The organism is Streptacidiphilus sp. PB12-B1b (genome assembly GCF_014084125.1).
GTDB lineage: Bacteria > Actinomycetota > Actinomycetes > Streptomycetales > Streptomycetaceae > Streptacidiphilus.
The window spans coordinates 6,218,250-6,333,592 of record NZ_CP048405.1 but is presented as its reverse complement, the minus strand read 5'-3'; the positions used below and the strand labels follow the sequence as shown (position 1 = coordinate 6,333,592).

General features: G+C 71.5%; 87 protein-coding genes, 6 rRNA genes and 3 pseudogenes (2 of these 96 cut by a window edge). 67 read left to right on the top strand and 29 right to left on the bottom strand.

Annotated features, from left to right (window positions below):
• The 4 genes from GXW83_RS27360 to GXW83_RS27345 all read left to right on the top strand — a co-directional run.
• A protein-coding gene (locus GXW83_RS27360; protein ID WP_182445720.1) for a hypothetical protein crosses the window boundary here: on the top strand, positions 1-158 show its 3' portion. 124 nt of this gene lie to the left of the window's left edge; the window shows 158 of its 282 coding nt (coding positions 125-282); its start codon lies beyond the left edge, outside the window; it ends in the stop codon at positions 156-158.
• Between the two features lie 347 nt (positions 159-505).
• The gene (locus tag GXW83_RS27355) at positions 506-1,147 is read left to right on the top strand and encodes a DNA-processing protein DprA (RefSeq protein WP_182447599.1); all 642 of its coding nucleotides are present in this window, start codon (positions 506-508) and stop codon (positions 1,145-1,147) included.
• Positions 1,148-1,645: 498 nt separating this feature from the next.
• Complete coding sequence (gene whiG / locus GXW83_RS27350; RefSeq protein ID WP_225447561.1) at positions 1,646-2,461, top strand: RNA polymerase sigma factor WhiG; 816 nt, start codon at positions 1,646-1,648, stop codon at positions 2,459-2,461.
• 101 nt (positions 2,462-2,562) lie between these two features.
• Positions 2,563-3,129, top strand: a complete 567-nt coding sequence (locus GXW83_RS27345) for a TetR/AcrR family transcriptional regulator (RefSeq protein WP_182447597.1) — start codon at positions 2,563-2,565, stop codon at positions 3,127-3,129.
• A gap of 41 nt (positions 3,130-3,170) precedes the next feature.
• Here the strand turns inward: GXW83_RS27345 and GXW83_RS27340 are convergent, their stop codons facing one another.
• A complete protein-coding gene (locus tag GXW83_RS27340) occupies positions 3,171-3,872 on the bottom strand; it encodes a M23 family metallopeptidase (RefSeq protein ID WP_225447286.1) in 702 nt (233 codons plus the stop codon).
• Positions 3,873-4,241: 369 nt separating this feature from the next.
• Between GXW83_RS27340 and rpsB the strand changes: the two genes are divergently transcribed.
• From rpsB to rlmN, 6 genes are all read left to right on the top strand, one after another.
• Positions 4,242-5,165, top strand: coding sequence for a 30S ribosomal protein S2 (rpsB, locus tag GXW83_RS27335; RefSeq protein WP_182445719.1), 924 nt, complete (start codon positions 4,242-4,244; stop codon positions 5,163-5,165).
• Positions 5,166-5,305: 140 nt separating this feature from the next.
• Entirely contained in the window at positions 5,306-6,142 is an 837-nt protein-coding gene (gene tsf, locus GXW83_RS27330) for a translation elongation factor Ts (protein ID WP_182445718.1), read from the top strand.
• Positions 6,143-6,302: 160 nt separating this feature from the next.
• The gene (pyrH, locus tag GXW83_RS27325) at positions 6,303-7,067 is read left to right on the top strand and encodes a UMP kinase (RefSeq protein WP_370466788.1); all 765 of its coding nucleotides are present in this window, start codon (positions 6,303-6,305) and stop codon (positions 7,065-7,067) included.
• Positions 7,068-7,183: 116 nt separating this feature from the next.
• On the top strand, positions 7,184-7,741 hold the full coding sequence (frr, locus tag GXW83_RS27320) for a ribosome recycling factor (protein WP_182445717.1): 558 nt from the start codon (positions 7,184-7,186) through the stop codon (positions 7,739-7,741).
• Between the two features lie 161 nt (positions 7,742-7,902).
• A complete protein-coding gene (locus GXW83_RS27315; RefSeq protein WP_225447284.1) occupies positions 7,903-9,135 on the top strand; it encodes a phosphatidate cytidylyltransferase in 1,233 nt (410 codons plus the stop codon).
• Positions 9,136-9,296: 161 nt separating this feature from the next.
• On the top strand, positions 9,297-10,418 hold the full coding sequence (gene rlmN / locus GXW83_RS27310; protein ID WP_182445715.1) for a 23S rRNA (adenine(2503)-C(2))-methyltransferase RlmN: 1,122 nt from the start codon (positions 9,297-9,299) through the stop codon (positions 10,416-10,418).
• Positions 10,419-10,448: 30 nt separating this feature from the next.
• On the opposite strand, the gene GXW83_RS27305 is transcribed toward rlmN, so the two are convergent.
• The 4 genes and pseudogenes from GXW83_RS27305 to GXW83_RS27290 all read right to left on the bottom strand — a co-directional run bounded on the left by GXW83_RS27305 (position 10,449) and on the right by GXW83_RS27290 (position 14,626).
• Positions 10,449-11,579: a hypothetical protein gene (locus GXW83_RS27305; RefSeq protein WP_182445714.1), complete on the bottom strand. Its 1,131-nt coding sequence runs from the start codon at positions 11,577-11,579 to the stop codon at positions 10,449-10,451.
• Positions 11,580-11,896: 317 nt separating this feature from the next.
• Positions 11,897-12,586: pseudogene (locus GXW83_RS27300) on the bottom strand (ABC transporter ATP-binding protein); the annotation flags it as partial.
• A gap of 193 nt (positions 12,587-12,779) precedes the next feature.
• Positions 12,780-14,156, bottom strand: a complete 1,377-nt coding sequence (locus GXW83_RS27295) for an aspartate aminotransferase family protein (protein ID WP_182445712.1) — start codon at positions 14,154-14,156, stop codon at positions 12,780-12,782.
• Positions 14,153-14,626: an Lrp/AsnC family transcriptional regulator gene (locus GXW83_RS27290; RefSeq protein WP_182445711.1), complete on the bottom strand. Its 474-nt coding sequence runs from the start codon at positions 14,624-14,626 to the stop codon at positions 14,153-14,155. Before GXW83_RS27290 ends, GXW83_RS27295 begins: the two co-directional genes overlap by 4 nt.
• A gap of 172 nt (positions 14,627-14,798) precedes the next feature.
• Between GXW83_RS27290 and GXW83_RS27285 the strand changes: the two genes are divergently transcribed.
• Positions 14,799-16,250, top strand: a complete 1,452-nt coding sequence (locus GXW83_RS27285; RefSeq protein ID WP_182445710.1) for a gamma-aminobutyraldehyde dehydrogenase — start codon at positions 14,799-14,801, stop codon at positions 16,248-16,250.
• 119 nt (positions 16,251-16,369) lie between these two features.
• Here the strand turns inward: GXW83_RS27285 and GXW83_RS27280 are convergent, their stop codons facing one another.
• From GXW83_RS27280 to GXW83_RS27270, 3 genes are all read right to left on the bottom strand, one after another.
• Positions 16,370-16,807, bottom strand: a complete 438-nt coding sequence (locus GXW83_RS27280) for an Lrp/AsnC family transcriptional regulator (protein ID WP_182445709.1) — start codon at positions 16,805-16,807, stop codon at positions 16,370-16,372.
• A gap of 5 nt (positions 16,808-16,812) precedes the next feature.
• The gene (locus GXW83_RS27275) at positions 16,813-18,174 is read right to left on the bottom strand and encodes a transaminase (RefSeq protein WP_182445708.1); all 1,362 of its coding nucleotides are present in this window, start codon (positions 18,172-18,174) and stop codon (positions 16,813-16,815) included.
• Positions 18,175-18,292: 118 nt separating this feature from the next.
• Positions 18,293-19,951, bottom strand: coding sequence for a PucR family transcriptional regulator (locus GXW83_RS27270; protein WP_182445707.1), 1,659 nt, complete (start codon positions 19,949-19,951; stop codon positions 18,293-18,295).
• Positions 19,952-20,168: 217 nt separating this feature from the next.
• On the opposite strand from GXW83_RS27270, the gene GXW83_RS27265 reads away from it, so the two are divergent.
• From GXW83_RS27265 to rrf (GXW83_RS27230), 8 genes are all read left to right on the top strand, one after another.
• Positions 20,169-21,698, top strand: coding sequence for a gamma-aminobutyraldehyde dehydrogenase (locus GXW83_RS27265; RefSeq protein WP_182445706.1), 1,530 nt, complete (start codon positions 20,169-20,171; stop codon positions 21,696-21,698).
• Between the two features lie 78 nt (positions 21,699-21,776).
• Positions 21,777-23,171, top strand: a complete 1,395-nt coding sequence (locus GXW83_RS27260; RefSeq protein WP_182445705.1) for an FAD-binding oxidoreductase — start codon at positions 21,777-21,779, stop codon at positions 23,169-23,171.
• Positions 23,172-23,421: 250 nt separating this feature from the next.
• Complete coding sequence (locus GXW83_RS27255; RefSeq protein ID WP_182445704.1) at positions 23,422-23,898, top strand: hypothetical protein; 477 nt, start codon at positions 23,422-23,424, stop codon at positions 23,896-23,898.
• A gap of 122 nt (positions 23,899-24,020) precedes the next feature.
• Positions 24,021-25,544 carry a CoA-acylating methylmalonate-semialdehyde dehydrogenase gene (locus GXW83_RS27250; protein WP_182445703.1) on the top strand — a complete coding sequence of 508 codons (1,524 nt, stop codon included), beginning with the start codon at positions 24,021-24,023 and terminating at the stop codon, positions 25,542-25,544.
• A 110-nt stretch (positions 25,545-25,654) separates the two neighbouring features.
• The gene (locus tag GXW83_RS27245; RefSeq protein ID WP_182445702.1) at positions 25,655-26,131 is read left to right on the top strand and encodes a TetR family transcriptional regulator C-terminal domain-containing protein; all 477 of its coding nucleotides are present in this window, start codon (positions 25,655-25,657) and stop codon (positions 26,129-26,131) included.
• Positions 26,132-26,623: 492 nt separating this feature from the next.
• Positions 26,624-28,142 (top strand): 16S ribosomal RNA (locus GXW83_RS27240).
• A gap of 312 nt (positions 28,143-28,454) precedes the next feature.
• Positions 28,455-31,579: ribosomal RNA gene (locus GXW83_RS27235) — 23S ribosomal RNA — on the top strand.
• Positions 31,580-31,666: 87 nt separating this feature from the next.
• A 5S ribosomal RNA gene (gene rrf / locus GXW83_RS27230) occupies positions 31,667-31,783 on the top strand.
• The 16S, 23S and 5S rRNA genes sit together here, the layout of an rRNA operon.
• Positions 31,784-31,873: 90 nt before the next feature.
• Here rrf (GXW83_RS27230) and GXW83_RS27225 read toward each other — a convergent pair.
• Both GXW83_RS27225 and gabT read right to left on the bottom strand, forming a co-directional pair.
• Positions 31,874-32,701: a phosphatase PAP2 family protein gene (locus GXW83_RS27225; RefSeq protein ID WP_182445701.1), complete on the bottom strand. Its 828-nt coding sequence runs from the start codon at positions 32,699-32,701 to the stop codon at positions 31,874-31,876.
• A 94-nt stretch (positions 32,702-32,795) separates the two neighbouring features.
• On the bottom strand, positions 32,796-34,166 hold the full coding sequence (gene gabT, locus GXW83_RS27220; protein WP_182445700.1) for a 4-aminobutyrate--2-oxoglutarate transaminase: 1,371 nt from the start codon (positions 34,164-34,166) through the stop codon (positions 32,796-32,798).
• Positions 34,167-34,408: 242 nt separating this feature from the next.
• Here gabT and GXW83_RS27215 point away from each other — a divergent pair, with 242 nt between their 5' ends.
• From GXW83_RS27215 to GXW83_RS27170, 10 genes and pseudogenes are all read left to right on the top strand, one after another.
• Entirely contained in the window at positions 34,409-36,619 is a 2,211-nt protein-coding gene (locus GXW83_RS27215) for an ATP-binding protein (RefSeq protein WP_225447283.1), read from the top strand.
• A gap of 158 nt (positions 36,620-36,777) precedes the next feature.
• Entirely contained in the window at positions 36,778-38,472 is a 1,695-nt protein-coding gene (locus GXW83_RS27210) for a PucR family transcriptional regulator (RefSeq protein WP_182445699.1), read from the top strand.
• Between the two features lie 194 nt (positions 38,473-38,666).
• Positions 38,667-40,112 carry an aldehyde dehydrogenase family protein gene (locus GXW83_RS27205; protein WP_182445698.1) on the top strand — a complete coding sequence of 482 codons (1,446 nt, stop codon included), beginning with the start codon at positions 38,667-38,669 and terminating at the stop codon, positions 40,110-40,112.
• A gap of 176 nt (positions 40,113-40,288) precedes the next feature.
• Complete coding sequence (locus GXW83_RS27200) at positions 40,289-42,283, top strand: acyl-CoA dehydrogenase family protein (RefSeq protein ID WP_182445697.1); 1,995 nt, start codon at positions 40,289-40,291, stop codon at positions 42,281-42,283.
• A gap of 124 nt (positions 42,284-42,407) precedes the next feature.
• Positions 42,408-44,972 carry a protease pro-enzyme activation domain-containing protein gene (locus GXW83_RS27195; RefSeq protein ID WP_182445696.1) on the top strand — a complete coding sequence of 855 codons (2,565 nt, stop codon included), beginning with the start codon at positions 42,408-42,410 and terminating at the stop codon, positions 44,970-44,972.
• Positions 44,973-45,042: 70 nt separating this feature from the next.
• A complete protein-coding gene (gene dxr, locus GXW83_RS27190) occupies positions 45,043-46,287 on the top strand; it encodes a 1-deoxy-D-xylulose-5-phosphate reductoisomerase (RefSeq protein WP_182445695.1) in 1,245 nt (414 codons plus the stop codon).
• Positions 46,284-47,593, top strand: a pseudogene (locus tag GXW83_RS27185) (RIP metalloprotease). Before dxr ends, GXW83_RS27185 begins: the two are co-directional and overlap by 4 nt.
• Positions 47,594-47,740: 147 nt before the next feature.
• Entirely contained in the window at positions 47,741-48,901 is a 1,161-nt protein-coding gene (gene ispG, locus GXW83_RS27180) for a flavodoxin-dependent (E)-4-hydroxy-3-methylbut-2-enyl-diphosphate synthase (RefSeq protein ID WP_182445694.1), read from the top strand.
• Positions 48,902-49,023: 122 nt separating this feature from the next.
• Positions 49,024-49,875 (top strand): DUF4081 domain-containing GNAT family N-acetyltransferase, encoded by an 852-nt coding sequence (locus tag GXW83_RS27175; protein ID WP_225447282.1) that lies wholly within the window; start codon positions 49,024-49,026, stop codon positions 49,873-49,875.
• 68 nt (positions 49,876-49,943) lie between these two features.
• Positions 49,944-50,498 (top strand): GNAT family N-acetyltransferase, encoded by a 555-nt coding sequence (locus GXW83_RS27170; protein WP_182445693.1) that lies wholly within the window; start codon positions 49,944-49,946, stop codon positions 50,496-50,498.
• On the opposite strand, the gene GXW83_RS27165 is transcribed toward GXW83_RS27170, so the two are convergent.
• The 3 genes from GXW83_RS27165 to GXW83_RS35460 form a co-directional block, all read right to left on the bottom strand.
• Positions 50,453-51,661, bottom strand: a complete 1,209-nt coding sequence (locus GXW83_RS27165; RefSeq protein ID WP_225447281.1) for a sensor histidine kinase — start codon at positions 51,659-51,661, stop codon at positions 50,453-50,455. The two genes, GXW83_RS27170 and GXW83_RS27165, sit on opposite strands and share 46 nt — an antisense overlap.
• Positions 51,662-51,699: 38 nt before the next feature.
• Complete coding sequence (locus GXW83_RS27160; RefSeq protein WP_182445692.1) at positions 51,700-52,665, bottom strand: aminoglycoside phosphotransferase family protein; 966 nt, start codon at positions 52,663-52,665, stop codon at positions 51,700-51,702.
• Between the two features lie 70 nt (positions 52,666-52,735).
• Complete coding sequence (locus GXW83_RS35460) at positions 52,736-53,755, bottom strand: DUF4439 domain-containing protein (protein ID WP_370466787.1); 1,020 nt, start codon at positions 53,753-53,755, stop codon at positions 52,736-52,738.
• Positions 53,756-53,901: 146 nt separating this feature from the next.
• Between GXW83_RS35460 and rimP the strand changes: the two genes are divergently transcribed.
• The 10 genes from rimP (at position 53,902) to GXW83_RS27105 (ending at position 67,183) form a co-directional block, all read left to right on the top strand.
• Entirely contained in the window at positions 53,902-54,486 is a 585-nt protein-coding gene (gene rimP, locus GXW83_RS27150) for a ribosome maturation factor RimP (RefSeq protein ID WP_182445691.1), read from the top strand.
• Positions 54,487-54,531: 45 nt separating this feature from the next.
• A complete protein-coding gene (gene nusA, locus GXW83_RS27145; RefSeq protein WP_182445690.1) occupies positions 54,532-55,560 on the top strand; it encodes a transcription termination factor NusA in 1,029 nt (342 codons plus the stop codon).
• Positions 55,561-55,625: 65 nt separating this feature from the next.
• Entirely contained in the window at positions 55,626-55,916 is a 291-nt protein-coding gene (locus GXW83_RS27140) for a YlxR family protein (RefSeq protein ID WP_182447590.1), read from the top strand.
• 155 nt (positions 55,917-56,071) lie between these two features.
• Complete coding sequence (gene infB / locus GXW83_RS27135) at positions 56,072-59,197, top strand: translation initiation factor IF-2 (protein ID WP_182445689.1); 3,126 nt, start codon at positions 56,072-56,074, stop codon at positions 59,195-59,197.
• 125 nt (positions 59,198-59,322) lie between these two features.
• Positions 59,323-59,619: a DUF503 domain-containing protein gene (locus GXW83_RS27130; RefSeq protein WP_182445688.1), complete on the top strand. Its 297-nt coding sequence runs from the start codon at positions 59,323-59,325 to the stop codon at positions 59,617-59,619.
• A 213-nt stretch (positions 59,620-59,832) separates the two neighbouring features.
• On the top strand, positions 59,833-60,312 hold the full coding sequence (gene rbfA, locus GXW83_RS27125) for a 30S ribosome-binding factor RbfA (RefSeq protein ID WP_182445687.1): 480 nt from the start codon (positions 59,833-59,835) through the stop codon (positions 60,310-60,312).
• Positions 60,313-60,314: 2 nt separating this feature from the next.
• Entirely contained in the window at positions 60,315-61,454 is a 1,140-nt protein-coding gene (locus GXW83_RS27120) for a bifunctional oligoribonuclease/PAP phosphatase NrnA (RefSeq protein ID WP_182445686.1), read from the top strand.
• A gap of 62 nt (positions 61,455-61,516) precedes the next feature.
• Positions 61,517-62,425 carry a tRNA pseudouridine(55) synthase TruB gene (gene truB, locus GXW83_RS27115; protein ID WP_182445685.1) on the top strand — a complete coding sequence of 303 codons (909 nt, stop codon included), beginning with the start codon at positions 61,517-61,519 and terminating at the stop codon, positions 62,423-62,425.
• Positions 62,426-62,641: 216 nt separating this feature from the next.
• On the top strand, positions 62,642-66,208 hold the full coding sequence (locus GXW83_RS27110; RefSeq protein WP_182445684.1) for a serine protease: 3,567 nt from the start codon (positions 62,642-62,644) through the stop codon (positions 66,206-66,208).
• Positions 66,209-66,241: 33 nt separating this feature from the next.
• Entirely contained in the window at positions 66,242-67,183 is a 942-nt protein-coding gene (locus GXW83_RS27105) for a bifunctional riboflavin kinase/FAD synthetase (protein ID WP_182445683.1), read from the top strand.
• 92 nt (positions 67,184-67,275) lie between these two features.
• Here GXW83_RS27105 and GXW83_RS27100 read toward each other — a convergent pair whose 3' ends face one another.
• Complete coding sequence (locus GXW83_RS27100; protein ID WP_182445682.1) at positions 67,276-67,632, bottom strand: DUF805 domain-containing protein; 357 nt, start codon at positions 67,630-67,632, stop codon at positions 67,276-67,278.
• 54 nt (positions 67,633-67,686) lie between these two features.
• On the opposite strand from GXW83_RS27100, the gene GXW83_RS27095 reads away from it, so the two are divergent.
• Complete coding sequence (locus GXW83_RS27095; protein ID WP_182445681.1) at positions 67,687-68,061, top strand: hypothetical protein; 375 nt, start codon at positions 67,687-67,689, stop codon at positions 68,059-68,061.
• Here GXW83_RS27095 and GXW83_RS27090 read toward each other — a convergent pair.
• The 3 genes from GXW83_RS27090 to GXW83_RS27080 form a co-directional block, all read right to left on the bottom strand.
• On the bottom strand, positions 68,049-68,945 hold the full coding sequence (locus GXW83_RS27090; RefSeq protein ID WP_225447280.1) for an acyl-CoA thioester hydrolase/BAAT C-terminal domain-containing protein: 897 nt from the start codon (positions 68,943-68,945) through the stop codon (positions 68,049-68,051). The genes GXW83_RS27095 and GXW83_RS27090 overlap by 13 nt on opposite strands.
• 339 nt (positions 68,946-69,284) lie before the next feature.
• Positions 69,285-69,773, bottom strand: coding sequence for a GNAT family N-acetyltransferase (locus GXW83_RS27085; RefSeq protein WP_182445680.1), 489 nt, complete (start codon positions 69,771-69,773; stop codon positions 69,285-69,287).
• Between the two features lie 216 nt (positions 69,774-69,989).
• Positions 69,990-70,607: a recombinase family protein gene (locus tag GXW83_RS27080; protein ID WP_225447557.1), complete on the bottom strand. Its 618-nt coding sequence runs from the start codon at positions 70,605-70,607 to the stop codon at positions 69,990-69,992.
• A 269-nt stretch (positions 70,608-70,876) separates the two neighbouring features.
• Here GXW83_RS27080 and GXW83_RS27075 point away from each other — a divergent pair, with 269 nt between their 5' ends.
• The 5 genes and pseudogenes from GXW83_RS27075 to GXW83_RS34955 all read left to right on the top strand — a co-directional run bounded on the left by GXW83_RS27075 (position 70,877) and on the right by GXW83_RS34955 (position 73,642).
• Positions 70,877-71,503, top strand: a complete 627-nt coding sequence (locus GXW83_RS27075) for an ArsR/SmtB family transcription factor (protein WP_370466782.1) — start codon at positions 70,877-70,879, stop codon at positions 71,501-71,503.
• Entirely contained in the window at positions 71,500-72,006 is a 507-nt protein-coding gene (locus GXW83_RS27070; protein ID WP_182445677.1) for an MFS transporter, read from the top strand. The genes GXW83_RS27075 and GXW83_RS27070 overlap by 4 nt, the downstream gene beginning before the upstream one ends.
• Entirely contained in the window at positions 71,922-72,731 is an 810-nt protein-coding gene (locus tag GXW83_RS27065) for an MFS transporter (RefSeq protein WP_182445676.1), read from the top strand. The genes GXW83_RS27070 and GXW83_RS27065 overlap by 85 nt, the downstream gene beginning before the upstream one ends.
• Positions 72,732-72,792: 61 nt before the next feature.
• A pseudogene (locus tag GXW83_RS35455) lies at positions 72,793-73,254 on the top strand (DUF4158 domain-containing protein); the annotation flags it as partial.
• A gap of 13 nt (positions 73,255-73,267) precedes the next feature.
• Positions 73,268-73,642, top strand: a complete 375-nt coding sequence (locus GXW83_RS34955) for a DUF4158 domain-containing protein (protein ID WP_182445675.1) — start codon at positions 73,268-73,270, stop codon at positions 73,640-73,642.
• On the opposite strand, the gene GXW83_RS27050 is transcribed toward GXW83_RS34955, so the two are convergent.
• Both GXW83_RS27050 and GXW83_RS27045 read right to left on the bottom strand, forming a co-directional pair.
• On the bottom strand, positions 73,630-74,742 hold the full coding sequence (locus tag GXW83_RS27050; protein WP_182445674.1) for a UDP-N-acetylmuramate dehydrogenase: 1,113 nt from the start codon (positions 74,740-74,742) through the stop codon (positions 73,630-73,632). The genes GXW83_RS34955 and GXW83_RS27050 overlap by 13 nt on opposite strands.
• 32 nt (positions 74,743-74,774) lie before the next feature.
• The gene (locus tag GXW83_RS27045; RefSeq protein WP_225447278.1) at positions 74,775-75,956 is read right to left on the bottom strand and encodes a hypothetical protein; all 1,182 of its coding nucleotides are present in this window, start codon (positions 75,954-75,956) and stop codon (positions 74,775-74,777) included.
• Positions 75,957-76,587: 631 nt separating this feature from the next.
• Between GXW83_RS27045 and GXW83_RS27040 the strand changes: the two genes are divergently transcribed.
• Positions 76,588-76,815 (top strand): hypothetical protein, encoded by a 228-nt coding sequence (locus tag GXW83_RS27040; RefSeq protein WP_182445672.1) that lies wholly within the window; start codon positions 76,588-76,590, stop codon positions 76,813-76,815.
• Entirely contained in the window at positions 76,812-77,093 is a 282-nt protein-coding gene (locus GXW83_RS27035; protein WP_182445671.1) for a hypothetical protein, read from the top strand. The genes GXW83_RS27040 and GXW83_RS27035 overlap by 4 nt, the downstream gene beginning before the upstream one ends.
• Positions 77,094-77,275: 182 nt before the next feature.
• Here GXW83_RS27035 and GXW83_RS27030 read toward each other — a convergent pair whose 3' ends face one another.
• From GXW83_RS27030 to GXW83_RS27020, 3 genes are read right to left on the bottom strand one after another with little or no spacing between them, the layout of a single operon-like run.
• Positions 77,276-78,001, bottom strand: coding sequence for a tyrosine-protein phosphatase (locus GXW83_RS27030; protein WP_182445670.1), 726 nt, complete (start codon positions 77,999-78,001; stop codon positions 77,276-77,278).
• A complete protein-coding gene (locus GXW83_RS27025) occupies positions 77,998-78,492 on the bottom strand; it encodes an FBP domain-containing protein (protein WP_182445669.1) in 495 nt (164 codons plus the stop codon). Before GXW83_RS27025 ends, GXW83_RS27030 begins: the two co-directional genes overlap by 4 nt.
• Before the next feature lie 40 nt (positions 78,493-78,532).
• Positions 78,533-79,978, bottom strand: a complete 1,446-nt coding sequence (locus GXW83_RS27020; RefSeq protein ID WP_182445668.1) for an MFS transporter — start codon at positions 79,976-79,978, stop codon at positions 78,533-78,535.
• A gap of 167 nt (positions 79,979-80,145) precedes the next feature.
• Here GXW83_RS27020 and GXW83_RS27015 point away from each other — a divergent pair, with 167 nt between their 5' ends.
• Positions 80,146-80,784 carry a TetR/AcrR family transcriptional regulator C-terminal domain-containing protein gene (locus tag GXW83_RS27015; protein WP_182445667.1) on the top strand — a complete coding sequence of 213 codons (639 nt, stop codon included), beginning with the start codon at positions 80,146-80,148 and terminating at the stop codon, positions 80,782-80,784.
• A gap of 91 nt (positions 80,785-80,875) precedes the next feature.
• Here GXW83_RS27015 and GXW83_RS27010 read toward each other — a convergent pair whose 3' ends face one another.
• The 3 genes from GXW83_RS27010 to eccE form a co-directional block, all read right to left on the bottom strand.
• Positions 80,876-82,294 (bottom strand): MinD/ParA family protein, encoded by a 1,419-nt coding sequence (locus GXW83_RS27010; protein ID WP_225447277.1) that lies wholly within the window; start codon positions 82,292-82,294, stop codon positions 80,876-80,878.
• Between the two features lie 674 nt (positions 82,295-82,968).
• Complete coding sequence (locus GXW83_RS27005) at positions 82,969-83,673, bottom strand: hypothetical protein (RefSeq protein ID WP_182445666.1); 705 nt, start codon at positions 83,671-83,673, stop codon at positions 82,969-82,971.
• Positions 83,673-85,094 carry a type VII secretion protein EccE gene (eccE, locus tag GXW83_RS27000; RefSeq protein WP_182445665.1) on the bottom strand — a complete coding sequence of 474 codons (1,422 nt, stop codon included), beginning with the start codon at positions 85,092-85,094 and terminating at the stop codon, positions 83,673-83,675. The genes GXW83_RS27005 and eccE overlap by 1 nt, the downstream gene beginning before the upstream one ends.
• A 157-nt stretch (positions 85,095-85,251) precedes the next feature.
• Between eccE and eccB the strand changes: the two genes are divergently transcribed.
• From eccB to GXW83_RS26965, 7 genes are all read left to right on the top strand, one after another.
• Positions 85,252-86,856, top strand: a complete 1,605-nt coding sequence (eccB, locus tag GXW83_RS26995) for a type VII secretion protein EccB (RefSeq protein ID WP_182445664.1) — start codon at positions 85,252-85,254, stop codon at positions 86,854-86,856.
• A gap of 153 nt (positions 86,857-87,009) precedes the next feature.
• Complete coding sequence (locus GXW83_RS26990; RefSeq protein ID WP_370466778.1) at positions 87,010-87,327, top strand: WXG100 family type VII secretion target; 318 nt, start codon at positions 87,010-87,012, stop codon at positions 87,325-87,327.
• Positions 87,328-87,370: 43 nt separating this feature from the next.
• Complete coding sequence (locus GXW83_RS26985) at positions 87,371-87,661, top strand: WXG100 family type VII secretion target (RefSeq protein WP_182445662.1); 291 nt, start codon at positions 87,371-87,373, stop codon at positions 87,659-87,661.
• A gap of 114 nt (positions 87,662-87,775) precedes the next feature.
• Positions 87,776-88,984 (top strand): type VII secretion-associated serine protease mycosin, encoded by a 1,209-nt coding sequence (gene mycP / locus GXW83_RS26980; protein ID WP_182445661.1) that lies wholly within the window; start codon positions 87,776-87,778, stop codon positions 88,982-88,984.
• A gap of 41 nt (positions 88,985-89,025) precedes the next feature.
• Positions 89,026-89,355 (top strand): hypothetical protein, encoded by a 330-nt coding sequence (locus GXW83_RS26975; protein ID WP_182445660.1) that lies wholly within the window; start codon positions 89,026-89,028, stop codon positions 89,353-89,355.
• Positions 89,352-90,569, top strand: a complete 1,218-nt coding sequence (locus GXW83_RS26970) for a hypothetical protein (RefSeq protein ID WP_182445659.1) — start codon at positions 89,352-89,354, stop codon at positions 90,567-90,569. The genes GXW83_RS26975 and GXW83_RS26970 overlap by 4 nt, the downstream gene beginning before the upstream one ends.
• Positions 90,569-91,228: a hypothetical protein gene (locus GXW83_RS26965; protein ID WP_182445658.1), complete on the top strand. Its 660-nt coding sequence runs from the start codon at positions 90,569-90,571 to the stop codon at positions 91,226-91,228. The genes GXW83_RS26970 and GXW83_RS26965 overlap by 1 nt, the downstream gene beginning before the upstream one ends.
• A gap of 83 nt (positions 91,229-91,311) precedes the next feature.
• On the opposite strand, the gene GXW83_RS26960 is transcribed toward GXW83_RS26965, so the two are convergent.
• A complete protein-coding gene (locus GXW83_RS26960) occupies positions 91,312-92,760 on the bottom strand; it encodes an APC family permease (RefSeq protein WP_182445657.1) in 1,449 nt (482 codons plus the stop codon).
• A gap of 423 nt (positions 92,761-93,183) precedes the next feature.
• The gene (gene eccCa, locus GXW83_RS26955) at positions 93,184-97,128 is read right to left on the bottom strand and encodes a type VII secretion protein EccCa (protein ID WP_182445656.1); all 3,945 of its coding nucleotides are present in this window, start codon (positions 97,126-97,128) and stop codon (positions 93,184-93,186) included.
• A 155-nt stretch (positions 97,129-97,283) separates the two neighbouring features.
• On the opposite strand from eccCa, the gene eccD reads away from it, so the two are divergent.
• From eccD to GXW83_RS26925, 6 genes are all read left to right on the top strand, one after another.
• Entirely contained in the window at positions 97,284-98,735 is a 1,452-nt protein-coding gene (gene eccD / locus GXW83_RS26950; protein ID WP_182445655.1) for a type VII secretion integral membrane protein EccD, read from the top strand.
• Positions 98,736-98,922: 187 nt separating this feature from the next.
• On the top strand, positions 98,923-99,213 hold the full coding sequence (rpsO, locus tag GXW83_RS26945; protein WP_182445654.1) for a 30S ribosomal protein S15: 291 nt from the start codon (positions 98,923-98,925) through the stop codon (positions 99,211-99,213).
• A 431-nt stretch (positions 99,214-99,644) separates the two neighbouring features.
• Positions 99,645-101,876, top strand: a complete 2,232-nt coding sequence (locus GXW83_RS26940) for a polyribonucleotide nucleotidyltransferase (protein ID WP_182447588.1) — start codon at positions 99,645-99,647, stop codon at positions 101,874-101,876.
• Positions 101,877-102,051: 175 nt separating this feature from the next.
• Positions 102,052-103,404, top strand: coding sequence for a pitrilysin family protein (locus GXW83_RS26935; RefSeq protein ID WP_182445653.1), 1,353 nt, complete (start codon positions 102,052-102,054; stop codon positions 103,402-103,404).
• Between the two features lie 76 nt (positions 103,405-103,480).
• Positions 103,481-104,257 (top strand): 4-hydroxy-tetrahydrodipicolinate reductase, encoded by a 777-nt coding sequence (dapB, locus tag GXW83_RS26930; protein WP_182445652.1) that lies wholly within the window; start codon positions 103,481-103,483, stop codon positions 104,255-104,257.
• 4 nt (positions 104,258-104,261) lie between these two features.
• A complete protein-coding gene (locus GXW83_RS26925; protein ID WP_182445651.1) occupies positions 104,262-104,705 on the top strand; it encodes a tetratricopeptide repeat protein in 444 nt (147 codons plus the stop codon).
• Here the strand turns inward: GXW83_RS26925 and GXW83_RS26920 are convergent.
• Entirely contained in the window at positions 104,680-105,309 is a 630-nt protein-coding gene (locus GXW83_RS26920; protein ID WP_182445650.1) for a GNAT family N-acetyltransferase, read from the bottom strand. The genes GXW83_RS26925 and GXW83_RS26920 overlap by 26 nt on opposite strands.
• A gap of 145 nt (positions 105,310-105,454) precedes the next feature.
• Here GXW83_RS26920 and thyX point away from each other — a divergent pair, with 145 nt between their 5' ends.
• The 6 genes from thyX (at position 105,455) to rrf (GXW83_RS26890) (ending at position 114,879) form a co-directional block, all read left to right on the top strand.
• Positions 105,455-106,213, top strand: coding sequence for an FAD-dependent thymidylate synthase (gene thyX, locus GXW83_RS26915; protein WP_370466777.1), 759 nt, complete (start codon positions 105,455-105,457; stop codon positions 106,211-106,213).
• A 223-nt stretch (positions 106,214-106,436) separates the two neighbouring features.
• A complete protein-coding gene (gene dapA / locus GXW83_RS26910) occupies positions 106,437-107,336 on the top strand; it encodes a 4-hydroxy-tetrahydrodipicolinate synthase (RefSeq protein ID WP_182445648.1) in 900 nt (299 codons plus the stop codon).
• Between the two features lie 119 nt (positions 107,337-107,455).
• Entirely contained in the window at positions 107,456-109,141 is a 1,686-nt protein-coding gene (locus GXW83_RS26905) for a ribonuclease J (RefSeq protein ID WP_182445647.1), read from the top strand.
• A 578-nt stretch (positions 109,142-109,719) separates the two neighbouring features.
• Positions 109,720-111,238: ribosomal RNA gene (locus GXW83_RS26900) — 16S ribosomal RNA — on the top strand.
• Positions 111,239-111,549: 311 nt separating this feature from the next.
• A 23S ribosomal RNA gene (locus GXW83_RS26895) occupies positions 111,550-114,674 on the top strand.
• An 88-nt stretch (positions 114,675-114,762) separates the two neighbouring features.
• A 5S ribosomal RNA gene (rrf, locus tag GXW83_RS26890) occupies positions 114,763-114,879 on the top strand.
• A 62-nt stretch (positions 114,880-114,941) separates the two neighbouring features.
• Here rrf (GXW83_RS26890) and GXW83_RS26885 read toward each other — a convergent pair.
• Positions 114,942-115,343 carry the 3' portion of a benzoate/H(+) symporter BenE family transporter gene (locus tag GXW83_RS26885; protein ID WP_182445646.1) on the bottom strand. The gene runs 858 nt beyond the window's last position, so the window shows 402 of its 1,260 coding nt (coding positions 859-1,260); its start codon lies beyond the right edge, outside the window; its stop codon occupies positions 114,942-114,944.

The window sequence follows — 115,343 nt, the reverse complement described above, 5'->3', positions numbered from 1 at the left end:
AGGAGCTCACGAAGGCGGCCACCGGTGCCGCCGTCGCCGGAATGATCCACATGGTGGTGAACGGCGTGCGGTGGGTGATCCGCTGGGCCCGGTCCGCGATCGTCGAGCAGGTGAAGACCGAGATGGCGACCGCCGCGGAGAGCAACGACGGAACCTGAGGCTCCTGTTCGAGCGCCGAGGCTGCGGTAGCAATCCGCTACCGCAGCCTCGGCGCTACGTCACGATGTGGCTTGCTGGGGCGGTTGGCGGCCGCTCGACCGGTACGGCCGCAGAGGGCGCTGGACCGATTCCTGGCCGGGGCCGCCGGTGAGGGGGATCGGGGCCGGGTCCTCGGCAGGGTTTGGTCGCTGACCTTGCCCATGCCCACGGGCTGGGGGCTCGGCTGGTCTGCGCCGGCGAACCGGAGCCGCCCACCCTGGCTGAAAGACCCGGGCTCGGCCTGCCCCATCGGGCAGTGGGGTCCGCGAGGATGCAACACACCTAGACCAGCTAGAGAACGTACGGCATCGACGCCGCCGCCCACCGGGGCGCGCTGGCCGCCACCGGGCTCACCCTGGGCGTCCTGGCCTGCGGCCTGGACCAGTGCTATCCGCGCGGCAACGCCGCCCTGCTCGGCCGCATCGCCGAACAGGGGCTGCTGATCAGCGAGCTGCCGCTGGGTGCGCACCCCACCAAGCCCCGGTTCCTGCTCCGCAACCGGGTCATCGCCGCGCTCACCCGGGGCACGGTCGTGGTGGAGGCGGCCCGGCGCAGCGGCGCGCTTTCCACCGCCCGCCGCGCCCGCGACCTCAACCGGCTGGTCATGGGCGTGCCGGGGCCGGTCACCAGCGAACTCTCGGCGGGGGTGCACGCGCTGCTGCGCGCCGGCGGCAGCCTGGTCACCGGCGCGGACGAGGTGATCGAGCTGGTCGGCGCGATCGGCGCGGACCTCGCCCCGCCGGGCCGGGGCCCGGTACTGCCGCGCGACGCGCTGGGCGGCGAGGCGCTCCGCGTGCTGGAGGCACTGCCGGTCGGCAGCCTGGGCGCGCCGGTGGAGCGGCTCGTCCGGGGCGCGGGGCTGCCCGGCGACCGGGTGCTGCGGCGGCTGTACGAACTCGGCTCGCTGGGCCTGGTGGAGCGCCGGGGAGAGCGCTGGTGCCTGGTGTGAACCGCGGCGGCTCCGGCGTCGGCGCCAGCCACCTGATCGAGCGAGCACGCGTTGTGCATAGCGCTCAGAGACCACGTGGTCACGCTACGCTCGCAACCGCTCGGTTCAACGCAGCCGATGGAACGGCAGAACGGCTCAAGACGACGCATGCCCATGTACTCAAGCTGCCCCGGGGACGAGCCCCGCACCTTCGGCAGGCGCTCCTGGTCGACGCGCGCGCGGAGGACGGCAACCCATGGCGAGGCTCAGTACATCCCCGGGGCCCGCAACGGCTCCTCCACCCCGAGCGCCCCCAGCCCCAACACGCCGACCCCCGGTACTCCTGCTCCAAGCGTGCCTGCTCCAAGCGTGCCTGCTCCCGGCGTTCCTGCTCCCGGTTCCCAGGCACCGGCCTCGGACGCACCGGCCGCGCCGGGGCCGCCCTCCGCCGCCCCCGCGCCGACCGCCCCCGCGCCGACCGCCCCCGCGCCGCCCGCTTCCGGGCAGGGACCGGTGCTGGTGCCCGGTCCGGCGCAGCCGCCGGAGCTGTCGGTCGCGCCGCCCCCGGCCCGGCGTCCCCTGGACGAGCTGTGGCGCAGCTACAAGGCCGACGGCGATCCCCGGCTGCGCGAGCAGCTGATCCTGCACTACTCGCCCCTGGTCAAGTACGTGGCCGGGAGGGTGGGGGTGGGCCTTCCGGCCAATGTGGAGCAGGCGGACTTCGTCTCCTCCGGCGTCTTCGGACTGATCGACGCCATCGAGAAGTTCGACCCCGCCCGGGCGATCAAGTTCGAGACCTATGCCATCAGCCGCATCCGCGGTGCCATCATCGACGAGCTGCGCGCCCTGGACTGGATCCCGCGCTCCGTCCGGCAGAAGGCGCGGACGGTTGAACGTGCCTACGCCACACTGGAACTGACGCTGCGTCGGACGCCGACCGATCCCGAGGTCGCCGCCGAGATGGGCATCGCCCTCGATGATCTGCACACCATCTTCAGCCAGTTGTCGCTGGCCAATGTCGTCGCCCTGGACGAGCTGCTCAACCCCGGCGGTGAGGGCGACGGCAGCGGTCGGACCAGCCTGGTGGACACCCTGGAGGACACCACCGCCGACAATCCGGTCGAGATCGCCGAGAGCCGGGAGCTGCGCCGACTGCTCGCCCGCGCCATCAACACCCTCCCCGAACGGGAGAAGACGGTGGTGAGTCTGTACTACTACGAGGGCCTGACCCTCGCCGAGATCGGCCAGGTGCTGGGGGTCACCGAGAGCAGGGTGAGCCAGATCCACACCAAGGCCGTGCTGCAACTGCGGGCCAAGCTCTCCGACGCGCGTTGAGGCAGCCGCGACCCGGTGTCGAGCCCTCGTGCCCCGGCCCCTGCACCGCCGTGCGGCGGCCGGTCTAAGCTGGTCCGGTGCCCAAGATCCGAGCCGCAACTCTGGCCGAGCATCGTCAGCTGCAGCGCGACGCGCTGCTGGAGGCCGCCCGCGCACTGCTCGCCGAGGGCGGCATGGAGGCCCTGAGCTTCCCCAACCTCGCCCGCCGGACCGGTCTGGCCCGCTCCTCCGTCTACGAGTACTTCGGCTCCCGCGCCGCCGTCGTCGCCGAGCTGTGCGCGGTGGACTTCCCCGCGTGGGCGGCCGAGATCGCCGAGGCGGTGGCGGCCGAGCGGACGCCCGCCGCGCGGGTCGAGGCGTACGTCCGGGCGCAGCTGGCGCTCGCCGGGGATCCCCGGCACCGCGCGGTGGCCGCCATCTCGGCGGGCGAGCTGGACGACACCGCGCGGGAGCGGATCCGGGCCTCGCACGGCCAGCTGGTCGGCCTGGTCGTCAGCGCGCTGGCCGATCTCGGCCACCGGCAGCCGGGGCTGACCGCCGTGCTGGTGCAGGGTGTGGTGGAGGCGGCGGTGAAGCGGCTGGAGATCGGCGCGGCCGAGGATCCGACGGCCATCACCGAGAGCGCCGTCGCCCTGGTCATGCACGGCGTCACCGTCGTCGCCGACTGAGCAGTCCGCCGGGCCGCGCACCGGTGGCCGGTAGCCGGGCGTCAGTCGGCGGCCGCCTGGTCCGGTGGCAGCAGCCGGGCGTGTCCGAGCCCGACCAGGGCCAGCGGATCGAGGTAGCGCTGCCCCCGCAGCAGCCCCCAGTGCAGGCAGCTCACCGGGCAGCGGCCCAGCCCGCCGGGCCCGACCGATCCGCCCGGTCCGCCGGGACCGCCCGGCCCGGGGGCGACCCGGGCGATCACCTCGCCCCTGGCCACCGCGGCCCCCGTCGGCAACAGCGGCTGGACCGGCTCGTAGGTCGTCCGCAGCGCCGGTTCGCCGATGCCGGGGTGGGTGACGGTGAGCACGCCCACGCCGGCGACCGTCCCGGAGAAGGTGACCACGCCCTCGCGCACCGCCAGCACCGGGGTGCCGACGGCCGCCGCGAGGTCCACCCCCCGGTGCCCGGCGGCCCAGGGAAGCGGCGGCGGGTCGAAGCGGCGCAGCAGGTCCCCGGGCAGCCGCCCCACCGGCAGCAGCGGCCCGGGCGGCGGGGCGGCTGCCCGGGGCAGCCGATCGTGGTACGGCAGCCGATCGTGGTAGGGCAGCGGATCCGGGTGCAGGACGACCGCCGCGTGCGCCGGATGCGGGCGGCCGACCAGCGCCATCGCCAGCCACAGCAGCACGCCGACGGCCAGCAGCAGGGTCCGGCCGTCGAGGTGGGGCGGGCGGCAGCCGGTGCCGCCGGGGGTGTGGAGAGAGGTCATGGACAGGACTCTCCTCGTCAGGACGGTCGTTCCGGCGCCGTCGGCGGCTGTCTGTGGACAGTCCCGGGGGTGTGGACAACTCGCTCACCCACACGAGTGAGGGGGTGACCCCTCGCGCGCGGTTCGCCCGGTGTCCCGCAGTTCCCGTACACTTCACTCGCGACCCGGCACGCCGGGTCGACTTCGCACGCCCCGCCACCGGTAGTTCGGCTCTCGTCCGCCCGGTGCAGTGCCACTCGGTCCGCGCGGAACTACCGGTGCCCCGTCCAGGGGACCCCGGGAGCACCGCGCAGGCACGGCACGGTCAGGGCGTCAGGCGCTTCGGCCTCCCGGCCGTCGCGGACAACCGAGAAACCGAGGAGTACGGCCATGGCCGTCGTCACGATGCGGGAGCTGCTGGAGAGCGGCGTCCACTTCGGTCACCAGACCCGTCGTTGGAATCCGAAGATGAAGCGGTTCATCTTCACGGAGCGCAACGGCATCTACATCATCGACCTGCTGCAGTCGCTGAACTACATCGACCGCGCCTTCGAGTTCGTCAAGGAGACGGTCGCCCACGGCGGCAGCGTCCTCTTCGTCGGCACGAAGAAGCAGGCGCAGGAGGCCATCGCGGAGCAGGCCACCCGCGTCGGCATGCCCTACGTCAACCACCGCTGGCTCGGCGGCATGCTGACCAACTTCTCCACGGTCTACAAGCGCCTGCAGCGGCTCAAGGAACTGAGCGAGATCGACTTCACGGATGTGGCCGGCTCGGGCCTCACCAAGAAGGAGCTGCTCGTCCTCCAGCGCGAGTACGACAAGCTGGAGAAGACCCTCGGCGGCATCCGCGACATGCAGCGCGTGCCCTCCGCGGTGTGGGTCGTCGACACCAAGAAGGAGCACATCGCCGTCGGTGAGGCGCGCAAGCTCCACATCCCGGTGGTGGCGATCCTCGACACCAACTGCGACCCCGACGAGGTCGACTACAAGATCCCCGGCAACGACGACGCCATCCGCTCGGTCAGCCTGCTGACCCGCGTGATCGCCGACGCCGTCGCCGAGGGCCTGATGGCCCGTTCCGGTGCCGCCAAGGGCGACGCCAAGGTCGAGGGCGGCGCCGACCAGCCGCTCGCCGACTGGGAGCGCGAGCTGCTCGTCGAGGGTGAGAAGAAGGCCGACGAGGCTCCGGCCGCCGACGCCGCGGCCGACGAGACCCCGGCCGACGAGACCCCGGCCGATGAGGCCCCGGCTGCCGAGGCTGCCCCCGCCGAGGCCCCCGCCGCCGAGGCTTCGGCCGAGGCCGAGCAGGGCTGACGACTTCAGGGCGAGGGGTACGGCGGCTGACCCCGGCGTACCCCTCGCATCGTGCCGGGCCCTGTGCACCGCCGGACCAGGCGGAGACCGGGCCCGGCCGACCCACCTCCACCGATATCGTGAGAAGAGACTGAAGAACAATGGCGAACACCACCGCCGCTGACGTCAAGAAGCTCCGTGAGCTCACCGGCGCCGGAATGATGGACTGTAAGAAGGCCCTGGACGAGTCGGAGGGCGACGTCGACAAGGCTGTCGAGCTGCTCCGCATCAAGGGCCAGAAGGGCGTCGCCAAGCGCGAGGGCCGTGACGCCACCAACGGCGCCGTGGTCTCCCTGCTGGAGGACGGCGACAAGGGTGTCCTGGTCGAGCTGAACTGCGAGACCGACTTCGTCGCCAAGGGCGGCCGCTTCGTGGAGGTCGCCAACGCGCTGGCCGCCCACGTCGCCAAGACCTCCCCGGCCGACATCGAGACCGCTCTGGCCAGCGAGATCAACCCGGGCCAGACCGTCCAGCAGTTCGTGGACGAGGCCAACGCGAGCCTGGGCGAGAAGATCGTCTTCCGTCGCTTCGCGCAGTTCACCGGTGGTGCGTACGTCGCGGCGTACATGCACCGCACCGACCCCGACCTGCCGCCGGCCATCGGCGTCCTGGTCGAGCTCGACAAGGAGAACGCGGAGATCGCCAAGGACGTCGCGCAGCACATCGCCGCCTTCGCCCCCACCTTCCTCTCCCGCGAGGACATCCCGGCCGAGACGCTGGACAGCGAGCGCCGCATCGCCGAGGCCACCGCCCGCGAGGAGGGCAAGCCCGAGGCTGCCCTGCCGCGCATCGTCGAGGGTCGCGTCACCGGCTTCGTCAAGGAGAACGCGGTCCTGGAGCAGGCGTTCGCCAAGGACAACAAGAAGACCGTGCAGAAGGTCCTGGACGAGGCCGGCGTCAAGCTGGTCCGCTTCGCCCGCTTCCGCGTCGGCGCCTGACCCCTGGGGGTCTGCGGCGGAGGCCCGATCCGGGTCTGCGCCCATACGATGTGAGTCGTGGATACGACGAGGAGGCCACTGCCGTGCAGGTAACCGTACTGGTTCCGGCGGCAGTGGCCTCCTCTCGTACGCGTGCCCGTACCAGCGCACGCACAAGTTCATGCACCAGGAGGAGTCGATGCAGATGACCACCGAGGACGGTTCGCGCCGCCGCGTACTGCTCAAGCTCTCCGGCGAGGCTTTCGCCGGCGGGGGCGGACTCGGCGTTGATCCGGACGTGGTCCACGCCATCGCCCGGGAGATCGCCACCGTGGTCCGCGGCGGGACCGAGGTCGCCGTGGTGATCGGCGGCGGCAACTTCTTCCGCGGGGCCGAACTGCAGCAGCGCGGCATGGACCGGGCCCGCTCGGACTACATGGGCATGCTCGGCACGGTGATGAACTGCCTGGCGCTGCAGGACTTCCTGATGAAGGAAGGCATCGAGACCCGGGTGCAGACCGCCATCACCATGGGCCAGGTCGCCGAGCCGTACCTGCCGCTGCGGGCCGTGCGCCACCTGGAGAAGGGGCGCGTGGTGATCTTCGGTGCGGGTATGGGCATGCCGTACTTCTCCACCGACACCACCGCCGTCCAGCGCGCCCTGGAGATCCACGCCGAGGTGCTGCTGATGGGCAAGAACGGGGTGGACGGCGTCTACGACTCCGACCCCCGGACCAACCCGGGCGCGGTGAAGTTCGACGGCCTGGAATACTCCGAGGTGATCACGCGTGATCTCAAGGTCGCCGACCTCACCGCGATCACGCTCTGCAAGGACAACGACCTGCCGATCCTGGTGTTCGAGCTGCTGGCCGAGGGCAATATCGCCCGCGCGGTCCGCGGTGAGAAGATCGGCACGTTGATCAACGGGGCGGCCGACCGTAGCTGACCCCGGCAGGGGATGGACATGTGGCCGGACGTCCGCGAACGGGCCCGGTAGCAGCCGCAGTAGCAGTGCCCGCACAGCAGGAGTCGAGACCGGGTAGCACCGGACAGGAGCACATTGTGATCGAAGAGACCCTCCTCGAAGCCGAGGAGAAGATGGAGAAGGCCGTCGCCGTCGCCAAGGACGACTTCGCCGCGATCCGTACCGGCCGTGCGCACCCCGCGATGTTCAACAAGATCGTCGCTGAGTACTACGGTGCGGTCACCCCGATCAACCAGCTGGCGTCCTTCTCGGTGCCCGAGCCGCGGATGGCGGTCGTCTCGCCGTTCGACAAGAGCTCGCTGCGGGTGATCGAGGAGGCCATCCGCAACTCGGACCTCGGCGTCAACCCGTCCAACGACGGTTCCATCATCCGGGTGGTGTTCCCGCAGCTCACCGAGGAGCGCCGGCGGGAGTACATCAAGGTCGCCCGCACCAAGGGCGAGGACGCCAAGATCTCCATCCGCGCGGTGCGCCGCAAGGCCAAGGAGATCCTGGACAAGCTGAGCAAGGACGGCGAGGCCGGCGAGGACGAGGTCCGCCGCGCCGAGAAGGAGCTCGAGGACGTCACCGCGCGCTATGTCACGCAGGTGGACGAGCTGCTGAAGCACAAGGAAGCCGAGCTCCTCGAGGTCTGATGAACGACGACTCCTATTGGGGGCCCGCCTCTGACGACAGAGGTGCCGGGGCCCGACCGCAGCAGGGCCACGAAACTCCCCTGGGAGGACCGGTCCCGCCCTCGTGGGCGGGGCCGGCGTTCGACCACTCGCAGCAGTACCCGCTGCAGGGCGCGGACGACATGGCGCAGACTCAGTACATGCCGCCAGTCGCCGATAGCCTCGGACCGGACCGCTCCTACCGGGCGGCCCCTCCCGGGGAGCCGCGCTCGCAGCAGCAGGGCCCCCCGCAGCAGAGCCCGGAGCCGGAGCAGGGCGACGGCCGGCCGGGGCCCGGGCAGCAGAGCGGCCAGCCGCAGCCCGAGGAGGCGACCCGGCTGACCGGGCCGCTGTTCCGCGACGACGTGCCCCCTCCTCCGCCGCCGGTCTCCGGCGCGGAGCAGACCGCGATCCTGCCGCCGATATCCGACGACTCGCCCGCCCCGCCCGGCTTCCACCCGGCCCCGCCGGGAGGCCCCGCCGTGCCCGCCGCACCGTCGGCCCCGCGCCCGCCCGGCTCCGCCCCGGCGGCGGCCCGGACGCCGCAGCCCCCCAAGGCCCCCAAGGGCGGCCGTGACCTGCGCGCCGCCGTCGGCGTCGGCGTCGGCCTCGGGGTGGTCGTGGTGGCCTCGCTGGTCTTCGTGAAGTGGCTGTTCGTCGGCGTCGTCGCGGCGGTCGTCGTGATCGGCATGTGGGAGCTGACCAGCCGGCTCAAGGAGAGCAAGGGGATCGACGTCCCCCTGGTCCCGCTGGTCGTCGGCGGCGTCGCCATGCTGGTCAGCGCCTACCTCGGCGGGCCGGAGGCGTCGGTCATCGCGCTGGCGCTCACCTCGCTGGCGGTGCTGGTCTGGCGAATGGCCCAACCGCCCGAGGACTACCTGCGGGACGTCACGGCGGGCATCTTCACCGCCTTCTACGTCCCCTTCCTGGCGACCTTCGTGATGCTGCTGCTGGCCGCGCACGACGGGCCGCAGCGGGTCGTGGTCTTCATGGTGCTGACGGTGTGCAGCGACACCGGCGCATACGCCGCCGGTTCGCGCTTCGGCAAGCACAAGCTCGCGCCCCGGATCAGCCCCGGCAAGACCCGCGAGGGCCTGGCCGGCGGCGTCCTGCTGTGCATGCTGGCGGGCGCCCTGGGCATGCAGTTCATGATCACCGGCGGCTCCTGGTGGCAGGGCCTGGTCCTGGGCGCCTGCGTGGCGGTCAGCGCCACCCTGGGCGACCTGGGCGAATCCATGATCAAGCGCGACCTGGGCATCAAGGACATGGGCACGATGCTGCCCGGCCACGGCGGCATCATGGACCGGCTGGACTCCTTGCTGCCCACCGCCCCGGTGGTATGGCTGGTCCTGGTCGGCTTCGTCGGCGCGCACTGACCGGCGTCCCGGCCCGGCCTGCGACCTCGCCTGCGCCGACCGTTCGTGACGCCGACCGTTCGTGACGCGGGCCGTTCGTGACGCGGGTCCTGACCACCCCTGAGGCGGTCGGGGCCCGCGTTTTCGTTCCCCCCGGGCCGACCTGCGACACTGGGGGAACTATGCCTACCAAGCCCGGTGAACTCACCTTTGTCGCGCCGCGTGGCGCGAAGCCCCCGCGCCACCTCGCCGACCTCAGCGCCGACGAGCGCCGCGAGGCGGTGGCCGCACTGGGCGAGAAGCCTTTCCGCGCCGACCAGCTCTCGCGCCAGTACTTCGCCCGCCTCTCCGACCGCCCCGAGGAGTGGACGGACATTCCGGCCGCCGCCCGGGGCAGACTCGCGGAGGAGCTCCTGCCGGAGCTGATGTCGGTGGTCCGGGACGTCTCCTGCGACGACGACCGCACCCGCAAGACGCTGTGGAAGCTGTTCGACGGCGTGCTGGTCGAGTCGGTGCTGATGCGCTACCCCGACCGGGTGACCATGTGCATCAGCTCGCAGGCCGGCTGCGGGATGAACTGCCCGTTCTGCGCCACCGGCCAGGCGGGCCTGACCCGCAACCTCTCCACGGCCGAGATCGTCGAGCAGATCGCGGCCGGGATGCGGGCGATCAAGGCGGGCGAGTTCGGCGGCAGCGCCGAGGGCGAGGCCGGGGCGGTGCGGCTGAGCAATGTCGTCTTCATGGGCATGGGCGAGCCGCTGGCCAACTACAAGCGGGTGATCGCCGCCGTCCGCCGGCTCACCGATCCCGCGCCGTCCGGCTTCGGCCTGTCGCAGCGCGGCATCACCGTCTCCACCGTGGGCCTGGTCCCGGCGATGAACCGGCTGGCCGAGGAGGGACTGAGCGTCCGGCTGGCGGTGTCGCTGCACGCGCCCGACGACGAGCTGCGGGACACCCTCGTCCCGGTCAACACCCGCTGGAAGGTGGACGAGGTGCTGGACGCGGCGTGGAACTACGCCGAGCGCTCCGGCCGCCGGATCTCCATCGAGTACGCCCTGATCAAGGACATCAACGACCAGGCATGGCGGGCCGACCTGCTGGGCCGCCTGCTGAAGAACCACCGGGTGCACGTCAACCTGATCCCGCTGAACCCGACGCCGGGCTCCCAGTGGACCGCCTCGCGCCCGGAGGACGAGCGCGAGTTCGTCCGGCGGCTGCAGCACCACGGCGTTCCGGTGACCGTCCGCGACACCCGGGGCCAGGAGATCGACGGCGCCTGCGGCCAGCTCGCCGCCGCCGGATAGCCCGACGGCGGGGCCCCGGCGCCCCGGCGGCTAGGCGCCCGTGGCCAGGGCGGCGGCCAGGGCCGCTGCCCCGCCGCCCGCCGCCAGCAGCACCAGCGTGGTGGCCGCCGCGCGCAGCAGCGCCGAGCCGCGCAGCAGCGCGGTGGGCGCGCCCATCCGGTACAGGGGGGCGTACGCCCGGCGGCGCGCGCCGGTCAGCTCCGCCACCCGGGCCAGCAGAGCGCCCAGGACGCACAGCGCGACCAGGCCCGCCTCCACCCCCGGCAGTGGCCCGCGCACCGGCGCCAGCCGGTCGGCGGCCACCACCGCCAGCGCGCCGGTGACCGTCAGCACCGCCAGCGGCGTGCCCAGCTGCCAGGCCCCGGCCTGCATGCCCCGCCCGGCCAGCAGCCGGGCCGGACGCGGACGCCCCCAGGCCAGCGCCGTCCCGACGCCGTACAGCAGAGCCGGGACGGCCAAGCCGATCCCGGCGACCATGATCAGCCCGCCCACCACCTCGGCCGGACCGCTGCCGCTGCGCACGCCCACGGCCGCGACCGCCAGCCCGACCGCGGGCACCAGCAGCACCGCGCCCAGGTAGCGCGGCGAGGGACGCCGCTGGGCGAGGTCCGCCTCGTCGGCGGGCAGCAGATCGCGCGGCCGGACGGCAGCCGCCGCGGCCAGGCCGCCGAGCAGCGGCACCACCGCCAGCAGGGTGGCCGTGGCCGCGGCCGGGAGCGCCGTTCCGCCGCCGAGGGCCGGCTCCAGCCGCCCCCCGGGGACGAGTTCCAGCAGGTGGGCGCGGAGGGCCAGGAAGCCGAGCAGGCCCAGGACCGTGCCCAGCGCGCAGGCCAGCGCGATCTCCAGGGCGAGCAGTGCCCGCAGCCGGACCGCCCCGGCGCCCGCCGCGAGCAGCCCGGTCAACCGGGCCGACTGCTGCAGCGGCACCGAGCGGGCCCAGGCCGCCGCCAGGTAGCCGACCCCGACCAGCGGCGGCAGGCACCACAGCAGCCGTGCGGCGGTGGTCCAGCCGTGGGCGGCGGCACCGTCCGGGGCGCTGAGCGCCCGGCCGAGGGCGCGCAGCAGCAGCGCGGCCACGGCGGCGGAGGCGGCGGCCGTCAGCAGCCACCGGCCGAGGTCCAGGGCGCGGTAGCCCCGGGCTAGACGGAGGTAGGCGAACAACGATCCGGATCCTCTTCGAGGCTCTTCGCGGCAGGGGACGTGGACGCGGCCGTGGGCACAGGCCCCTCGGCCACAGGCGAAGCACCGCCCCCGGCTCCGGCGGCGGCAGCAGCGTCAGGCGCGTCGCCGGACTGACGGGCCGCCCCGGCGGGCGCAGCGGCTGTTGCGCGCGGTGTGCCGACGGCGGCAGCTCCCGCGCCTCCGGCGACGGCCTGCCCGGCGGGCGCGGTCGGCGCAGCGGCCTGCGGGCGGGGTGCGCTCCGCGGCGCGGTCGCGGGGGCGGCGGCTGCCGCTGCTGCGGCGAGGGCTTGGCGGCTGGTGACCGGGGGGGCCAGGCGGCCGTCGGTCATGGCGGCCACGCGGTCGGCGTAGCGGGCGACGGCCGGGTCGTGGGTGGCCAGGACCAGGGTGATCCGGTGCGAGCGGGCGGCGGCGACCAGTATCCGCATCACCTGGTCCCGGGCGTCGCGGTGCAGCGGCGCGGTGGGGTCGTCGGCGAAGACCACGGACGGGCCGTGGACCAGCGCGCGGGCCACGGCGATCCGCTGACGCTGCTCCTGGCGCAGCTCGCAGGGGCGCAGCCGGGCGCAGTCGGCGACGTCCAGCCGCTCCAGCCACTCGCTCGCGGCGGTCGCCGCCTCCCTGCGGGTGGCGCCGGCCAGCAGCGGCGGCAGGGCGACGTTCTCGGCGGCGGTGAGCTCGGGCACCAGCCGGGGCTCCGGGCCGACGTAGCCGAAGCGCTCGCGGCGCAGCCGCTCCCTGGCGGCCCGGCCGAGCGGGTGCACCGGCGAGCTGTTGAACCAGACCTCGCCCTCGTCCGGGACGCTGAGGCCGCTGAGGCAGTCCAGCAGGGTGGACTTGCCGCTCCCGCGCGGGCCGGTGACGGCGAGGACCTCGCCCTCCCGTACGCCGAGGGAGACGCCGCGCAGTGCGGGGGTGCCCTGATGGGTCTTCACCAGCGCCCGTGCCCACAGCGCGTCGTTGTCCGGTGGGGCGACGGTCGTCACTGGGTCCTCCCGGTCGAGATGCTGCTTCTGAAGGTAGAACGAGTGATCAGCCGACCGGTTGCGCGACACGGCCTGCGCCGGGAACCACCGGAATGGCCCGGACGCCGGAAACGCCGCTGGGCGGCCCCGACCGGTGAAGGTCGGAGCCGCCCAGCGGCGGAGGGGCGGGTCGCGGCGGACCCGTCGCGCGTCCCTACATGCGGTTCCACGCCTCGGTGAGCACCGTGCGCAGGATCTGCTCGATCTCGTCGAAGGTCGACTGGTCGGCGATCAGCGGCGGGGACAGCTGGATGACCGGGTCGCCACGGTCGTCGGCGCGGCAGTACAGGCCGTTCTCGAAGAGGGCCTTGGAGACGTAGCCGTAGAGGATGCGCTCGCACTCGTCGTCGTTGAACGACTCCTTGGTGGCCTTGTCCTTCACCAGCTCGATGCCGTAGAAGTAGCCGTTGCCGCGGACGTCGCCGACGATCGGCAGGTCGTGCAGCTTCTCCAGGGTGGAGCGGAAGGCGTCCTCGTTGGCGAGGACGTGCTTGTTCAGGCCCTCGCGCTCGAAGATGTCCAGGTTGGCCAGGGCCACGGCGGAGGAGACCGGGTGTCCGCCGAAGGTGTAGCCGTGCAGGAAGGTGTTGTCGCCCTTGTAGAACGGCTCGGCGATCCGGTCGGAGATGATCGCCGCACCGATCGGGGAGTAGCCCGAGGTCATGCCCTTGGCGCAGGTGATGATGTCCGGGATGTAGTCGAACTTGTCGCAGGCGAACATCGTGCCGAGGCGGCCGAAGGCACAGATGGTCTCGTCCGAGACGAGCAGCACGTTGTACTGGTCGCAGATCTCGCGGACCCGCTGGAAGTACCCGGGCGGCGGCGGGAAGCAGCCGCCGGCGTTCTGCACCGGCTCCAGGAAGACGCAGGCCACCGTCTCCGGGCCCTCGAACAGGATCTCCTGTTCGATCTGGTCGGCGCACCAGCGGCCGTACGCCTCGGGGTCGTCGCCGAAGATCGGGGCGCGGTAGATGTTGGTGTTGGGGACCTTGTGGGCACCCGGGACCAGCGGCTCGAAGGGGGCCTTCAGGGCCGGCAGGCCGGTGATGGACAGGGCGCCCTGGGGGGTGCCGTGGTACGCCACCGCGCGGGAGATCACCTTGTACTTGGTGTGCTCACCGGTCAGCTTGAAGTACTGCTTGGCCAGCTTCCACGCGGTCTCGACGGCCTCGCCGCCACCGGTGGTGAAGAAGACCTTGTTGAGGTCGCCGGGGGCGTAGCCCGCCAGGCGCTCGGCCAGCTCGACGGCGGCGGGGTGCGCGTAGCTCCAGATCGGGAAGAACGCGAGCTTCTCCGCCTGCTTGCGGGCGACCTCGGCCAGCTCGGCGCGGCCGTGGCCGGCCTGCACCACGAACAGACCCGCGAGGCCGTCCAGGTACTTGCGACCGTTCGAGTCGTAGATGTAGGTGCCCTCGCCGCGGACGATGGTGGGCACGGGGTTGTTCTCGTACGAGGACATCCGGGTGAAGTGCATCCACAGATGGTCGTAGGCGGACTTCGAAAGGTCCTTCGTGGCCGGGTCGGCGCTCATCGGGTACCCCAGGTGTAGGTCTGTTTCCGTAGCTTCAGATAAACGAAGCTTTCGGTTCTCCGCACGCCGGGAAGCGCGCGGATGCGCTTGTTGATCAGTTCGAGGAGGTGCTCGTCGTCCTCGCAGACCAGTTCGGCCATCAGGTCGAACGAGCCCGCGGTGACGACGACGTAGTCGACCTCGTCCATGGCGGCCAGCGCGTCCGCGACCGGCTCTATGTCGCCCTCGACGGTGATGCCCACCATCGCCTGGCGGGTGAAGCCCACGGTCAGCGGATCCGTCACCGCGACGATCTGCATGACACCCTGGTCGAGCAGCTTCTGGACGCGCTGCCGTACGGCTGCCTCGGACAGGCCCACGGCCTTGCCGATGCTGGCGTACGGGCGTCTGCCGTCCTCCTGGAGCTGCTCGATGATCGCCTTGGAGACGGAGTCGAGGGGAACGCTGCCGTTCCGGTCACGGTTGGCCACGGGGCCACCCTGCCCTATCGAGCGCCAGTCTGCAAGGGAATCCGTCGCAGTTGGATCAAAATTGAACTGATTCCATCGTTGTCCCGGCCCAGGTCTGCCGATAACCGCAGGTTCAGAGCTACCCTGGGGTGGACCGGGCACGCTGGAGTGCACGATTCGAGGAGAGGTCACCGTGAGCGAGCTTCACACGCTGCGCAACTACATCAACGGCGCATTCACCGACGCAGCCGACGGCCGCACCACCGAGGTCATCGACCCCACGACCGGTGAGGCGTACGCGACCGCGCCGCTCTCCGCCGAGGCCGACGTGGACGCCGCCATGGCTGCAGCCGCCGCCGCCTTCGAGGTGTGGCGGGACACCACCCCCTCGGTACGCCAGCGTGCCCTGCTGAAGATCGCCGACGCGATCGAGGCGCGTGCCGAGGAACTGATCGCGGTCGAGTCCAAGAACACCGGCAAGCCGCTGGGGCTGACCGCCTCGGAGGAGCTCCCGCCGATGGTGGACCAGATCCGCTTCTTCGCGGGCGCGGCCCGGATGCTGGAGGGCAAGTCCGGCGCCGAGTACATGGAGGGCCTGACCTCCTTCGTCCGCCGCGAGCCGGTCGGCGTCTGCGCCCAGGTCGCGCCGTGGAACTACCCGATGATGATGGCGGTGTGGAAGTTCGCCCCGGCCATCGCCGCGGGCAACACCGTCGTGCTCAAGCCCTCCGACACCACGCCCGCCTCGACCGTGCTGATGGCCGAGATCATCGGCGGCGTCCTGGCCGAGATGGAGCTGCCCGCGGGCATCTTCAACGTCGTATGCGGCGACCGCGAGACCGGCCGGCTGATGGTCGAGCACCCCACCCCGGCGATGGCCTCCATCACCGGCTCGGTCCGGGCCGGCATCCAGGTCGCGGGCTCCGCGGCCAAGGACGTCAAGCGGGTCCACCTGGAGCTGGGCGGCAAGGCCCCGGTCGTGGTCTTCGAGGACGCGGACATCGCCGCCGCCGTCGAGGGCATCTCGGTGGCCGGCTTCTTCAACGCCGGCCAGGACTGTACGGCCGCCACCCGCGTCCTGGTCCACGAGGGCATCCACGACGAGTTCGTCGCCGCGCTGGCCAAGGCCGCCGCCGACACCAAGACCGGCCTGCCGGACGACGAGGACGTCCTCTACGGGCCGCTGAACAACGCCCACCAGCTGGCCCAGGTCAGCGGCTTCATCGACCGCCTCCCGGCGCACGCCAAGGTCGAGGCCGGCGGCCACCGGGTCGGCGAGCAGGGCTACTTCTACGCCCCGACCGTGGTTTCCGGGCTGCAGCAGGACGACGAGATCATCCAGAACGAGGTCTTCGGCCCGGTCATCACCGTGCAGAAGTTCTCCGCCGAGGCGGAGGCCGTCGCCCACGCCAACGGCGTCGAGTTCGCCCTGGCCTCGTCCGTCTGGACCAAGGACCACGCCCGCGCGATGCGGCTGGCCAAGCGGCTGGACTTCGGCTGCGTGTGGATCAACACCCACATCCCGCTGGTCGCCGAGATGCCGCACGGCGGCTTCAAGAAGTCCGGCTACGGCAAGGACCTCTCCGCCTACGGCTTCGAGGACTACACGCGCGTGAAGCACGTCATGACCTCCTTGGAGGGCTGACCGAGAGCGCAGTATGACCTCCTTGGAGGGCTGACCGAGAGCGCAGCATGACCTCCTTGGAGGGCTGAGCCCTGACCGCCCGGGGGCCCGGATGCTTCGGCGTCCGGGCCCCCGGGCGGTCACACGTCCCAGAGGAACCGGTGCGTGTGGATGCCGAAGTACGGGAAGTTCTGCACCCGGGTGACGCCCTGGATCGGCCGGACCACGTCATTGATGAAGTCCAGCAGCTCCCGCGGCTGGTGGCACACCACCTCGGCGAAGAGGTCGAAGCCGCCCGAGGTGAGCACGCTGTAGACCACCTCCTCGCGGTCGCCCAGCTGGTCCGCGACCGCCCGGGCGTCCCCGTCGACGCATATGCCGAGCAGCGCCATGGCCTGCCCGCTCATTCTCATCGGGTCGGTGACCCCGACCACCTGCACCGTCCGGCTGTCGATCAGCCGTTGCAGCCGCTGGCGGGCGGCTGAGGGGGAGAGGCCCACTTTGGGGCCCAGCTCGGCGTACGGGATGCGGCCGTCGGTCTGCAGCTCGCGCAGGATGGCCCGGTCGATGTCGTCCACGGGCGCTAGCTTGCCAGTTCGGCCAGAGCCTCGGTGAACAGGGCGGTGTGGGCGTCCACGTCGGTCTCGGTGGTGGCCGGGCACATCAGCGCCATGTTGTGGAACGGGGTCATCAGGATGCCCCGGTTGGCCATGAATAGGTGCAGGTAGTCCTCCAGCTCGGGGTCGGAGCAGGCCGCGGACTCGGTGCCGTTGCGCGGCGCCGCGTCGGCGAAGCGGTACTCGGTGCGCGCGCCCAGGCGGGTGACCGACCAGGGCAGGCCGTGCTTGGCGATGCCCTCGGCGACGCCCGCTTCGAAGCGCTCGGACAGCGCGCCCATGGCGGCGAACGCCTGGTCGGTGAGGACGTGCTCCAGGGTGGCCCGCATGGCGGCGACCGAGAGGGCGTTGCCCGCCAGGGTGCCGCCGACCCCGCCCATGTCGACCAGGTCCAGGTCGGCGCGGCCGAGCAGCCGGTCGGAGAGGTCCGCCGAGAGCCCGTAGCCGCCCGCCGGGATGCCGCCGCCGATGGCCTTGCCGACGGTGAGGATGTCCGGGGTGAGGCCGTAGGCGGCGGTCGCCCCGCCCGGCCCCGCCGACAGGGTGTGCGTCTCGTCGTTGATCAGCAGCGTGCCGTGCCGCCGGGTCAGCTCGCGGACGCCGTCCAGGTAGCCGGGCTCGGGCAGGACGATGCCGATGTTGGTCAGCGCGGGCTCCATCAGCACCGCCGCGACGTCGCCGTGGGACAGCTCGCGCTCCAGCCCGTCCAGGTCGTTGAACTCGGCGACGCGGCTGGTCAGCGTCACGTCGCAGGGCGCGCCGACATTGCCGGGGCGGCTGGCGCCGCGGCCGTCCGGGCCCACGACGATCAGCGACTCGTCGACGCTGCCGTGGTAGCTGTAGCTGTTGACCAGGATCTTGGGGCGGCCGGTGACGGCGCGGGCCAGCCGGATCGCCCAGCGGTTGGCGTCCGTCGCGGTGAGCGAGAACGACCAGCGCGGCAGGCCGAAGCGGCGGCTCAGCTCGGCGCCGACCCACTCGGCGTCCTCGGTGGGCAGCATCGCGGTCGCGCCGCCGCGTACCCGGTAGCGCTGCTCCACCGCGTCCGCGACCGCCTCGGGGGAGTGCCCGGCCATGGCGCCGGTGTCGCCCAGGCAGAAGTCGACGTACTCATGGCCGTCGATGTCGGTGACCCGGGCGCCCCGGGCGCTGTCGAGGTAGAGCGGGAAGCCGCCGGCGTTCTTGTTCATCCAGGTCATCGGCACGCGCCCGAACAGGTGGTCGGCCCGCTGGTACGCCGCCTGCGAGCGCGGGTTGCGCGCGATGCCGGCGGCGGTCTCGCGGGCGAGCAGCCGCTGCAGCCGGGCACGGTCGACGGACACGGGCATGGGAACCTCCTGTAGGGCCGAATACGCCTGACCGTACAGTCGATTCGAGCGTGAGATCAATGAAGAACGCACGAATCTCTCGTATGAATACACGAAAACGCAGCACGTGCCGTGCGGTTCAGCGCCGCACGGCGTCCAGCGACAGCAGCGCCACGTGCAGCGACAGGCAGGACTCGACCTGGTCCAGATCCACCCCCAGCACCCGCTCCACCTTGTGCAGCCGGTCGTAGAACGACGGCCGGGAGAGGTGCGCCGCGTCCGCCGCCGCCGACTTGTTGCGGCCCTGTTCCAGGTAGATCCGCAGCATCTGGATCAACTGGCTGTTGTGCTCCGCGTCGTAGGCCAGCAGCGGCCCCAACTCCCGCTCCACGTACGTCTGCAGCCGGGCGTCGTCGCGCAGCAGGTGCAGCAGGCCGCGCAGCCGGACGTCGGGCAGCCGGTAGTACGAGGCCGAACGCGCCCCCGGCGCGGGGGAGTCGTGCAGCGCCGCGTCGGCGACCTGGGTGGCCTCCACCAGCGTCCGCCGGGCGTCGCGGACCGAGCCCACCGAGGAGCCGACCGCGATCACCGGCTCCAGCTCCTCCGCCTCCAGCGCCAGCCGCCGCAGCGAGGAGGCGAACCCCTCCAGCGCCACATGCTCGTCGTCGCGCGGGCCCAGCGACACCAGCAGCCCCACCGCCTCGTCGTCCAGCGCGCCGACCAGCGCCGTCAGCCGCTTCTCGCGGACGGCCGCCGCCGCCGTCTCGGTGAAGTCCCGCAGCCGGGCCTGGGCCTCCAGCGCCGCCGGGGCGGGCCCGTGCCGCTGCCGCAGCACCACGCCCACCAGCCGGCGGCCCTCCAGCGGCACCCCCAGCGCATTGGCGCGCAGCGCCACCTCGGACACGGTCAGCGCGTGCGTGAGGATCCCGGACAGCAGCGTGCGATGGGTCTGCCGCTCCAGGCTCTCCCGGTCCCGCACCAGCAGCCGGTTCAGCGCCAGCGTCGCCGCCGCCCGCTCCAGCAGCATGGTGTGCCGGTGCGAGGCGGTCTCCGGGGCGGCGTCCTCCTGCGCCGAGCTGGGCGCGCCGACCAGCACCAGCCGCCCCCAGTCGTGCCCGCGCGCCCCCACCTGGGTGACCAGCCAGCCGGTGCGCGGATCGTGCCCGGTGCGCCCGGTCGGCCGGATACCGCGCGAACGCGACTCCCAGCCCGCCAGCAGCACCTGCGCGTTCTGCCCGGCCGTGTCGTACGCCAGCACCTGGTGCGAGAGGTTCTCCAGCACGACCGGCGCCTCGGCCATCCGCGACACCTGCTGCACCACCTCGACCGGCTCCGCGCCCTCCACCGCCAGCTCGTTGAAGATCTGGTGGATCGCCTCGGACGACCGCAGCTCCTCCAGCTGCTCGTTCACCACCAGCGCGTGCACCGCCTCGGTCACCGCCACGAAGCGCAGCTCCCGCCGCAGCACGATCAGCGGCAGCCCGCGCTGCTCGGCGGCGTGCACCAGGGCCCGTGGCAGGCTGTCGAAGTAGCGCCGCCCGAACTCCACGACCAGCCCGGCCGCGCCCACGTCGGCCAGCTCCCGGACGTACCGGGCCAGCCCCTCGCGGTCCTCCGGCAGCGCGATGCCGGTGGTCAGGATCAGCTCCCCGCCCTGCAGCACCCCGGCCACGTCCGACAGCTCGCTGACGTGCACCCAGCGCACCGGACGCTCCAGGTGCTCCTTGCCGGCGACGACCTCGGGCAGGCCGCGGCTGACCACTTCCAGGTCCAGGACACGGGCGAGGGTGGGGAACAAAGCGGCCTCCAGGAGGGGGAACGGACCCCTTCATGGTGTCAGGTCGACGCGACATGCGGGCAACGAGGTGTCGCCCATCGTCCCGCTTCCAGGGTGTAATGCGGGTAACGATCTGCCTTACGCCTCGTTGCTTGCTCGATTCACTCGGGGCGAGGCATCGTCGCAGGGTGGGCAGCCTGCCCTTGCTGTCCGATCAGCTGTGCGCCTGGAGGAAGAGATGGACCAGTCCATTGTCGGCAACCGCTTCGAGGCGGGGGCCCAGTACCTCGACGGGGCGCTGCGCGAGGGCACCGGGGCGGGGACCTTCGACGTCACCAACCCCGCCGACGGCAGCCTGGTCCAGCGGGTGCGGCTGGCCTCCACCGAGGACGTGGACACCGCGGTCGCCGCCGCCGTCCGGGCGTACCCCGAGTGGGCCGGCAGCACCCCGGGCGCCCGCTCCGAGGCGCTGCTCAAGCTCTCCGGCATCCTCGCCGAGCGCGCCGACGACTTCGCCCGGGTCGAGAGCGCCCAGACCGGCAAGCCGATCAAGCTCACCACCGAGTTCGACGTGCCCGGCACGGTCGACAACACCGCCTTCTTCGCCGGGGCCGCCCGCAACCTGGAGGGCAAGGCCGCCGGCGAGTACTCCGGCGACCACACCTCCTCGATCCGCCGCGAGCCCATCGGCGTCGTCGGCTCCATCTCGCCGTGGAACTACCCGCTGCAGATGGCCGCCTGGAAGATCCTCCCGGCCATCGCCGCGGGCAACACCATCGTCCTCAAGCCCGCCGAGCTGACCCCGCTGACCTCGCTGATGTTCGCGCAGGCCTGCACCGACGCGGGCATCCCGGACGGCGTGGTCAACGTCGTCACCGGCGCCGGACGGGTCGCGGGCGAACACCTGGTGGGCCACCCGGACGTGTCCATGGTGTCGTTCACCGGCTCCACCGGCGTCGGCAAGCGGGTCGGCGAGGTCGCCGTCCAGGGCGTCAAGCGCACCCACCTGGAGCTCGGCGGCAAGGCCCCGTTCGTGGTCTTCGACGACGCCGACCTCGAAGCCGCCGTCCACGGCGCCGTCGCCGGCTCGCTGATCAACACCGGCCAGGACTGCACCGCCGCCACCCGCGCCTACGTCCAGCGCCCGCTGTTCGACGACTTCGTCGCGGGCGCCGCCGAACTGTTCGACGCGATCCGCCTCGGCGACCCGTTCAACCCGCAGACCGACCTCGGCCCGCTGGTCTCGCTGCGGCAGCGCGACAGCGTCGCCGGCTTCGTCGAGCGCGCCCGCGGCTACGGCGCCACCATCGCCGCCGGCGGCTACGCCCCCGACAAGGGCCACGACGGCAGCGACCTCTCCACCGGCGCCTTCTACCGCCCCACGCTGATCACCGGCGTCGGCCAGGACGCCGAGGTCGTGCAGAACGAGATCTTCGGCCCGGTCCTGGTCGTCCTGCCGTTCGACAGCGACGAGGAGGGCCTGCGGCTCGCCAACGACACCCCCTACGGCCTGGCCGCCTCCGCCTGGACCCGCGACGTCTACCGCTCGCTGCGCGCCACCCGCGAGATCAAGGCCGGATGCGTCTGGATCAACGACCACATCCCGATCATCAGCGAGATGCCGCACGGCGGATACAAGGCGTCCGGCTACGGCAAGGACATGTCGCAGTACTCGCTGGACGAGTACACGCAGGTCAAGCACGTGATGCAGGACATCACGGCGGTCGCCCGCAAGGACTGGCACCGCACCGTCTTCGGCGACCGCTGAGCCGCAGCACCCCGTCGGCCACCCCCGGCAACCAACCCCCCCACAGCGCCCGACGGCGCATCAGAAAGCAGTGAGAGCATGGAATCGGCCCATTCCCTTGCCGACGTCCAGTACACCTCCTTCTGGCTGGCCGACCCCGGCCGGCCCGAGGCCCTGCCCGCGCTGACCGGTGACACCAGTTGCGACCTGCTGGTCGTCGGCGGCGGCTACACCGGCCTGTGGACCGCGTTGGTCGCCAAGGAGCGGGATCCCGCCCGCGACGTCGTCCTCGTCGAAGGCCAGGAGGTCGGCTGGGCCGCCTCCGGCCGCAACGGCGGCTTCTGCGCCGCCAGCCTCACCCACGGCTTCTTCAACGGCCTGGAGCGCTGGCCCGAGGAGCTGCGCACGCTGGAGCGCCTCGGCCACGAGAACCTCCAGGCCATCGAGGACGCCGTCAAGCGCTACGGCATCGACTGCGACTGGGAGCGCACCGGCGAGCTGGACGTCGCCACCGAGCCGCACCAGGTCGAGGAGCTGCGCGAGGGCGCCGCGCAGATGGTCGAGTACGGCCTGAACGCCGAGTTCCTGGACGCCGAGGCGGTGCGCGCCGAGGTCGACTCGCCGACCTTCCTCGCCGGGCTGTGGGACAAGGACGGCGTGGCCATGGTCCACCCGGCCAAGCTCGCCTGGGGCCTCAAGCGCGCCTGTACCGAGCTGGGCGTGCGGATCTACGAGCACACCCCCGCCACCGACCTCGCCGAGAGCGGCGCGGGCATGGCCGTACGCACCCCGTACGGCCGGGTGTTCGCCCGGCACGTCGCGCTCGGCACCAACATCTTCCCCAACCTGGTCAAGCGGGTCCGCCCGTTCCTCGCCCCGGTCTACGACTTCGCGCTGATGACCGAGCCGCTCACGGACGAGCAGCTGGCCTCCATCGGCTGGAAGAACCGCCAGGGCCTGGGCGACTGCAACAACCAGTTCCACTACTTCCGGATCTCCGCCGACAACCGCATCCTCTGGGGCGGCTACGACGCGATCTACCACTACGGCGGCAAGGTACGCGCCGAGTACGACCACCGCCCGGAGACCTACGAGAAGCTCGCCGGGCACTTCTTCACGGCCTTCCCGCAGCTCGCGGGCGTGAAGTTCAGCCACGCCTGGGGCGGCGCCATCGACACCTGCAGCCGCTTCTCCGCCTTCTTCGGCACCGCGCACAAGGGCCGGGTCTCCTACGCCGTCGGCTACACCGGCCTCGGCGTCGGCGCCACCCGCTTCGGCGCCGAGGTCATGCTCGACCTCCTCGCCGGGGAGCGCACCGAGCGCACCGAGCTGGAGATGGTGAAGAGCAAGCCGCTGCCCTTCCCACCGGAGCCGGTGAAGTGGGCCGGCATCAGCATCACCAAGTGGTCGTTGGACCGCGCCGACCACAACGCCGGCAAGCGCAACCTCTGGCTCAAGGCCATGGACGCCCTCGGCCTCGGCTTCGACAGCTGACCGTGCCCGCCGCGCGGACTGCCCCGATGCCCGTGGCGACCGCTCTGGCGTGATCGTGGCGCGTACCCCTAGCGGGTGCGCGCCACTTTCGCATCCTTACGCTCCTTCTCGCCCCCGCGCCCCCGCCCCCGGCAGAGGATGTCGGCGATACCCGCGTAAGAGTCGGACGGCAAGCCGCTCTCTCTTGTTGACACCCGGTCCAGTACCGGGCGCCGACCGAGGGAAGCGGAGGGCGGAAGCTATGGGAACCATGGACGCGAGGGGGGCTGTCGAATGGCTGGCAGCCGCCGCGCCCGATCCGGAGACCTGCCGCTGGGAGTGGGAGCGGAGCCGCACCGGCATCGCCCTGCTCCCGGCCGGGCGGATCTGGGACGTGCTGATAGTGCCGGGACTCCTGGGGCGGCTCGCCGCAGACGTCCTGATGCGCCTGGTCGTCGAGCCCGGGCCGGTGCTGGCGGACTTCGGCGACTTCCGGGTCGGCTTCTTCGTCCCCCCGGGAACCGCCGCCCGCTGGGTCGGCACCGGGGTGCGTACCGCCGGGCAGGGCACCTGGCTGGCCGTCCCCTACCCGGGACGCACCGGCCGGGGGCTGCGCTGGCTGGTGCCGCCGGACGGCAGCGGCGTCCTCAACGATCCCGCCCTGCTGGAACTGGCCATGCACGAGGCGGCCGCGCTGCTGGCGGGCGGCACCGGGGCCGTCTCCGGCGGGGAACCCGACGGGGTGTAAGGGCAAAACGAAATCCGCCGACAGCCTGCTGATTGAGTGCCGTGTCCGCGCGTCACAGAATGGACAGTGCGCGGCACTCGCTCTGTGACCCCTCTGTGCCCGCCCGATCTCGGAGGCAGACGTTGAGCAAGCACATCACCCACTGGATCGGCGGCCGTCAGGTCGCCACTGCGGGCAGCGCCCCGCGCCGCGGTGACATCTTCGACCCGGCGACCGGGCAGGTCAGCGGCCAGGTCGACTTCGCCGCCATCGCGGACGTGGACGCCGCCGTGAGCGCCGCCGTAGGGGCCTTCGCATCCTGGCGCAGTGCCTCCATCGCCAAGCGCACCACGGTGCTCTTCAACTTCCGCGAGCTGCTCAACGCCCGCAAGGACGAGCTGGCCGCGATCATCGTCGCCGAGCACGGCAAGGTGCACTCCGACGCCCTCGGCGAGATCGCCCGCGGCCAGGAGGTCGTCGAGTACGCCTGCGGCATCCCGCAGCTGATCAAGGGCGGCTTCTCCGAGCAGGCGTCCACCGGCGTCGACGTCTACTCGATCCGCCAGGCCCTCGGCCCGGTGGCGATCATCTCGCCGTTCAACTTCCCGGCGATGGTCCCGATGTGGTTCTTCCCGATCGCCATCGCGGCGGGCAACACCGTCGTCCTCAAGCCCTCCGAGAAGGACCCCTCGGCCGCCAACTTCATCGCCGAGCTGTGGAAGGAAGCGGGCCTGCCCGACGGCGTCTTCAACGTCGTCCACGGCGACAAGGTGGCCGTGGACCGCCTGCTGGAGCACCCGGACGTGAAGTCCGTATCCTTCGTCGGCTCCACCCCGATCGCCCGCTACGTCTACGAGACCGGCACCCGCTACGGCAAGCGCGTCCAGGCCCTCGGCGGAGCCAAGAACCACATGCTGGTCCTGCCCGACTCGGACCTGGACCTCGCCGCCGACTCCGCGATCAACGCGGGCTTCGGCGCGGCCGGCGAGCGCTGCATGGCCATCTCCGTGCTGGTGGCCGTCGACCCGATCGGCGACGAGCTGGTCGAGAAGATCAAGCAGCGCATGGCCACCCTGAAGGTCGGCCCCGGCTGCAACGGCGACTCGGACATGGGCCCGCTGGTCACCGGCGTGCACCGGGACAAGGTCACCTCCTACCTGGAGTCCGGTGTCGCCGACGGCGCCGAGCTGGCCGTGGACGGCCGCAAGCACCCGGTCACCGCCGAGGACCGCAACGGCTCGCCGACCGCCGACGGCTTCTGGCTCGGCCCGACCCTGTTCGACCACGTCAAGCCCGGCATGTCGGTCTACAACGACGAGATCTTCGGCCCGGTCCTGTCGGTCGTCCGCGTCTCCTCCTACGAGGAGGGCCTGGAGCTGATCAACAGCAACCCGTACGGCAACGGCACCGCCATCTTCACCAACGACGGCGGCGCGGCCCGGCGCTTCCAGAACGAGGTCGAGGTCGGCATGGTCGGCATCAACGTGCCGATCCCGGTCCCGGTCGCGTACTACTCCTTCGGCGGCTGGAAGGCGTCGCTGTTCGGCGACGCCCACGCCTACGGCGCCGACGGCGTCAACTTCTTCACCCGCGGCAAGGCCGTGACCTCCCGCTGGCTCGACCCGAGCCACGGCGGCCTGAACCTGGGCTTCCCCACCAACGCCTGACCCGCGACAGCCCCGCGAAGGGCCCGGCCCGGAGGTGCATGTCTGCTACCTCCGGCCGGGCCTTTCCGCTGCCCCGACATCCGCGGGGTGTGTCGGTCTAGCGTTGCCGTATGGCCAAACCGCGCAACCCCGGCGACCGCACGCCCGAGAGCAGGCTGCGCCCCTCCGCCGCGTCCGTCCTGCAGGCGGCCGGCGAACTCGGCGCCCAACTGAGCGAGGCCCTCGGCCACGCCGCCGACCCGGTCACCGGAATCGTCACCATGGGCGCCCTGTTCGCCCGACCCCTGGCCGAATCCGGCTACCGCGACGGATGCCTGGTGGCCACGGGCGTCATGGAGGCCTCCGGCGAGAACGAGGAACTGCGCACGGCCTGCCTGAGCGCCTACAGCGGCTGGCTCAACGGACTCACCCTGTGCTTGCAGGACTGGGGCGTACCGCGAGCGGAGGCCGGTCCGCTCGCCGAGCTCGTCCTCTCCGGAATCGAGGGCGCGCTGCTGCTGGCCAAGGCCCGCCAGGACTGCGCGCCCATCCACACCGTCACCGCCCGCCTGGGCGCGCTGGTCGCGGCGGCGGCCGAGCCGGTTTGACTTCGTCCGGTGGGATGCGTAGTGTCCTGCGGGTTGCCCTGCGAACGCAGCGGGTGCGACCCATCCCCTGATTCAGATTCCGTACGGTCTTCTTTGGCGTGCGCTTTTCCGGGAATGGTTGGTAAATCGGTGGAATTCGCGTCGATGGCGTGGTTCCGCTAGAGTTTCACTCGTCGGAACGGGCCGGAAACGGCGTGGGACGGCGGGAAATCGGGCCGGAAACGGTCTGGTAGGCTTCATAACGAAGAACGAAGCGCCCGGAGAGACCGGTGAAAGGGTCTTGAAGGAAGCGTCCGTTCCTTGAGAACTCAACAGCGTGCCAAAAGTCAACGCCAGATATGTTGATACCCCGTCCGTTTTTGGACGTGGTTCCTTTGATGCACAAAACACTAGCGAGGACGCAGTGCACGAGGTCGGCTGTTCCGCTGACTGTCGTGCCGCTCTTTCGCGGGTGGTATCCCGCGCTTTTAATTAAGCACAGTCGGGAAATCATTCACGGAGAGTTTGATCCTGGCTCAGGACGAACGCTGGCGGCGTGCTTAACACATGCAAGTCGAACGGTGAAGCCCTTCGGGGTGGATCAGTGGCGAACGGGTGAGTAACACGTGGGCAACCTGCCCCAGATTCTGGGACAACACCGGGAAACCGGTGCTAATACCGGATACGACGCATCTCCGCATGGGGTGTGCGTGGAAAGCTCCGGCGATCTGGGATGGGCCCGCGGCCTATCAGCTTGTTGGTGGGGTGATGGCCTACCAAGGCGACGACGGGTAGCCGGCCTGAGAGGGCGACCGGCCACACTGGGACTGAGACACGGCCCAGACTCCTACGGGAGGCAGCAGTGGGGAATATTGCACAATGGGCGAAAGCCTGATGCAGCGACGCCGCGTGAGGGATGACGGCCTTCGGGTTGTAAACCTCTTTCAGCAGGGAAGAAGCGCAAGTGACGGTACCTGCAGAAGAAGCACCGGCTAACTACGTGCCAGCAGCCGCGGTAATACGTAGGGTGCGAGCGTTGTCCGGAATTATTGGGCGTAAAGAGCTCGTAGGCGGCTTGTCGCGTCGGATGTGAAAGCCCGGGGCTTAACTCCGGGTCTGCATTCGATACGGGCAGGCTAGAGTGTGGTAGGGGAGATCGGAATTCCTGGTGTAGCGGTGAAATGCGCAGATATCAGGAGGAACACCGGTGGCGAAGGCGGATCTCTGGGCCATTACTGACGCTGAGGAGCGAAAGCGTGGGGAGCGAACAGGATTAGATACCCTGGTAGTCCACGCCGTAAACGTTGGGAACTAGGTGTGGGTCACATTCCACGTGGTCCGCGCCGCAGCTAACGCATTAAGTTCCCCGCCTGGGGAGTACGGCCGCAAGGCTAAAACTCAAAGGAATTGACGGGGGCCCGCACAAGCAGCGGAGCATGTGGCTTAATTCGACGCAACGCGAAGAACCTTACCAAGGCTTGACATATACCGGAAACGGCCAGAGATGGTCGCCCCCTTGTGGTCGGTATACAGGTGGTGCATGGTTGTCGTCAGCTCGTGTCGTGAGATGTTGGGTTAAGTCCCGCAACGAGCGCAACCCTCGTTCTGTGTTGCCAGCGGGTTATGCCGGGGACTCACAGGAGACTGCCGGGGTCAACTCGGAGGAAGGTGGGGACGACGTCAAATCATCATGCCCCTTATGTCTTGGGCTGCACACGTGCTACAATGGCCGGTACAATGAGCTGCGATACCGCGAGGTGGAGCGAATCTCAAAAAGCCGGTCTCAGTTCGGATTGGGGTCTGCAACTCGACCCCATGAAGTCGGAGTTGCTAGTAATCGCAGATCAGCATTGCTGCGGTGAATACGTTCCCGGGCCTTGTACACACCGCCCGTCACGTCACGAAAGTCGGTAACACCCGAAGCCGGTGGCCTAACCCGCAAGGGAAGGAGCTGTCGAAGGTGGGACCAGCGATTGGGACGAAGTCGTAACAAGGTAGCCGTACCGGAAGGTGCGGCTGGATCACCTCCTTTCTAAGGAGCACTTCTTACCGCCTCTCGGCGGTCAAGGGGCCAGTTCATCGGCGAATGTCCGGTGCTGGTTGCTCATGGGTGGAACGTTGACTATTCGGCACGATCGGCTTGTCGCCGCTAGTACTGCATCTTTCGGGGTGTGTGGAACGCGGGGTCGGGTGGATCGGGTCGGGCACGTTGTTGGGTCCTGAGGGCACGGCCGTGAGGCTGGTCTTCAGTGCCGGCCCCAGTGAACTCTGTGAGCGTGTGCTCGTGGGGGTGATGGGTGGCTGGTCGTTGCTTGAGAACTGCACAGTGGACGCGAGCATCTGTGGCCAAGTTTTTAAGGGCGCACGGTGGATGCCTTGGCACTAGGAACCGATGAAGGACGTGGGAGGCCACGATAGGCCCCGGGGAGCTGTCAACCGAGCTTTGATCCGGGGGTGTCCGAATGGGGAAACCCGGCAGTCGTCATGGGCTGTCACCCGCTGCTGAACACATAGGCAGTGTGGAGGGAACGCGGGGAAGTGAAACATCTCAGTACCCGCAGGAAGAGAAAACAACCGTGATTCCGAGAGTAGTGGCGAGCGAAATCGGATGAGGCTAAACCGTTGTGGTGTGAGACCCGGCAGGGGTTGCCACTTCGGGGTCGTGGGAGAATTCTTGACCGGTCTGCCGGCCGGTCGGAGAGTCAGAAACCGTATGGGTAGTCGAAGGACATGCGAAAGGTCCGGCGTAGAGGGTAAGACCCCCGTAGACGAAACCTGTGCGGCTCTCTTGAGTTTTTCCCAAGTAGCACGGATCCCGTGAAACTCCGTGTGAATCTGGCGGGACCACCCGCTAAGCCTAAATATTCCCTAGTGACCGATAGCGGACAGTACCGTGAGGGAATGGTGAAAAGTACCGCGGGAGCGGAGTGAAATAGTACCTGAAACCGTGTGCCTACAAGCCGTGGGAGCGTCGCAGCGTGTGCTTGCACACAGCTGTCGTGACTGCGTGCCTTTTGAAGAATGAGCCTGCGAGTTTGCGGTGTGTTGCGAGGTTAACCCGTGTGGGGTAGCCGTAGCGAAAGCGAGTCCGAATAGGGCGGTTGAGTAGCGCGCCCAAGACCCGAAGCGGAGTGATCTAGCCATGGGCAGGTTGAAGCGCGGGTAAGACCGTGTGGAGGACCGAACCCACCAGGGTTGAAAACCTGGGGGATGACCTGTGGTTAGGGGTGAAAGGCCAATCAAACTCCGTGATAGCTGGTTCTCCCCGAAATGCATTTAGGTGCAGCGTCGTGTGTTTCTTGCCGGAGGTAGAGCACTGGATAGGCGATGGGCCCCACCGGGTTACTGACCTTAGCCAAACTCCGAATGCCGGTAAGTGAGAGCGCGGCAGTGAGACTGTGGGGGATAAGCTCCATGGTCGAGAGGGAAACAGCCCAGAACACCGGCTAAGGCCCCTAAGCGTGTGCTAAGTGGGAAAGGATGTGGAGTCGCAGAGACAACCAGGAGGTTGGCTTAGAAGCAGCCACCCTTTAAAGAGTGCGTAATAGCTCACTGGTCAAGTGATTCCGCGCCGACAATGTAGCGGGGCTCAAGTACACCGCCGAAGCCGTGTCATTGCAGTATTAACCCCTAACGGGGGCTGTGATGGGTAGGGGAGCGTCGTGTGCCGGGTGAAGCGGCGGCGGAAGCCAGTCGTGGACGGTATACGAGTGAGAATGCAGGCATGAGTAGCGATACAAGAGTGGGAAACTCTTGCGCCGATTGACCAAGGGTTCCTGGGTCAAGCTGATCTGCCCAGGGTAAGTCGGGACCTAAGGCGAGGCCGACAGGCGTAGTCGATGGACAACGGGTTGATATTCCCGTACCCGCTTTGAAGCGCCAACGTCGAACCTCTGGATGCTAAGCCCGTGAAGCCGTCTTGGATCCTTCGGGTGAAGAGGAGTGGTGGAGCCGGTGACCCAACAGGGTAGTAGGTGAGCGATGGGGTGACGCAGGAAGGTAGTCCAGCCCGGGCGGTGGTTGTCCCGGGGTAAGGGTGTAGGACGAACGGTAGGCAAATCCGCCGTTCACATAGTCTGAGACCTGATGCCGAGCCGATTGTGGTGAAGTGGATGATCCTATGCTGTCGAGAAAAGCCTCTAGCGAGTTTCATGGCGGCCCGTACCCCAAACCGACTCAGGTGGTCAGGTAGAGAATACCGAGGCGTTCGGGTGAACTATGGTTAAGGAACTCGGCAAAATGCCCCCGTAACTTCGGGAGAAGGGGGGCCGGTTGTGGTGATGGCACGTGCTGCCTGAGCTGTGGCCGGCCGCAGAGACCAGCGAGAAGCGACTGTTTACTAAAAACACAGGTCCGTGCGAAGCCGTAAGGCGATGTATACGGACTGACGCCTGCCCGGTGCTGGAACGTTAAGGGGACCGGTTAGCTGCGCTTCGGTGTGGCGAGGCTGAGAACTTAAGCGCCAGTAAACGGCGGTGGTAACTATAACCATCCTAAGGTAGCGAAATTCCTTGTCGGGTAAGTTCCGACCTGCACGAATGGCGTAACGACTTCTCGACTGTCTCAACCATAGGCCCGGTGAAATTGCATTACGAGTAAAGATGCTCGTTTCGCGCAGCAGGACGGAAAGACCCCGGGACCTTTACTATAGCTTGATATTGGTGTTCGGTTCGGCTTGTGTAGGATAGGTGGGAGACTGTGAAGCGGCCACGCCAGTGGTTGTGGAGTCGTCGTTGAAATACCACTCTGGTCGTGCTGGATGTCTAACCTGGGTCCGTGATCCGGATCAGGGACAGTGTCTGGTGGGTAGTTTAACTGGGGCGGTTGCCTCCTAAAATGTAACGGAGGCGCCCAAAGGTTCCCTCAGCCTGGTTGGCAATCAGGTGTTGAGTGTAAGTGCACAAGGGAGCTTGACTGTGAGACCGACGGGTCGAGCAGGTGCGAAAGCAGGGACTAGTGATCCGGCGGTGGCTTGTGGAAGCGCCGTCGCTCAACGGATAAAAGGTACCCCGGGGATAACAGGCTGATCTTCCCCAAGAGTCCATATCGACGGGATGGTTTGGCACCTCGATGTCGGCTCGTCGCATCCTGGGGCTGGAGTAGGTCCCAAGGGTTGGGCTGTTCGCCCATTAAAGCGGTACGCGAGCTGGGTTTAGAACGTCGTGAGACAGTTCGGTCCCTATCCGCTGCGCGCGCAGGAGTCTTGAGAAGGGCTGTCCCTAGTACGAGAGGACCGGGACGGACGAACCTCTGGTGTGCCAGTTGTCCTGCCAAGGGCATGGCTGGTTGGCTACGTTCGGGAGGGATAACCGCTGAAAGCATCTAAGCGGGAAGCCTGCTTCGAGATGAGGACTCCCACCACCATCGAGTGGGTAAGGCTCCCAGTAGACGACTGGGTTGATAGGCCGGGTGTGGAAGCCCTGTGAGGGGTGGAGCTGACCGGTACTAATAGGCCGAGGGCTTGTCCATAGTTGCTACGCGTCCACTGTGTTGTTCTGAAGCAACGACCCCTTCCCGGGAGCGCATGCCGGGGAGTGCGGGTCAACTTCATAGTGTTTCGGTGGTCATAGCGTGAGGGAAACGCCCGGTTACATTCCGAACCCGGAAGCTAAGCCTCATAGCGCCGATGGTACTGCAAGGGGGACCTTGTGGGAGAGTAGGACACCGCCGAACAACCTTTCGTGAAAGGCCCTCTGACCTCGAGTCAGAGGGCCTTTCCGCATTCCCGGGCAGGTGCGCTCGGCTCGATTGTCGGTAGGCCGGTCAGCGGCGAGGGGCTCGGGGAGCCCAGCGGACCAGGCTCCACAGGATCGTGCCGGTGAGGCACCAGCCGGCGACGACGTCCAGGAACCAGTGGTAGTCGCGCCAGACCAGGGTGATCCCCACTCCCGTGCACAGGAACGCGGTGACCGTGTAGAGGCCGCGCCGCAGGCGGGCGGAGGCGCAGCCGAGGGCGAGCAGCCAGGCGGCGGTGCCGAGGCAGACGCCGGCGGTGCTGGTGTGCCCGGAGGGGAACCAGCCCCAGTCGCCGGGGCCGACCGGCTGGCCCTCGGGGCCCGGACGGCCGACCAAAATCTTGCCGGGGATGACCGTGGCGAAGAGGGCGGCTCCGGCGAGCGCGGCGCTGAGCAGGGGCTTCCAGGAGCGGGCCCGCAGGGTGGCGGCCAGGGTGGCGGCGACCAGCAGCGGGACCGCGATGCCGGAGCTGCCGAGGTCGGTCCACCCCTCGGCGAGGCTGTTGATCCAGCCGAAGGGGTTGTCGGCGACCAGGCGCAGCGTGGTGTGCCGGACGGCCCGGTCGACGGCGAGCAGCGGACCCTTGGTGACTACCTGTTCGGTGAGGACGCCGAGGAGGGTCAGCAGCGCGACCGGTAGCCAGATCGAGTTCAGGACATGGAGAAACCACCCCGGAGCAGGGGGGAGAGCTCCGGGGTGGTTCTGGTGATCGCCGGTCCGCTGAGCCCGGGGGTTTGAGCATGGCGGACGGTCGATCGGCTGAGGGGGTGCGGGCCTGGGCCCGCTGTGGTGTCCTCGGCGGTGTTTCGCCGGTGAGGGTCGGTCACCGGCGGGCGCTGCTTCTCCATCTGTCATGACAGTACGTCACTGAGGCGGGTCGGGCGGCTCACCTCACCCACCCGCCATCAGGTCCGCACACGTTCTTCACGCCCGGGTGTCGCCGCAGGGGTCAGATCCCGGCGAAGACGGTCTCCAGGATCTCCAGGCCCTCGGCGAGCAGGTGCTCGGGCATGACCAGTGGCGGCAGGAAGCGCAGCACGTTGCCGTAGGTGCCGGCGGTGAGGACCAGCAGGCCCTGGGCGTGGCAGGCCTTGGCGATGGCGGCGGTGACCTCGGGGTCGGGGTCCTTGCTGCCGGGCTTGACCAGCTCGACGGCGATCATGGCGCCGCGTCCGCGGACGTCGCCGATGATGTCGAACTTCTCCTGCATGGCGCGCAGCCGGGGCAGCATGGTCGCGCCGATGGCCTGGGCCTTGGCGTTGAGGTCCAGCTCCTTCATCGTCTCGATGGAGCCGAGCGCGGCGGCGCAGGCGACGGGGTTGCCGCCGTAGGTGCCGCCGAGGCCGCCGGCGTGGGCGGCGTCCATGATCTCGGCGCGGCCGGTGACGGCGGCGAGCGGGAGGCCGCCGGCGATGCCCTTGGCGGTGGTGATCAGGTCGGGGACGATGCCCTCGTCCTCGCAGGCGAACCACTGGCCGGTGCGGCAGAAGCCGGTCTGGATCTCGTCCGCGACGAAGACGATGCCGTTGGCGCGGGCGTACTCGACGATCGCGGGCAGGAAGCCCTTCGCGGGCTCGATGAAGCCGCCCTCGCCCTGGATGGGCTCGATCACGATCGCGGCGACGTTGTCCGCGCCGATCTGCTTGTTGATCATGTCGATGGCCTGCGCGGCGGCCTCGGCGGCGGAGTTGTCCGGGCCGGTCAGCCAGCGGTAGGGGTAGGCCACCGGGACGCGGTAGACCTCGGGCGCGAACGGGCCGAAGCCCTGCTTGTACGGCATGTTCTTCGCCGTCATGCCCATGGTGAGGTTGGTGCGGCCGTGGTAGCCGTGGTCGAAGACCACGACGGCGGTGCGCTTGGTGTAGGCGCGCGCGATCTTCACGGCGTTCTCCACCGCCTCGGCGCCCGAGTTGAACAGCGCGCTGCGCTTCTCGTGGTCGCCCGGGGTCAGCTCGTTGAGCTGCTCGGCGACGGCCACATAGCCCTCGTAGGGGGTGACCATGAAACAGGTGTGGGTGAACGCGGCGAGCTGGGCGGCCGCGCGGTCCACGACCGCCTGGGCGCTGTTGCCGACGTTCGTCACGGCGATGCCCGCACCGAAGTCGATCAGCGAGTTGCCGTCGACGTCCTCGACCACGCCGCCACCCGCGCGGGTGATGTAGACCGGCAGGGTGGTGCCGACGCCCGCGGCGACCGCGGCGAGCTTGCGCGCCTGCAGCTCCTGCGACTTCGGGCCGGGGATGGCGGTGACGATGCGGCGCTCCTGCGGGAGCGACGGGCCGCCGGGCAGCTGCCCGGCGCTGGACGGAGCAGCGCTCATGAGGTGTCTCCCAGAAAGAGGGGTGGGCTGGTACTGGCAGGCTACGACGGCGGGGATGGGGCCGCATACGCCGAAGGGGAGTGGAACGGCGGCGGAGTTGGCCCGCCCGGACATCGCCGACGCGCCGTCGGCCGGGGGCGTCGCCGCCGCCCGGGCCGCGTGCCTCTGCTCAGGGGGTGGCGCGCTGCACTAGATTGAGAGCTTTGGACGGGTGGGCGCGCGCGAGGAAGCGGGACTGCGTTATGTCACTGGAAGGCGCGCGGGAGCGGCAGGCCGGACAGCTGAGCGATCCGGAGTCGTACCCGCCACCCCCCAGCGGGAGTTCCGCCGCGGCACGCCCGGCCCCGCCATCGGCGGCGATCCCGCCGATGCCCTCGGCGCGGCCGCATGCGGGCGCGCCGCCGCGGCCCGGCTTCGACCTGGTCGGCTGGCTGTCGGCGCCCCGGCACACCGGTGCGCCCGGCGTGTACGGGCTGGGCCCGGCCCCCCGGACCAGGCACGAGCAGCAGGACGCCGACCCGGGCGTCCCCGGCTGGAAGCTGCTGCTGCGCGCGTTGCTCAACCTGGTGGTGGCCTGGGAGGTGTTCTACTACCTCGGCAGCATCGTCAGCGCGGAGCTGCACAGCCTGCTGATGCCGTACGTCGGCGACGGCTTCGGCCTGACGCTGACCACCTGGCTGGTGGACCTCGGCGAGATCGCGCTGCTGGTGAAGCTGTTCGGCGGGATGGGCCGCTGGCCGCTGGTCTGGCGGCGCTACGGCCTGCCGCCGGCGCGGGCCGTCGCCCGGCGGCTGGCCGGGGCGACCGAGGGCCGGGTGGCCATCCCGGTGCAGGGCGCGGCGCAGCCGCAGCCGGTCGACCCGTGGCGGGAGTTCCGGGCGCTGGCGCACCCGGAGGATCTGCGGCTGGTGGACCAGCAGACCGCGCAGGGCCTGGTGGCGGATGTGGACCACCAGCGGCTGAACCGGGCGCTGGAGTGCGTCCGGCACGACCCGGAGCGGCTGACGGCGTTGCTGGACGCGGTGCGCGACCACGGCGCCGCCGCCTGCGCCCACCCTTCCGGCGCGCGGGATCTGGCCGGGCGCGGCGCCCAGCACGACCTGCTGCTGCGTCAGGTGCTGCTGGGCACTGCCGAGGACGTGCCGAAGAACCCGGCCGAGTACCGGGGCACGCAGCTCGCCCTGGATCCGGTGCTGCTGGGCACCTCGCTGCTGGCGGTGGGTCCGGCCGGGACCGGCAAGACGGCGCGGCTGGCCCGCCCGGTCGCCGAGGCGCTGTGCCTTCAGGCACTGGCCGGGACGGCGGCCGTGGTGGTGGTCGGCTCGGACAGTGCCGACCTGGGCCCGGACTCCTGGTACGACGTGGTGATCGCGCCCGGCTCGGCGCACTCCCGCTACGGCCTGGACCTGTACGGCGGCGCGCGCTCGGCGGACGCCGCGGCCGCCCAGCTCGCCGACGCGCTGCTCCCGGACGAGCTGGCGCGGCGGGCGGACAGCGCCCGGCAGGCGCTGCAGCAGATCGTCGGCCCGTTCCGGGCGGCGTTCGGGCGGGCGCCGGGCGTGCGCGAGCTGTCGCTGCTGCTGCGTGGCGAGCCGGTGGCCTGGGAGGGGCTCCAGGATGCGCTGCACGCCGCCGAGCAGCTGGAGGAGTACCGGCACGAGCTGGCGCAGCGGGAGCGCACCCGGGGCCAGGCGGACGATCCGGGGGTGCTGCTGGCGGACCGGCTGGCGCTGCTGGACCGTCCGGCGTTCGCTGGCTGCTTCAACCCGTCGCGCTCGGGCCGGGCGGCCGTGTCCGGGCCGCAGCCGGACGAGAAGCCGCTGTTCGCCATGCACGCCCTGGACCACCCGCTGCGGGTGCGGGTGAAGCTGCCCGAGCACAGCCACCCGGAGGCGGCCCGGATCATGGCCCGGCTGGCGGTGGGGCAGTTCCTGCACGCGGCCGGCATCCGGCAGGACCGTTCGCTGTTCGCCGGGCTGGTCGTCGACGACGCGTCCACGGTGATCGACGCGCACACCGTGCGCGGGTTGCAGCGGCTGCGCGGCGCCCACGCCGGGGCGGTGCTGCTGCTGCGGACGCTGGTGGACCTGCCGGAGGCGCTGCGGGCGCCGCTGTTCGGCGCGGTCGGCGGGCGGATGGCGTTCCCGGGCATCGCGCCCTGGGACGGCACGCTGTTCGCCGAGACCTGGGGCGACGTCTGGGTGGACGAGCGGGACGTGACCCGCGCGCCGGACACCTCCGGCGGCTTCCTCAAGCGGACCTGGCGCGGGGCGCGGGCGGTGCTGGAGGGCGAGCGGGCGCACACCGAGAGCGTCACCACCCGGAGGGTGGAACGCCGCCGCTGGTCGCCCTCGGAGCTGGCGCAGGTGCTGCCGGGCGGCCATGCGGTGCTGTCGCTGACGGCGGTGGACGGCACGCCGGTCCCGCCGCTGCTGGTCGACCTGCGCGGCTGACGGCGGCGGGGTCGCCGGGCCGGGCGGGAACGGAAGTTCGAGGTCGCCCGGCGGGCACTGCGACGGTACGGCAGAATCGGGTGTGGCCGTTGTCCTCGACGGCCAGGAACCACAGCCGTCCGCAGCGCCGCGGTCGGCAGCCCGCCGTCGAAGGTGACATGACTTCCAAGAGCCCGGCAGCCCGGACCCCCCTCGCGCCCGCGACCAGCGTCACCCTGTCCGCCCTGGTGGCGATGGCGGGGCTGCACCTGACCGTGCTGGCCGGGCACGACCGGCTGGCCCGGCCGGTGCGCTGGGTGCACACCAGCGAGCTGGACGACCCGGCCCCCTACCTGGAGGGCGGCGAGCTGCTGCTCACCACCGGGCTGAAACTCGGCCGCAGCCGGGAGAAGCTGCGCCGCTACGTGCACCGGCTGGCCGACGCCGGGGTGGCCGGGCTGGGCTTCGGCATCGGGCTGACCTACGGCGAGGTGCCCGCGGCGCTGGTCGAGGCCGCTGAGGAGCGCGGGCTGCCGCTGCTCCAGGTGCCGCAGCCGACGCCGTTCATCGCCATCAGCAAGGCGGTGACCGCCGCGCTCGCCGCCGAGCAGTACCAGGCCGTCACCACCAGCTTCGAGGCCCAGGAGGAGCTGACCCGCGCGGCGCTGGGCAAGGACGGCACCGCCGCGCTGATCGGACGCCTGGCCGCCCGGCTCGGCGGTTGGGCGGCGCTGTACGACGCCTCGGGCGCGGTGGTGGCCGCCGCCCCGGACTGGGCGGTGCGCCGCGCCGGGCGGCTGCGGCCGGAGGTGGAGCGGCTGCGCAGCAGGCCCGCCCCGACCAGCGCGTCGCTCCAGGGCGGCCGTTGGAGCGACGGCCCGGTCGGCGCCGCCGTCACGGAGAAACAGCTGGAGCGGCAGCCGGAGCAGCAGGACCCGCCCGAGCCGGTGTCGGCGGCGGGGCAGCCGGGCCGACCCGAGCAGCCGGACGACCAGGCCGCCGGGGACTTCGTGGTGCTGCAGTCCCTCGGCGCGGACCGGCGGGCCCGGGGATTCCTGGCGGTCGGCACCGAGGACCGGCTGACCCCCGGCGAGCGCTACGTGCTGAACGCCGCCGTCGCGCTGCTGACGCTCACCCTGGAGCGCTCCCGGGACCTGCGCCGGGCCGAGGAGCGGATGCGCACGGCGCTGCTGCGGCTGGTCCTGGCCGGGGAGACCGGCACCGCCCGGGAGGTCGCCGGGGCGCTGCTGGGCGGCCTGCCCGAGGGCCAGGTCCGGGTGCTGGTCGCGGAGGGCGCTGGTATGGCCGCGCTGGGCGACCTGGCCGAGCAGTCCGCGATCCGGGCGGGCGAGCCGCTGCTGCTGGCGCCCGAGGGCGAGCGGCTGGTGCTGCTGGCGCTGGACGGCGGTGCGGTCCACATCGACTGCGTGGCCGCGGTCGAGGACCTCGACGCGGTGACCCTGGGCATCTCCGGCCCGACCGTCCCGGAGGCGGCCGGGGCCGCCTACACCCAGGCCGAGCGGGCGCTGGCAGTGGCGCAGCGCAGCGGTCGGCACAGTGTGGACCACGACGAGGTGGGCAGCGGCTCGCTGTTCCCGCTGCTTGCCAACGAGGCGGTGCTGGCCTTCTCCGACGGCCTGCTGCGTCCGCTGCGCGAGCACGACAGGTCCGCCCGCGGCGATCTGGAGGCCAGCCTGTACGCCTGGCTGTCGCGGCACGGCCAGTGGGACGCGGCCGCGGCCGACCTGGGCGTGCACCGGCACACCCTGCGTTACCGGATGCGCCGGGTGGAGGAGCTGCTGGGCCGCTCGCTGGACGACGCCGACGTCCGGATGGAGCTGTGGCTGGCGCTGCGGGCCCGCAACGCGGGGTGACCCCTGCGCCGGGTGGTCCGGCGCCCGGGCGGTCCCGTGCCCGGGCGGTGACAGGCCAGTCCGTACTGCCGCCGGGCCCCAGTACTACGTAACGGACAAGCAACAGCCCGGCCCTGGCGTCCTACCGTGGAGGCAGACATTCCCACCCCCGGCCGGCTCCCGGTCCGGGCGCAGCAGAAAGGCCGGTGACCTCGGTGACCAGCACCTACGCATTCTGGCTGGCCGGTCGGCAGGAACGCGGCACGGAGTCCTTCGAGGTCCGCCACCCCTGGGACGACCGTCTGGTCGGCACCGTCAGCGTCCCGACCGGGGCCCAGGTCGAGGAGGCCGTGGCCGCGGCCGTCGCCGTCGCGGACGAGTTCGCCGCCACCCCGGCGTACGTCCGCGCCGCCGCCCTGGACCACGTGGCCAAGCGGCTGACCGAGCGGACCGAGGAGCTGGCCCGGCTGATCACGGCCGAGAACGGCAAGCCGATCAAGTGGTCGCGCGGCGAGGTCGGCCGCGCGGCCTCGGTGTTCCGCTGGGCGGCCGAGGAGGCCCGGCGCTTCAACAGCGGCGAGGGCCAGCGGCTGGACACCGACGCGGGCGGCACCGGCCGCCTGGCGCTGACCCGGCGGTTCCCGCGCGGCGTGGTGCTCGGCATCGCGCCGTTCAACTTCCCGCTGAACCTGGTCGCCCACAAGGTCGCCCCGGCGATCGCGGTCGGCGCGCCGATCATCCTCAAGCCCGCCCCGGCCACGCCGCTGTCGGCACTGGTGCTGGGCGAGATCCTGGCCGAGACCGAGCTGCCGGCCGGCTCCTGGAGCGTGCTGACCGTCGGCAACGCGGACATGCCCGCGCTGGTCCAGGACAAGCGGCTGCCGGTGATCTCCTTCACCGGCTCGGACGTCGTCGGCTACCAGATCCTGGACTCGGTGCCGCGCAAGCACGTCACGCTGGAGCTGGGCGGCAACGCCGCGGCCGTGGTCCTCGCCGACTGGTCCTCCGAGGAGGACCTCGAGTGGGCCGCGACCCGCATCGCCACCTTCGCCAACTACCAGGGCGGCCAGTCCTGCATCTCGGTGCAGCGGGTCATCGCCGACGCCTCCGTCTACGACCGGCTGGTCGAGAAGGTCGTCGCCAAGGTCGGCGCGCAGGTCACCGGCGACCCCTCGGACGACGCGGTGGACGTGGGCCCGCTGGTCAACCAGGCCGCCGCCGAGCGCGTCGAGTCCTGGGTGGACGAGGCCGTCGCGGCCGGAGCCAAGCTGCTGACCGGCGGCGAGCGCAGCGGCGCGAGCTACGCGCCGACCGTGGTCACCGATGTGCCCGCCGGAGTCCGGCTGCACACCGAGGAGGTCTTCGGGCCGGTGCTGACGCTCCAGCGGGTGGACGGCACCGACGAGGCGTTCGCTTCGGTCAACGACTCCAAGTTCGGCCTGCAGGTGGGCGTGTTCACGCACGACGTGCAGACGGCGTTCCGGGCCCACCGGGAGTTGGAGGTCGGCGGCGTGATCATCGGCGACGCCCCCTCCTACCGCGCCGACCAGATGCCCTACGGCGGCGTCAAGGACTCCGGCGTGGGCCGCGAGGGTGTGGCGTACGCCATGGCCGACTACACCTACGAGCGGGTGCTGGTGCTGACCGGGCTGGCGCTGTAGCCGCAGGCGGCAGCAGCCGGAGACAGCGGACTGGGCAGCAGGATCCCGGGGCAGGAGCGCGGTAGGACCGTGCTCCGGCACCGGGATCCTGCTGTACGTCTGGTGATCTGTCAGTGACGGAGCGTACGGTCGAACCGATGGGAACCGGCCGGTAACTCACCGCGAGGTGGTGCTCCATGTCCACTGAACCCGCTGCTCCGAACGCTGCTGCTGCTCCGCACGCTGCTGCTTCCGCTCCCAAGGTCACCGAGCGGGAGGCCCGCCGGGTCGCCGAGGAGGCGCGCGAGCAGGACTGGCGCAGACCCAGCTTCGCCAAGGAGCTGTTCCTCGGTCGGTTCCGGCTGGACCTGATCCACCCGCACCCGCAGCCGGAGCCGGAGTCCGCGCGCACCGGCGAGGAGTTCCTGGCGCGGCTGTCGGAGTTCTGCGGGACCGGGATCGACGGCGCGCTGGTCGAGCGCGAGGCCCGGATCCCGGACGAGGTGGTCAAGGGGTTGCAGGAGCTGGGCGTCTTCGGCATGAAGATCGACCAGGAGTACGGCGGCCTGGGGCTGAGCCAGCTGTACTACAACCGGGCGCTGGCGCTGATCGGCAGCGTCAGCCCGGCGATCGGCGCCCTCGTCTCGGCGCACCAGTCCATCGGCGTCCCGCAGCCGCTGAAGCTGTTCGGCACGGCCGAGCAGAAGCAGCGCTTCCTGCCGCGCTGCGCCCGGACCGACATCAGCGCTTTCCTGCTGACCGAACCGGACGTCGGCAGCGACCCGGCCCGGCTGGCCACCGCCGCCGTGCCGACCGAGTCCGGCGACGCCTACCTCCTGGACGGCGTCAAGCTGTGGACCACCAACGGCGTGGTTGCGGACCTGCTGGTGGTGATGGCCCGGGTGCCGAAGTCCGAGGGGCACCGGGGCGGGATCACCGCCTTCGTGGTGGAGGCCGATTCGCCGGGGATCACCGTGGAGCACCGCAACGCCTTCATGGGGCTGCGCGGCCTGGAGAACGGCGTCACCCGCTTCCACCAGGTGCGGGTTCCGGCAGGGAACCGGATCGGGGCCGAGGGCGCCGGGCTGAGGATCGCCCTGACCACCCTCAACACCGGGCGGCTGTCGCTCCCGGCGATGTGCGCCGGCACCGGCAAGTGGTGCCTGCGGATCGCCCGCGAGTGGTCGGCCGCGCGCGAGCAGTGGGGCAAGCCGATCGCCGAGCACGAGGCGGTGGCGCAGAAGATCGCCTTCATCGCGGCCACCGCCTTCGCACTGGAAGCGGTGGTGGACCTCTCCAGCCAGATGGCGGACGAGGACCGCAACGACATCCGGATCGAGGCGGCGCTGGCCAAGCTCTACGGCTCGGAGATGGGCTGGCGGATCGCCGACGAGCTGGTGCAGATACGCGGCGGCCGGGGCTACGAGACGGCGGCCTCGCTGGCGGCGCGCGGCGAGCGGGCGGTCCCGGCCGAGCAGGTGCTGCGGGACATGCGGATCAACCGGATCTTCGAGGGCTCCACCGAGATCATGCACCTGCTGATCGCCCGGGAGGCCGTGGACGCGCACGTGAAGGTCGCCGGGGACCTGATCGAGCCGGAGGCGGACCTGAAACGCAAGGGCCGGGCAGCGGCGCGCGCCGGGGCCTTCTACGCCGGGTGGCTGCCCAAGCTGGCCGCCGGGCCCGGACAACTGCCGACCTCCTACCGGGAGTTCCACCCGTCCGGGCACGCCGACCTGTCCGGGCAGCTGCGCTTCGTCGAGCGCGGAGCGCGGCGGCTCGCCCGCTCGACCTTCTACGCCATGTCGCGCTGGCAGGGGCGGTTGGAGACCAAGCAGGGTTTCCTCGGCCGGATCGTGGACATCGGCGCGGAGCTGTTCGCCATGAGTGCGGTCTGCGTCCGGGCGGAGATGCTGCGCACCGCGCCCGGCGCCGACCCGCGGCAGGGGCGGGCGGCGTACGAACTGGCCGACCTGTTCTGCCGTCAGGCCCGGCTCAGGGTGGACGAGTTGTTCGACCGGCTGTGGAGCAGCACCGACGACCTGGACCGGCGGATCGCCCGACAGGTTGTCAACGGCCGCTACACCTGGCTGGAACAGGGCGTGCTCGACCCCTCGGGGGAGGGGCCGTGGATCGCGGACTCGACACCGGGGCCCTCCGGGGGCGAGGACGTCCACCGCAGCGTCCGCTGAGCGCAACGCGCGTCGACGGCCGGTACGATGCCCGACGACGTGCGACAAGAAGCTTGAACCACGGGGGAATGACGGGCTTCGCGGATCGTTTCCCCTGGTGTGTCCGGAGGAGAACAGGCGTCCAGTGAGCTACCCGCCCTACGGCCAGGAACCCCGGCAACCGCAGGGGAACCCACCGCCGCAGCCGCCGTACGGCCGGCCGCCGCAGCAACCGCCGCAGCAACCGCCGCAGCAACCGCCGTACGGCCGAGCGCCGTACGGCCACCCCCAGCAACCGCAACAGCCCCAGCAGCCCCAACAGCCGCAGCAGCAGCCGCCGTATGGGTACCCGCCGCAGGGGTACCCGCCGCCGCAGCCGCAGAACCCGTACGGCGCGCCGCCGCAGGGCTACCCGCAGCAGGGTTACCCGCAGGCGCCGCCGCAGTCGCAGAACCCGTATGTGCAGAATCCGTACGCCCAGCCGCCGGCCCCGCCCCGGCAGCAGCAGCCCCAGCCGCCGTACGGCGGCGGACCGGGCGGCCCCGGTGACGGTCCCGGCGGACCGGGCGGTTCCGGCGGTTCCGGCGGTTCCGGCAGCGGGCCGGGCGGTTCCGGCGGCGGTCGGCGCCGGGGCCGGGGCAAGGCGGTGGCGATCGCCGTGGTGCTGGCCGTGGTCGTCGGCGGCGGCGCGATAGCCGTGGCCAAGGACCACCACGGCGGCGGCTCCGGCACCGGCGGCACCGGCGGCGGCACCACGACCGCCCTGGCCGGCGGCAGCTCCTGGACCAAGCCCAGCTGGGCCACGCCCGCCGACGACCTGGGCCCGGCCGACCCGAACACCATCGTCACCGGCACCGTCTACTTCGCCAAGGCCTCGCCGGACAGCGTCACCCAGTACGCCGTGGCCGTCGGCACCCCCGGCAGCCCCGACTACCACCACTTCCTGACGCCGGCCGAGTTCCAGTCGCGCTTCGGCAGCCGCGCCGACGCCAGCCAGGCGGTGGTGGGCTGGGTGAAGCAGAACAACATGACGATCCTCTCCCAGGACAGCGAGTCGATCGTGGTGCGCACCACCGTCGGCAAGGTCAACTCCGTGCTGAAGATCCGGATCGACCGGTTCCGGCACGACGGCCGGGTGGACCTGTCCACCACCTCGCAGCCGCAGTACCCGGCGGACATCGGCGCGTACATCTCCAGCGTCACCGGTCTGACCACCACCAGCCCGGTCACCCCGTCGATCAGCGCCGACACCCGGAAGAGGGTCTCCGCCTCGGCCGCCGCACTGAAGGCCATGCTCGGCTCCGGTTCGGCCTTCGCCGCCGACGGCAGGGACCGCCCCGCCGACAGCAGCGAGCTCAAGTGCAGCCAGTACTACGGCCAGGTCCAGGCCGGCGGCTACCCGGCCGGCCCGGGCGGCGGCGGCACCCCGCCGATGGACGTCTGCGGCTACAACCCGGACCAGCTGCGCAGCGCCTACGGGGTCGAGGCCAGCGGGCTCACCGGCCAGGGCGTGACCATCGCCGTGGTCGACGCCTTCGCCTCGCCGACGATCGTCTCCGACGTCGCCAAGTACGACAGCGAGGCCGGTCTGCCGCCGCTGCAGCTCACCCAGCACATCCCCGCGCACTTCGCCTCCGGCAGCACCGCCGGCGGCGCCCAGGGCTGGTACGGCGAGGAGACGCTGGACATCGAGGCTGTGCACGCCATGGCCCCGGACGCCAAGATCGTCTACTACGCGGCGCAGTCGGACAACTCCGCCGACCTGGACGCGCCGTTGCAGACCATCGTCCAGGCCCACTCCGCCGACCTGGTGACCTGCTCCTGGGGCGAGCCGGAGAACGCCGGGGACAAGGCCAACCTCCAGGCCGAGACCCAGATCTTCGAGCAGGGCGCGGCCGAGGGCATCACCTTCAACTTCTCCACCGGCGACAGCGGCGACTTCACCGCCGGCCAGGACCCGTCCAGCTCGCCCACGGTCAACGAGCCCGCCGACAACCCCTTCGCCACCGGCGTCGGCGGCACCACCCTGGGCATAGGCCAGCAGGGCCAGTACCAGTGGGAGACCGGCTGGGGCGATGTGAAGTACACCTTCCACGACGGCGCCTGGTCGACCGGCAGCGGCACCTTCGACGGCGCCGGGGGCGGCGGCATGAGTGCGATGTTCGCGCAGCCGCCGTACCAGAAGGGCGTGGTGCCCGACGCGCTGTCCACGCCGTCCGGCTCCGGGCAGGCCCACCGCGAGCTGCCGGACGTGGCCATGCTGGCCTCCCCGACGACGCCGTTCCTGGTCGGCCAGAGCAGCGGCAAGGTCACCTCGCACGCCAGCAGCGACGGTCAGGGCGTCGTCTACTCCGAGCGCGACGCCACCTTCGGCATCGACGCGGTCGGCGGCACCAGCCTGGCCAGTCCGCTGTTCACCGGCATGGAGGCGCTGGCGATCCAGGCGGCCGGCCAGCCGCTGGGCTTCGCCGACCCCGACCTGTACAAGCTGTACGGCAGCTCGGAGTTCCATGACGTCCTGCCGGCGCCTGCGGCGCTGGGGCACGAGCCCGACCAGGTCGCGCCGGACGCCGACGGTGATCCGGTGCTGCTGGTCGGCGACCGCGACACCTCGCTCAGGACCACCCAGGGGTATGACGACGTCACCGGCATCGGCAGCCCCACCCAGGCGTTCCTGACCTGGTTCAAGGACCACCCGGACGGCGGCTGACGCCCCCGCGCCGCCGCCCCGGCCCGCCGGGGCGGCGGCTCTGCCCGCGCGGCAGGCCACAATGGTTCCCATGGACTCTCTCGCCGACCCGCACCTGCGGTTCGAACCCGTCGTCAGCGACCCCACCGGCCCGCGCGAGCTGGTGATCCTCGGCTCCACCGGCTCCATCGGCACCCAGGCCATCGACGTCGTGCTGCGCAATCCGGACCGCTTCCGCGTGGTCGCCCTGTCCGCCGCCGGCGGGCGGGTGGAGCTGCTGGCCGAGCAGGCGCTGCGGCTGGGCGTGGGCACGGTCGCGGTGGCCCGGCCCGAAGCGGTGGAGCCGCTGCGGGCGGCGCTGGCGGCCAAGGCCGCCGCCGGGCAGCCGCTGCCGGAGATCCTGGCCGGGCCGGACGCGGCGACGGAGCTGGCCGGGGCGGCGTGCCACTCGGTGCTGAACGGCATCACCGGCTCGATCGGCCTGGCGCCGACCCTGGCCGCGCTGTCGGCCGGGCGGGTGCTGGTGCTGGCCAACAAGGAGTCGCTGATCGTCGGCGGGCCGCTGGTGAAGGCCGTCGCCGCGCCCGGGCAGATCGTCCCGGTCGACTCCGAGCACGCCGCGCTGTTCCAGGCGCTGATGGGCGGCGCCCGGCGGGAGGTGCGCCGGCTGGTGGTCACCGCCAGCGGCGGGCCGTTCCGCGGCCGCACCCGCGAGCAGCTGGCCGGGGTCACCCCGGCGGACGCACTGGCGCACCCCACCTGGGACATGGGCCCGGTCGTCACCATCAACTCGGCGACCCTGGTCAACAAGGGCCTGGAGGTGATCGAGGCGCACCTGCTCTACGACATCCCGTTCGAGCGGATCGAGGTCGTGGTCCATCCGCAGTCCGTCATCCACTCGATGGTGGAGTTCACCGACGGCTCCACGCTGGCCCAGGCCAGCCCGCCGGACATGCGGATGCCGATCTCGCTGGGCCTGGGCTGGCCCGAGCGGGTGCCCGACGCCGCCCCCGGCTGCGACTGGACCAAGGCCGCGACCTGGGAGTTCTTCCCGCTGGACACCGACGCCTTCCCCTCCGTCGGGCTGGCCCGCGAGGTCGGCGCGATGGGCGGCACCGCCCCCGCCGTGTTCAACGCCGCCAACGAGGAGTGCGTCGACGCGTTCCTCGCGGGGCGGCTGCCGTTCACAGGCATCGTGGATACGGTGGCCAAGGTGGTCGCCGAACACGGCACTCCGGACCGGGGAACCCCGCTGACCCTGGAGGACGTCCTGGCTGCGGAGACCTGGGCCCGCGCCACCACGGCGGCGTACATGAGGGAAGAGGGTGGCCGATGACGGCGCTCATGACGGTGATCGGCATTGTGATCTTCGCGCTGGGACTGCTGGTCTCGATCGCGTGGCACGAGCTGGGTCACCTCACCTGGGCCAAGCTTTTCAAGATCCGCGTGCCCCAGTACATGGTCGGCTTCGGCCCGACCATCTGGTCGCGGAAGCGGGGCGAGACCGAGTACGGCATCAAGGCCATCCCGATGGGCGGCTACATCCGCATGATCGGGATGTTCCCCCGGGGGCGGACGGCAGGGTCGCCGCCCGCAGCAGCTCGCCCTGGCGCAGCATGATCGAGGACGCCCGCGAGCAGTCGTACGAGGAGCTGCTGCCCGGCGACGAGGAGCGGCTGTTCTACACCCGCAAGCCGTGGCAGCGGGTGATCGTCATGTTCGGCGGCCCGTTCATGAACCTGATCCTGGCGTTCGGGCTGTTCCTGGTGCTGTTCATGGGCTTCGGCCAGCCCACCCCGGTGCCCACCGTGCAGAGCGTCTACCAGTGCGTGGTCAGCGCCACCGACACCGCCGCCACCAGCAGCACCTGCCCGGCCGGAGCCAAGCACACCCCGGCCTACGACGCGGGCATCAGGCCCGGCGACACCATCGTCTCCTTCGCCGGGCACCCGATCAGCGACTACGACCAGCTCCAGGGCTACATCCGGGACTCGGCCGACAAGTCCGTGCCGATCGTGGTCAGCCGCGACGGCAAGCAGCTCACCCTGAACGCCTCCATCGTCAGCAACAAGCTCTACGGGCTGGACTCCGGCGGCAACCCCACCGACAAGACCGTCGAGGCCGGGTTCCTCGGCATCGTCCCGCAGGAGCCGACCATCGGCCTCGGCTTCGGCGCGACCATGGACAAGATGGGCGGCCTGGCGTCGTCCAGCGTCAAGTCCGTCGTCTCGCTGCCCTCGAAGATCCCCGCGCTGTGGGACTCCGCCTTCGACGGCGCGCCGCGCAACGCCGACCAGCCGGTGGGCATCGTCGGCGTGGCCCGGGTCGGCGGCGACGTCTTCGCCGCCAAGGCCCCCCTGGTCGACAAGCTCGCCACCGAGATCTCGCTGCTGGCCGGCCTCAACCTGTCGCTGTTCCTGCTGAACATGCTGCCGCTGCTGCCGCTGGACGGCGGCCACATCGCCGGCGCGCTGTGGGAGGCCATGCGCCGCAACGCGGCCCGGGTGTTCCGCCGCCCCGACCCGGGACCGTTCGACGTCGCCAAGCTCATGCCGCTGGCCTACGTGGTCGCCGGGGTGTTCCTCTGCTTCACCGTGCTGGTCATGATCGCGGACGTGGTGAACCCGGTCAGACTGGGCTGACCGCGCCCCGGCCGCGCCCCGCCGGAGTTCGGCGGGGGCGGCCCTGTGGCGTACGGTTGTGCTGGGAGTGCTGGGGCCTGTCCGGCGCTCCCGGTCGCCCGGGACAGCCGGTCGGACCGCCGCCTCACCTTGGGGAACACACCAGAGATGACCGCGATCTCGCTCGGAATGCCGTCCGCTCCGCTCAAGCCGCTCGCTGTGCGGCGGAAGAGTCGTCAGATCATGGTCGGCAGTGTGCCGGTGGGTGGGGATGCGCCGATCTCGGTGCAGTCGATGACGACGACGTTGACCTCGGATGTCAATGCGACGTTGCAGCAGATCGCGGAGCTGACGGCGTCGGGGTGCCAGATCGTGCGGGTGGCGTGCCCGTCGCAGGACGATGCGGATGCGTTGGCGACGATTGCGCGCAAGTCGCAGATCCCGGTGATCGCGGACATTCACTTCCAGCCGAAGTACGTGTTCGCGGCGATCGACGCGGGGTGTGCGGCGGTGCGGGTGAATCCGGGGAACATCCGGCAGTTCGACGACAAGGTGAAGGAGATCGCCAAGGCGGCGTCGGATGCGGGGGTGCCGATCCGGATCGGGGTGAATGCGGGGTCGTTGGACCGGCGGCTGCTGGAGAAGTACGGGAAGGCGACGCCGGAGGCGTTGGTGGAGTCGGCGCTGTGGGAGTGCTCGTTGTTCGAGGAGCACGGGTTCCGGGACATCAAGATCTCGGTGAAGCACAACGATCCGGTGGTGATGATCGCGGCGTACCGGTTGCTGGCGGCGTCGTGCGACTATCCGCTGCACCTGGGGGTGACCGAGGCGGGTCCGGCGTTCCAGGGGACGATCAAGTCGGCGGTGGCGTTCGGGGCGCTGCTGGCGGAGGGGATCGGGGACACGATCCGGGTGTCGCTGTCGGCTCCGCCGGCGGAGGAGATCAAGGTGGGGAACCAGATCCTGGAGTCGTTGAACCTGCGGCAGCGGGGGTTGGAGATCGTGTCGTGCCCGTCGTGCGGGCGGGCGCAGGTGGATGTGTACAAGCTGGCGGAGGAGGTCACCGCGGGGCTTGAGGGGATGGAGGTGCCGTTGCGGGTGGCGGTGATGGGCTGTGTGGTGAACGGTCCGGGTGAGGCACGGGAGGCGGATCTGGGGGTGGCGTCGGGCAACGGCAAGGGGCAGATCTTCGTCAAGGGCGAGGTGGTCAAGACCGTGCCCGAGTCCAAGATCGTGGAGACGCTGATCGAGGAGGCGCTCAAGATCGCCGAGGAGATGCAGGCGGCCGGAGTCCCCTCGGGCGAGCCCCTGGTCAACGTCAGCGAGTAGCCCCCGGCGCACGGCTGCGGGAGCCGCCCCGGACTCCCGGCGACCCGCCCGGATCCTGACGCGCGGCGGATCCCGCAGCCCCGCCCCCTTGCCCTGTGGGCGGCAAAGGGTAGTGTGCGTCCGTGCTCAGCAGTGCGGTGACGTCCACCCGGGTCCTGGAGGCCGACGACCTCCCGGCCGCCCTTGAGGTGCTCGACCGCGATCCCATCGCCAACTCCTTCGTCGCCGCCCGCGTCGCCGTCGCCGGGCTGGACTCCTGGCGGCTCGGCGGGGAGATGTGGGGCTGGTTCGACGGCGGACGCCTGGAGGCCCTCTGCTACGCCGGGGCCAACCTGGTGCCGCTCAGCGCCGGCCCCGAGGCCGCGCGGGCCTTCGCCGAACGCGCCCGCCGCCAGGGCCGCCGCTGCTCCTCCATCGTCGGCCCGGCCGACTCCACCGGTGAGCTGTGGTCCCGGCTGGAGCCGCACTGGGGCCCCGCCCGCGAGGTCCGGCCCAACCAGCCGCTGATGGCGACCTGGGAGCCCTCCACCGAGATCGCCCCCGATCCGCGGGTCCGCCAGGTCCGCCGGGACGAGATGGACCTGCTGCTGCCCGCCTGCGTGGCCATGTTCACCGAGGAGGTCGGCGTCTCCCCGCTGGCCGGGGACGGCGGCCTGCACTACCGCGCCCGGGTGGCCGAACTGGTGAGCACCGGGCGCGCCTTTGCCCGCTTCGAGGCCGGGAAGGTCGTCTTCAAGGCCGAGATCGGCGCGGTCACCGCCCGCGCCTGCCAGGTGCAGGGCGTCTGGGTGGAGCCCGGGCACCGCGGCCGGGGCCACTCCGAGAGCGGCATGGCGGCCGTCGTCGAGTACGCGCTGCGCGAGGTCGCCCCGGTGGTCAGCCTGTACGTCAACGACTTCAACACCGTGGCCCGGGCCGCCTACCGCCGCGTCGGCTTCTCCGAGATCGGCGCCTTCATGAGCGTGCTGTTCTGAACCGCCGCCGCCCGCCCCGGGCGCGGGAGACTGTCCGCCCCGGGGCCGAACGGGTAGCGTCCCCACCCATGGACGACGTCACGATCGAGCCCTTCGACCTCGCCGGGCGGGCCACCGAGGCCCTGGCGGTCCAGGCCGCCGCCTTCGGGCTGTCCGGCGAGGAGGTCGCCGTCCGCCTGCAGATCGTCGGACGCCATGCGCTGGTGCCCGGCGTCCGGGCCTTCGGCGCGGTGGCCCGCAGTCGGCCCAGAAGCGCCGGGCAGCTGGTCGGCTTCGCCTACGGGATGCCCAACGACCGCGCGCACTGGTGGAGTTCGGTGATCGAGCCGTACCTGGAGGCGAACGGCCACGGCCTCTGGCTGGACCAGTCCTTCGCCGTCACCGAGTTGCACGTGCACCCCGACTACCAGGGTCTGGGCTTCGGCCGGCGGCTGATCAGCACGCTGTGCGCGGGCACCAGCCTGCCCCGGTCGATCCTGTCCGCAGTGGACCACGACACGCCCGCCCGCACGCTCTACCGCTCGCTGGGCTACCAGGACCTGGCCCGCCGGGTGATGTTCCCCAACACACCTGTGCCCTATGCGGTGATGGGCGCCCCGCTGCCGTTCCCGCCGCGTCCCTGAGCCGGCGGCAGCGCCTGCGCGGGGGAGCGCACGGGCAGCGTCGCCAGCAGCCTGAAGCCCGCCCCGGACGGCCCGGCCTCCAGCGTCCCCCCGGCGGCCGACAGCCGCTCGGCCAGGCCGCGCAGCCCGTTGCCGCTCACGCCCTCGCCCTCGTCCGCGCTCCCGCCCGCGCCCCGGCCGTCGTCGCTGATGCTCAGCCGGACCGGGTCGGCGCCGCGCTCCAGCACGATCTCGCAGCGCCCGGCACCGCTGTGCCGCACCACGTTGGTCACGCCCTCGCGGACGATCCACGCCAGCAGGCTCTCGGCCTGCGCGGGCAGCGGCGGCCCCGACTCGGTGACCACCGGCTCGATCCGGGCGGCCCCCAGCAGCGAGCGGGCCCGGTCCAGCTCCTCGGCCAGGCCGGTCTCCCGGTAGCCGCTGACCGCCTCGCGGATCTCGGCCAGCGCCTTGCGGCTGATCTCCTCGATCGAGGCGGCCTGTGCGGCCGCCGCCTCCGGATCGCGCACCGCCAGCCGGCGCACCGCCTCGGCCTTGATGGCCACCACCGACATGGTGTGCCCCAGCAGGTCGTGCAGATCCCGGCTGAAGCGCAGCCGCTCGTCGGCGACGGCGACCCGGGCCAGCTCCCGCCGGGTCTCCTTGAGCTGCGCCACCACGTTGAACAGCTTCAGCATGACGAAGACGATCGCCCCCGCCAGCAGGCAGCTGTAGGCGGTGCTGAGGATCTCGGAGGTGGATTCCCCGCGCATGTAGGCGGTGAACATGCCCAGCGCGGTCACGCCCAGGATGCCCGCCGGGCCGCCCCGGCTCGGCACCACCACCGCGCACACCACCGACAGCAGCGCGTACAGCACCAGCGCGTGCGGCAGCGAGCCGGCCAGGGCGCCGGTGACCGGGACCATCAGCAGCGCCAGCGCGACCGGCAGCCGGCCGTCCTGCAGCCGGGGCATGAAGCTGACGAGGACGGTGCCGCAGTACAGCAGCGCGAACACGCCCAGCCCGGCGAGCGCCGCCATGGGGCGCGGATAGCCGCCGTGCTGCACACCCGAGGCCGGGCCGAGCACCAGCAGCACCCAGGGCAGCAGCGCGTACTGGTTGAAGCCGTTCAGCTTCTCGATCTCGGCGTCGCTCACTGATGTGCGGCGGGGACGGCCGGCCACGGGCGGGTCCTCTCGAACAGGACGAAGGGTCACGGGGGTTACACCATGGCGGCGAACTCCAGGTACAGCTCGGCTGACCCAGTATCGCCGACGCCCAGACTCCACAGCCCGGCCTCCACCGTGCGGAACAGCGTCCAGCCGCGCAGCCGTTCGCGGTCCACCTCGACCGCGTCGGACAGCCGTTGCAGCCTGCGCCGGGCGGCGGACTGGGGTCCGGGCCCACCGGCGAGGGTATCGAGGCGGTCCTGCGCCAGCCAAGCAAGATCGTACGCACGTTCCCCGACCAGTGGTTTGGGATCGATGGCCAGCCACGGCGAACGGTCCGCGGCGAGCACGTTGCCGTGGTGGAAGTCACCGTGCAGCAGCACCTGTTCGGGCTGCCCGGCCAGCAGCCCGGCGGCGGTCTCCAGCGCCTCTTCCACCAGCGGCAGCGCCTGCGCCGCGCCCGGCAGCGACCGCCGGGCCCGCGCCTGCTCGACGAGCCCGGCCACGTGGTCGGCGAGCAGGGTGAACGGGTGCTCCGGCGGCGGAGCCACCCAGAGCCGTTGCAGCACCCCGGCCGCCTCCAGCATCGCCCGGCTCTCGGTCAGCGAGCGCAGCGGGATCTCCCCGTGCAGTCGCTCCAGCAGCAGCGCGCCCTGCCCGGGAGCGGCCGCCAGCAGCCGGACCGCGCCGCGCCCGTCCCAGTGCGCCAGCGCCGCGTGCTCCTGCGCCGACTCCGGCGAGGGCAGGCCCAGCTTCAGCACGGCCGGCGCGCCGTCGGCGCGGCGCACGTACACGATCAGGCTGACCTGCCCGCCGGGCTCGAGGACCCGCTCCACGGTCAGCTGCCAGCGCTCCAGCGCGCCCGCGACCAGCCCCGGCAGCGACTCCAGCCAGGCCGCGCCCCGCTCGCCCTCCCACGCCCGCACGGTCTCCCGCAGCTGTTGCGGGATCACCAGGCCCTGCGCTGCGGACTGCTCGACGGGCCAATGCTCGGTGGACGACTGCTCGGTGGACGACATGCCGGCCCTTCGTTCGTACGCTCCCGTGGCGGTGCTGAACCATTGTGCGGCGCAGTCGGTCCGCGGACGGTCAGTGCGGCGCGCCGCGCTCCGGCAGGCCGGGGAAGGCGCTGGCGGTGCCGCTCCAGGCCAGCGCGTCCAGCGCCGCCCGCCGCAGCGCCGAGGCCAGCGCCGTCCGCAGCCCCGCCGTGGTGGCCTGGACACCGTTGGCGTAGACGACGGCCAGCCGGTCCTCCAGCAGCGCGGCCAGCCGGAGCGCGGCGGCCCGGCCGCCGACCGGGAACGGCAGCTCGTAGCCGGGGGCGGCGGCTGCCGGGGTGGCCGGGGCGGAGCTGATCCGCTGCTGCAACGCGGCGCCCCGGGCCTGGTGGGCGGCCATGGCGGCGGCGGCCCGGGCCCGGTCGTCCCCCGCCAGCTGCGCCCCTATCACCCCGTAGCCGTAGACGGCGGCGTTCTCGGCGGCCAGCGCGGCCTGCAGCGCGGCCAGCGCGGCGGCGGTCAGCGGGCCGCGCGCGGGCAGCGGCTCGGCGGCGGGGGCGCTGCCGCCGAGCAGCACCGCGTGCTGCGCGCCGCAGGCGGCGGCCGAGGCGATCAGCCGGGCCAGCGCGGGGGAGGCGGCGGCCAGGTCCGCGCCGCGCGCCTCGGCGGTGGCCCGCTCGGCGGCGGCCAGCGCCGCCGCGTCGGGGGCGGGTGCCGCCGAGCCGGTGGTGGCGGGGGTCGCGCTCGCTGTCGGGGTGGCGGTGGGGGTGTGCCTGGGCGTTGGCGTGGCAGAGGGTGTGGGTGCCGCCGGTGCCGGGCTGCCGAAGGCGGTGAGCTGGGCCGCCAGCTGGGCCCGCAGCGGGCGCAGGGTGGCTGCCAGCGCCGGGCCGGCCGAGGCCAGCGCGGCGTCGTACCGGGCGGCCAGCGCCTCCGTGGACCGCAGCTCGCGTGCGCGTACGGCGGTGTCCGGGTCGGTCTCGGCGGTGGTCCGGGCCCGGCGGCCGGAGCGCGGGCCGCCGTCCGACGGCGCGCCGCAGGCGGTCAGCAGGCCGAGCATCCCGGCGCCGAGCAGGGCGCGGCGGCGTACGGGGGCAGGGGGGAGCGTGGTCACGATCACGGACGCTACCGCCTGCCGTCGCGGCCCGGTCCACGGGCTCCGGAACTGGCCGAATCGGCGTATGGGCCCAGTTGCGGATAGGCTGGCCCCGTTCTTTGCGACCTACAGACAACAGCACACGCGGCCGAGGAGTCACCCGGATGACCACCACCCAGAACGATCGGCTGCAGGTGCTGCTGGAACCACTGGCCGCCACGGCAGGCGTGGACCTGGAAGCCGTCACCCTGAGCAAGGTCGGCGGGAGCCGTGTGCTGGACGTGGTCGTGGACGCCGACGGGGGCATCGATCTCGACCTGGTCGCCGACCTCAGCCGGGCCTTCGGCGAGGCGCTGGACAGCCCCGAGGGCACGGCCGTGCTGGGCGAGTCCGAGTACCGCCTGGAGGTCGGCTCCCCGGGCGTGGACCGCCTGCTGACGCTGCCCCGCCACTGGCGTCGGGCGCGTACCCGCCTGGTCAAGGCGCAGCTGGGCACCGGCGCTGAGGTCGTCGGCCGGGTGCTGGAGGCCGACGACGAGGGCGTGCTGCTGGAGATCCCGCCGGTCAAGGGCCGGGGCAAAGCCACCGAGCGGCGGCTGGAGTTCGCCGGGATCGCCAAGGCCCGGGTTCAGGTCGAGTTCAACCGCAAGGGCGACGACGCCGAGCCGGCCGACGAGGACATCACGGACGTCGAGGACGCTGACGGCGTCGATGATGCTGACGGCACCGGGGACGACGCCGAGGCGTAGGCAGTACCGACCACTGTAAGAAGAGAAAGAAGAGGAGGCGTAGCCGTGGACATCGATATGAGTGCCCTGCGCAGGTTGGTGCAGGAACGGGAGATCAAGTTCGACCTGCTGGTACAGGCGATCGAGTCGGCCCTCCTCATTGCGTACCACCGCACTGAGGGCTCCCGGCGCAGTGCCCGCGTGGAGCTGAACCGCGAGACCGGGCACGTCACGGTGTGGGCCAAGGAGGAGGCGGACGAGGTCGCCGAGGGGGCGACCCCGCGCGAGTTCGACGACACCCCCGGCGGCTTCGGCCGGATCGCGGCCAGCACCGCCAAGCAGGTCATCCTGCAGCGGCTGCGCGACGCCGAGGAGGAGCTGACCTTCGGCGAGTACGCCGGGCGCGAGGGCGACATCGTCACCGGTGTGGTGCAGCAGGGCAAGGACCCCAAGAACGTCCTGGTCGACATCGGCAAGATCGAGGCGATCCTGCCGGCCCAGGAGCAGGTGCCGGGCGAGGACTACAAGCACGGGCTGCGGCTCAAGTGCTACGTCGTGGCCGTGCGCCGCGGTGTGCGCGGGCCCTCGGTGACGCTCTCGCGCACCCACCCCAACCTGGTCCGCCAGCTGTTCGCGCTGGAGGTCCCGGAGATCGCGGACGGCTCGGTGGAGATCGCCGCCATCGCCCGCGAGGCCGGATTCCGCAGCAAGATCGCGGTGTGGACCGGCAAGTCCGGGCTGAACGCCAAGGGCGCCTGCATCGGCCCGATGGGCGGCCGGGTGCGCGCGGTCATGGCCGAGCTGCTCGGCGAGAAGATCGACATCGTCGACTGGTCGGACGACCCGGCGGAGATGGTCGCCAACGCCCTGTCCCCCGCACGGGTGACCCGGGTGGAGATCGTCGACTACGACTCCCGGTCGGCCCGGGTGACCGTGCCCGACTACCAGCTGTCGCTGGCCATCGGCAAGGAGGGCCAGAACGCCCGCCTGGCCGCGCGCCTCACCGGATGGCGGATCGACATCCGCCCGGACGTCGAGTCCTCCGGCGGCGACGCAGCCCGCCCCGACAGCGGCCGTTCCGAGGGCCGCGGCTGAGCCCTGCCGGGCCTCGTCCGGATAACGGGTTCGAAGCGATGACCAACAGAGGGGTAGACTTGAGCGTGTCTGGCCGGACGCGTGACCGATCATGCCCGGAACGCACCTGCGTAGGGTGTCGGAAACGCGCGGCCAAACATGATCTGCTGCGTGTGACGGTGGTCGAGGACGTCTGCGTCCCCGATCCCCGGGGCACGCTGCCCGGCCGGGGCGCACATCTGCACCCCGCGCCGGACTGCCTCGACCTGGCGCTGCGCCGCCGGGCTTTCCTGCGGGCGTTCCGCCTGCAGGGCCCGCTCGACACCGCGGCACTCCAGCGGTATGTCGAGGCGCTGTCCGTGGCGGGGCAACCGTAGGACACCCCACCGGGCGCCTTGCTTGGTGGCTGAGCAAGGTACCTCGCGAGTTCGAAAGTAGGTCGAGATTGCGATGAGCACTCGATGAGTACGCGATGAGTACGAGCATGAAGTAGCGACGGTCCGGCGGAACACCCGGACCTCAAAGGAGCGAAGTGGCTAAGGTCCGGGTATACGAACTCGCCAAGGATTTGGGCGTTGAGAGCAAGGTCGTCATGGCCAAGCTCCAAGAGCTGGGTGAGTTCGTCCGTTCGGCGTCCTCGACGATCGAGGCGCCTGTCGTACGAAAGTTGGAAGTTGCCTTCGGCGGGTCGGCGAGCCCCGCCAAGCCGGCGGCGGCGAGCAAGCCGGCGCCCCCCAGGCCCGCTGGTGCCGCGCCCTCCCCGGCGCCGCGCCCCGGTGCCCCGCGCCCCGCGACGCCCGGCGCCCCGCGTCCGGCCGCCCCGGGCCCGCGTCCGGTGGCCGCCGAGGCCGCCCCGGCCGCGCCCGCGGCTCCGGCTCCGGCCGCGCCGCGTCCGGCCGCCGGTCCGCGCCCCGCAGCGCCCGCCCCGCGTCCGGTGGCCCCGGCCGCCGAGTTCTCGGCTCCGGCTCCGGCCGCCGAGTCCCCGGCCGCGCCGGCCCCCGCCGCGCCGCGTCCGGCCGCCGGTCCGCGCCCCGGGGCTCCGGCGCCGCGGCCCGCCGCGACCCCGGGCGCCCGCCCGTCGGGCCCGCGTCCCGGCAACAACCCCTTCACGTCCAGCAACACCGGCATGTCGCGCCCCGGTGCGCGTCCGGCCGGTCCGGGCGGCGAGCGCTCCGGCGCTCCGCGTCCGGGCGGCGACCGTCCCGGCGGTGCTCCGCGTCCCGGTGGCGACCGTCCCGAGCGCTCCGGCGCTCCGCGTCCGGGCGGCGACCGTCCCGGTGGCGCTCCGCGTCCCGGTGGCGACCGTCCCGAGCGCTCCGGGGCCCCGCGTCCCGGCGGCGACCGTCCGGCGCGTCCGGGCAGTGACCGTCCCGGCGCTCCCGGCGGGATGCCGCGTCCGCAGGGCGGCCCCCGCCCCGGCGGGCCGAGCCCGTCCGGCATGCCCCGCCCCAACCCGGGCATGATGCCGCAGCGTCCGGCTGCTCCCGGCGGCCCGGGTCGTCCCGGCCCCGGCGGTCGTGGCCCCGGTGGTCCCGGTGGCCGTTCGGCCGGTCCGGGCGGCGCCGGTGGCGCGCGTCCCGGCTTCCAGGGCCGTCCGGCCGGTCCGGGCGCCCGCCCGGCCGGCGGCGGCTTCGCCGGTCGCCCGGGTGGCGGCGGCGGTGGCGGCGGCTTCGGCCCGCGTCCCGGCGGCTTCGGCGGTCGGCCCGGTGGCCCGGGTGCCCGTGGCGGCACGCAGGGCGCGTTCGGTCGCGGCCCGAACGGCCGTCCGGCGCGTGGGCGCAAGTCCAAGCGCCAGCGTCGTCAGGAATACGAGTCGATGCAGGCGCCGTCGATCGGTGGCGTGATGCTGCCCCGCGGCAACGGCCAGACGGTCCGTCTGTCGCACGGCGCTTCGCTGACCGACTTCGCCGAGAAGATCAACGCCAACCCGGCCGCGCTCGTCTCGGTGATGCTCAACCTCGAGCAGATGGTCACCGCGACCCAGTCCGTCCCGGACGAGACGCTGCAGCTGCTCGCGGACGAGATGGGCTTCGTCCTGGAGATCGTCAGCCGTGACGACGAGGACCGCGAGCTGCTGGAGTCGTTCGACATCGAGTTCGGTGAGGACGAGGGCGACGAGGCGATGCTGCTTCCGCGCCCGCCGGTGGTCACCGTCATGGGTCACGTCGACCACGGCAAGACCCGCCTGCTCGACGCGATCCGCAAGACCAACGTGGTCGCGGGCGAGGCCGGCGGCATCACCCAGCACATCGGTGCCTACCAGGTGGCGGCGGAGGTGAACGGCGAGGAGCGCCGCATCACCTTCATCGACACCCCCGGTCACGAGGCGTTCTCCGCCATGCGTGCCCGTGGTGCCAAGTCCACCGACATCGCCATCCTGGTGGTCGCGGCCAACGACGGCGTCATGCCGCAGACGGTCGAGGCGTTGAACCACGCCCAGGCCGCCGGCGTGCCGATCGTGGTCGCGGTCAACAAGATCGACGTCGAGGGCGCCGACCCGACCAAGGTCCGCGGCCAGCTGACCGAGTTCGGCCTGGTGGCCGAGGAGTACGGCGGCGACACCATGTTCGTCGACATCTCCGCCCGCCAGGGCCTCAACATCGACCAGCTGCTCGAGGCCGTCGTCCTGACCGCCGACGCCTCGCTGGACCTGCGCGCCAACCCCGAGCAGGACGCCCAGGGCATTGCGATCGAGGCCCACCTGGACAAGGGACGCGGCGCCATGGCGACCGTCCTGGTCCAGCGCGGAACGCTCCGCGTCGGCGACTCCATCGCCGTCGGCGACGCCCACGGTCGCGTCCGCGCCATGCTGGACGAGAACGGCAAGAACGTCTCCGAGGCGGGCCCGTCCCGTCCGGTGCTGCTGCTCGGTCTCACCTCGGTGCCCCGCGCCGGCGACAGCTTCATCGTCGTCGACGACGACCGCACCGCCCGGCAGATCGCCGAGAAGCGTTCGGCCCGTGACCGCAACGCCATGTTTGCCCGCCGTCCGATGCGGATCTCCCTGGAGAACCTGGACAAGGCGATCGCGGCCGGCGGCATCCAGGAACTCAACCTGATCATCAAGGGTGACGTCTCCGGTTCCGTGGAGGCCCTGGAGGACGCCCTGGTCAAGCTGGACGTCGGCGAAGAGGTCGAGCTGCGCATCCTGCACCGCGGTGTGGGTGCGATCACCGAGTCCGACGTCGACCTGGCCATGGGCTCCGAAGCCATCATCATCGGCTTCAACGTCCGTGCCGAGGGCCGCGCCCGTACGGCGGCCGACAAGGAAGGCGTGGACGTCCGGTACTACTCGGTCATCTACCAGGCGATCGAGGAGATCGAGGCGGCGCTCAAGGGCCTGCTCAAGCCGGAGTACGAGGAGGTGCGCCTCGGTTCCGCGGAGGTGCGCGAGGTCTTCCGCTCCAGCAAGTTCGGCAACATCGCGGGTGTCATCGTCCGCGAGGGCCTGCTGCGCCGCAACGCCAAGGCCCGCCTCATCCGCGACGGAAAGGTCGTGGCGGAGTCCCTCACCATCGAGGGCCTGCGCCGCTTCAAGGACGACGCGACCGAGGTCCGCGAGGGCTTCGAGGCCGGTGTCACGCTGGGGTCGTTCAACGACATCAAGGTGGACGACGTCATCGAGACCTTCGAGATGCGCGAGAAGCCGCGCGCGTAGTCCGGCGCTTCGGGCGGGGCCGGTCCGGCACGGAAACGTGTCGACCGGCCCCGGCCGTCTGTCGTAGCGTGGCGGCCTGAAGGCACCATTCCTCTAGGCCCGCAGGCCGGCCTGGCCTGATACACATGTTTGTAGGAACGCTCACCTTCGACCTGCTCCTCGGCGACGTCCACTCGCTGAAGGAGAAGCGGTCGATCGTCCGGCCCATCGTGGCCGAACTGCAGCGCAAGTACAGCGTCTGCGCCGCGGAGACCGGCAGCCAGGAGCTGCACCGGCGGGCCGAGATCGGCCTGGCGGTGGTCTCTGGGGAGGCCGGCTTCGTCAGCGAGGTCCTGGACGGCTGCGAGCGGCTGGTCTCCGGCCGCCCCGAGGTCCAGCTGCTGGCGGCCCGCCGCCGGCTGCGGGACGACGAGGACGAGTAGCCGCCGGTCGCCGTGGGCGATCGGGGGTGGACCCGTGGTGACAGCGGGAACGACTGTTGTCGACAGCACAACCAGACAAGGCATCCCTAGGTGGATGCATCCGGGTACTGTGCCTCCCGGGGGACGCCCCCGGACGCCGAGGTGCCCAGGCCCGGAGACCGATGGGCGCTCCGCTCACCGACAGGTGCGGAGCCCACAGCACGAGGAGGACCAGTGACCGACACCGCGAGGGCTCGCAAGCTCGCCGACCGCATCCGGGTGGTCGTCGCGGAGACCCTGGAACGGCGGATCAAGGACCCGCGGCTGGGCTTCGTGACCATCACCGACACCCGGCTCACCGGCGACCTGCGCGAGGCCACCGTCTTCTACACGGTCTACGGCGACGAGACCGAGCGCGCCGCCTCCGCGGCCGCACTGGAGAGCGCCAAGGGCGTCCTGCGCACCGAGGTCGGACGCCAGACCGGGGTGCGCTTCACGCCCTCGCTGACGTTCGTCGCCGACGCCATCCCGGACACCGCCCGGCACCTGGACGACCTGCTCGTCCGGGCCCGGCAGCAGGACGCCGAGGTGCGCAGCGTGGCCGTCGGCAAGTCCTACGCCGGGGACGCCGACCCGTACCGCAAGCCCGGTGAGGACGACGACCTCGACGATCTGGACGACGCGGACGACGACGCCGACTCCGAGGACGAGTAGCCATGTCCGGTGCGAAGCCCACGGGGGCGCCCTCCATCACGGTGGCGGGCGCCCCCGTGGTGCCTTCTCCGCGCACCGAGCCCGCCCGGCCGCCGGCCCCGGCCGATCCGGCTGCCGCTGCGGCCCCTGCGGCTCCCACGGAGCAGGACTGGCAGCGGCTGGTCGACATGATCGGCCGGGCCGGCTCGATCGACCTGGTCTGCCATGTGCTGCCGGACGGCGACGCCCTGGGCTCCGCCCTGGCCGCCGGGCTGGCGCTGCGCTCCCTGGGCCGCACCCTCCGGGTCTCCTTCGGCGACGACCCGCAGGTGGTGCCCGCGTCGCTGCAGTTCCTGCCCGGCCTGGAGCTGCTGGTCCCGGCCCGGGAGGTGCCCGCCGAGCCCGAGCTGATGATCACCTTCGACGTGGCCGACCCGCAGCGGCTCGGACTGCTCCGGACCAAGGCCGAGGCTGCCCGGGAGCTGGTCGTCCTGGACCACCACGCCTCCAACGCCGGATTCGGCACCCACCGGCTGATCGACCCGGCCGCCCCGGCCACCGCCGTCCTGGTGGACGAGCTGCTGCGGCGCCTCGGCGTCCCGCTGGACCGCTCCATCGCCACCTGCCTGTACACCGGCGTCGCCACCGACACCGGCTCGTTCCGCTACGCCGCCACCACCCCGGCCACCCACGAGCTGGCCGCCCGGCTGCTCGCCACCGGGCTGCGGCACGACCTGATCTCGCGGCGGCTGTGGGACACCCAGTCCTTCGGCTACCTCAAGGTCCTGGCCGCCGCGTTGCAGCGGGCCGAGTTCGAGCCGGCCGCCGCCGGCGGCCTCGGCTTCGTCTGGACCTGGGTGCCGCACGCCGACCTGCTCGCCCACGGCGTGCTGCCGGAGGAGATCGAGGGCCTGATCGACGTCGTCCGCAAGGCGGCCGAGGCCGAGGTCGTGCTGGTGCTCAAGGAGGACCCGGACGGCAGCCTGCGCGGCTCCTCCCGGGCCAAGGGCGCGGTCGACGTCGCGGCGGCCTGCCAGACCCTCGGCGGCGGCGGGCACGCCTACGCGGCGGGCTTCACCTCCCACGACGGCGTCCCCGCCACCGTGGCCCGCTTCCGCGCCGCCCTGGCGCCCCGCACCACCAGCCCCACCGCCGCCCTCTGAGCGGCCCCACCGGCCGGGCGCCGCTGGAGCGCCCGCGTGCCCATCCACCGAAAGACGGATCGTTGAAGCGCAAGGGAACGGGCCCCGACGGCCTGGTCATCGTGGACAAGCCGGCCGGGATCACCTCCCACACCGTGGTCTCCCGGATCCGCCGACTGGCGGGCACCCGCAAGGTCGGCCACGCCGGGACGCTGGACCCGATGGCGACCGGCGTCCTGGTCATCGGCTGCGAGCGGGCCACCCGGCTGCTCGGCCACCTGGCCCTGACCAGCAAGACCTACGAGGCCACCATCCGGCTCGGCCAGGCCACCGTCACCGACGACGCCGAGGGGGAGGTCACCGCCACGGCCTCCACCGCCGGCGTCGCGCCGGAGGCGGTCGCGGCCGGGATCGCCGCGCTGACCGGGGACATCCTGCAGACCCCGTCCAAGGTCAGCGCCATCAAGGTCGACGGCAAGCGCTCCTACAGCCGGGTCCGGGACGGCGAGGAGGTCGAGCTGGCCGCCCGCCCGGTCACCGTCTCCCGCTTCGAGGTGCACCGGCGGCGCGAGGCCCTGGCCGAGGACGGCACCCCGCTGATCGACCTGGACGTGACCGTCGACTGCACCTCCGGCACCTACATCCGGGCCCTGGCCCGCGACCTCGGCGACGGCCTCGGCGTCGGCGGCCACCTCACCGCGCTGCGCCGCACCCGGGTCGGCCCCTACACGGTCGCGGGCGCGCACACCCTGGAGGCCCTGGAGACCGGCTTCGCCGACGCCGTCCTGCCCATCGCCGACGCGGCCGCCGCCGCATTCCCCCGCTGGGACGTCGACGCCGAGCAGGCCCGGCTCCTGGTCAACGGCGTCCGCATCGCCGCCCCCGGCCTGGACGCCACCGACCCCATCGCGGTCTTCGATCCCGACGGCCGCTTCCTGGCCCTGATCGAGGAGCACCAAGGCAAAGCCCGCTCCCTCGCCGTCTTCGTCTGACCCGGCCCGCGCCCCGGCGCCGCACAACGGGGTACGTCCGCCCGACCGGTCACACGCCCTTCACACAGGTTCACCCGGACGGGCGGGCGCGCGGGGTGAAGGAGGGGGGTGTGCGGGGCGTGGGGGGTCGGCGGTGACGGGGAGCGGGCAGCCTCCGGTCAGGTAACGACCGGGCGGGGGTGGGCGGTGCAGCGCGCCGAGGAGGCTGCGGTACGGGTGGGCGATCTCGCCGGGCGGGCCCGGGGGACGGCCTTTCACGTGGACCACCAGGGCACCCTGCTCACCAGCCACGAGGTGGTCGACGGCCTGCCGGACCTGCTGCTGACCTGGCCCGGCGGCGCCACCCGGCGGCTCGACGCCGCCGACGTCACGCCGCTGCCGGAGCTGGGGCTCGCCCTGCTGCACACCGACGCCGTCCTGCCGCCGCTGCCGCTCGCCGTCGGCCGGGGCACCCGGCTGGTGTCGCTGCCGCTGGCCGACCACGCTTTGCAGGGCGGCATCACCGCCCCGGTCACCGCCCGCTACGCCGCCACCGACCGGTGGCACCTGATCGCGGACGTGTGGCAGCTGGAACTCGCCCAGGCCCCCTACGGACTGCCGGTGCAGGCCGCCGGGACGCCGGTGCTGGACGCCGAGACCGGGGCGGTGGTCGCCGTCGCCACCGTCGCCCTGCGCGGCCGCCACCGGGGCTGCGTCCTGGCCGTGCCGCTGGGCTCCGCCGCCGCCCACCCGGCCGTCGCCGACCTGCTCGCCCGCAACGCCGCCACCGTCCCGGCGCACGGCCGGGCGCTCAACCTCGCCGGGGTGCTGGACCTGTGCGCGGCCACCCTCGGGCCGGTGGCCCAGCTCGTCGCCGACCGGGCCGACCGCCCCGACGGCCTGCCCGCCGCGTACCCCGGCTTCGCCGGGCAGGAGCGGCCGGTGCTCGCCCTGGTCGGCGACCCCGGCAGCGGCCGCACCACCGAGCTGGCCGCGCTCGCCCTGCAACGGGCCGAGGCCGCCCACCGGCTGCCCACCGTCCGGCTGCGCGGCGCCGACCTGCACGCCGAGGACGGCTCGCTCCTGGACGCCGTCGGCCGCGCGCTGCTCCGGGCCGAGCAGGCGGTCCGCACCGGCGCGACCGTCGCCACCGGCGCGGAGCCGCGGCAGGCGTGCCGGGTGGCCGCCGCCGCGCACCGCCCGCTGCTGGTCCTGCTGGACGCCCCCGAGGAGATGCCGCCCGGGCTCTACGAACGCCTGGACGAGTGGAGCGCGGAGACCGGGCGGCAGCTGCGGCAGACCGGTGCCCGGCTGGTCATCGGCTGCAGCCCCGAGTACTGGGAACACGCCGGGACGCTCTTCTCCGTCGAGGACGTCCACGGCACCGACGACGTCCACGGCGCCGGCACCCCACCCTGCCTCCGCCTCGGCCCCCTCCCCGCCGAAACCGCCCCCGCCGCCGCCCTCCGCCACCACCTCACCCCCACCGGCCCCCGCCCCGCCGGCGCACCATGGACCCCACCGGAGCCAGGCAGCTGGACGCCGACCGGTCCCGGCCGCGCGGCCGGGGCGGCGCCCGGGCCCGGCGCGGCCGACTGGGCGGCCCATGGCCCGGGTGGCGCGTCGTGGGTACCGCCGGAGGCGGGGCCGTCGGACTGGGCGCAATCGGGGCCTGACCCAGACCTCGGCCCCGGGGCCGGTTTCGGTCGTGCGGCTGGGGCGGCGTCCGGGCCCGGGGCTGCCGACGGGTCCGCCCACGGCCCAAGCGGCGCGTCGTGGGTACCGCCGGAGCCAGGGCCGGGCGGCTGGGCGTGCTTCGGGCCGGGCCGTATGGCGCCGCCCGGGGCGGGTGGGGGTGGGCGGCTTTTTGCTGATCCGGGGTTGGAGCGGCATCCGCTGGCGCTGCGGTTGCTTGCCGAGATCCGTGCGGCCACCCCGGCGCTGCCGGGCAGTGCCGCGCCGACGCGGGCGCAACTGCTCGGCGCGCGGGTCGATCTGGCCTGCCTGCGCATCGCCGAGCGCCTGCTGCCGCCACCCCCGACGCCGCCCGCGTCGTCCCCGTCCCCGGGCCGGGCCCGCGCCGCCGCCCAGGCCCCCGCGTCCGGCGGCGGCACCCGGCGGCTGCGGGCGGCCCGCTATCTGGCGGCGGCCGTCGCCGGGCGGGTGCACGAGGCCGCCCGGCGGATGCTCGGGCCCGGCGGGGGCACGCTCGGGCGGACCGACTTCGACGAGTTGTTCCCGCCCGTCGGCGGCTGGGCCCGGGCGGTCCTCGCCGAGGGCCTGCTCGTCCCGGCCGGGCCGGGCTACCGCTTCGCCCACGAGGAGCTGTCGGAGTGGCTCCAGGGCGGCCACCTCGACCTCGGCACCGCGCTGGACGCGCTGCTCGGCGACGGCCCCGGCCTGCCGCCCGTGCCCGCGCCGGGCCCCCGGCCCGCGCCGGTCGCCCGGGGCGCGCACCGGCGCGGGGGACCGCGCGGGCAGGCCGTGCCCGCGCCGCCCCCGCCCTGCCCGCCGCCCGCGCCGCGCCCGCTGCCGTACCACCGGATCGGCCCGGTGCGCGAGGCCCTGCTGCGCCTGGCCGAGGAGCCGGACGACGATCCGGGCACGCTCGACGCCTGGCTCAGCCGCCTGGTGCTGCGGCTGGACGGCCCGGACGCCGCGCCCCCCGGCAGCGACGCGTACTGGTGGAGCAGCCGGCTGCTGACGTCCGTGCTGCTGCGGCTGCCGGACGCCCGCCCGCACCTGCCGCTGCTGCGCGCCCTCGCCGAGCGGATGGCGTACCGCGCCGCCGAGACCGGGGAGCAGCCGCTGCCGCCGGCGTTCTGGACGCAGCTGCCGCTGCCCGTGCCCGACCTGGTCGAGCTGCTGCGGCTGCCGGTGCGCGGCGACGGGCCCGAGCCGCTGGACGCCGTCGCCCGGCTGATCCGCAGCGACCCGGCCGCCGCGCTGCCCGCGCTGTGCGCCTGGCTGCGGGACGAGCGGGTGGCCGCCACCGCCGTCCGGCTGCTGCGGGCGCACCGGCGGATCGCCCTGGACGACCTGACCGAGGCGCTGGTGCAGGCCGCGCACCCGCGCGCCGACGCGCTGCTGGGCGAGCTGGGCGTCACCGAGCCGTCGGCGATGTGCCGGGCGGTCGACCGCTGGGTGCACGACCCGCGCCCGGAGCGCCATGTGGCGGCGGCCGTGCACGGGCCCGCCGTCCGCGCCGCCACCGAGGCCGACCGCCGACTGCTGCGGTTCGCCGCCGAGGCGCTGCTGGCCCGGGAGACCGAGGAGAAGCTGCACGGCGCGGCCCTGGCGCTGCTCGTCGCCGACCCGGCCGGCCGCGAGCGGCACCTGCCGGCCGCCGTCGCCCGCTACGCCGCCGCCGACCCGCTGCTGCGCCCGCAGCACCTCGCCCCGGCGCTGGACACCCACCCCGCGCCGGTGCTGGCCGCCTTCGCGGCCCGGCTGGCCCAGCCGGGGGAGGAGGCCGCCGCCGTGCTGCTGACCCTGGGCGCGACCCCGGCGCCGCGCGCCCAGGCCGCCGCCGCCCGGCTGGTCGGCGACCACCTGGCCCGCCGCCCGGAGTCCGCCGCGCAGGTCGCCGCCTGGCTCGACGCCCGCAGTCGGCACACGCCGGATGAGCGCGCGACGCTGCTGCCCTTCGTCCGCCGCCTGGCCGCCGAGCAGCCCGAGGCGGTGCGCGCGGTGTTCGCGGCGGCGCTGGCCGCCGACCCCGCACCGCTCGGACGGGAACTGCTGGCGGCGCTGCGGGCGGCCGAGCCGATGCGGGTCGGGGACCGGGCGCATGGCAGGCTATAGGGGTAACGGACATACGAACGAGGAGCGGTCAGGGTGCAGCGCTGGCGTGGGCTGGAGGAAGTCCCCGGGGACTGGGGGCGCAGCGTCGTCACCATCGGCTCCTTCGACGGGGTGCACCGGGGACATCAACTGATCATCGGACGGGCGGTCGAGCGGGCCCGGGCCGAGGGCGCGCACTCGGTCGTGGTGACCTTCGACCCGCACCCCAGCGAGGTCGTCCGCCCCGGCAGCCACCCGCCGCTGCTGGCGCCGCACCACCGCCGTGCGGAGCTGATGGCGGACCTCGGCGTGGACGCCGTGCTGGTGCTGCCGTTCACGCTGGCCTTCTCGCAGCTGTCGCCGGAGGACTTCGTCCGGCAGGTGCTGGTGGACTCGCTGCACGCGGCGGTCGTCGTGGAGGGCCCCAACTTCCGCTTCGGGCACCGGGCTTCGGGCAGCGTCGAGATGCTGGCCGAGCTGGGCCGGGGCTACGGCTTCACGGTGGAGCTGCTCGACCTCACCGTGCACGGCTCGCTCGGCGCGGGCACGCCGTTCTCGTCCACGCTGGCCCGGCGGCTGGTCGCCGAGGGCGACGTGAGCGGCGCGGCGGAGGTGCTGGGCCGCCCGCACCGTGTCGAGGGCACGGTGGTGCGCGGGGCCCAACGCGGACGCGAACTCGGCTACCCCACCGCCAATGTGGAGACCCTGCCGCACACCGCGATCCCCGCCGACGGCGTGTACGCGGGCTGGCTGACGGCCGACAGCGAGCGCATGCCGGCCGCGATCTCGGTGGGCACCAACCCGACGTTCGACGGCACCAGCCGCACCGTCGAGGCGTACGCCATCGACCGGGTCGGGCTGGACCTGTACGGCCTGCACGTCAGCGTGGACTTCCTGGCGTACCTGCGCGGCATGGAGAAGTTCGACACCATCGACGCGCTGCTCGACCGGATGGCCGACGACGTCAAGCAGGCCCGGGAGTTGACCGGCTGCTGAGGCCCGGTCGGGAACGCGCAGTGGCCCTCCCCGCTACGGCGGGAAGGGCCACTGTCATGTCCGGCCGCTGTGCGCTGCGCCGGTCGGTCCGGTCAGTACTGCGGCTGCAGTTCCTTCGGGTTCGGCCCGTACTGGTTCTCGCCCGGCGTGCTGTCGGAGACGTCGAAGACGATCAGGATGATCCAGCCGATGATCGGGATGATCGCTATCAGCAGCCACCAGCCGGAGCGGCCGGTGTCGTGCAGCCGGCGGATGGCGACGGCCAGGGAGGGCAGCAGCACGGCCAGCGCGTAGATGTCGCCGATCACGGAGGTGCCGATCACGGCGCCGATGATGCCGAGGACGACTGCGACAATAAAGTTGATAAGTGCAAACATCCAGAATTCAGTGCGGCGCGCGCGGCCACTGAAGCCGACGTAGTTCTTCAGTACATCCAGATACCAGTTCACGGCGTTCCTGTCGCTCAATCAGGTCAATAGTCAGACCAGGCAGGAGCAGAACATATGGCCTGGACCACCGCAGGTCAACGCATAATCGGTCTCGTTGTCATCGCATTCGCGGCGCGGTCCGATTTGGCATCATCCGTCCATCCGCCGGACACCACGCATTTCCTCCCGCCGCTCGCCGCCCGTCTGCACACCGCTGATGATGCTCCGTCAAACAGGGGAATTTTCCTGCCCATTGCGCCGAAACCCCTTCGCGCGGATGTGGCACCTCGTGGCATGAAGGACTATCAGCCAATGGACACCGTCGGCGCCGCCTCGTACGACGACGGCCACACACGGGGCGACGAGGAGATGACCGCGTTCCTGGCGCAGTCGGCAACTCGAACCCTGAACGGCCACCAGCGCAACCTCATCTCCGTCTACGCCCGCTGACCACCCCCGACCAGGGCCGCCAAGAGATGCGGCCAGGCGGCTGCGCCGAGGGCGGCGTCCTCGGCGTCCGTGCCGCCGTAGTCGAGGTGCGTGGAGGGCGTAGCGGGCGGCTCGCCCGGCAGGCGGGGGCGGTGACCGGCGAGCGGCCGCTCCACCACGACCGTGGGCAGTCCGGACGCCGCGCGGCGCTCGCGCAGGGCGTGGGCGGCGGGCAGGGAGGGCCAGGTGCGGTCGTCGCCGCCCGCGACCAGTACCACCTCCGCTGCGGTCCGCTCCAGTGGAATCGCCGCCGCCCGGCTCGGCCCGGACTGCAGCCGCAGGCTGTGCTCGTACCAGCCGAGCAGGGAGACCAGCCCTCCGGCGGGCTCCCCGGGCGCCGAGGTGTCGTCCAGCGGGACGAACGGCAGCGGCTCGCCGCGCCAGGTCCAGGACGAGCGCCACGGGTGGCTGAGCCCGTCCGCGCCGGGGCCCATGTTGGCCCAGCTGACCGAGGGCGGCGACAGCGCCACCACGGCCTCCGTCCGCCGGTCCAGCACCGACAGCCACAGCGCGGCCTCCGAGCCCTTGGAGAGCCCCAGCACGCCCAGTCGGGTCGCGCCCTCGGCCCGCAGCAGGTCCAGCCCCCGGCTGAAGGTCTCCAACGGCACCTCGCAGATGCCCGGCGGCTGCCCCGGCCCGCCGTACCAACGCATGCCCAGAGCCATCAGCCCCGCCCGCGCCAGCACCCGGCACCGCCGGAGCGTGCCCGCACCGTACGACCCGTGCAACACCAGTACTCCCGGCCGCCTGCCACCGGCGGATCCGGCCGGGCGTACGAGCACGCCCTCCCACTCCGCGCTGACTGGTTGCTCGATGATGTCCACGCCGCCGCCCCCGTTGATCATTGCCGTTCAGCGTGCCCGAGGTTACGCGACGCCTCGATGTCGGCGGGCGGGGTGTCCGGGGGTCCGGTAGGAACGGCGCAGAAAACCGGTGCTGCTGTCAAAACTTTTGACGGGCAGTAAGCGAGCCCCGGGCTCCCGGCTTGCAGTGCCCGCTCGCGGATCTCTGCCCGCCAGCGCGTCGCCCGCTGGCGGCAGGTGTATGTGCTTTACGAGGTCAGGCGGCAGCCGATGCCGACGACCGATCAGTGGCCTAGTTGATCCGCGCGGTAGAGCACGAGCTCAACTGGACGCCGTGTCGGAGGTCCACACGCCGAACCACTGCTCGGCGCCGTACTCCTCCTACCGCTCCGCCTCGGTGAATCCCAGCTTCGCCGCGAGGCGCATCGAGCGCTCGTTGGCGGTCTGGGTGTCGAGCACCACCGGCTCGCCGGGAAGCGCATTGGCGAACCAGTCGAGTGCCGCTGCACACGCCTCGGCGGCATACCCGCGTCCCCACGCCTCCGGCAGGAACATATAGCCGAGGTCGGCCTCACCGGCCTCCGGACAGACGTGACCCGGACGCTCTGCGTCACGCTGAGCGAAGGTGACCATGCCGATCATCGCTCCGTCGAGATCGACCACGAAGTAGCCCGGGCGCCGCCCGGGAATCTCAGGCACCGCGCGGTCGAGTTCGTCACGTGGTCGAGAGCCACCCATGTAGGTGCCCACCTCTGGCGAGGCGAAGAGCTCGACGAAGGCCGCACGGTCCCGGGCCTCAGATTCACGGAGCACGAGACGCTCGGTCCTGATCGGGGCAGGTGGCCAGGCAACGGATCCGAGTGCAGTCATGGCGGCCAATTCCTCTCGACGGCAGTAACACCAGGAGACGGTGCCGCAGAGGGGGACGCGCCTGCCGAGTGATCCAGTTCCTTGTCAACGGGTCCGCCAACCCGTCGCCGTGCCCAGGGGACTGGCTCTGTCATCGGTGGCACCGGCAACGAGCGTCTGGCCCGGTCAGGCCACTGCCGGTCCTGCCCTGTCTGGCCCTGGTCCTATTCGTAGGGCTCAGTGGGGCGTGGCAGCGTCGAAGCCCCCGCCCCGGCCAGGGCGGGGGCGACCTTCCTTGAGCTCGAGGACGTACTTGTAGATGGTGTTGCGCGAGACGCCGAGGAGCTTAGCGATGGAGACGACGGTGTTCTCGGGGCGGGTGAGCAGGTCGCGGGCGTGGCGGATCTGCTCGGGGGCCATGGCGGCGGGGCGGCCCAGGCGGGAGCCGCGGGCACGGGCGGCATCCAGGCCCTCGTTGGTGCCCTGGACGATGAGTTCGCGGATGAACTCCGCGAGGGCGGCGAAGACGTGGAAGACCAGCCTGCCGCCGGGGGTGGTGGTGTCCAGGCTCTCGTGCAGCGAAGTGAAGCCGATCCCTCGCTTGCGCGGGCCGGAGACCAGGGAGATGAGGTCCTGGATGGAGCGGCCCAGGCGGTCCAGGCAGGGCACGACGAGGGTGTCGCCGCGGCGAAGGTAGTCCAGGGCCTTCCACAGCTCCTCGCGCTCGGCGTTCTTGCCGGACTTCTTGTCGGAGAAGATGCGGATGCAGCCGGCCGCGGTGAGGGCGTGGATCTGACGGTCGAGCAGCTGTGCCTTTGTGGAAACTCGGGCGTACCCGACGAGGGCGCCAGTCAGGACGGCGGGTTCGGGTGCGAGGGGGTCGAGGTCCTGGAGGTCTCCAGCACGCCGAGAAGTGTATCCAAATCGGTCGTCGCGAGTTGTTGAGCACACAGACTTTTTGACACCGTTTCTCAGACACTTGCCCTTCCGGATCCCGCAGGTCGGCATTTCTGACTGCCCATCACATGATCTTGTTCATCAATCGTTCGATTGTGCAACAGTCCTTTGGCTGGTGATGTGGCCACCTTGTCGAGCGTAGTGTTTCGAGCGTAGTCTCTCGAAACATGTCTCTCGAAGAATCACGTCAGCCCTCAGTCCACCCTGGGGCTGACGCGCGTCCGGTCCGTCCACTTGCGGACCCCAAGACGATGAGGGCGGTGGCGCATCCGACTCGGCTCGCGCTCTTGGAAGCGCTTGCCCAGCACCAACCGCTCACGGCGACGGAAGCCGCCGAGATGATCGGGGAAACCCCGACGAACTGCGCGTTCCACCTGCGGACCCTGGCCAAGTACGGCTTCGTCGAGGAAGCCGGTGACGCACCCGGCCGACGCCGACCGTGGCGGCTCAAGCACATCGGCTTCTCCTTCGGCGAGCCCTCAGAGGACGCGGAGATGTCGCACGCCTCCGAGGCCCTGGCCCACCTGCTGTGGGGGACGTGGCTCAACCGGGCGAGCATGGTCAACGCCCGCCGCTCCCAGTTCTCAGGTGCCTGGCAGCAGGTGACCAGCGGCATCGAAAACCTGGCCTACGTCACGCCCGATGAAGCCGAGCAGCTGAACGCCGACCTGCTGCAGGTTCTCGACCGCTACCGGGACCGCCTGGAGGACCCGTCGCGTCGCCCGGCCGAGAGCATGCCGGTCGAGCTGCTCCTGTTCAGCTACCCGCTCGACGCGACCAAGCCGGAGGCATGACCACGATGCGAAAGCTGCTGGCGGACCGCAACGCCCGGCTCTACATAGCCGGGCAGATCCTCTCGACCTTCGGAGACTCGGCGCTGTGGCTGGCCCTGGGTATCTGGATCGAGATGCTCACCGGGAGTGCCTCGGCTGCGGGCCTGTCGTTCTTCATGTTCGCGCTCGGCACGCTGGCCGGGCCGGTCGGAGGCGTACTCGCCGACCGGATGCGCCGCCGACCGCTGCTGATCGCCACCAACCTGGCCACCGCTGGGCTGGTCCTGCTCCTGCTGCTGGTCCAGGACCGTGGCCAGGTGTGGCTGATCTACGCGGTGATGTTCGGCTACGGCTTGTCCGCCAGTGTGCTGGGGCCGGCGCAGACCGGCCTGCTGCAGACCGTGGTCCCCGAGGAGCTTCTCGGGGACGCGACAGCGCCATGCAGACGGCAGAGTGGGGACTGCGGCTGGTCACGCCCCTCCTCGGCGCCGCGCTGCTCGCGGCTTTCGGCGCGACTCCGGTGATCATCGGTGATGTGGTGACCTTCCTGGTCGCCGTCGCCACCCTGCTCGCCCTGCGCGTGCGCGACGAGCCGTCGACACCGTCCGAGCAGCACTGGCTGGCCGACGCGGCTGCCGGTGTCCGCCACATCCGCGACACCGCTGCCCTGCGGCAACTCACCATGGTCGGCGCGCTGATCATGATCGTATTCGGGCTTTCGGAAACGACTGTCTTCGCCGTGGTCAGCCAGGGGCTGCACCGCCCGGACGCCTTCCTGGGGGTCCTCATCTCAGCGCAGGGGGCTGGCGCGGTCGCCGCCGGCCTCACGGCAGCCGCGCTGATGCGGCGTCTCAGCGAAGGCATCCTTGTCGCCTTGGGCCTGGCCTGTGCCACGGTCGGGTTCCTGCTGCTGGCAGCGTCCTCGACGCCGGCCGTGCTCGTGGGCGCCGCGCTCATCGGCTCAAGCCTGCCGTGGATCACTGTCGGCATCATGACCCTCTTTCAGCGACGCACACCGCCAGAACTGATGGGCAGGACGGATGCGGCACTCAACCTGGTCCTCTCCATCCCGCAGACGGTCGCGATCGCCACAGGCGCTGCGCTGATCGCCGTCATGGACTACCGGATCGTTCTGCTGGTCATCGCGAGCCTGGCCGCCCTGTCGTCGATCTACCTGCTCACCCGACCCGAGCAGCGCCGCAGTGTCGACATCGAACCGGCAAGAACCACCGCTGACATGACCCCATAGGGCCCGCCGACAACGGCGACCGCGATGCACTGGCCCGACCCGCCCGTCTACCAGGCCGCCCGTGTGCACGGGCTGGTATCCCCCGATTCCCGGCCCCCGCGCACTTCTCGGCTGCGATCATCGCGCGCGAATCGAGACGAGGATCAAGGAGTCGGGCGTGCCCACCAACTTCTCAGCGAGGAACAGCGCAGGCGCTTCGGGCGGTTCAGCGAGAATCCGACGAGGGCCAGCTCGCGGGCTCCTTCCTGCTGGACCAGACCGCGCGGCGCCGGGCCATGGCCGCGAAGGGCGCGCGGAACCGGCTCGGCTGGGCGGTCCAGCTGGGGACGTGCGCTACCTGGGCACCTTCCTGGAGGACCCCGAGGACGTACCCGGCGCCGTGGTCGACTTCGTCGCCGAGCAGTTGGGCCTGCCTACGGGCGACCCGGCCGGCTACGGGCGGATGGAACACCGTCGGGGCCACCAGGACCAGATCCGGGCGGCGTACGGCTACACCAAGTTCGAGTTCGACCAGTGGTTCGCGCTGGCCCGCTGGGATGTACCAGCGCGCCTGGATCGGCTCCGAGCGCCCGACCCTGCTGTTCGACCTAGCCACCAAGCGCCTGGTGGACAAGAAGGTGGTGCTGCCCGGGGTCACCGTGCTGGAGCGGCTGGTCTCCGGTTCGCGCGAACACGCCGAGCGCAGGCTGCCCCTCGGACTTCGCCGCGGCCATCCCGTAATCCAGGGCAGCGTCCGTGACCTCGTCCAGCGCCTGCCGGAGCTGGACGACCAGCCGCAGCAGGATCGCGGGGGCCAGATCGTCCAGGCCGACGCAGAACGCGCCACGTCCGCCTTCAGGAAGCCGATCGTCGGGTCATCGCTCACCCGGACACCCCTGGCAGCCCAGATCACTGCCCGTCAAAAGTTTTGACAGCAACGCCGGTTTTCTGCGCCGTTCCTACCGGACCCCCTGTCCCGTAGGCGCTGGTAGACGGGCTCGGTGCCGAAGAGGTCGAGTTCCGGGCGGAGCGTCACGCCCGTGCGGCGCTCCACCCGGGCCGCGACGATCGCGGCGGCCTCTGCGAATGCGCGGGCGGTGGCCGCCCCCTCGGCGACGAGGGTGAACTGCTTGCCCGAGACGCGGATCCCGGGCGCCAGCGGCTGATTGAGGACGAATCCGGATTCCCGGATCAGCCAACTTGCGCTGACGCGCGTGGACCCGTCCGGGAAGTCGTGCACCGACGCCCCGCGCGAGCGGAGCGCGGCGGCCCGGGCCGCATCGACGGCCGGGCTGAGGAAGACGCTGCCGGCCGAGCGGCTGTCGGGGTCGCCCGGGTCCAGAATCATCCCCTTGGCCCGGCGTACCGCGAGGACGGCCTGCGCTGCCTCGGCCAGTGGGACGCGGGTGCCGGGGGCGACGCCGAGGGCCTCGGTCACCATCCCGTAGTCCATCGGCCTGCTCAGCTTCGAACGGGTCAGGCGGAACGTCACCCGCAGGATGGTCCAGCGACTCGAGCCCTTGAACATGCTGGAGCGGTGGCCGAGACGGCACGCCGCCGCGTCGAAGGTCACCGCCCGGTTTGCCGCCCAGTCCCACGCCTGGACCTCGGTGAGCGTGTCGCCGACCTCCTGGCCGTAGGCGCCCACGTTCTGCACCGGCGTGGCTCCGACGGTACCGGGGATGCCGGTCAGCGTCTCCATGCCGGTGAGGCACTCCGCGACAGTGGTGTCCACCAACTCCTGCAACGGGTGCCCGGCCTCTGCGGTGATCAGCACACCGCCCCCGTCCGGAGCGTCCCTGACCCGCAGGCCCCGGGTCCGCACCCGCACCACGGGCTGACGGCACCCGTCGTCCGCCGCCAGAACGTTGCTCCCGCCGCCCAGCGTGACCGGCCGCCCGCCGCGCCCCCGGACGAACTCCACGACCTGGTCGAACGCGCGGGCCTCGCCGAACTCCACCACGGCGTCGGCGACGCCGCCGATGCCCAGGGTGGTCAGCTGCGCCAATCGGGTCAGGTGACGGACGTACACGGGTGCTCCCTTTCGAAGGCCGTGTGGTGAGCCTATTGCTCCAGAGCGCCTTTTGTACGACCGACCACCTCACGTGAAAGGGGTGAATCAATTGCAGCGAACCCCGCCTGCATGACTCGAAGTCGAACGTAGGCTCGGCCGGATATCAGTTGTTCGGCGAGGTTCAGGGCGTCATGGGCGGCGAGAACTGCTCCATCCAAGTCTCCCAGTGCAAGGCGCGCCTCAGCCAACGAAGCATTGTGGAGCATGCGATTGCGTGGCTGAGCCTCTCCGAACAACTCGAGGCCGCGCATCAGATTCTCGGCAGCAAGATCCGGGCGGTTCAACTCCAGCCAGGCGCGACCGGCGTCGGCGGCGAGTACCGCCCCGGTCACCCAGTACGCCCAGCTTGGATCCTCCGATCCGGCTCCCCCGTCGTAGGCAGCGGCAGCCTCATCGAGTGCTTTTGCGCACGCGGTGTCGTCGCGGAGTAAGGCGTGTGCACGCGCCTGCCTGGTGGCGAGGAGAGCGGGGACACGTCCCCTCTGGAGTTTACCGGCGCCCTTGCGGGCCAAGCGAACGAGTCTGAGGGCTCCTTGCTGGTTTCCTGCCCACATCGCTTGATAGCTGAGACAGGAGACGATGTTCGCGCCGAGCGCGGCATCGCCAGCGGTGTGTGCAGCATGGAGGCCGATGAGCAGGAGACGCTGCCCGAGCCCTGCCTGCCCTTGGTCCGACGCCAGCCATCCTGCCAGTTGGGCGAGTTCGGCCAGGATGCCGTGAAGGCTCAGCCCGGTGGACGCGTCGTACGAGCCGTTCTGAACCAACATCGCCGCCCAGCGGAGGTCCTGTATGACCCAGCTCAGGATCAAGGGTCCGCCCTGGGAGTCATCCAGACGCCGAAGTTGTGCGATGCGATCGCGCAATACCTCCACGACCTCTGGACTGACGAACTGCTTCCCAGCGTGCTGCCCTGATGTACCCGATGTATCAGCCGTCAGCCAGTCCACTGCCGAACCGACGAGAGCGTCAGCTGAGATCAGGGGAGGTCGTACCGCCGACACACTGCTGCAGACGTCCGCCACGAGAGCGGCGGCTTGTCGGGATCCTTGCTGGTTCCATGGAAGATCGATCGCCGAATGTTGAGCTTGAGTTGTCTCCTCGCGCGCCAGTTGCGGCCAGAGGGAGTGCGCTGTGACGTGCTCGCCAAGCTCGGTCGACAGGATTACTGCCACAACTCCGGGAAGTCGGCCGCGAGGACATGACCCCTTCAGCCACCCGTAAGGCGCTTTCGAGGTGATCGTGTCTCGTCCGCATGTCCGGTTGACCTCGCGTGCAAGCCGCTCGGCTGTCCATCCGAGGCGGTCGAGGTATGCCCCGAGCGCCGACGTATTGCTCATGGGACTCCTCTGCTCGATTGGATCACCGGTGGCCGAAGTCCAGGGTGGCACGTCCACCGTTGCTGGATGAGCCCTTCCGCGATCGTTGACCACTCCGACCGCAAACTGACCATTCTGACTGACTGCGGGATATCGGCTGACTGGTCGAAACGCTTCTACTGGAAATGATCGCCGGCGGAGGGCTCGGGGGTATTCCCCGGGGCTTGGCCCGCGACGGATTCCAAATCCATCGAGCGGGCTCGGCAGGCAATCGACTCCAACTCGCGGGGCAACAACAATACGGAGGGTTGACGACGGTGGACGACATGGCGACGCCGGGGGGCGGCTGCGGGCGGTGTGTGGAGTTGGGCGGGATGATGGAAGAGGTTTTGCGGAAGCGGGACTTGTCGGGGCAGGTGGATGTGCGGGTGCTGCGGTACCGGCATCTGGCGGAGTGTCCGGGGGCTGCCCGGGGCGGTGAGGAGCGGTGAGCGCGGGCGCGGGTGTGGACGTCGGGGCATTGGTGCGGGATGTGCGGCGGGACCGGGTCGGGGTGGTGATGGGGGAGTTGCTCGGGTTGGTGTATCTGCGACCTCCTGGAGGTGGCGTCGAATGGACCGCGCTGCAAGGGGAGTTGGAGGGAGCCGACGAGCGCGACCGGTTGCGGGCGCGGGTGGGCGAGATGAACGCGGCGAGCAGCGGGGGTGTGCTGTGAGCGGAGAGGTCCCCACGCGGTTTCGCTATCGGACGTACAACCTGCTGCGGGACGGGCCCACGCTGCCGAAGTACACCGCGGAGTGCGTCGGCGGGGACGACGCCGTTTGCGGGGCCGTGTCCGGTGAGTGGGCCGACCAGCGTGACGTGGACCGGTGGGCGGCCGCGCATGTCGCCGAGAGCGGGCACCTGCGGTTCCGCCGCAGCTTCCACGACTACGTCGAGGTCGAAGCGGCCGAGCCGCCTGCGTCGACCCGGCCTGCCCGGTCGTCCGGCTGATCGCCGGCGGCATGCCGTCCGTGCGGCCGAAGGCGGATCCGCGAGCGGTCGACGCGTTCGCCTCCGGCTGCGCCCGGACGTACCGGGAGTTCGCCAAGCGGGCCCCGCCGCGAGGCGCGGACGGCCGAGCAGGCGCGCATCGCTTCATCCTCCGTGGGGCGCGCCCGGGCGGTAGCAAGGGGTCAGGGGTCGAGGAGGTGGGTGCGGAGGCGGGGGACGAGGGTGGGGTCTGCGGCGAGGTGGTGGGTGGCGTAGGCGTGGAGGGAGCCGTAGGTGGTGGTGAGGTCGGCGAGGACGTGGGTCATGACGTCGGCCGGGGCGCGGTCGAAGCCGGGCCAGGTCGCGGTGCGGGTCGGGTGGGTGGCCTGCCAGTCGGCGATGAGCCGGGCGGTGGCGCGTTCGGTGAGGGCGAAGTCGGCGATGATGTCCTGGTCGGGGACGTCCAGCAGGCCGAGGACGAGGGCGGCCAGCAGGCCGGTGCGGTCCTTGCCGGAGGCGCAGTGGAAGACCAGCGGGGCGCTGTCGGAGGCGATGGCCTCCAGGGCCTGCCGGATCTCCTTCGCGCCGTCGAGGGCGACTTCGGCGTAGCGGTCGGCGAGGTACCGCCAGGGGTCGACGCCGGAGTCGATCACGGACTGGTCGTACGGCCGGTGCTCGATGCTGAGGTTGAGGTAGGTGAGGCCGTCGGCCTCCGGCACCCGGCCCCGGGCCTCGATCTCCCACGGGTGGCGCAGGTCGATCACGGTGCGCACGCCCAGGGCCAGGAAGCGGTCCCAGTCGGCGCCCTGGAGCTTGCCGAGCGAGTCCGACCGGTAGAGCCGCCCCCAGCGCAGCGTGCGGCCGTCGCGGGTGCGGTAGCCGCCGAGGTCGCGGAAGTTGTGCAGGCGGTCGAAGGCGATGTGTCTCACGTCAGCAGATTGTCCAGGAAGGCGGCCAGCGCGGTCATGGTGCGCGCCACCTGCTCGTCCAGGGTGAGGGACTCGTGCAGCCGCCCGCCCGGGCCGGTGGACTTGATGCCGCGCAGGTACAGCGGGCAGTCCAGGTCGCTGCAGACGTAGAGGCCGAGGGAGTTGCCCTCGCGCCCGGCCCGGCCCGCCCGGGGGGCGGTCATCAGCGAGACGCCGTCGCCGGAGTGGGTGGTGAGGCACAGCGAGCACATGCTGCGCCGCTGGAAGGCGCGGGTGCCGGAGGGGGAGCGGAGCGCCACGCCGACCAGGCGGTCGCCGTGCTCGGCGACGAGGTAACCGCGATCGGGCGCGGCCGGGTCGCGCCAGCCGAGGAAGTCCAGATCGTCCCAGCGGCGCTCGGCGAGGTCGCGCGGCACGGCGAGGCGCTTGGCGTCACCCTTGGAGCAGTTGACGAAGGACGCGCGAATGTCCTGTTCGGTGACGGGCTTCATGCGTCGGACGGTACTTTTCCGAGCGGCGCGGGGCAAACGTTTATGCGTCCCCGCCCGGACGGGGACGGGCGCGCAGGCCGAGCGAGGCCAGGCCCGCGAGCAGGATGACGGCGGCGTTGGCGAGCAGGGCGGCCCGGTAGCCGTCCAGGGTGCTGTGGCCGCGCGCGGCTGTACTGGCGACGGTGACCAGGACGGCGAGCCCGGTCGCGCCGCCGATCTGCCGGGCGGTGTTGAGCAGGCCGGAGGCGGCTCCGGCGTCCCGGGGGTCGACCCCGGCCGTGGCCAGGGCGGTCGTCGGCAGCAGCATCAGGCTCACGCCCGCGCCGATGACCAGCGTCGCCCCGAGCAGATGCCCGGCGTACGCGGGGTGCGCGGGCAGCCGGGAGAGCCAGGCCAGTCCGGCGGCGGCGGTCAGCGAGCCGCCGAGCAGCAGCCTGCGCGGTCCGACCAGCGGGACCAGGCTGCGCGAGGCCAGGCCGCCCGCGACCAGCACGGCCGTCATCGGCAGCATGGCCAGGCCCGTCCGCAGCGCGCTGTAGTGCAGCACCTGCTGCAGGTAGAGCGAGAGGAAGTACAGGGCGCCGGTCATGGTGACGCCCAGGCAGGCCATGACCGCGTTGCCGATCACCAGGTTGCGCTGCCGGACGAGCAGCGGCGGCACCAGCGGCTGGGCGCTGCGCAACTCGACGGCGGCGAACGCGGCGATCAGCACGGCCGCGGCCGCCAGCGGCGCCAGGACCGTCACCGACCCCCAGCCGTGCGCGTCGGCCTGGGAGATGCCGTAGCTCAGCGCCCCGGTGCCGAGGGTGACGGCGAGCGCGCCGGGCAGGTCGATGCCGGTCCGGCGGCCGCCGGTGGGCGCGGACAGCAGCGCGGTGGCGCTGACGGCGAGCAGCGCGACGCCGATGGGCAGGTTGACGAAGAACACCCAGCGCCAGTTCAGCTCGGCGGTGAGGACGCCGCCGAGGACGACGCCGACGCAGCCGGCCGCGCCGCCCATCATGCTCCACAGGGCCAGCGCCTTGCCGCGCCGGACCGGGTCGGGGTGCCCGGCGGTGATCAGGCTGAGGCTGGTGGGCGCGAGCGCGGCCGCCCCGGCCCCCTGGACGATCCGGGCGGCCAGCAGCACGGTCGCGCTGTCGGCCAGGCCGCCGACCAGGGCGGCCCCGGTGAAGACGACCAGGCCGACCTGGAAGATCCGCTTGCGGCCGAACAGGTCCCCGGCGCGGGCGGCGACCATCAGCAGCCCGCCGAGGGCGATCAGGTAGCCGTTGACGACCCACTGCTGCGTGTCGGCGGACAGCCGCAGCCCGGCGCGCATGGCGGGCAGCGCCACGGTCACGATCGTGGAGTCCAGGACGACCATGAACTGGGCCAAGCAGGCGATGGCCACGACGACGCCGACGGGCACGCCCGGGCGAAGGACGGCGGGGGGAGCGGCGGCGGAGGCGGAGGCCGGTGGTGCGGTGGTGCGGGGCTGGGACATCGGGGCGGGCTCCTTCTGCTGGGCTTCTGCTGGGCGCACGGATGTGGAAACATCGTTCACGGTGAACGTTGTTCACAGTGAACGGCGTTCACATTAGGTAGGGTCGTCCCTGCTGTCAATGGCAGCTGTCGACGGCGCCGGCCCACGGCGCGGAGAGAGGTGGCCCGATGCTGCTGCGACGCGCGGACGTCCTGCGCGGGGCACTGGAACTGCTCGACGCCGAAGGGCTCGACGGGCTCACCATGCGCAAACTCGGCGCGGCCCTGAACGTCCAGGCCGGCGGGCTGTACCGGCACTTCGCCAACAAGGAGGCCCTGCTCGACGCGATGGCCGACCAACTGCTCGAGGGCGTCGGTGCGCCGCTGCCGCCCGGCCCCTGGCAGGAGCAGGTCCGCACGCTCGGGCAGCGGCTGCGCGCCGCGCTGCTGGCCCGCCGCGACGGGGCCCGGGTCGTCGCCGGCACCTATGTGACCGGGGGCACCACCCTCGGCGTGGGCGCGGCCGTGGTCGACGTCCTCTGCACGGCCGGGCTGCCGGCCGACGAGGCCGGGTGGATCACCTTCGCGCTGTTCTACTACGTCCTCGGCCACACCATCGAGGAGCAGGCGCAGGCGCGGCTGCCGGTGCACGACGACTGGCCGAGCCGGCTGGGCAGGTCCGACGACACCGTCTCGCCGGACTTCGCCACGGCGCTGCGGGCGGTGGTCGCGGCCGACCCGGGCGAGCGGTTCCGCTACGGCCTGGACGTCTTCCTCGACGGCCTGGCCCTGCGCGTCCACGGCCGCCCCGCGCCGCCGCAGGAGTAGCCCCCCGGGCAGGGCTGACCCGGGCGGCGTGAAAAGACCGACCCGCAGCGGCTGTTGAGCCCGCTGCGGGTCGGTCGGTGAGAGGTGGGGCCTACTGCTGCGGCGGCTGCGGGGCCGACGGGGGCTGCTGGCCGAAGCCCGGCTGCGCGCCCCACTGCGGCGGCTGCGTCCTCGGGAAGTCCGAGGCGACCAGTGCCGCGAGGTCGAAGTACGCCTCGCGGGTCTTGGCCTTCATCCGGGCCAGGTCCACCTCGGCCCCGGCTGCCAGGTGCTCGTCGAAGGGGACGACCACCACGCCCCGGCAGCGGGTCTGGAAGTGCGCGACGATGTCCTCGATCCGGATCATCTTCGCGGTCTCGCGCACCCCGGACACCACGGTCAGGCTGCGCTGCACCAGATCGGCGTAGCCGTTCGCCGACAGCCAGTCGAGGGTGGTGCTGGCGCTGCTCGCGCCGTCCACGCTGGGTGTGGACACCACGATCAGCTGGTCCGCCAGCTCCAGCACGCCGCGCATGGCGCTGTAGAGCAGCCCGGTGCCCGAGTCGGTCAGGACGATCGGGTACTGCCGTCCGAGGAAGTCGATGACCTGGCGGTAGTCGGCGTCGTTGAAGGTGGTGGAGACGGCCGGGTCCACGTCGTTGGCCAGGATCTCCAGACCGCTGGGGGCCTGCGAGGTGAACCGGCGCATGTCCATGTAGCTGTTCAGGTACGGGATCGCCGTCACCAGGTCGCGGATGGTGGCGCCGGTCTCGCGGCGGACGCGGCGGCCGAGCGTCCCGGCGTCCGGGTTGGCGTCGACGGCGATGACCTTGTCCTGGCGCTCGGTGGCCAGCGTCGCGCCCAGCGCCATGGTGGTGGTGGTCTTGCCGACGCCGCCCTTGAGGCTGATCACGGCGATCTTGTACGAGCTGAGCACCGGCGTCCGGATCACCGCCAGCTTCTGCCGACGCTCCTCCTCCGCCGCCTTGCCGCCGAAGCGGAACCGGCTGCTGACGCCCCGGCGCTCCTCGGGATGGTGCCGCAGCAACCGGTCCGAGGACAGCTCGACCGCGGCCGTGTAGCCCAGCGGCGCCCCGCTGACCGGCCCGGACTGCGGTGCCTGGTACGGCGGTTGCGGCCAGCCCTGCGCCGGGCCCGGGCCCTGCTGCGGAGGCTGCGGCTGCGGGGGCATCGGCGGCAGCGGGGCGTACGGCTGGGGCTGGGCGGGACCGGGTGCGACCGGGGGCGGCAGCGGCCAGTCCTCCTGTCCGGCGGCGTCGGGCGGGCCCGGCTGCGGGTGGCCGCCCTGCGCCCACGGCTGCTGCGGCTCCGGGATCTGCTGGTACTGCGGTTGCTGCGGCGGCTGGTACTGCGGCGGTTGGAAGGGCGGCGGCCCGGACTGCGGCTGCGGCGCGCCCCACGGCGACGCCGGGGCCTCGGGCTGCGGCGGGGCGTCGGCGGCCGGAGCGGGCTGGGCCGGGTGCGACGGCTGGGACGGCTGGGACGGTGCCTGCGGTGCGGGCTGCGGCAAAGGCCCGGCCTCGGCGGCCGACGGCGCGGTGCCCTCGGCGGCGGGCGCGGGCGCGGGCGCCGGTACCGGCTCGGCCGGTGCTGCGGCCTCCGGCTCGCGCGGGGGCAGCGGCGGCAGTGGCGGCGGGGGAACGCGGGCGCCGGGGCGGGCGCGGCTGACGGAGCGTCCGGTCCGCCGGTCGCCGCCGGGGCCGCCACGGGCGCGGGCGCAGGTGCGGTTGCCGGTACGGGTGTTGGGGCGGGCGCCGGTACCGGCGCCGCAGCGGCGAAGGGGCCGGGGAAGGCCGGCTGGGGCGCCGGGAAGGGCGCCGGGAACGGGTTCTGCGCGTGCGGGTCGGGATCCCCGGCCGGAGCGGTTGCGGGAGCAGGCGCCGGGACCGGGGCGTACGGAGCCGGGGTCGGGGCCTGCGGCTGTGCCGGGGCCGGTGCCGGGCCCGGGTTGGCTGCGGGCGGTTGGGCAGGCTCGGGCGGACCGACCTGCTCCGCGTTCTGGAGATACCACGCCGGAGGCGTGTAGTCAGGAGCGTCCGACCACTCCTCGCCCTCGTCCGGCGTGGGGTCGCCGGCGTGGACGCCTTCGCGATCGTTCGTCACTGCTCGTCCCTCTCGTTCGCCTCCGTCGTCCACCAGGGTAGTCAAGGAACTGCTCACCCCCGCCACCCCCTTCGGAATTGATCAGTCGACTCGGCGGGCCTGTCCCAGCACGTGGGCCTCGGCTGCCGTCGGGCCGCCGCGGACGAACATCCGGGTGCGGCGGTTGCTCCAGAGCGTCACGCCGTCGCCGAGGCTGGACAGGGCGGCGGTCTCCGGGGCGGGCAGCTCCAGCACCGTGGCGACCAGCGCCGCCTCCTGCGGCTGCACCCGCTGCACGCCGACGACGTCGGCGGCGGCCAGCAGCCGGTCCGACTCCGGGCTGAGGAACGGCAGCAGGGTCAGCGTGGTCTGCCAGGGGCCGGGCGAGAGCCGGCTGCGGGCCGGGCGCGAGCCGCAGTCCCGGATGACCAGCACCGGCGCGGTCACCGACGCGCCCTGCGGCCCGATCCGGCCGACCGGATGCACCGTCACGCACGGCTGGCCGCCGCCCGCCGCCTGCGCGACCGGCGTCCAGTTCTGGCCGCGTCCGCTCTCGACCACGACCCGTGCGCCGGTGGCGGCGGCGCGCAGCGCGATCAGCTGCGCCGTCCAGATGCCGCCGACCAGCACCACCTCGTAGGCGCGGGGCCGGAACAGGCCGAGCACCGCCGGGGCGCCCTGGCCGTCCTCGCCGATGACCACGCCGTCGTCGCCGACCGGCAGGGCCATCGCCGCCAGGCCCTCCTGGGTGAGGAGGTGCTGTTCGCGTCGCGGACCGCGCAGTCCGAATGCCGCCAGTGCTCCCATCAGCGTGTCCCTCCCAGCGGCAGGGTGGCGAGCAGGCCGGGCACCTGCTCGCGGTCCAGCCGCACCAGCGCCGCACCCGCGCTGCGCGCCCGGGTCTCCAACTGCCTTGCTGACTGCTCCAGTTCATCCTGTCCACGGGCGGTTACCCGGACGTGCCCGGTCAATGCGACCGCACCGCCCATGGCTTGACGCAGCGTCAGGCTGAAGGTGCTGCCCAGGGCGGTGGTGCCGGTGAGCAGGCCGATCAGGTCGGGCGCGGCCACCGGGCCGGACGAGCCGCGCCCGCCCGCGGCGGCCGGACCGGCGTCGGGGGTGAGCCGGGGCCACTGGCTGATCCAGTACGTGGTGTGCCAGCGGTCGTCGCAGCGCCAGGCTCGGACGGTCTCGGCGGTGCGCCGGCCGGGGCGGCCGGTGCCGCCGGTGGCCAGCGGGTTGGCGCAGGTGGCGGTGGCCACGGCGGCGACCGCGCCGGCCGCGTCCAGGACGGTGGCCCGCAGCCCGGCCCCGTCCAGGCGTCCGGCCAGCTGGTCGGCGGCGCGTTGCAGGGCCTTGCGCGCGCCCTGCTCGCCGCCGCCGCGCGCGGCGACCGCGCTGCGGCACAGCTCCGGATCGAGCCGGACGGTGACCCAGGTCAGCCGCAGCCCGGGGGTGCTGGCACCGGCCGGCAGCTCCCGATAGCCGCGCGCGGCCAGCGACTGCTCCGGCAGGTGCGGCGCGGGCGCGGGCTGGGTGTACTGCACCACCTGGATCGCGTCCAGGACGATGTCGTCCACCCGCAGCCCGGCGCCGAGCAGGTCCAGCGGCAGCAGGCCGAGGGCCCGCGCGGGGCGCAGCGGGGTGTCTCTGGCCTCGACCTGGAGCACCGCGGTGAGGAAGGTGCCGTCGCCGACCATGCCGATCTCGCGGCGCTCGCCCCGGGCCGAGGCGTGGCCGCCGTCGGTGTCCAGGGTGTGCTGCACGGTCCGCAGCGCGGGCTCGCACTCCAGCACCGGCGTCAGCGCCGGATCTGCCTGCGGATCGGGCGGGTTGGCGGCCGAGCGCTGTCGGCGCTCGCGGAAGGCGGCGCGCACCCGCACCTGCTCCGCCAGCGAGAGGCCGCGCAGCCGCACCACCGCGACGACCACCAGCACCGCCGCGGCCACGCCGCAGACGGCCAGCGCGATCCGGTCCCCGGCCAGGCCGATCAGCACCAGAGCCGCGGCCAGCTCCACCAGCACCACCTGCGGCAGCCGCAGCGGCCCGAGCCGGCCCGGCCGGGGCCGCGCCGCCACCGTCACCGGGGCCGGGGCCGAGGGCCGCGCCGGGGTGTGGGCGCGGGCGGGGCCCGCCGCGTCCGGCCCGGCCGCCGCCCGGCCGGGGGGCTGCGGGTGCGGCGCTCCGCCGGGGCGCGGCGGTCGCAGTGCGGCGGCTTGCTTGGGCATCCCCCGGGTCAACCTCTCTGGTCGGGCGCGCGTGCGGAAACCGGCAGCCGGTTGGCTGACGGCCTTACCGTACCCGTACGGTACGTAGCGTTCGCGCGCGGTCGTTGGGGCAACGGCCGTCCGCAGACGGCATCGGCAGACGGGGATGGGGACTGGCATGGCATCGCGCCGCAACGAGCTGAACGCCTACACGTTCTCGCGGCGGCGGACGGTTGCCGCGTTCCTTCAGCCGTCGAGCGGCGGCAACGAGGAGGACGCGCCCCGGGCGCTGCGGGCGATCGTGCCGAGCGTGGTGGCCGGGGCGCTGGCGGTGGCCGGTTTCGGCGCGTACGGCATGATCAAGCCGTCCGCGCCGCTGAACTGGCAGAAGGCCAACGCGGTGATCGTCGGCAAGCAGTCGACCACCCGCTACGTGGTGCTGGGCGGCGTGCTGCACCCGGTGCTGAACATCGCCTCCGCGCGGCTGCTGCTGGGGGCGGGCTCGACGGTGGTGACCGTGGACGACTCGGTGCTGGACTCCGGCACGGTGCCGCACGGCGCGCTGGTCGGCATACCGTACGCGCCGGACAGTCTGCCGACGGCCAAGGACGCGGGCGCGGCCAAGACCTGGGCCTACTGCGACCGCCCGGCCAGCGACGGCCAGGGCGGCACCGACCAGAAGCTGTTCGTGCTCGGCGGCGCGGACGCGCACGCGGTCTCCGGCGGTGGAACCCTGGACGCCCGGCACGCGCTGTACGTCCAGGGCCCGGACGGCACGACCTACCTGGTCGACTCCACCGGCACCACCCACGTCCTGGACGCGGGCGGCTCCGACAACTCCGGTGGCTCCAACGGCTCCAACGGCTCCAACGGCGACCGTACCGGCCGGGGTGGGCAGAGCCGGCAGCAACTGCTGCTGGCCACCGCCGCGTTCGGGGCGACCATCGGCGCGCCGCAGCAGGTCAGCAGCGCCTGGCTGGCCACCCTGCGCGGCGGCGACCCGATCGCCTTCCCCCGCGCGGACATGCCCGGCTACGGGCACGCGGCGGACACCCGGATCGACGGCGCTTCCACCACCGTCGGCGAGACCTTCCAGGTGCGTGCGGACAGCGGCCAGGTGCTGCACTACGTGGTGCTGGAGGACGGCATCCACCGGGTCTCCGACTTCACCGACCAGCTGCTGGCGGCGATGTCGGGCCGGGACGGCGGCACGGTCGCGGCCACCGCCGTGCCCGGCGCCAACGACAGTCCCCCCTTCGAGGGAGGCAAGGACTGGCCGCAGCAGTCCGTCACGCAGACGAACTCGGCGACCTCCGGCGACGGCACCACCGTGGCCTGCTCGGTGTACTCGGGCACGATGTCCGCCTCGGGCGTGCCCGGCCTGGGCCTGTGGGCCGGGCGGTCCTACCCGGTCGACAGCAGCTCGGGCACGGCCAGCGTGTACGTGACGCCGGGCACCGGGCTGCTCTACCGGCAGATCACCGGGACCAGCCCCGACACCGGCTCGGTGGACCTGCTGACCGACACCGGCCTGCGCTACCCGGTGCAGATGAACGGCGACAGCAGCGCCGCCGGCGCTCAGCCCGCCCCGAGCCCGAGCGCCGACGGCGGCAGTGACACGGACGGCAGCGACACGGACGGCCAGCAGTCCGTCAACGACGCGCAGGCCCGGCTGGGTTACTCCGGCGTGGTCCCCAGCCCGGTCCCGCTGGCGTGGTCGAGCCTGCTGTCCTCCGGCCCGAACCTCAACTCGGCCGCCGCCGCGCAGGAGCAGGGTTCCTGATTCCCGGTGCTCCGGGGGCGGGAGCGGGGCCGACTACCCTGTTGGGCCGGTTCCGGTCGGCGGCTAGAGTGCTCTGGGACATCACCGCTGTGGTGTCGGCCGGGTGGGGCGTGACCGGGCGCCCGGTCTCGTTGGTCTGTCTCATGGGGGACGATGCATATGTCGGGTCAGTTCACAACCAGCGCAGATGACATGAGGGCCTTCTCGGCTCACATCGCCGATGTCAACCAGCAGATCCAGCAGGAGCTGAGCCGGCTGGAGGGGATCGTCAGCACGGTCGCCTCGGGCTGGAGCGGTGACGCGGCCATCGCGTACCAGACGCTCCAGGGCCGCTGGAACGCGGACGCGGCGAAGCTCAACACCGTGCTCGGTGAGATCAAGGACGCGATCGACGCGACCACCGCGCAGTACACCAGCACCGAGGGCGACCAGAGCAGCGCGATGAGCAAGATCACCGCCGCCCTCGGATGACGGTCGGTCAACTCGCTTACGCCATCTGATCAGAGGAGATTCCATGTCTACGCCCATCAAGGTCACCTTCGGCTCGATCACCGACGCCGCCAGCTCGGTCCGCACCACCGCGGGCAACGTCCAGACCCAGCTGGACGACCTGCGCGCGCACGTCGCCAAGGTCGCCCAGTCCTGGGAGGGCACGGCCCAGCAGAGCTACCAGGCCCGCCAGGCCGAGTGGGACCGCACCGCCGCCGACCTGCACGCCGTGCTGGGGCAGATCGCCAGTGCGCTGGAGACGGCCGCCGAGAACTACCAGGCGACCGAGAACAAGAACGCGGGCATCTGGGGCTGACGCCCCACCCGTCCGTGTGCCGCCGGGTCCGCGCCGAGCGCACCCGGCGGCGCACGGAATAGGCGGCGCACGGCCGCCGCAGCCACAGGTCGAACCCCGGGGGACGAAGCGCCAGTGACCAGGCACCACCGCAGCAGGGGCCCCGCCCTGGCGTCGGTCCTCGCCGTTCTGGCGCTCGGCACCGCCGCGCCCGCGCCTGCCGCCGCGCGGGCGTCGCTCGACTCCAGCGGCCAGTGCACCTTCCCCGCCGCGAACATCAGCGGCAACCCGTGGGCGCTGCAACGGGTGCTGCTGCCGCAGCTGTGGCACCTCGCCACCGGCAAGGGCGTCACCGTCGCCGTGATCGACACCGGCGTCAGCGACACCAATCCGCAGCTCCGCGGCGCGGTCCTGGCCGGGCACGACTTCCTCGGCGGCCAGAGCGGCGGTTCGCTGACCGACCCGGACGGCCACGGCACCATGGTTGCCGGGATCATCGCCGCCCGGCCCTCCGCCGCCACCGGCTTCGTCGGGCTCGCCCCGGCCGCCACCATCCTCTCGCTGCGCCAGAACGACGCCCAGGGCGACGGCACGCCGCGCACCCTCGCCGAGGCCGTGGACGCCGCCGTCGACGCAGGGGCCGGGGTCATCAACATCTCCCAGGACGTCACCTCCAACGGCAGGCCGGTCGCGGTCGCGCCCGACAGCGATCTGGCCCGCGCCGTCGCCAGGGCCGTCAGTCACAACGTGGTGGTGGTCGCCGCGGCCGGGAACGAGGGCCTGTCCGTGCCGACCTACCCGGCCTCGCTGCCCGGCGTCCTCGGCGTCGGTGCCTCCGACCGCAACGACGAGCGCGACTCGGACTTCTCCGAGACCGGCAGCTCCGTCGACGTCGCCGCACCCGGGGTGGACATGGTCTCCACCGTGCCCGGCGGCGGCCAGTGCGTCGACAGCGGCACCAGCTTCGCCGCCCCGTACGCCGCGGCCGTCGCCGCACTGCTCAAGCAGCTGCACCCGGGCTGGACGGCGGCGCAGATCATCGCGCGGATCGAGCAGACCGCGCAGCGCACCGACCCGGGCCGCAACGCCTTCATCGGGTGGGGAGTCGTCGACCCGGTCGCCGCCGTCTCCGACACCGCCCCGCCGGCCTCCTCGGCCGTCCCCGACCGGACGACGGCGCTCGCCGCCTCGGTGCAGCCGCGCCCGCTCGGGCTCGGCGAGACCGAGGCCGCCCGCGAGCAGCGCACCGCCGTCTACATCCTCTGTCTGGGCGCCCTTGCGGTGGCGCTCACGGCCGGCACCGCGATAGTCCTGCGCGATGCCCGCCGCCGTCCCACCGCCTGAGGCCGTTCGCGCCTCCCGACAGAGAACCCACGGAGACCCCCGTGACGCACCCCCTCTTCCGGGCCGACCTGGAGGCGCTCGACGCCCTCGCCGGCACCCTGACCCGGGCCGGGCACTCGCTGCAGGAAGCGCTCGACGCGCTGCGCGCGACCACCGCGGCGAGCATCGGCACCAGCGGCCTCGACCGCGCCTGCGACGACTTCCAACAGCACTGGCGCTACGGGCTGAAGGAGATCCAGCGGCAGGTCGGCGAGGTCGCCGACGGCGTCCGCACGGTCGGCGCCGACTACGCCGAGGCGGAGCGCGGCGTCGCCGCGGCGCTCGCCGCCGCCGGCGGGCTGCCCGTCCCGGTGCCCGGCGCCGACCGGTGAGCGCCGACCGGTATCCGGGGATCGGCTTCGACCCCGCGCCGGGCGATCCGGACGCCGTGGCCGCGCTGCGCGGCCAGCTGGCGGCAGCCGCCGGACGGCTCGGCGACGCCCGGGCCCTGGTCGAGCGGATCGCCGCCGAGGACGGCCCGCAGTGGCAGGGCGCGGCTGCTGCCGCGTTCCGCGCCCACCTGGGCGGCGGCCTCGCCGGACGCCTCGCCGAAGCGCATGACTCGCTCCGGCACGCCGCCGACCAGCTGGACGTCTGGCACGCCGACCTGCTCGGCCACCAGTCCCACGCCCGGCGGCTGGACGCCGAGCTCCTGGACGCCCGGGCCGCCGCGCGCACCGCCGCCGCCCGGTCCGCCGAAGCCGTCGCCGCCGAGGCCGCCGCGCCCTGCCTGCCGCACCCCCGCCCGGGACCGGCGGCCGCTGCCTTGCTGGCCGCCGCCGACGCGGCCACCCGGGCCGAGGACGAGATCCAGCGGCTGCAGGGGGAGGCCCGGGAGCTGGAGCAGGCGCACGCGGCCGAGGCCGCCCGGATCGCCGAGCGGCTGCGCGGCGACTGGGCGGGCACCGCCCCGCAGCCCCCGGACCTGCTGGACCGGCTGCTGGACGGGCTCTGCGGCGGCGCGGCCGACGCCGGGGCCGTGCTCTACGACCACATCGGCGCGATCAGCGCCGCCAGCGGCTTCCTGGCGCTCTTTCCCAGCCCGCTCACCCCGCTGCTCGCGGGCATCGCCATCGCCACCGGCACGGTCCAGCTGGACAAGGACGTCCACGACCCCCGGCTGTGGGCCGAGCTGTGGCCGCCCCGGCCCGGGCTGGCCACGGCCAGGGCGGCTGCCGCCCTCGGCGGTGACGTCGCCGGGGTGGTGCCCGGCGTCGGCGCGCTGGCCCGGGCCGGATCGGGCACGGTCAAGGCGCTGCGGGCGGCCACCGCCGCCGGGCGCGTCGTCCCGGTCGAGACGGCGGCCGGGTCGTTCCTGCGCAACACCGTCACCGTGCTCAGCCGCGAGGCCAGGGGCGAGGCGGCGGTGCGCCCGCTGCCGGGGATGACCGCCGACGACCTGGCCGCCCGCCGTCGGCGCATCCTGCTCGGCCGGGCCATGGCCGGCGGCGGCCTGGCCTCCGCCCTGCACGACGACGCCGCCCGGCACGACGCCGCCCGGCACGAGACGGCCCGGCACGACGACCCCGGGGAGGGGGAGCGCTGATGGCCTCCGAGGTGGCGATCGCCTGCGGCCTCCCCGACGGCTTCCACCCGCTGCGACTGGACCCGCCGGACCCGTCGCCGCCCGGGCGGGACGCGCTGCGCGGGCTGCTGGCCGGGCTGCCGCCGGCGCCCGAGGGCCTGGCCGTGGACGTCCTGGCCGGCTACGAACGGGCGGTGGCGCTGCTCCGCGCGCAACAGGTGCTGTTCTGCGCGCTGGGCCTGCACCGGGACGGCGGGCTGCTGCGCTCGTCGGTGCTGGCGCTGGCCGCCCGCCCGCTGGGGGCCGGGCCGGGGCCGGTGCTGGCCGGTCTGCTGGCCCGGGTCGCCGCCGACGCCTCGGCCGGGGGCGGCTGCCTGCTGGAGCTGCCGGCCGGGCCCGCGCTGCTGTGGGAGCGGCGGACGGCCGGGACGCTGTGGACCGGTACGGTCGCGCTGGCCTGCGCCGCCCATGACCGGCTGGCCCTGCTCCAGCTCTCCTGTGCCGTGCCCGAACGGGCGGCGGACTACCGGGAGGTGCTGCTCGGCGCGGCCCACACCCTGGCCCTGCACCGCCCGGCGGCGGCAGCGGCAGCGGCGCCGGGCGCGGAACCAGGAACGGTCGCGCCCGCTTCCGGGCAGGCGGGTGCACCGCTCTCCCGCATCGCGGACGCCCTGGGCTGAGGCCGGGCCGGGAAGCGCCAGGACCCGCAGCCGGTGCGGCTGCGGGTCCTGGCGGGAGCGGGTCCTGGCGCTTGCGGCGCCGGTCAGGCCGGCTGCTGGTCGTCCTCGGGGACGGTGATGATCCACCGGGTGTCCGGGCGGGGCCGCAGGTAGAAGGCCCAGTACAGCAGCGAGGCGACGGTGATGCCGCCGGTGATCAGCAGGTCGCTGACGGCCTGCTGGCTGAGCACGTACAGCAGCACGGCCAGGATCACCACCGGGATGGCGGGCCACAGCGGCATCCGCCAGGCGGCGGTGTTCTCCTTGTGCGCGCCGCGCCGGGAGGCCAGCGCGGCGACGGCGACGAAGCCGTACAGCAGCGTGACGGCCACGCCGGTGACATTGGTCAGGGTGTCGACCGGCACGAAGCACAGCACCGCGCCGGGGACGCCGACCGCGAGGGTGGAGATCCACGGGGAGCCGAACTTCTTGCTCAGGTCGACGAAGGCCCGGTTGACCGGCTCGGGCCACGCCTTGTCGCGGGCGGAGGAGTACAGCACCCGGGAGTTCTGGATGACCATGACGATGGCGGCGTTGATGATGGCCAGCGCGATGCACAGGCTGACGAAGGTGCCGACGGCCGAGTTGCTCCAGGCGCTGACCATGCCGCTGATGTCGCCCGCGTCCAGCGCGGACATGCTGGGTGCGCCCAGGGTGATGGCGATGGTGGGGACCAGGATGACGGCGGAGCCGATGCCCAGGGTCCACAGCACGGTGCGCGGCACGGTGCGGCTGGGGCGCTCCATCTCCTCGGCGAGGTAGACGGCGGTGGAGAAGCCCTGGGTGATGAACAGTGCGGTGGCCAGCCCGGCGATCATCGTCCCGGCGGTGACCACGTTCAGGTGGCCGTGGTCGCCGACGAGCTGCGGGTGCAGCATCACCGAGGCGGAGCGGCTGGTGTGGGCGAAGCCCAGCCCGGCGACCAGCGCGGAGGCGATGACCTCCAGACAGAGGAAGATGCCGGTGATCCAGGCGTTGGCGCGCAGGTCGAGCAGGCCCATGACGGTGGCCAGCAGCATCACCGCCGCGCCGGCGATGTCGGCGTTGACGTGCAGGACCGGCGCCAGGTACTGGGCAGTGCCCAGGGCGATGATCGGCGGCACGATCATGACCACGATCAGCGCCTGGATGAAGGCCAGCCAGCCGGTGCCCTTGCCGAGGGTGCTGCCGGCCATGGCGTACTCGCCGCCCGCGCTGGGGACCAGGGTGCCCAGCTCGGAGTAGCAGAAGGCGACGCCGACGCAGATGACCATGGCGATGGCCAGCGCCAGCGCGGTGCCGGTGCCGAGGACCGCGAACGAGCCGGGGACGATGACGAACAGCGAGGACGCCGGGGTCAGGCAGGACAGCGTCAGCAGGGTGCCGCCGACGACGCCGATGGAGCGCTTGAGCTTCTGCGGCTCCGTGCCGTCGGCGCCGGTCTCGGGGCGGGCGCCCCGGGGGGAGGGGATGGCGACGGGGACCGCGTCGGCGGGCCTCAGCGTGTCGGTCATGTGCGTTCCGATCGGATCGGTGGGGCTCTGAGCGGGAGAGCGGTATCGCCTCCGGTCGGTGTGGGCTGCTGCGTACCTGGCGCTCTCCGCGAGTCATGTAACCCCCGCTGTTAACGACACGTCAAGGCACCTTTTGCTTCGGATTTCGTTGCCGTTATGTGGTAGCGCAACGAATCTGATGGCCGATCAGCGCTATGGGTTTTTTGCCCCATATGCTCGACTGCCTTTGTTTCGTCTGCATGAACTACTTGTAACCTGCATATATATGGGTCGCGCCCGAAGATGACCATGCAATGCCGCCCGATGCCGGGCTCGGTTCCGGCCCCGACGCAGCAGGCCGTCGAGTGGTCCACCACTCGACGGCCGCTACGGATCGGACGGTGCACGTCCGGATAACGATCTCAACAGAATGTGCCGGCCCCCTCAGCGCGGCGGCAGCCACCCGGTCTGCACCGTGAACGTGCCCCGACGGCGGGTCACCAGCACACCCCGGCCCGGCGGCATCCGCTGCGGCTTCACATTGCCCAGCAGCACGCCCTCGTCCCGCTCGCCGGACAGCACGATGCCCTGCGCGCCCAGCTCCTTCAGCCGCTGCATCACCGGCTCGTACAGCGCCCGGCCGGCCCCGCCGGAGCGGCGGGCGATGATCAGGTGCAGCCCGATGTCCTTGGCGAACGGCAGCACCTCCAGCAGCTGCGACAGCGGATTGCCGGAGGAGGTCGCCACCAGGTCGTAGTCGTCGACGACCAGGAACAGCTCCGCCCCCGACCACCAGCTGCGATCCCGCAGCTGCTCCTGCGTGACGTCCGGTCCCGGGATGCGGCGCTCCATCGAGCCCCGGATGTCGCCCAGGAAGGACAGCAGCGCGGGCTGCGCCGCCGCGTACTCCAGCAGGTGCGGGGTGGCGACCTGGCCCAGCAGCGCGCGCCGGTAGTCGCCGACGACGATCCGGGCCTGCTCCGGGGTGTAGCGCTCGGTGATCCGCTGGAGCAGCAGCCGCAGCAGCGCGGTCTTCCCGGTCTCCCCGTCGCCGAAGACGATGAAGTGCGGATCGGTGTCGAAGTCGACGAAGACCGGCGCCAGCGAGGACTCGTCCACGCCGATGGCGATGCCGTGCTCCGGGTACTCCCCGCCCTTGGGCAGCTGCTCGGCCGGCAGCAGCTCCGGCAGCATCCGCACCTGCGGCGCGCGCGGCCCGGCCCAGGCCCCGTTCACCGCGCTGACCAGGCCGGTCACGCCGTCCGCCAGGTCCTCGACCTGGCTGGAGCCGTCGATCCGCGGCAGACCCGCCAGGAAGTGCAGCTTGTCGCCGGTCAGCCCGCGCCCGGGCGCCCCGGCGGGGACGTTGACGGCGACCTTGCGGTCGATCTCCGACTCCATGGCGTCGCCGAGCTTCAGCTCCACCCGGGTCTGCAGCAGGTCCTTCAGCGCCGGCCGCATCTCCCCGTACCTCGAGGCGCCGACCACCAGGTGCACGCCGTAGGCGAGGCCGCGCTGGGCCACGTCGGTGACCACCGCCTCCAGCAGCTCGAACTCCTGCTTGAAGGTGAGCCAGCCGTCGACCACCAGGAAGACGTCGCCGTACGGCTCGTCCGGTAGCAGCCCGCTCCGGCGGCGGGTGCGGAAGGTGGCGATGGAGTCGATGCCCTGCGCCCGGAACAGCTCCTCGCGCCGGGTGACCAGGCCGGACACCTCGGCCACCATCCGCCGCACCTTGTCCGCGTCCAGCCGCCCGGCCACCCCGCCGACATGCGGCAGGCCCTGCAGCTGCATCATCCCGCCGCCGCCGAAGTCCAGGCAGTAGAACTGCACCTCGGACGCGGTGTGGGTGAGCGCGAACGAGCCGATCATGGTCCGCAGCAGGGTGGACTTGCCCGAGCGCGGACCGCCGACGACCATGCCGTGCCCGGCCGCCCCGGAGAAGTCCAGGTACATCAGGTCCCGGCGCTGCTCGAACGGCTTGTCCACCAGGCCGATCGGCACCGCCAGCCGGCCCGCCGCCGGGTACTCCGCCGCCGCCAGCCCGCGCTCCGCGGTGGCCGCCAGCGGCGGCAGCAGCTGGTCCAGCGCCGGGGCCTCGCTCAGCGGCGGCAGCCACACCTGGTGCGCGGGCGGGCCCTGCCCCTCCAGCCGGCCGACGATCACGTCCAGCACCGTGTCGGCCAGCGCGTCGTCCTGGCGCGGCTGCTGCGGCTCCAGCTCGTGCAGCGGCACCAGCGGCAGCGCCACCGGCGCGCCGGTGAACAGCACCGGCTGCTGCCGCCGGGACCGCCCCTGGTCCTGCGGCCGCGCCCCGGCCCGGTAGGGCCCGGACACGTAGGCCGCCTTGAACTGCTCCATCACGTCGGTGCCGAACTTGAGGTAGCCCACGCCGGGCACCGGCGGCAGGTGGTACGCGTCCGGCACGCCCAGCGCGGCCCGCGACTCGGCGGCGGAGAAGGTCCGCAGGCCGATCCGGTACGAGAGGTACGTCTCCAGGCCGCGCAGCCGCCCCTCCTCCAGCCGCTGCGAGGCCAGCAGCAGGTGCACCCCCAGGGAGCGGCCGATCCGGCCGATCTGGATGAACATCTCGATGAAGTCGGGCTTGGCGGTGAGCAGTTCGCTGAACTCGTCAATGATCAGCAGCAGCGAGGGCAGCGGCTCCAGCGGCGCGCCGGCCGCCCGGGCCCGCTCGTAGTCGTGGATGTTGGCGTAGTTCCCGGCCGCGCGCAGCAGCTCCTGGCGGCGGTTCAGCTCGCCGGTGATGGAGTCGCGCATCCGGTCGACCAGGGTCAGCTCCTCCGCCATGTTGGTGATCACCGCGGAGGTGTGCGGCATGTCCGCCATCCCGGCGAAGGTCGCGCCGCCCTTGAAGTCCGCCAGGACGAAGTTCAGCGTCTCCGAGGAGTGCGTCATGGCCAGGCCCAGCACCAGCGTCCGCAGCAGCTCCGACTTGCCGGAGCCGGTCGCGCCCACGCACAGGCCGTGCGGGCCCATGCCCTCCAGCGCGGCCTCCTTGAGGTCCAGCATCACCGGCTCGCCGCCCGCGCCCAGGCCGATCGGCACCCGCAGCCGCTCATGCATCGCCCGGGGACGCCAGGTGCGGGCGACGTCCACCGAGGCGGCGTCGCCGACGCCCATCAGATCGGTGAAGTCCAGATTGGCCAGCAGAGGCTCGTCGCTGTCCCCGGCCGAGGCCCGCAGCGGCGCCAACTGCCGTGCCAGCGCCTCGGCCTGCCAGGAGCTCAGGGTGTCCGGACGGCCCCGGTACACCCCGCCGCCGCCCGCGGTCAGCCGCATCCGCTCCGGGCCGACCACCACCGACAGCCCGCCGCGCAGCTCGTCCAGCTCGCCGGGCACCACCTCGACGACGGTCACGCCCTGCAGGCCCTCGCCGCTCGCCAGCACCGAGTCCGGGCCGACCGGCGCCCCGTCCAGCACCACCACCAGGTGCGGCTGGTCCGGGACGGGCGCGGCGTCGCGGTGGAACCGGGCCCGCCCGCCGAGCTGGTCCGCCAGCAGCCCCTCCACCTCGTCCAGCGAGTGGCAGATCATCCGCAGTGAGCCCGCGCCGTCCGACTCGGTCGGGTGCTGGACGTGCGGCAGCCACTTGGCCCACTCCCACTCGGGGGCCGCTCCGGGCGCGGCGGCGACGGCCACCATCAGGTCGTCCGGCGAGTGCAGTGCGGTCAGCTGGGCCAGGGCGGCGCGGACCGTGCCGTACACGGTCTCCGGGTCGCCGGAGACGGTCAGGTGGTAGAAGGCCCGCAGCGAGACGGCCAACGGCAGCTCCGGCAGGGTGCCGTGGGCCGCCAGGAAGTTCTTCATCGCGGCCGCCGCCAGCGGCTCCAGCTCCTCCCGGGGCGCGGTCTGCGGCGCCGTCAGCGGCGTGGCCAGCGCCTGCGGCCCGGTGCCGAGCCGGATCTGGCCGAAGTCGGCGTCCCCGGGGCGGCGCTCCCACAGCCGGCTGCCCTCGGCCACCACCGACCACAGCTGGTCCGGCGCCGGGTGCAGGTACAGCTGCGCATCGCGTTGCAGCGCCGCCGTCCGCCGGACCTGCTTGCGCAGCTGCGCCAGGTACTTGAGGTAGTCGCGGCGCTCGTCCTCCAGATCGCCGCCGCCGCCCCTGCGGGAGGAGTTGAGCTGCGCGACGGCCATGGCCACGGTCGAGGCCACCATCATCCCGCCCATGACCTTCATGATCATCTGCGTGCCGGGCATGAAGAAGAACGCCGCCGAGCCGCCCGTCGCCAGCATCGGCAGCAGCGACTGCCACCACTGGCCGGCGCCGCCGCGCGGCAGCTCCGGCGGGGACTCCAGCCGCAGTTCCTCGCCCGGCACCGCCGGCGGGTAGGCACGCGGTGGTCGCTTGACGGTTACCACGCTCAACTCGGTACCAGCCCCGTCCTGATCGAGTGTCTCGGTGCGCCTGCGTCGCAGGCGATGATCCTACCGACAGGCTCCGCGGCCCCGATCCGGACTGTCGGCGGCGGCCGGTAGGGTGATCCGGCAGCCAACAGCACGCACACGGGGGAGGGCTCGCGGTGAGCACCAGTTCCACGACCGGTTTCTGCCGGGTCACCGTCGTCGCACCGGACAGCCGGATCGATGTCGCGCTGCCCGAGGACATCCCGCTCGCCGACATCTACCCCGAGGTGCTGCGGCTCTCCGGGCAGACCCTCCCCAAGGGCGCCCCGGTCGGCTTCCACCTGGTCCGCCGCGACGGCACGGTGCTGGACAGCAGCCTCCCGCTGATCGCCCAACAGGTCCGCGACGGCGACCTGTTGAGCCTGCGCCCGTTCGCCGACTCGCTGCCCAGGGCGGTCTACGACGACGTCGCCGACGCCGTCGCCAGCGCCGTCGCCACCGACCGCAGCCAGTGGAACGACCAACTGCTGCGCACCTCCGGGCTGATCGGCTCGGTCGTGGTGCTCACCCTGCTCGGCTTCGCGCTGTGGTCCAGCGACCTCGCCCACGACATGCACTCCCTGCCCGGGCTGCTCTCCGGCGTCACCGCCGTGCTGCTGGTCGCCCTGGCCGGGGTCCGCGGCCGGGTCTACCACGACCGCGGCTCCGCGCTGGCGCTCGGCCTGGCCGCCCTGCCGCACGCCCTGATCGGCGGCTCCGGCATCGTCGCCCCCGCCGCCGGCCAGGGCCCCGGGCGGATCCAGTTCCTCACCGGCTGCGTCGTCGTCCTGGTCGCCTCGGTACTGCTCACCGCGCTCATGCCGGGCGGGGACGCCCCCTTCGTCGCCGCCGTGCTGGTCTCCGCGGCCGGCACCGCCGCCACCTTCGCCGCGATACTCGGCGACGCCTCCGCCCGCGACGTCGCCTCCGTCGCCGCGGTCGTCGCCGTCGCCCTGATCGGCTTCCTGCCGCAGCTCTCCGCCCGCTTCGCCCGGCTGCCGGTGGCCTTCCACGCACCCCGGCAGGCGACCGGCCGTGGCGAGGAGGCCCAGCCCGACAGCGACGCCGACGCCGCCGACTACGCCCGGATCGCCCTGCGCGCCCGGCGCGGCCACGAACTCCTCGGCGGCCTGGTCGGCGGCTGCGCCGCGGTCCTGGTCGGCGGCGCTGCCGTGCTCGCCTTCACCGACAGCCGCTGGCCCGAGCTGCTGGCACTGGCCCTGGGCGTGACCGCGATGATGCGCGCCCGGCTGTTCCGGCACACCTCGCAGGTGCTCTGCCTGCTGGTCGCCGGGCTGCTCGCGCTCGGCCTGCTGATCGTCGGCGTCTCGCTGGACCTGCCGCGCTTCCTCCTCCGCAACCTCGGCAACGCCTCCGCCACGGACCTGCACACCATCGCCCTGGGCGGGGCCGTCGCCCTGGTCGCGGCGCTGCTCACCGCCGTCGCCCTGGTCGTCCCGGCCAAGGGCGTCTCCCCGTTCTGGGCCCGTATCCTGGACCTCGCGGACGGGCTCGCCCTGGCCTCGCTGGTGCCGCTGGTGCTCGCCGTGCTCGACGTCTACGCCCGGGTCCGGGGCCTCACCGGCTGACCCGGACGCCACGCCGTCCGGCCGTCACCGCCGATCACCAGCTAAGGTGCCCCCCGCACGCTGGTAGGCTGGCCCTGACGGACGCGCCGCACGCCGCTGCGGGCAGGCGCGCCCCGACCGCCGGGCTTCATCCGTTCCTGTGATGCAGACCAGGGACACCCGGCACACCGGATCACAAGGAGTTGCCGTGGCCCTCGACGCCGCTGTCAAGAAGCAGATCATGGACGAGTTCGGCACCAAGGAGGGCGACACCGGCTCCCCCGAGGTCCAGGTCGCCATGCTCAGCCGCCGTATCTCGGACCTGACCGAGCACCTCAAGCTCCACAAGCACGACCACCACTCCCGTCGTGGCCTGCTGCTCCTCGTCGGCCAGCGCCGCCGCCTGCTGCAGTACCTGGCCAAGAAGGACATCGAGCGCTTCCGTACCCTGGTCGACCGCCTCGGCATCCGCCGCGGCGCCGCCGGCGCGGCCCGCTAGTACCTCGCCTGGGGCGGCTCCCGAACGGGAGCCGCCCTTCGGCACATCCTGGCCCCTCCGTCCAGCGGGTCCGTCCCAGCGGACGCTCCTGACACGGCACGGAGATGATTGGGCAGGGCGCGCACGTGGGAAAGAGCACGTGCGTAAGGTGAGAACGAAGGGTGAAGGACGACCGGGCACGCGCGCCGCGCATGCCGGACCGCCCGACACCGCGGGACGACCGGACCGGTCGCCGCCCGCAAAGACGCGGAGCGTCCACACGCATCCGACCACGGGCGCCACCAGGCGCCGGTCCTCGGTAGTGGCCGCCGGAGAGTGCAGCGCCACGCGCCGACAGCGCGACGCACTGCATCCGTCCGGAGGCTTCGATCGAAGACCGGCCACGCCGGGCCGCCCCACGCCGGCACGTGATGGACGCTCCACCTGAGGACATGAAGGAGATCTTCCAGGTGGAAGACAACACCACGCACGAAGCCGTAGCCGTCATCGACAACGGCAGCTTCGGTACCCGCACCATCCGCTTCGAGACCGGTCGTCTCGCCAAGCAGGCCGCCGGCTCCGCCGTTGCCTACCTGGACGACGAGACGATGATCCTCTCGGCGACCAGCGCCTCGAAGCAGCCCAAGGACCACTTCGACTTCTTCCCGCTCACGGTGGACGTCGAGGAGCGGATGTACGCCGCCGGGCGGATTCCCGGCTCGTTCTTCCGCCGCGAGGGCCGTCCCTCCGAGGACGCCATCCTCACCTGTCGGCTGATCGACCGCCCGCTGCGCCCGTCCTTCGTCAAGGGCCTGCGCAACGAGATCCAGGTCGTCTGCACGATCATGGCGCTCAACCCCGACGACCTGTACGACGTGGTGGCCATCAACGCCGCCTCCGCGTCCACGCAGCTGGCCGGCCTGCCCTTCTCCGGCCCCATCGGCGGCGTCCGGGTCGCCCTGATCAAGGGCCAGTGGGTCGCCTTCCCGCGCCACAGCGAGCTGGAGGAGGCCGTGTTCGACATGGTCGTCGCCGGCCGCACCCTGGCCGACGGCGACGTCGCCATCATGATGGTCGAGGCCGAGGCCACCGCGAAGACCATCGAGCTGGTCAAGGGCGGCGCCACCGCGCCGACCGAGGACGTCGTGGCCGCCGGCCTGGAGGCCTCCAAGGTCTTCATCAAGGAGCTGTGCCGCGCGCAGTCCCAGCTGGCCGCTGCCGCTGCCAAGCCCACCGGCGAGTTCCCGATCTTCCTGGACTACCAGGAGGACGTGTTCGAGGCGCTCAGCGCCGCCGTCACCGAGGAGCTGGCGCAGGCGCTGACCATCGCCGGCAAGCAGGCCCGCGAGGCCGAGCTGGACCGGGTCAAGGGCCTGGCCTCGGACAAGCTGCTCCCGCAGTTCGAGGGCCGCGAGAAGGAGATCTCCGCCGCGTACCGCTCGCTGACCAAGAAGCTGGTCCGCCAGCGCGTCATCAAGGACAAGGTCCGCATCGACGGCCGCGGGGTCACCGACATCCGCACCCTGGCCGCCGAGGTCGAGGTCATCCCCCGGGTCCACGGCTCCGCCCTGTTCGAGCGCGGCGAGACCCAGATCCTGGGCGTCACCACGCTGAACATGCTCCGCATGGAGCAGCAGCTGGACACGCTGGCGCCGGAGACCCGCAAGCGGTACATGCACAACTACAACTTCCCGCCGTACTCCGTCGGCGAGACCGGCCGCGTGGGCTCGCCCAAGCGCCGCGAGATCGGCCACGGCGCGCTCGCCGAGCGCGCCCTGCTGCCGGTGCTGCCGACCCGCGAGGAGTTCCCCTACGCGATCCGTCAGGTGTCCGAGGCCCTCGGCTCCAACGGCTCCACCTCGATGGGCTCGGTCTGCGCCTCGACCATGTCGCTGCTGAACGCCGGCGTGCCGCTCAAGGCCGCCGTCGCCGGCATCGCCATGGGCCTGATCTCGCAGGAGATCGACGGCGAGACCCACTACGTCGCGCTGACCGACATCCTCGGCGCCGAGGACGCGTTCGGCGACATGGACTTCAAGGTCGCCGGCACCAAGACCTTCGTCACCGCGCTGCAGCTCGACACCAAGCTGGACGGCATCCCCGCCTCGGTCCTGGGCGCCGCGCTGAAGCAGGCCCACGACGCGCGTCTGCACATCCTGGACGTGATGAACGAGGCGATCGACGTCCCGGACGAGATGTCCGAGTTCGCGCCGCGCATCATCACCATCAAGATCCCGGTGGACAAGATCGGTGAGGTCATCGGCCCCAAGGGCAAGATGATCAACCAGATCCAGGAGGACACCGGCGCGGACATCACCATCGAGGACGACGGCACCATCTACATCGGCGCCGTCGACGGTCCCTCGGCGGAGGCTGCCCGTACGACGATCAACCAGATCGCCAACCCGACCATGCCGGAGGTCGGCGAGCGCTACCTGGGCACCGTGGTGAAGACCACGACCTTCGGCGCGTTCGTGTCGCTCATGCCGGGCAAGGACGGTCTGCTGCACATCTCGCAGATCCGCAAGCTCGCCGGCGGCAAGCGCGTGGAGAACGTCGAGGACGTGCTCGCGGTCGGCGCCAAGGTGCAGGTCGAGATCGCCGAGATCGACCCGCGCGGCAAGCTCTCGCTGATCCCCGTGGTCGAGGGCGAGGAGGCCGCCGAGGCGGCCGAGGCCAAGTAAGACGCTCACCGACGGCTCGGTTCCGTCGCGGCCCGGGCCGCCGTCCACTGTGGCGGCGGCCCGGGCCGTACCCCTGTCCGGGGGTCGGGGCAGCAGCCCACGGGGGTTGCACCTCTCAAGGGGCCGCACCCCCAACCCATCTCCCCTTCACGTATCTCCCAGCCGGAGGCATTCGGTGGCACAGCCCACGGCAGCGCAGCAGCAGCCAGGAACGACCAGGACCCTGCTCAAGGGCGTCGACGGAGCGGGCGTGGTCCGCCGGACCGTCCTGCCCGGGGGCCTTCGGATCGTCACCGACTCCCTGCCGACGGTCCGCTCCGCCGCCTTCGGCATCTGGGTCGGCGTCGGCTCGCGCGACGAGACGCCGGTGCTCAACGGCGCCACGCACTACCTGGAGCACCTGCTGTTCAAGGGCACCCGGCGGCGCAGCGCCCTGGACATCTCCTCCGCGCTGGACGCGGTCGGCGGCGAGATGAACGCCTTCACCGCCAAGGAGTACACCTGCTACTACGCGCGGGTCCTGGACGACGACCTGCCGCTGGCCATAGACGTCGTCAGCGACATGCTCACCGGCTCGCTGATCCGCCCGGAGGACGTCGACACCGAGCGCGACGTCGTCCTCGAAGAGATCGCCATGACCGAAGACGATCCGGGCGATGTCGTCCACGACCTGTTCGCGCAGGTCATGTACGGCGACTCGCCGCTGGGACGCCCGGTGCTGGGCACCGTCGACACCATCAACGCGCTCACCCGCGACCAGGTGGCCGGCTTCTACAAGCGCCGCTACCGCCCCGAGCACTTGGTGGTGGCCGCGGCCGGCAACGTCGACCACGCCAAGGTCGTCCGCATGGTCGAGAAGGCGTTCGCCGGATCGCTCACCCGCACCGACGCCGTCCCGGCCGAGCCGCGCGGCGGCTCCCGGGCGCTGCGCACCGCCGGGCAGGTGCAGATCCTGGACCGCCCCACCGAGCAGGCGCACCTCGTCCTCGGCCTGCCCGGCCTGGCCCGCCGCGACGAGCGCCGCTGGGCGCTGGGCGTGCTGAACTCGGCGCTGGGCGGCGGCATGAGCTCGCGGCTGTTCCAGGAGGTCCGCGAGAAGCGCGGCCTCGCCTACTCCGTGTACTCGTACTCCTCGGCCTTCGCCGACAGCGGCCTGTTCGGGATCTACGCGGGCTGCCAGCCCAAGCGGGTCGAGGAGGTGCTGAAGATCTGCCGCGAGGAGCTGCAGCGGGTCGCCGACGAGGGCATCACCGAGGAGGAGCTGAAGCGGGCCGTCGGCCAGATCTCCGGCTCGACCGTGCTCGGCATGGAGGACACCGGCTCGCTGATGTCCCGGGTCGGCAAGGCCGAGCTCTGCTACGGCACCCACCTCTCGGTGGACGAACTGCTGGCCAAGATCTCCGCCGTCACCCTGGACGACGTCCGCGAGGTCGCCGCGACGGTGCTGGGCGCGCACCGGCCCTCGCTGGCGGTGATCGGCCCGGTCAACGGCAAGCGCGCCGCCCGGATCAGCGAAGCGGTGTCCTGAGACGCTTCCCGGGACGCGTCCTGAGGACGTGTGCCGAGGACGTGTTCCGAACCCCACTCTCACAGGAGTCACGCACATGAGCAGCAACCTGCGGGTCGCGGTGATCGGCGCCAAGGGCCGGATCGGCTCCGAGGCCGTCCGCGCCGTCGAGGCCGCCCCCGACCTGGAGCTGGTGGCCGCCCTCGGCCGGGGCGACGCGCTCGAGTCACTGGCCGAGGCAGGCGCCCAGGTGGCGGTCGAGCTGACCCACCCCGACGCGGTCATGGGCAATCTGGACTACTGCCTGCGGCACGGCATCCACGCCGTCGTCGGCACCACCGGCTGGACCCCGGAGCGGCTGGCGACGCTGGAGGCCGGGCTGGCCGCCGCACCCGGCACCGGCGTGCTGATCGCGCCCAACTTCTCCATCGGCGCCATCCTGACCATGCGCTTCGCCCAGCAGGCAGCCCGCTTCTTCGAGTCCGTCGAGGTGATCGAGCTGCACCACGACAACAAGGCCGACGCCCCCAGCGGCACCGCCACCCGGACGGCCCAGCTGATCGCCGCCGCCCGCACCGAGGCCGGACGCGAGCCGCAGCACGACCCGACCACCCACGGCCTGCCCGGCGCGCGCGGCGCGGACGTCGACGGCGTGCCGGTGCACTCGGTGCGGATGCGCGGCCTGCTGGCCCACCAGGAGGTGCTCTTCGGCGGCGTCGGCGAGACCCTGACGATCCGTCACGACTCGCTGCACCACAGCTCCTTCATGCCGGGCATCCTGCTCGGCGTGCGGCAGGTGACGCGTACGCCCGGGCTCACCTTCGGCCTTGAGAACTTCCTGTTCGCCGAGCAGGGCACCGCCCCCGGAAAGTGACATCATGATCGCCCGTGTGACGTACACCGTCGTCTCCGCCGCCCTGCTGCTCGGCTTCGTGGTGATCGCCGTCACCGGCGGCCAGCTCATCGCCACCGGCAACGCCCTGGCCATCGGCATCGGCATCAGCGCCGAGGTGCTGGTGGTCCTGGGCTGCTGGTTCCTGTGGAAGACCTACCGCTTCGGCCGCCGCAGCGGACAGCTCGCCCGGGAGCTGGAGGCCGAGGGCGCGCTGCCCGTGGACGAGCTGGAGCGCACCGCGGGCGGCCGGATCGACCGCGACTCGGCCGACCGGGTCTTCGCCCGCCGCCAGGCCGAGACCGAGTCCTCCCCGGACGACTGGCGCGCCTGGTTCCGGCTCGCCGTCGCCTACGCCGACGCCCGGGACACCCCGCGCGCCCGCAAGGCCATGCAGCGCGCCATCAAGCTCCACGACGTCCAGGCGTAGCGCCCGCCGCCGACCCCAGCGCCGCCGACCGCCGCGGCGCCACCACGCCCGGCTGCGCCCCGCCCGGTCCCATCGGCGCCGGGACCGGCGCGGTGGCGGCGTACTCCAGCTCCGTCAACGCCGCGCCGCCCAACCGCAGCACGCCGCATCGCCCGGTCGGGTGCATTCCCCGGCGCTCGTAGAACGCCCGCCCCCGGGCGTTGGCCTCCAGCACCCACAGCACGTGCTGCCCGAAGCCGTCCGCCAGCAGCCGGCGCCGGGCCGCCGTCAGCAGGGCCGCGCCCGCACCGGTGGACCAGGCGTCCGGGTGGGCGTACAGCGCGTACACCTCGCCGCGCCGCTCGCCCGTGCGCAGCTGCTCGGGCATCGGCCGCTCCGGCCCGCACATCACGAAGGCGATGCTGCGGCCCTCCCGCTGCGCCAGCAGGCAGTGCCGCCCCGCGGGGTTCTGCTCGAACCGGCGCAGGGCGCGCGTCAGCTCGCCCGGATCGGTGTTCATGGCGTCCAGGTAGGCGGGCGGCATGATCCCCGCATAGGCGGCCCGCCAGGAGGCCGCCCGCAGCCGCAGCACGTCGGAGACGTCCCCCGCGGTCGCATCACGCACCACCGGCGGTGGCAGTCGCCCTTCCCGCACCCTGACCGCTTCCCTTCCGTCCGTCCCGTCCGTCCCACCTGTCGAGAGGTTCAGGATAGACAAGGACTGTCGGCGGCGGCCGATACGCTGAGCGCGGTTCGCACCCGGACCGGCCATGAAAGGAAACTCCCAGGTGACCGACGAAACCCCCGCCGTACCTGAGCCCGTCTTCCGTGACGACGTCACGGTCGAGCTCGTGCGCAGCAGCGCCCAGGACGCCGACGTGCTCTTCGCTGCCCGGGTGTCCACCGCCGGCGAGCAGTCCATCGACGAACTCGACAAGGACCCGGCCCGCTCCAAGGGCCTGATCAACTACCTCATGCGGGACCGCCACGGCACCCCGTTCGAGCACAACTCGATGACTTTCCTGGTCAGCGCCCCGATCTTCGTCTTCCGCGAGTTCCAACGACACCGGGTAGGATTTTCCTACAACGAGGAGAGCGGTCGCTACCGCGAGCTGCAGCCGGTGTTCTACGTCCCCGCTCCGGAGCGCAAGCTGATCCAGAAGGGCCGCCCGGGCAAGTACGAGTTCTTCGAGGGCACGCCCGACCAGCACGACGGGGTCGTCAAGGCGATGGAGGAGTCCTACCGCCAGTCGTACGAGGCCTACAAGACGATGCTCTCCGAGGGCATCGCCCGCGAGGTGGCCCGGGCGGTGCTGCCGGTCGGCCTGTTCTCGTCCATGTACGCGACCTGCAACGCCCGCTCGCTGATGCACTTCCTCTCGCTGCGCACCAAGGACGACCGGGCCAAGGTCCCGTCCTTCCCGCAGCGGGAGATCGAGATGGTGGCGGAGAAGATGGAGCAGGAGTGGGCCGCCCTGATGCCGCTCACCCATGCGGCCTTCAACGAGCACGGCCGGGTGGCGCCGTAGCCCCGCGCCCTGGCCCCGGTCGAGTCGACCGCCGCAGACCGGGTGAGATCTGCCGTATGTCCCATTTGCGGTAAATCTTGATATTCCTTAGTCTCAAAGCACGAGCCCCGGTGCTGTCTGAACCCCCGAGCAGGCAGCACCGGGCTCTCTTCGTGCGCCCCGCCACCCCCCACAGGTGGACTGCTTGTACGTTCGACCACCAGCAACGAGTAGCGTTGGGTCCATGGCTCCGACCTCCACCCCCGAGATCCCCTTCGGCAGAGCGCTGACCGCTATGGTGACTCCGTTCACCGCCGACGGCTCACTCGACCTCGAAGGCGCCCAGCGTCTGGCGACGCACCTCGTCGACGCGGGCAACGACGGACTCGTCGTGAACGGCACCACCGGTGAGTCGCCGACCACCACCGATGCCGAGAAGTCCGCGCTGGCCCGGGCGGTGCTGGAGGCCGTGGGCGACCGTGCCCACGTGATCGCCGGGGTCGGCACCAACGACACCCGGCACACCCTGGAGCTGGCCCGCCAAGCCGAGAGCGTCGGAGCCCACGGCCTGCTGGTCGTCACCCCGTACTACAACAAGCCCCCGCAGGAGGGCCTCTACCGGCACTTCACCTCGGTGGCCGACGCCACCGGACTGCCGGTCATGCTCTACGACATCCCCGGACGCAGCGGTGTCGCCATCGACACCGAGACCATCGTCCGGTTGGGCGAACACCCCCGGATCGTCGCCAACAAGGACGCCAAGGGCGACCTCGGCGCGGCCTCCTGGGCCCGCTCGCGCAGCGGCCTGGCCTGGTACTCCGGCGACGACATGTTGAACCTGCCGCTGCTGTCGATCGGCGCGGTCGGCTTCGTCAGCGTCGTCGGACACCTCGTCACCCCCGAGCTGCGCTCCCTGCTGGACTCCTTCCTCGCGGGCGACGTGGCCAAGGCCGCCGAGATCCACCAGCGGCTGCTGCCGGTCTTCACCGGCATGTTCCGCACCCAAGGCGTGATCACCACCAAGGCTGCCCTGGCGCTCCAGGGCCTCCCTGCCGGGCCGCTGCGGCTCCCGCTGGTCGAGGCCACCGAAGCGGAGACTGCCCAGCTCAGGAGGGATCTCGCCGCCGGAGGGGTACACCTCTGACAACAGACGTTCACGTCCCGCTACCTGCGATGACGTGCAGCACCACGGACAATCCGTAAAGATGCCGCCTGCACCGACCACCCGACCGGGTGTTCGGTGTGCGCGGAAAGGAGAGACTTTTGAGCCATCCGCACCCCGACCTGGGTACCCCGCCGCCGCTCGCCCCGGGAGCGCTCCGCGTCACCCCGCTGGGCGGGCTCGGTGAGATCGGCCGCAACATGACGGTGTTCGAGTACGGCGGCCGCCTGCTCATCGTCGACTGCGGCGTTCTCTTCCCCGAGGAGCAGCAGCCCGGTGTCGACCTGATCCTGCCCGACTTCACCTCCATCCGGGACCGGCTGGACAAGATCGACGGCATCGTCCTCACCCACGGGCACGAGGACCACATCGGCGCCGTCCCGTACCTCCTCCGGGAGAAGCCCGACATCCCCCTGATCGGCTCCAAGCTGACCCTCGCGCTCATCGAGGCCAAGCTGCAGGAGCACCGCATCCGGCCGTACACGCTGGAGGTGAAGGAGGGGGAGCGCGAGCGCATCGGCGTCTTCGACTGCGAGTTCATCGCCGTCAACCACTCCATCCCGGATGCCCTCGCCGTGGCCATCCGGACCCCGGCCGGCATGGTCGTCGCCACCGGTGACTTCAAGATGGACCAGCTGCCGCTCGACAAGCGGCTCACCGACCTGCCGACCTTCGCCCGGCTGGGCGAGGAGGGCATCGACCTGCTGCTGGTGGACTCCACCAACGCCGAGGTCCCCGGGTTCATCGCGCCCGAGCGGGACATCGGCCCCGTGCTGCAGCAGGTCTTCGACCGGGCCGACAAGCGGATCATCGTGGCGAGCTTCGCCAGCCACGTCCACCGCATCCAGCAAGTCCTGGACACCGCCCACGAGTTCGGCCGCAAGGTGGCCTTCGTCGGCCGCTCCATGGTCCGCAACATGGGCATCGCCCGGGACCTCGGCTACCTCAAGGTGCCGGGCGGCCTGGTCGTCGACGTCAAGGCGCTGGACGACCTCCCGGACGAGGACGTGGTGCTGATCTGCACCGGTTCGCAGGGCGAGCCGATGGCCGCGCTGTCGCGCATGGCCAACCGCGACCACCAGATCCGCATCGTGGAGGGCGACACCGTCATCCTCGCCTCGTCGCTGATCCCCGGCAACGAGAACGCGGTCTACCGGGTCATCAACGGCCTCACCCGCTGGGGTGCGGACGTCGTGCACAAGGGCAACGCCAAGGTGCACGTCTCCGGCCACGCCTCCGCAGGCGAGCTGCTGTACTTCTTCAACATCTGCAAGCCGCGCAACCTCATGCCGGTTCACGGCGAGTGGCGCCACCTGCGGGCCGTCTCCGACCTCGGCCAGAAGACCGGCGTCCCCAAGGAGCGGGTGGTCATCGCCGAGGACGGCGTGGTGGTCGACCTGATCGACGGCGTCGCCCGCATCGTCGGCAAGGTCCAGGCCGGCTACGTGTACGTGGACGGCCTCTCGGTCGGCGACATCACCGAGACCTCGCTCAAGGACCGCCGCATCCTCGGCGACGAGGGCATCATCTCGGTCTTCCTGGTGGTGGACTCGGCGACCGGCAAGGTCGTCAGCGGCCCGAACATCCAGGCCCGCGGCTCCGGCATCGACGACGACGCCTTCGGCCCCGCGATCCAGAAAGTGCAGGAGGCGCTGAACCGCAGCGCCCAGGACGGCGTTATCGAGCCCCGCCAGGTCCAGCAGCTGGTCCGCCGGGTCCTCGGCAAGTGGGTGTCCGACACCTACCGCCGCCGCCCGATGATCCTCCCGGTCGTGGTCGAGGTCTGACCCCGCGCCACCCATGGCCGTACGGCCTCCCGGATGCCCCCGGCGACGTCTGTCGCCGGGGGCATCCGCGTCCGCCGACCGATTTGACATCGTCCGGCGGGGTGCGTAGTGTCCTGCGGGTTGCCCTGCGAACGCAGCGGGTGCGACCCATCCCCTGATCAGATTCCGTACGGTCTTCTTCGGCGTGCGCTTTTCCGGGAATGGTCGGTAAATCGGTGGAATTCGCGTCGATGGCGTGGTTCCGCTAGAGTTTCACTCGTCGGAACGGGCCGGAAACGGCGCGGGACGGCGGGAAATCGGGCCGGAAACGGTCTGGTAGGCTTCATAACGAAGAACGAAGCGCCCGGAGAGACCGGTGAAAGGGTCTTGAAGGAAGCGTCCGTTCCTTGAGAACTCAACAGCGTGCCAAAAGTCAACGCCAGATATGTTGATACCCCGTCCGTTTTTGGACGTGGTTCCTTTGATGCACAAAACACTAGCGAGGACGCAGTGCACGAGGTCGGCTGTTCCGCTGACTGTCGTGCCGCTCTTTCGCGGGTGGTGGCCCGCGCTTTTAATTAAGCACAGTCGGGAAATCATTCACGGAGAGTTTGATCCTGGCTCAGGACGAACGCTGGCGGCGTGCTTAACACATGCAAGTCGAACGGTGAAGCCCTTCGGGGTGGATCAGTGGCGAACGGGTGAGTAACACGTGGGCAACCTGCCCCAGATTCTGGGACAACACCGGGAAACCGGTGCTAATACCGGATACGACGCATCTCCGCATGGGGTGTGCGTGGAAAGCTCCGGCGATCTGGGATGGGCCCGCGGCCTATCAGCTTGTTGGTGGGGTGATGGCCTACCAAGGCGACGACGGGTAGCCGGCCTGAGAGGGCGACCGGCCACACTGGGACTGAGACACGGCCCAGACTCCTACGGGAGGCAGCAGTGGGGAATATTGCACAATGGGCGGAAGCCTGATGCAGCGACGCCGCGTGAGGGATGACGGCCTTCGGGTTGTAAACCTCTTTCAGCAGGGAAGAAGCGCAAGTGACGGTACCTGCAGAAGAAGCACCGGCTAACTACGTGCCAGCAGCCGCGGTAATACGTAGGGTGCGAGCGTTGTCCGGAATTATTGGGCGTAAAGAGCTCGTAGGCGGCTTGTCGCGTCGGATGTGAAAGCCCGGGGCTTAACTCCGGGTCTGCATTCGATACGGGCAGGCTAGAGTGTGGTAGGGGAGATCGGAATTCCTGGTGTAGCGGTGAAATGCGCAGATATCAGGAGGAACACCGGTGGCGAAGGCGGATCTCTGGGCCATTACTGACGCTGAGGAGCGAAAGCGTGGGGAGCGAACAGGATTAGATACCCTGGTAGTCCACGCCGTAAACGTTGGGAACTAGGTGTGGGTCACATTCCACGTGGTCCGCGCCGCAGCTAACGCATTAAGTTCCCCGCCTGGGGAGTACGGCCGCAAGGCTAAAACTCAAAGGAATTGACGGGGGCCCGCACAAGCAGCGGAGCATGTGGCTTAATTCGACGCAACGCGAAGAACCTTACCAAGGCTTGACATATACCGGAAACGGCCAGAGATGGTCGCCCCCTTGTGGTCGGTATACAGGTGGTGCATGGTTGTCGTCAGCTCGTGTCGTGAGATGTTGGGTTAAGTCCCGCAACGAGCGCAACCCTCGTTCTGTGTTGCCAGCGGGTTATGCCGGGGACTCACAGGAGACTGCCGGGGTCAACTCGGAGGAAGGTGGGGACGACGTCAAATCATCATGCCCCTTATGTCTTGGGCTGCACACGTGCTACAATGGCCGGTACAATGAGCTGCGATACCGCGAGGTGGAGCGAATCTCAAAAAGCCGGTCTCAGTTCGGATTGGGGTCTGCAACTCGACCCCATGAAGTCGGAGTTGCTAGTAATCGCAGATCAGCATTGCTGCGGTGAATACGTTCCCGGGCCTTGTACACACCGCCCGTCACGTCACGAAAGTCGGTAACACCCGAAGCCGGTGGCCTAACCCGCAAGGGAAGGAGCTGTCGAAGGTGGGACCAGCGATTGGGACGAAGTCGTAACAAGGTAGCCGTACCGGAAGGTGCGGCTGGATCACCTCCTTTCTAAGGAGCACTTCTCCCGACCACGGTCGGGCAGAGGGCCATATCGTCAGCGCATGTCTGACGGTGGTTCGCTCATGGGTGGAACGTTGACTATTCGGCACGATCGGCTTGTCGCCGCTAGTACTGCATCTTTCGGGGTGCGTGGAACGCGGGGTCGGGTGGGTCGGGTCGGGCACGTTGTTGGGTCCTGAGGGCACGGCCGCAAGGCTGGTCTTCAGTGCCGGCCCCAGTGAACTCCACGGCCTTCGGGTGTGGGGGTGATGGGTGGCTGGTCGTTGCTTGAGAACTGCACAGTGGACGCGAGCATCTGTGGCCAAGTTTTTAAGGGCGCACGGTGGATGCCTTGGCACTAGGAACCGATGAAGGACGTGGGAGGCCACGATAGGCCCCGGGGAGCTGTCAACCGAGCTTTGATCCGGGGGTGTCCGAATGGGGAAACCCGGCAGTCGTCATGGGCTGTCACCCGCTGCTGAACACATAGGCAGTGTGGAGGGAACGCGGGGAAGTGAAACATCTCAGTACCCGCAGGAAGAGAAAACAACCGTGATTCCGAGAGTAGTGGCGAGCGAAATCGGATGAGGCTAAACCGTTGTGGTGTGAGACCCGGCAGGGGTTGCCACTTCGGGGTCGTGGGAGAATTCTTGACCGGTCTGCCGGCCGGTCGGAGAGTCAGAAACCGTATGGGTAGTCGAAGGACATGCGAAAGGTCCGGCGTAGAGGGTAAGACCCCCGTAGACGAAACCTGTGCGGCTCTCTTGAGTTTTTCCCAAGTAGCACGGATCCCGTGAAACTCCGTGTGAATCTGGCGGGACCACCCGCTAAGCCTAAATATTCCCTAGTGACCGATAGCGGACAGTACCGTGAGGGAATGGTGAAAAGTACCGCGGGAGCGGAGTGAAATAGTACCTGAAACCGTGTGCCTACAAGCCGTGGGAGCGTCGCAGCGTGTGCTTGCACACAGCTGTCGTGACTGCGTGCCTTTTGAAGAATGAGCCTGCGAGTTTGCGGTGTGTTGCGAGGTTAACCCGTGTGGGGTAGCCGTAGCGAAAGCGAGTCCGAATAGGGCGACATAGTAGCGCGCCCAAGACCCGAAGCGGAGTGATCTAGCCATGGGCAGGTTGAAGCGCGGGTAAGACCGTGTGGAGGACCGAACCCACCAGGGTTGAAAACCTGGGGGATGACCTGTGGTTAGGGGTGAAAGGCCAATCAAACTCCGTGATAGCTGGTTCTCCCCGAAATGCATTTAGGTGCAGCGTCGTGTGTTTCTTGCCGGAGGTAGAGCACTGGATAGGCGATGGGCCCCACCGGGTTACTGACCTTAGCCAAACTCCGAATGCCGGTAAGTGAGAGCGCGGCAGTGAGACTGTGGGGGATAAGCTCCATGGTCGAGAGGGAAACAGCCCAGAACACCGGCTAAGGCCCCTAAGCGTGTGCTAAGTGGGAAAGGATGTGGAGTCGCAGAGACAACCAGGAGGTTGGCTTAGAAGCAGCCACCCTTTAAAGAGTGCGTAATAGCTCACTGGTCAAGTGATTCCGCGCCGACAATGTAGCGGGGCTCAAGTACACCGCCGAAGCCGTGTCATTGCAGTATCAACCCCTAACGGGGGCTGTGATGGGTAGGGGAGCGTCGTGTGCCGGGTGAAGCGGCGGCGGAAGCCAGTCGTGGACGGTATACGAGTGAGAATGCAGGCATGAGTAGCGATACAAGAGTGGGAAACTCTTGCGCCGATTGACCAAGGGTTCCTGGGTCAAGCTGATCTGCCCAGGGTAAGTCGGGACCTAAGGCGAGGCCGACAGGCGTAGTCGATGGACAACGGGTTGATATTCCCGTACCCGCTTTGAAGCGCCAACGTCGAACCTCTGGATGCTAAGCCCGTGAAGCCGTCTTGGATCCTTCGGGTGAAGAGGAGTGGTGGAGCCGGTGACCCAACAGGGTAGTAGGTGAGCGATGGGGTGACGCAGGAAGGTAGTCCAGCCCGGGCGGTGGTTGTCCCGGGGTAAGGGTGTAGGACGAACGGTAGGCAAATCCGCCGTTCACATAGTCTGAGACCTGATGCCGAGCCGATTGTGGTGAAGTGGATGATCCTATGCTGTCGAGAAAAGCCTCTAGCGAGTTTCATGGCGGCCCGTACCCCAAACCGACTCAGGTGGTCAGGTAGAGAATACCGAGGCGTTCGGGTGAACTATGGTTAAGGAACTCGGCAAAATGCCCCCGTAACTTCGGGAGAAGGGGGGCCGGTTGTGGTGATGGCACGTGCTGCCTGAGCTGTGGCCGGCCGCAGAGACCAGCGAGAAGCGACTGTTTACTAAAAACACAGGTCCGTGCGAAGCCGTAAGGCGATGTATACGGACTGACGCCTGCCCGGTGCTGGAACGTTAAGGGGACCGGTTAGCTGCGCTTCGGTGTGGCGAGGCTGAGAACTTAAGCGCCAGTAAACGGCGGTGGTAACTATAACCATCCTAAGGTAGCGAAATTCCTTGTCGGGTAAGTTCCGACCTGCACGAATGGCGTAACGACTTCTCGACTGTCTCAACCATAGGCCCGGTGAAATTGCATTACGAGTAAAGATGCTCGTTTCGCGCAGCAGGACGGAAAGACCCCGGGACCTTTACTATAGCTTGATATTGGTGTTCGGTTCGGCTTGTGTAGGATAGGTGGGAGACTGTGAAGCGGCCACGCCAGTGGTTGTGGAGTCGTCGTTGAAATACCACTCTGGTCGTGCTGGATGTCTAACCTGGGTCCGTGATCCGGATCAGGGACAGTGTCTGGTGGGTAGTTTAACTGGGGCGGTTGCCTCCTAAAATGTAACGGAGGCGCCCAAAGGTTCCCTCAGCCTGGTTGGCAATCAGGTGTTGAGTGTAAGTGCACAAGGGAGCTTGACTGTGAGACCGACGGGTCGAGCAGGTGCGAAAGCAGGGACTAGTGATCCGGCGGTGGCTTGTGGAAGCGCCGTCGCTCAACGGATAAAAGGTACCCCGGGGATAACAGGCTGATCTTCCCCAAGAGTCCATATCGACGGGATGGTTTGGCACCTCGATGTCGGCTCGTCGCATCCTGGGGCTGGAGTAGGTCCCAAGGGTTGGGCTGTTCGCCCATTAAAGCGGTACGCGAGCTGGGTTTAGAACGTCGTGAGACAGTTCGGTCCCTATCCGCTGCGCGCGCAGGAGTCTTGAGAAGGGCTGTCCCTAGTACGAGAGGACCGGGACGGACGAACCTCTGGTGTGCCAGTTGTCCTGCCAAGGGCATGGCTGGTTGGCTACGTTCGGGAGGGATAACCGCTGAAAGCATCTAAGCGGGAAGCCTGCTTCGAGATGAGGACTCCCACCACCATCGAGTGGGTAAGGCTCCCAGTAGACGACTGGGTTGATAGGCCGGGTGTGGAAGCCCTGTGAGGGGTGGAGCTGACCGGTACTAATAGGCCGAGGGCTTGTCCATAGTTGCTACGCGTCCACTGTGTTGTTCTGAAGCAACGACCCCTTCCCGGGAGCGTCATGCCGGGGAGTGCGGGTCAACTTCATAGTGTTTCGGTGGTCATAGCGTGAGGGAAACGCCCGGTTACATTCCGAACCCGGAAGCTAAGCCTCATAGCGCCGATGGTACTGCAAGGGGGACCTTGTGGGAGAGTAGGACACCGCCGAACAACCTTTCGTGAAAGGCCCTCTGACCTCGAGTCAGAGGGCCTTTCCGCGTTTCCGGAGACCATTAGGGCCGCCGCAGCAGTCCGTACGCCGCGAGACCGGCCAGGAGTGCCCAGACGGGTGAACCTATGCCGAAGGCGGAGACGCCGGAGGCGCAGACGGCGATCGTGATGACTGCGGCTTCTCGGCTGCGTTCGTCCGCGAGGGCGGCCACCAGGGCGGAGCCCAGGGTGCCCAGCAGGGCCAGGCCGGCGGTCGCCTCGACCAGCAGTGGTGGGGCGGCGGTGAGGAGCGCGGCGGAGAGACCGGCGGCGAGGCCGAGGACGAGGTAGACGGTGCCTGCGGTGACCGAGGCGATCCAGCGGCGTCCTCGGTCCGGGTGTGCGTCGGGGCCTGCGGAGAGGGCTGCGGTGATCGCGGCGAGGTTCACCATGTAGAGGCCGCCGAAGGAGCCCGCAGTGGTGGC

Excerpts from the sequence above, each read along its gene's own strand:
- GXW83_RS34955 (WP_182445675.1), top strand. The coding sequence starts at position 73,268 with ATGTACCAGCGCGCCTGGATCGGCTCCGAGCGCCCGACCCTGCTGTTC.
- GXW83_RS27065 (WP_182445676.1), top strand. The coding sequence starts at position 71,922 with ATGCAGACGGCAGAGTGGGGACTGCGGCTGGTCACGCCCCTCCTCGGC.
- ispG (WP_182445694.1), top strand. The coding sequence starts at position 47,741 with ATGACCGCGATCTCGCTCGGAATGCCGTCCGCTCCGCTCAAGCCGCTC.
- GXW83_RS27265 (WP_182445706.1), top strand. The coding sequence starts at position 20,169 with ATGGACCAGTCCATTGTCGGCAACCGCTTCGAGGCGGGGGCCCAGTAC.
- GXW83_RS27090 (WP_225447280.1), bottom strand. The coding sequence starts at position 68,945 with ATGATCAACGGGGGCGGCGGCGTGGACATCATCGAGCAACCAGTCAGC.
- dxr (WP_182445695.1), top strand. The coding sequence starts at position 45,043 with ATGGACTCTCTCGCCGACCCGCACCTGCGGTTCGAACCCGTCGTCAGC.
- GXW83_RS27225 (WP_182445701.1), bottom strand. The coding sequence starts at position 32,701 with ATGACAGATGGAGAAGCAGCGCCCGCCGGTGACCGACCCTCACCGGCG.
- GXW83_RS27120 (WP_182445686.1), top strand. The coding sequence starts at position 60,315 with ATGTCCGGTGCGAAGCCCACGGGGGCGCCCTCCATCACGGTGGCGGGC.
- GXW83_RS26960 (WP_182445657.1), bottom strand. The coding sequence starts at position 92,760 with ATGACCGACACGCTGAGGCCCGCCGACGCGGTCCCCGTCGCCATCCCC.
- GXW83_RS27005 (WP_182445666.1), bottom strand. The coding sequence starts at position 83,673 with ATGGGAGCACTGGCGGCATTCGGACTGCGCGGTCCGCGACGCGAACAG.
- GXW83_RS27015 (WP_182445667.1), top strand. The coding sequence starts at position 80,146 with ATGCTGCTGCGACGCGCGGACGTCCTGCGCGGGGCACTGGAACTGCTC.
- GXW83_RS27295 (WP_182445712.1), bottom strand. The coding sequence starts at position 14,156 with ATGAGCGCCGACCCGGCCACGAAGGACCTTTCGAAGTCCGCCTACGAC.
- GXW83_RS27025 (WP_182445669.1), bottom strand. The coding sequence starts at position 78,492 with ATGAAGCCCGTCACCGAACAGGACATTCGCGCGTCCTTCGTCAACTGC.
- GXW83_RS27070 (WP_182445677.1), top strand. The coding sequence starts at position 71,500 with ATGACCACGATGCGAAAGCTGCTGGCGGACCGCAACGCCCGGCTCTAC.
- gabT (WP_182445700.1), bottom strand. The coding sequence starts at position 34,166 with ATGAGCGCTGCTCCGTCCAGCGCCGGGCAGCTGCCCGGCGGCCCGTCG.
- GXW83_RS26965 (WP_182445658.1), top strand. The coding sequence starts at position 90,569 with ATGGCCTCCGAGGTGGCGATCGCCTGCGGCCTCCCCGACGGCTTCCAC.
- rpsB (WP_182445719.1), top strand. The coding sequence starts at position 4,242 with ATGGCCGTCGTCACGATGCGGGAGCTGCTGGAGAGCGGCGTCCACTTC.
- thyX (WP_370466777.1), top strand. The coding sequence starts at position 105,455 with ATGAAAGGAAACTCCCAGGTGACCGACGAAACCCCCGCCGTACCTGAG.
- pyrH (WP_370466788.1), top strand. The coding sequence starts at position 6,303 with ATGCACCAGGAGGAGTCGATGCAGATGACCACCGAGGACGGTTCGCGC.
- GXW83_RS27130 (WP_182445688.1), top strand. The coding sequence starts at position 59,323 with ATGTTTGTAGGAACGCTCACCTTCGACCTGCTCCTCGGCGACGTCCAC.
- tsf (WP_182445718.1), top strand. The coding sequence starts at position 5,306 with ATGGCGAACACCACCGCCGCTGACGTCAAGAAGCTCCGTGAGCTCACC.
- GXW83_RS27315 (WP_225447284.1), top strand. The coding sequence starts at position 7,903 with ATGGCGCAGACTCAGTACATGCCGCCAGTCGCCGATAGCCTCGGACCG.
- rlmN (WP_182445715.1), top strand. The coding sequence starts at position 9,297 with ATGCCTACCAAGCCCGGTGAACTCACCTTTGTCGCGCCGCGTGGCGCG.
- GXW83_RS27095 (WP_182445681.1), top strand. The coding sequence starts at position 67,687 with ATGGCCTGGACCACCGCAGGTCAACGCATAATCGGTCTCGTTGTCATC.
- GXW83_RS27160 (WP_182445692.1), bottom strand. The coding sequence starts at position 52,665 with ATGTCGTCCACCGAGCAGTCGTCCACCGAGCATTGGCCCGTCGAGCAG.
- GXW83_RS26925 (WP_182445651.1), top strand. The coding sequence starts at position 104,262 with ATGATCGCCCGTGTGACGTACACCGTCGTCTCCGCCGCCCTGCTGCTC.
- GXW83_RS27170 (WP_182445693.1), top strand. The coding sequence starts at position 49,944 with ATGGACGACGTCACGATCGAGCCCTTCGACCTCGCCGGGCGGGCCACC.
- dapB (WP_182445652.1), top strand. The coding sequence starts at position 103,481 with ATGAGCAGCAACCTGCGGGTCGCGGTGATCGGCGCCAAGGGCCGGATC.
- dapA (WP_182445648.1), top strand. The coding sequence starts at position 106,437 with ATGGCTCCGACCTCCACCCCCGAGATCCCCTTCGGCAGAGCGCTGACC.
- GXW83_RS27215 (WP_225447283.1), top strand. The coding sequence starts at position 34,409 with ATGTCACTGGAAGGCGCGCGGGAGCGGCAGGCCGGACAGCTGAGCGAT.
- GXW83_RS26990 (WP_370466778.1), top strand. The coding sequence starts at position 87,010 with ATGCATATGTCGGGTCAGTTCACAACCAGCGCAGATGACATGAGGGCC.
- GXW83_RS27085 (WP_182445680.1), bottom strand. The coding sequence starts at position 69,773 with ATGACTGCACTCGGATCCGTTGCCTGGCCACCTGCCCCGATCAGGACC.
- GXW83_RS27260 (WP_182445705.1), top strand. The coding sequence starts at position 21,777 with ATGGAATCGGCCCATTCCCTTGCCGACGTCCAGTACACCTCCTTCTGG.
- GXW83_RS27255 (WP_182445704.1), top strand. The coding sequence starts at position 23,422 with ATGGACGCGAGGGGGGCTGTCGAATGGCTGGCAGCCGCCGCGCCCGAT.
- GXW83_RS26985 (WP_182445662.1), top strand. The coding sequence starts at position 87,371 with ATGTCTACGCCCATCAAGGTCACCTTCGGCTCGATCACCGACGCCGCC.
- GXW83_RS27020 (WP_182445668.1), bottom strand. The coding sequence starts at position 79,978 with ATGTCCCAGCCCCGCACCACCGCACCACCGGCCTCCGCCTCCGCCGCC.
- GXW83_RS27200 (WP_182445697.1), top strand. The coding sequence starts at position 40,289 with ATGTCCACTGAACCCGCTGCTCCGAACGCTGCTGCTGCTCCGCACGCT.
- GXW83_RS26940 (WP_182447588.1), top strand. The coding sequence starts at position 99,645 with ATGAAGGAGATCTTCCAGGTGGAAGACAACACCACGCACGAAGCCGTA.
- GXW83_RS27210 (WP_182445699.1), top strand. The coding sequence starts at position 36,778 with ATGACTTCCAAGAGCCCGGCAGCCCGGACCCCCCTCGCGCCCGCGACC.
- eccB (WP_182445664.1), top strand. The coding sequence starts at position 85,252 with ATGGCATCGCGCCGCAACGAGCTGAACGCCTACACGTTCTCGCGGCGG.
- GXW83_RS27245 (WP_182445702.1), top strand. The coding sequence starts at position 25,655 with ATGGCCAAACCGCGCAACCCCGGCGACCGCACGCCCGAGAGCAGGCTG.
- GXW83_RS27075 (WP_370466782.1), top strand. The coding sequence starts at position 70,877 with ATGTCTCTCGAAGAATCACGTCAGCCCTCAGTCCACCCTGGGGCTGAC.
- GXW83_RS27275 (WP_182445708.1), bottom strand. The coding sequence starts at position 18,174 with ATGCCCGTGTCCGTCGACCGTGCCCGGCTGCAGCGGCTGCTCGCCCGC.
- eccE (WP_182445665.1), bottom strand. The coding sequence starts at position 85,094 with ATGCCCAAGCAAGCCGCCGCACTGCGACCGCCGCGCCCCGGCGGAGCG.
- GXW83_RS27340 (WP_225447286.1), bottom strand. The coding sequence starts at position 3,872 with ATGACCTCTCTCCACACCCCCGGCGGCACCGGCTGCCGCCCGCCCCAC.
- rimP (WP_182445691.1), top strand. The coding sequence starts at position 53,902 with ATGACCACCACCCAGAACGATCGGCTGCAGGTGCTGCTGGAACCACTG.